Source organism: Actinomadura rifamycini DSM 43936, from assembly GCF_000425065.1.
In the GTDB taxonomy this organism is placed as follows: domain Bacteria; phylum Actinomycetota; class Actinomycetes; order Streptosporangiales; family Streptosporangiaceae; genus Spirillospora; species Spirillospora rifamycini.
This window is the reverse complement of record NZ_AULB01000008.1, coordinates 111313-225433: the sequence shown is the minus strand read 5'-3', so window position 1 is coordinate 225433 and position 114121 is coordinate 111313. Positions and strand designations below refer to the sequence as shown.

At 73.4% G+C, this 114121-nt stretch carries 102 protein-coding genes and 2 tRNA genes (2 of these 104 running past the window's edge); 64 read left to right on the top strand and 40 right to left on the bottom strand.

Going from position 1 to position 114121, the window contains the following annotated elements; all coding sequences use genetic code 11:
- The 3 genes in view from H505_RS0105965 to H505_RS0105955 are tightly spaced (at most 41 nt apart) and all read right to left on the bottom strand, a layout consistent with a single transcriptional unit that may run on beyond the window.
- Positions 1 to 353, bottom strand: partial view of an NUDIX hydrolase gene (locus tag H505_RS0105965; RefSeq protein ID WP_034516846.1) — the 5' portion only. 208 nt of this gene lie to the left of the window's left edge; 353 of the gene's 561 nt are visible here — the first part of the coding sequence; the start codon lies at positions 351 to 353; the stop codon falls past the left edge of the window.
- Positions 354 to 394: 41 nt separating this feature from the next.
- A complete protein-coding gene (locus H505_RS49700; RefSeq protein ID WP_157432914.1) occupies positions 395 to 571 on the bottom strand; it encodes a hypothetical protein in 177 nt (58 codons plus the stop codon).
- Positions 568 to 2010 (bottom strand): zinc-dependent metalloprotease, encoded by a 1443-nt coding sequence (locus tag H505_RS0105955; protein WP_026401252.1) that lies wholly within the window; start codon positions 2008 to 2010, stop codon positions 568 to 570. Before H505_RS0105955 ends, H505_RS49700 begins: the two co-directional genes overlap by 4 nt.
- Before the next feature lie 91 nt (positions 2011 to 2101).
- Between H505_RS0105955 and H505_RS0105950 the strand changes: the two genes are divergently transcribed.
- Positions 2102 to 3187: an NAD-dependent epimerase/dehydratase family protein gene (locus H505_RS0105950; RefSeq protein ID WP_026401251.1), complete on the top strand. Its 1086-nt coding sequence runs from the start codon at positions 2102 to 2104 to the stop codon at positions 3185 to 3187.
- 73 nt (positions 3188 to 3260) lie between these two features.
- On the opposite strand, the gene H505_RS40035 is transcribed toward H505_RS0105950, so the two are convergent.
- Positions 3261 to 6065 (bottom strand): UPF0182 family membrane protein, encoded by a 2805-nt coding sequence (locus H505_RS40035; RefSeq protein WP_233617816.1) that lies wholly within the window; start codon positions 6063 to 6065, stop codon positions 3261 to 3263.
- A gap of 184 nt (positions 6066 to 6249) precedes the next feature.
- Here H505_RS40035 and H505_RS0105940 point away from each other — a divergent pair, with 184 nt between their 5' ends.
- The 5 genes from H505_RS0105940 to H505_RS0105920 all read left to right on the top strand — a co-directional run bounded on the left by H505_RS0105940 (position 6250) and on the right by H505_RS0105920 (position 10284).
- Complete coding sequence (locus H505_RS0105940) at positions 6250 to 6780, top strand: PPA1309 family protein (protein ID WP_026401250.1); 531 nt, start codon at positions 6250 to 6252, stop codon at positions 6778 to 6780.
- Between the two features lie 16 nt (positions 6781 to 6796).
- A complete protein-coding gene (locus H505_RS0105935; protein ID WP_026401249.1) occupies positions 6797 to 7243 on the top strand; it encodes a molybdenum cofactor biosynthesis protein MoaE in 447 nt (148 codons plus the stop codon).
- Between the two features lie 28 nt (positions 7244 to 7271).
- Positions 7272 to 8318: a YlbL family protein gene (locus tag H505_RS0105930; protein WP_026401248.1), complete on the top strand. Its 1047-nt coding sequence runs from the start codon at positions 7272 to 7274 to the stop codon at positions 8316 to 8318.
- A 52-nt stretch (positions 8319 to 8370) separates the two neighbouring features.
- Positions 8371 to 8444, top strand: a tRNA-Met gene (locus H505_RS0105925).
- Positions 8445 to 8721: 277 nt separating this feature from the next.
- Positions 8722 to 10284, top strand: a complete 1563-nt coding sequence (locus tag H505_RS0105920) for an acyl-CoA synthetase (RefSeq protein WP_034516845.1) — start codon at positions 8722 to 8724, stop codon at positions 10282 to 10284.
- Here the strand turns inward: H505_RS0105920 and H505_RS0105915 are convergent.
- On the bottom strand, positions 10275 to 11360 hold the full coding sequence (locus tag H505_RS0105915) for a PucR family transcriptional regulator (protein WP_026401246.1): 1086 nt from the start codon (positions 11358 to 11360) through the stop codon (positions 10275 to 10277). The genes H505_RS0105920 and H505_RS0105915 overlap by 10 nt on opposite strands.
- A gap of 114 nt (positions 11361 to 11474) precedes the next feature.
- On the opposite strand from H505_RS0105915, the gene H505_RS0105910 reads away from it, so the two are divergent.
- From H505_RS0105910 to H505_RS0105870, 9 genes are all read left to right on the top strand, one after another.
- Positions 11475 to 12383 carry a proline dehydrogenase family protein gene (locus H505_RS0105910; RefSeq protein WP_026401245.1) on the top strand — a complete coding sequence of 303 codons (909 nt, stop codon included), beginning with the start codon at positions 11475 to 11477 and terminating at the stop codon, positions 12381 to 12383.
- 15 nt (positions 12384 to 12398) lie between these two features.
- Positions 12399 to 14030, top strand: a complete 1632-nt coding sequence (gene pruA / locus H505_RS0105905) for an L-glutamate gamma-semialdehyde dehydrogenase (protein ID WP_026401244.1) — start codon at positions 12399 to 12401, stop codon at positions 14028 to 14030.
- A gap of 198 nt (positions 14031 to 14228) precedes the next feature.
- Positions 14229 to 15650 (top strand): serine/threonine-protein kinase, encoded by a 1422-nt coding sequence (locus tag H505_RS47310; protein ID WP_051300300.1) that lies wholly within the window; start codon positions 14229 to 14231, stop codon positions 15648 to 15650.
- A 92-nt stretch (positions 15651 to 15742) separates the two neighbouring features.
- A tRNA-Met gene (locus tag H505_RS0105895) sits at positions 15743 to 15816 on the top strand.
- Between the two features lie 253 nt (positions 15817 to 16069).
- The gene (locus tag H505_RS0105890) at positions 16070 to 16438 is read left to right on the top strand and encodes a DUF3054 domain-containing protein (RefSeq protein WP_034516843.1); all 369 of its coding nucleotides are present in this window, start codon (positions 16070 to 16072) and stop codon (positions 16436 to 16438) included.
- A 110-nt stretch (positions 16439 to 16548) separates the two neighbouring features.
- On the top strand, positions 16549 to 18195 hold the full coding sequence (locus H505_RS0105885; RefSeq protein ID WP_026401242.1) for an AMP-binding protein: 1647 nt from the start codon (positions 16549 to 16551) through the stop codon (positions 18193 to 18195).
- A 69-nt stretch (positions 18196 to 18264) separates the two neighbouring features.
- On the top strand, positions 18265 to 21204 hold the full coding sequence (locus tag H505_RS40025; protein ID WP_245592455.1) for an AMP-binding protein: 2940 nt from the start codon (positions 18265 to 18267) through the stop codon (positions 21202 to 21204).
- A 98-nt stretch (positions 21205 to 21302) separates the two neighbouring features.
- The gene (locus H505_RS0105875; RefSeq protein ID WP_026401241.1) at positions 21303 to 22658 is read left to right on the top strand and encodes a cytochrome P450; all 1356 of its coding nucleotides are present in this window, start codon (positions 21303 to 21305) and stop codon (positions 22656 to 22658) included.
- Positions 22655 to 23464 (top strand): SDR family oxidoreductase, encoded by an 810-nt coding sequence (locus tag H505_RS0105870; protein WP_211238401.1) that lies wholly within the window; start codon positions 22655 to 22657, stop codon positions 23462 to 23464. Before H505_RS0105875 ends, H505_RS0105870 begins: the two co-directional genes overlap by 4 nt.
- Here H505_RS0105870 and H505_RS40020 read toward each other — a convergent pair.
- Positions 23434 to 24327, bottom strand: a complete 894-nt coding sequence (locus H505_RS40020; protein WP_051300295.1) for an oxygenase MpaB family protein — start codon at positions 24325 to 24327, stop codon at positions 23434 to 23436. The two genes, H505_RS0105870 and H505_RS40020, sit on opposite strands and share 31 nt — an antisense overlap.
- A gap of 104 nt (positions 24328 to 24431) precedes the next feature.
- Between H505_RS40020 and H505_RS0105860 the strand changes: the two genes are divergently transcribed.
- Together H505_RS0105860 and H505_RS0105855 are read left to right on the top strand one after the other, a co-directional pair.
- Entirely contained in the window at positions 24432 to 25103 is a 672-nt protein-coding gene (locus H505_RS0105860) for a TetR/AcrR family transcriptional regulator (protein WP_084549900.1), read from the top strand.
- Positions 25104 to 25176: 73 nt separating this feature from the next.
- On the top strand, positions 25177 to 26640 hold the full coding sequence (locus H505_RS0105855; protein ID WP_026401238.1) for a carboxylesterase/lipase family protein: 1464 nt from the start codon (positions 25177 to 25179) through the stop codon (positions 26638 to 26640).
- A gap of 43 nt (positions 26641 to 26683) precedes the next feature.
- Here H505_RS0105855 and H505_RS0105850 read toward each other — a convergent pair whose 3' ends face one another.
- Both H505_RS0105850 and hisN read right to left on the bottom strand, forming a co-directional pair.
- Positions 26684 to 26875: a hypothetical protein gene (locus H505_RS0105850; protein WP_026401237.1), complete on the bottom strand. Its 192-nt coding sequence runs from the start codon at positions 26873 to 26875 to the stop codon at positions 26684 to 26686.
- Between the two features lie 114 nt (positions 26876 to 26989).
- Positions 26990 to 27793, bottom strand: coding sequence for a histidinol-phosphatase (gene hisN, locus H505_RS0105845; RefSeq protein WP_026401236.1), 804 nt, complete (start codon positions 27791 to 27793; stop codon positions 26990 to 26992).
- Positions 27794 to 27929: 136 nt separating this feature from the next.
- Here hisN and H505_RS0105840 point away from each other — a divergent pair, with 136 nt between their 5' ends.
- Positions 27930 to 28811, top strand: a complete 882-nt coding sequence (locus tag H505_RS0105840) for a hypothetical protein (RefSeq protein WP_026401235.1) — start codon at positions 27930 to 27932, stop codon at positions 28809 to 28811.
- Positions 28812 to 28817: 6 nt separating this feature from the next.
- On the opposite strand, the gene H505_RS40015 is transcribed toward H505_RS0105840, so the two are convergent.
- The 5 genes from H505_RS40015 to H505_RS48490 form a co-directional block, all read right to left on the bottom strand.
- Positions 28818 to 30335, bottom strand: coding sequence for a serine/threonine-protein kinase (locus H505_RS40015; protein WP_051300293.1), 1518 nt, complete (start codon positions 30333 to 30335; stop codon positions 28818 to 28820).
- Between the two features lie 107 nt (positions 30336 to 30442).
- On the bottom strand, positions 30443 to 32125 hold the full coding sequence (locus H505_RS52285; protein WP_084549898.1) for a serine/threonine-protein kinase: 1683 nt from the start codon (positions 32123 to 32125) through the stop codon (positions 30443 to 30445).
- A gap of 39 nt (positions 32126 to 32164) precedes the next feature.
- Positions 32165 to 33142 (bottom strand): ribosome small subunit-dependent GTPase A, encoded by a 978-nt coding sequence (gene rsgA / locus H505_RS0105825; protein ID WP_211238400.1) that lies wholly within the window; start codon positions 33140 to 33142, stop codon positions 32165 to 32167.
- Positions 33143 to 33199: 57 nt separating this feature from the next.
- Positions 33200 to 34483, bottom strand: coding sequence for a 3-phosphoshikimate 1-carboxyvinyltransferase (aroA, locus tag H505_RS0105820; RefSeq protein ID WP_026401233.1), 1284 nt, complete (start codon positions 34481 to 34483; stop codon positions 33200 to 33202).
- 119 nt (positions 34484 to 34602) lie between these two features.
- Complete coding sequence (locus H505_RS48490) at positions 34603 to 35619, bottom strand: DoxX family protein (protein WP_064743497.1); 1017 nt, start codon at positions 35617 to 35619, stop codon at positions 34603 to 34605.
- A gap of 51 nt (positions 35620 to 35670) precedes the next feature.
- Between H505_RS48490 and H505_RS0105810 the strand changes: the two genes are divergently transcribed.
- The gene (locus tag H505_RS0105810; RefSeq protein WP_026401232.1) at positions 35671 to 36432 is read left to right on the top strand and encodes an SOS response-associated peptidase; all 762 of its coding nucleotides are present in this window, start codon (positions 35671 to 35673) and stop codon (positions 36430 to 36432) included.
- A gap of 6 nt (positions 36433 to 36438) precedes the next feature.
- Here the strand turns inward: H505_RS0105810 and H505_RS0105805 are convergent, their stop codons facing one another.
- The gene (locus H505_RS0105805) at positions 36439 to 37233 is read right to left on the bottom strand and encodes a class I SAM-dependent methyltransferase (protein WP_026401231.1); all 795 of its coding nucleotides are present in this window, start codon (positions 37231 to 37233) and stop codon (positions 36439 to 36441) included.
- Positions 37234 to 37587: 354 nt separating this feature from the next.
- On the opposite strand from H505_RS0105805, the gene H505_RS0105800 reads away from it, so the two are divergent.
- The 7 genes from H505_RS0105800 to bsaP all read left to right on the top strand — a co-directional run bounded on the left by H505_RS0105800 (position 37588) and on the right by bsaP (position 44631).
- The gene (locus H505_RS0105800) at positions 37588 to 38193 is read left to right on the top strand and encodes a sigma-70 family RNA polymerase sigma factor (RefSeq protein WP_026401230.1); all 606 of its coding nucleotides are present in this window, start codon (positions 37588 to 37590) and stop codon (positions 38191 to 38193) included.
- An 89-nt stretch (positions 38194 to 38282) separates the two neighbouring features.
- A complete protein-coding gene (rsrA, locus tag H505_RS0105795; protein WP_026401229.1) occupies positions 38283 to 38588 on the top strand; it encodes a mycothiol system anti-sigma-R factor in 306 nt (101 codons plus the stop codon).
- A 112-nt stretch (positions 38589 to 38700) separates the two neighbouring features.
- Positions 38701 to 39606, top strand: coding sequence for an NAD-dependent epimerase/dehydratase family protein (locus H505_RS0105790; RefSeq protein WP_034516841.1), 906 nt, complete (start codon positions 38701 to 38703; stop codon positions 39604 to 39606).
- A gap of 606 nt (positions 39607 to 40212) precedes the next feature.
- The gene (locus H505_RS0105780; protein WP_026401227.1) at positions 40213 to 41559 is read left to right on the top strand and encodes an HD-GYP domain-containing protein; all 1347 of its coding nucleotides are present in this window, start codon (positions 40213 to 40215) and stop codon (positions 41557 to 41559) included.
- Between the two features lie 22 nt (positions 41560 to 41581).
- Entirely contained in the window at positions 41582 to 42931 is a 1350-nt protein-coding gene (locus tag H505_RS0105775; protein WP_034516840.1) for an HD-GYP domain-containing protein, read from the top strand.
- A 116-nt stretch (positions 42932 to 43047) separates the two neighbouring features.
- Positions 43048 to 44397: an acetyl-CoA carboxylase biotin carboxylase subunit gene (locus H505_RS0105770; protein WP_026401225.1), complete on the top strand. Its 1350-nt coding sequence runs from the start codon at positions 43048 to 43050 to the stop codon at positions 44395 to 44397.
- Between the two features lie 6 nt (positions 44398 to 44403).
- The gene (gene bsaP / locus H505_RS40000; protein ID WP_034516838.1) at positions 44404 to 44631 is read left to right on the top strand and encodes a biotin synthase auxiliary protein BsaP; all 228 of its coding nucleotides are present in this window, start codon (positions 44404 to 44406) and stop codon (positions 44629 to 44631) included.
- Positions 44632 to 44643: 12 nt separating this feature from the next.
- Here bsaP and H505_RS0105760 read toward each other — a convergent pair whose 3' ends face one another.
- Positions 44644 to 45138, bottom strand: a complete 495-nt coding sequence (locus H505_RS0105760; RefSeq protein WP_026401224.1) for a GNAT family N-acetyltransferase — start codon at positions 45136 to 45138, stop codon at positions 44644 to 44646.
- A gap of 157 nt (positions 45139 to 45295) precedes the next feature.
- Between H505_RS0105760 and H505_RS0105755 the strand changes: the two genes are divergently transcribed.
- The 3 genes from H505_RS0105755 (at position 45296) to bioB (ending at position 48862) form a co-directional block, all read left to right on the top strand.
- Positions 45296 to 46963 (top strand): carotenoid oxygenase family protein, encoded by a 1668-nt coding sequence (locus tag H505_RS0105755; RefSeq protein WP_026401223.1) that lies wholly within the window; start codon positions 45296 to 45298, stop codon positions 46961 to 46963.
- Positions 46964 to 47043: 80 nt separating this feature from the next.
- Entirely contained in the window at positions 47044 to 47775 is a 732-nt protein-coding gene (gene bioD / locus H505_RS0105750) for a dethiobiotin synthase (RefSeq protein ID WP_034516909.1), read from the top strand.
- Between the two features lie 91 nt (positions 47776 to 47866).
- The gene (gene bioB, locus H505_RS0105745; RefSeq protein WP_026401221.1) at positions 47867 to 48862 is read left to right on the top strand and encodes a biotin synthase BioB; all 996 of its coding nucleotides are present in this window, start codon (positions 47867 to 47869) and stop codon (positions 48860 to 48862) included.
- A 170-nt stretch (positions 48863 to 49032) separates the two neighbouring features.
- Here the strand turns inward: bioB and H505_RS0105740 are convergent, their stop codons facing one another.
- Together H505_RS0105740 and H505_RS0105735 are read right to left on the bottom strand one after the other, a co-directional pair.
- Positions 49033 to 49773, bottom strand: coding sequence for a GntR family transcriptional regulator (locus H505_RS0105740; RefSeq protein WP_084549930.1), 741 nt, complete (start codon positions 49771 to 49773; stop codon positions 49033 to 49035).
- A gap of 91 nt (positions 49774 to 49864) precedes the next feature.
- Complete coding sequence (locus H505_RS0105735) at positions 49865 to 51025, bottom strand: 8-amino-7-oxononanoate synthase (protein WP_026401219.1); 1161 nt, start codon at positions 51023 to 51025, stop codon at positions 49865 to 49867.
- Positions 51026 to 51100: 75 nt separating this feature from the next.
- On the opposite strand from H505_RS0105735, the gene H505_RS0105730 reads away from it, so the two are divergent.
- Entirely contained in the window at positions 51101 to 52780 is a 1680-nt protein-coding gene (locus tag H505_RS0105730; protein WP_026401218.1) for a sensor histidine kinase, read from the top strand.
- Between the two features lie 121 nt (positions 52781 to 52901).
- Here H505_RS0105730 and H505_RS0105725 read toward each other — a convergent pair whose 3' ends face one another.
- On the bottom strand, positions 52902 to 53162 hold the full coding sequence (locus H505_RS0105725) for a WhiB family transcriptional regulator (RefSeq protein ID WP_026401217.1): 261 nt from the start codon (positions 53160 to 53162) through the stop codon (positions 52902 to 52904).
- Positions 53163 to 53457: 295 nt separating this feature from the next.
- Positions 53458 to 54396, bottom strand: coding sequence for a diacylglycerol/lipid kinase family protein (locus H505_RS0105720; RefSeq protein WP_026401216.1), 939 nt, complete (start codon positions 54394 to 54396; stop codon positions 53458 to 53460).
- Between the two features lie 122 nt (positions 54397 to 54518).
- Here H505_RS0105720 and H505_RS39995 point away from each other — a divergent pair, with 122 nt between their 5' ends.
- Entirely contained in the window at positions 54519 to 55001 is a 483-nt protein-coding gene (locus H505_RS39995; protein ID WP_064743495.1) for a hypothetical protein, read from the top strand.
- Between the two features lie 36 nt (positions 55002 to 55037).
- On the opposite strand, the gene H505_RS0105710 is transcribed toward H505_RS39995, so the two are convergent.
- The 3 genes from H505_RS0105710 to H505_RS39990 form a co-directional block, all read right to left on the bottom strand.
- On the bottom strand, positions 55038 to 55796 hold the full coding sequence (locus H505_RS0105710; RefSeq protein WP_026401215.1) for an RNA polymerase sigma factor SigF: 759 nt from the start codon (positions 55794 to 55796) through the stop codon (positions 55038 to 55040).
- A gap of 50 nt (positions 55797 to 55846) precedes the next feature.
- A complete protein-coding gene (locus H505_RS0105705) occupies positions 55847 to 56275 on the bottom strand; it encodes an ATP-binding protein (protein WP_026401214.1) in 429 nt (142 codons plus the stop codon).
- A 347-nt stretch (positions 56276 to 56622) separates the two neighbouring features.
- Positions 56623 to 57537: a sugar kinase gene (locus H505_RS39990; RefSeq protein WP_034516837.1), complete on the bottom strand. Its 915-nt coding sequence runs from the start codon at positions 57535 to 57537 to the stop codon at positions 56623 to 56625.
- A gap of 101 nt (positions 57538 to 57638) precedes the next feature.
- Here H505_RS39990 and H505_RS0105695 point away from each other — a divergent pair, with 101 nt between their 5' ends.
- From H505_RS0105695 to H505_RS0105640, 12 genes are all read left to right on the top strand, one after another.
- The gene (locus tag H505_RS0105695; RefSeq protein WP_026401213.1) at positions 57639 to 58400 is read left to right on the top strand and encodes a phytanoyl-CoA dioxygenase family protein; all 762 of its coding nucleotides are present in this window, start codon (positions 57639 to 57641) and stop codon (positions 58398 to 58400) included.
- Entirely contained in the window at positions 58400 to 59419 is a 1020-nt protein-coding gene (locus H505_RS0105690) for a DUF4432 family protein (protein WP_034516836.1), read from the top strand. The genes H505_RS0105695 and H505_RS0105690 overlap by 1 nt, the downstream gene beginning before the upstream one ends.
- Entirely contained in the window at positions 59416 to 60207 is a 792-nt protein-coding gene (locus tag H505_RS0105685; protein WP_026401211.1) for an SDR family NAD(P)-dependent oxidoreductase, read from the top strand. The genes H505_RS0105690 and H505_RS0105685 overlap by 4 nt, the downstream gene beginning before the upstream one ends.
- Before the next feature lie 41 nt (positions 60208 to 60248).
- A complete protein-coding gene (locus H505_RS0105680; RefSeq protein ID WP_026401210.1) occupies positions 60249 to 61427 on the top strand; it encodes a hypothetical protein in 1179 nt (392 codons plus the stop codon).
- Positions 61428 to 61506: 79 nt separating this feature from the next.
- A complete protein-coding gene (locus H505_RS39985) occupies positions 61507 to 62439 on the top strand; it encodes an alpha/beta hydrolase (protein WP_125617078.1) in 933 nt (310 codons plus the stop codon).
- A 43-nt stretch (positions 62440 to 62482) separates the two neighbouring features.
- Entirely contained in the window at positions 62483 to 63187 is a 705-nt protein-coding gene (locus H505_RS0105670) for a FadR/GntR family transcriptional regulator (protein ID WP_026401209.1), read from the top strand.
- Positions 63188 to 63347: 160 nt separating this feature from the next.
- Positions 63348 to 64619 carry an ABC transporter substrate-binding protein gene (locus tag H505_RS0105665; RefSeq protein ID WP_026401208.1) on the top strand — a complete coding sequence of 424 codons (1272 nt, stop codon included), beginning with the start codon at positions 63348 to 63350 and terminating at the stop codon, positions 64617 to 64619.
- Between the two features lie 7 nt (positions 64620 to 64626).
- Entirely contained in the window at positions 64627 to 65604 is a 978-nt protein-coding gene (locus tag H505_RS0105660) for a carbohydrate ABC transporter permease (protein ID WP_084549897.1), read from the top strand.
- Positions 65601 to 66434, top strand: coding sequence for a carbohydrate ABC transporter permease (locus H505_RS0105655; protein ID WP_026401206.1), 834 nt, complete (start codon positions 65601 to 65603; stop codon positions 66432 to 66434). The genes H505_RS0105660 and H505_RS0105655 overlap by 4 nt, the downstream gene beginning before the upstream one ends.
- A 66-nt stretch (positions 66435 to 66500) precedes the next feature.
- Entirely contained in the window at positions 66501 to 69608 is a 3108-nt protein-coding gene (locus H505_RS0105650) for a glycoside hydrolase family 38 N-terminal domain-containing protein (protein WP_026401205.1), read from the top strand.
- A gap of 13 nt (positions 69609 to 69621) precedes the next feature.
- Positions 69622 to 70854, top strand: a complete 1233-nt coding sequence (locus H505_RS0105645) for an enolase C-terminal domain-like protein (protein WP_026401204.1) — start codon at positions 69622 to 69624, stop codon at positions 70852 to 70854.
- 25 nt (positions 70855 to 70879) lie between these two features.
- A complete protein-coding gene (locus H505_RS0105640) occupies positions 70880 to 71365 on the top strand; it encodes a GNAT family N-acetyltransferase (RefSeq protein ID WP_026401203.1) in 486 nt (161 codons plus the stop codon).
- A 135-nt stretch (positions 71366 to 71500) separates the two neighbouring features.
- Here H505_RS0105640 and sodN read toward each other — a convergent pair whose 3' ends face one another.
- Positions 71501 to 71929, bottom strand: coding sequence for a superoxide dismutase, Ni (sodN, locus tag H505_RS0105635; protein WP_034516835.1), 429 nt, complete (start codon positions 71927 to 71929; stop codon positions 71501 to 71503).
- Positions 71930 to 72095: 166 nt separating this feature from the next.
- Between sodN and sodX the strand changes: the two genes are divergently transcribed.
- Entirely contained in the window at positions 72096 to 72503 is a 408-nt protein-coding gene (gene sodX, locus H505_RS0105630; protein WP_233617712.1) for a nickel-type superoxide dismutase maturation protease, read from the top strand.
- A 117-nt stretch (positions 72504 to 72620) separates the two neighbouring features.
- Here sodX and H505_RS0105625 read toward each other — a convergent pair whose 3' ends face one another.
- On the bottom strand, positions 72621 to 73727 hold the full coding sequence (locus tag H505_RS0105625) for an NAD(P)-dependent malic enzyme (RefSeq protein WP_084549896.1): 1107 nt from the start codon (positions 73725 to 73727) through the stop codon (positions 72621 to 72623).
- Between the two features lie 448 nt (positions 73728 to 74175).
- Between H505_RS0105625 and H505_RS0105620 the strand changes: the two genes are divergently transcribed.
- The 4 genes from H505_RS0105620 to H505_RS0105605 all read left to right on the top strand — a co-directional run bounded on the left by H505_RS0105620 (position 74176) and on the right by H505_RS0105605 (position 77889).
- Entirely contained in the window at positions 74176 to 75087 is a 912-nt protein-coding gene (locus H505_RS0105620; RefSeq protein WP_026401199.1) for an ABC transporter substrate-binding protein, read from the top strand.
- Positions 75088 to 75091: 4 nt separating this feature from the next.
- Positions 75092 to 76006 carry an amino acid ABC transporter permease gene (locus H505_RS0105615; protein WP_051300286.1) on the top strand — a complete coding sequence of 305 codons (915 nt, stop codon included), beginning with the start codon at positions 75092 to 75094 and terminating at the stop codon, positions 76004 to 76006.
- Between the two features lie 70 nt (positions 76007 to 76076).
- Positions 76077 to 76829, top strand: a complete 753-nt coding sequence (locus tag H505_RS0105610) for an amino acid ABC transporter ATP-binding protein (RefSeq protein ID WP_034516901.1) — start codon at positions 76077 to 76079, stop codon at positions 76827 to 76829.
- A gap of 91 nt (positions 76830 to 76920) precedes the next feature.
- Complete coding sequence (locus H505_RS0105605; protein ID WP_026401196.1) at positions 76921 to 77889, top strand: zinc-binding dehydrogenase; 969 nt, start codon at positions 76921 to 76923, stop codon at positions 77887 to 77889.
- A gap of 24 nt (positions 77890 to 77913) precedes the next feature.
- On the opposite strand, the gene H505_RS39980 is transcribed toward H505_RS0105605, so the two are convergent.
- The 7 genes from H505_RS39980 to H505_RS0105570 all read right to left on the bottom strand — a co-directional run bounded on the left by H505_RS39980 (position 77914) and on the right by H505_RS0105570 (position 86997).
- Entirely contained in the window at positions 77914 to 78732 is an 819-nt protein-coding gene (locus H505_RS39980; RefSeq protein WP_084549894.1) for a PadR family transcriptional regulator, read from the bottom strand.
- A 1-nt stretch (position 78733) separates the two neighbouring features.
- Complete coding sequence (locus H505_RS0105595; protein WP_026401195.1) at positions 78734 to 79561, bottom strand: DUF4097 family beta strand repeat-containing protein; 828 nt, start codon at positions 79559 to 79561, stop codon at positions 78734 to 78736.
- Between the two features lie 80 nt (positions 79562 to 79641).
- Positions 79642 to 79821: a DUF6104 family protein gene (locus H505_RS0105590; RefSeq protein ID WP_026401194.1), complete on the bottom strand. Its 180-nt coding sequence runs from the start codon at positions 79819 to 79821 to the stop codon at positions 79642 to 79644.
- Positions 79822 to 79896: 75 nt separating this feature from the next.
- A complete protein-coding gene (locus H505_RS0105585) occupies positions 79897 to 83580 on the bottom strand; it encodes a multifunctional oxoglutarate decarboxylase/oxoglutarate dehydrogenase thiamine pyrophosphate-binding subunit/dihydrolipoyllysine-residue succinyltransferase subunit (protein ID WP_026401193.1) in 3684 nt (1227 codons plus the stop codon).
- A 693-nt stretch (positions 83581 to 84273) separates the two neighbouring features.
- A complete protein-coding gene (locus H505_RS0105580) occupies positions 84274 to 84945 on the bottom strand; it encodes an AIM24 family protein (RefSeq protein WP_026401192.1) in 672 nt (223 codons plus the stop codon).
- A 79-nt stretch (positions 84946 to 85024) separates the two neighbouring features.
- Positions 85025 to 85915 (bottom strand): glutathione S-transferase family protein, encoded by an 891-nt coding sequence (locus H505_RS0105575; protein ID WP_026401191.1) that lies wholly within the window; start codon positions 85913 to 85915, stop codon positions 85025 to 85027.
- A 41-nt stretch (positions 85916 to 85956) separates the two neighbouring features.
- Positions 85957 to 86997: an NAD(P)H-dependent amine dehydrogenase family protein gene (locus tag H505_RS0105570; RefSeq protein WP_026401190.1), complete on the bottom strand. Its 1041-nt coding sequence runs from the start codon at positions 86995 to 86997 to the stop codon at positions 85957 to 85959.
- Positions 86998 to 87244: 247 nt separating this feature from the next.
- On the opposite strand from H505_RS0105570, the gene H505_RS0105565 reads away from it, so the two are divergent.
- Both H505_RS0105565 and H505_RS0105560 read left to right on the top strand, forming a co-directional pair.
- Positions 87245 to 88147 carry an SDR family oxidoreductase gene (locus H505_RS0105565; RefSeq protein ID WP_026401189.1) on the top strand — a complete coding sequence of 301 codons (903 nt, stop codon included), beginning with the start codon at positions 87245 to 87247 and terminating at the stop codon, positions 88145 to 88147.
- A 4-nt stretch (positions 88148 to 88151) separates the two neighbouring features.
- Positions 88152 to 88955: an enoyl-CoA hydratase/isomerase family protein gene (locus tag H505_RS0105560; RefSeq protein WP_026401188.1), complete on the top strand. Its 804-nt coding sequence runs from the start codon at positions 88152 to 88154 to the stop codon at positions 88953 to 88955.
- Positions 88956 to 89069: 114 nt separating this feature from the next.
- Here H505_RS0105560 and H505_RS0105555 read toward each other — a convergent pair whose 3' ends face one another.
- The gene (locus H505_RS0105555) at positions 89070 to 89909 is read right to left on the bottom strand and encodes a sirohydrochlorin chelatase (RefSeq protein ID WP_026401187.1); all 840 of its coding nucleotides are present in this window, start codon (positions 89907 to 89909) and stop codon (positions 89070 to 89072) included.
- A 319-nt stretch (positions 89910 to 90228) separates the two neighbouring features.
- On the opposite strand from H505_RS0105555, the gene H505_RS0105550 reads away from it, so the two are divergent.
- The 10 genes from H505_RS0105550 to H505_RS0105505 all read left to right on the top strand — a co-directional run bounded on the left by H505_RS0105550 (position 90229) and on the right by H505_RS0105505 (position 102285).
- On the top strand, positions 90229 to 92754 hold the full coding sequence (locus tag H505_RS0105550; protein ID WP_034516832.1) for a nitrate- and nitrite sensing domain-containing protein: 2526 nt from the start codon (positions 90229 to 90231) through the stop codon (positions 92752 to 92754).
- Complete coding sequence (locus H505_RS0105545) at positions 92751 to 93188, top strand: roadblock/LC7 domain-containing protein (protein ID WP_026401185.1); 438 nt, start codon at positions 92751 to 92753, stop codon at positions 93186 to 93188. Before H505_RS0105550 ends, H505_RS0105545 begins: the two co-directional genes overlap by 4 nt.
- 1 nt (position 93189) lies before the next feature.
- The gene (locus tag H505_RS0105540; RefSeq protein ID WP_026401184.1) at positions 93190 to 93594 is read left to right on the top strand and encodes a DUF742 domain-containing protein; all 405 of its coding nucleotides are present in this window, start codon (positions 93190 to 93192) and stop codon (positions 93592 to 93594) included.
- Positions 93575 to 94180 carry a GTP-binding protein gene (locus tag H505_RS0105535; protein ID WP_026401183.1) on the top strand — a complete coding sequence of 202 codons (606 nt, stop codon included), beginning with the start codon at positions 93575 to 93577 and terminating at the stop codon, positions 94178 to 94180. The genes H505_RS0105540 and H505_RS0105535 overlap by 20 nt, the downstream gene beginning before the upstream one ends.
- A 958-nt stretch (positions 94181 to 95138) precedes the next feature.
- Positions 95139 to 96323: an ROK family transcriptional regulator gene (locus H505_RS0105530; RefSeq protein WP_026401182.1), complete on the top strand. Its 1185-nt coding sequence runs from the start codon at positions 95139 to 95141 to the stop codon at positions 96321 to 96323.
- Between the two features lie 8 nt (positions 96324 to 96331).
- Entirely contained in the window at positions 96332 to 97840 is a 1509-nt protein-coding gene (locus H505_RS0105525; RefSeq protein WP_026401181.1) for a sugar ABC transporter ATP-binding protein, read from the top strand.
- Positions 97837 to 98877 carry an ABC transporter permease gene (locus tag H505_RS39975; protein ID WP_233618066.1) on the top strand — a complete coding sequence of 347 codons (1041 nt, stop codon included), beginning with the start codon at positions 97837 to 97839 and terminating at the stop codon, positions 98875 to 98877. The genes H505_RS0105525 and H505_RS39975 overlap by 4 nt, the downstream gene beginning before the upstream one ends.
- Positions 98878 to 98930: 53 nt before the next feature.
- Positions 98931 to 99995, top strand: coding sequence for an ABC transporter substrate-binding protein (locus tag H505_RS0105515; RefSeq protein WP_026401180.1), 1065 nt, complete (start codon positions 98931 to 98933; stop codon positions 99993 to 99995).
- Between the two features lie 126 nt (positions 99996 to 100121).
- Entirely contained in the window at positions 100122 to 101264 is a 1143-nt protein-coding gene (locus tag H505_RS0105510; RefSeq protein WP_026401179.1) for a Gfo/Idh/MocA family protein, read from the top strand.
- A 1-nt stretch (position 101265) separates the two neighbouring features.
- Complete coding sequence (locus H505_RS0105505; RefSeq protein ID WP_026401178.1) at positions 101266 to 102285, top strand: sugar phosphate isomerase/epimerase family protein; 1020 nt, start codon at positions 101266 to 101268, stop codon at positions 102283 to 102285.
- A gap of 9 nt (positions 102286 to 102294) precedes the next feature.
- On the opposite strand, the gene H505_RS0105500 is transcribed toward H505_RS0105505, so the two are convergent.
- Genes H505_RS0105500 through H505_RS0105490 form a run of 3 tightly spaced genes read right to left on the bottom strand, consistent with a single transcriptional unit; the run spans position 102295 to position 104581 of the window.
- A complete protein-coding gene (locus tag H505_RS0105500) occupies positions 102295 to 102984 on the bottom strand; it encodes a cupin domain-containing protein (RefSeq protein ID WP_084549928.1) in 690 nt (229 codons plus the stop codon).
- 29 nt (positions 102985 to 103013) lie between these two features.
- On the bottom strand, positions 103014 to 103958 hold the full coding sequence (locus H505_RS0105495; protein WP_026401176.1) for an NADP-dependent oxidoreductase: 945 nt from the start codon (positions 103956 to 103958) through the stop codon (positions 103014 to 103016).
- A gap of 23 nt (positions 103959 to 103981) precedes the next feature.
- Positions 103982 to 104581, bottom strand: coding sequence for a Uma2 family endonuclease (locus H505_RS0105490; RefSeq protein ID WP_026401175.1), 600 nt, complete (start codon positions 104579 to 104581; stop codon positions 103982 to 103984).
- A 131-nt stretch (positions 104582 to 104712) separates the two neighbouring features.
- On the opposite strand from H505_RS0105490, the gene H505_RS39970 reads away from it, so the two are divergent.
- From H505_RS39970 to H505_RS52280, 3 genes are all read left to right on the top strand, one after another.
- A complete protein-coding gene (locus H505_RS39970; protein ID WP_034516829.1) occupies positions 104713 to 105255 on the top strand; it encodes a DUF1707 SHOCT-like domain-containing protein in 543 nt (180 codons plus the stop codon).
- A gap of 148 nt (positions 105256 to 105403) precedes the next feature.
- Positions 105404 to 105625 carry a hypothetical protein gene (locus H505_RS0105480; protein ID WP_026401174.1) on the top strand — a complete coding sequence of 74 codons (222 nt, stop codon included), beginning with the start codon at positions 105404 to 105406 and terminating at the stop codon, positions 105623 to 105625.
- Between the two features lie 1214 nt (positions 105626 to 106839).
- The gene (locus H505_RS52280) at positions 106840 to 109086 is read left to right on the top strand and encodes a sialidase family protein (RefSeq protein WP_157432913.1); all 2247 of its coding nucleotides are present in this window, start codon (positions 106840 to 106842) and stop codon (positions 109084 to 109086) included.
- Positions 109087 to 109295: 209 nt separating this feature from the next.
- Here H505_RS52280 and H505_RS0105470 read toward each other — a convergent pair whose 3' ends face one another.
- The 3 genes from H505_RS0105470 to H505_RS0105460 form a co-directional block, all read right to left on the bottom strand.
- A complete protein-coding gene (locus H505_RS0105470; protein WP_026401172.1) occupies positions 109296 to 109484 on the bottom strand; it encodes a hypothetical protein in 189 nt (62 codons plus the stop codon).
- A gap of 115 nt (positions 109485 to 109599) precedes the next feature.
- On the bottom strand, positions 109600 to 111528 hold the full coding sequence (locus tag H505_RS39965) for an endonuclease/exonuclease/phosphatase (RefSeq protein ID WP_125617964.1): 1929 nt from the start codon (positions 111526 to 111528) through the stop codon (positions 109600 to 109602).
- A 148-nt stretch (positions 111529 to 111676) separates the two neighbouring features.
- Positions 111677 to 111868, bottom strand: coding sequence for a ferredoxin (locus tag H505_RS0105460; protein WP_026401171.1), 192 nt, complete (start codon positions 111866 to 111868; stop codon positions 111677 to 111679).
- A gap of 225 nt (positions 111869 to 112093) precedes the next feature.
- On the opposite strand from H505_RS0105460, the gene H505_RS0105455 reads away from it, so the two are divergent.
- The gene (locus tag H505_RS0105455; protein ID WP_026401170.1) at positions 112094 to 112792 is read left to right on the top strand and encodes a class I SAM-dependent methyltransferase; all 699 of its coding nucleotides are present in this window, start codon (positions 112094 to 112096) and stop codon (positions 112790 to 112792) included.
- A 48-nt stretch (positions 112793 to 112840) separates the two neighbouring features.
- Here H505_RS0105455 and H505_RS0105450 read toward each other — a convergent pair whose 3' ends face one another.
- Positions 112841 to 113962 (bottom strand): glycoside hydrolase family 15 protein, encoded by a 1122-nt coding sequence (locus H505_RS0105450; RefSeq protein WP_026401169.1) that lies wholly within the window; start codon positions 113960 to 113962, stop codon positions 112841 to 112843.
- Positions 113952 to 114121, bottom strand: partial view of a class I SAM-dependent methyltransferase gene (locus H505_RS0105445; RefSeq protein ID WP_199747982.1) — the final stretch only. It continues 592 nt past the right edge of the window; 170 of the gene's 762 nt are visible here — the last part of the coding sequence; its start codon lies beyond the right edge, outside the window — the gene reads right to left on this strand; it ends in the stop codon at positions 113952 to 113954. The genes H505_RS0105450 and H505_RS0105445 overlap by 11 nt, the downstream gene beginning before the upstream one ends.

The following is a 114121-nucleotide window of genomic DNA, read 5'->3' as shown; positions in this document are numbered from 1 at the left end:
CCCTTCCCCAGCAGCCGCAGGCCGCGGATGCCCGACTCCTCCGTCGCCTCCCGCAGCGCCGCGTCCGCCAGCGTCGCGTCGCCCGGCTCCAGGTGGCCGCCGAGCTGCAGCCACGCTTTGATCTTCGCGTGCAGCGTCAGCAGCACCCGGGTGCGCGTCGCGTCCAGCACGATCGTGCTCGCCGTGATGTGCCCCGCCGCGCACTCCCGCCACAGGCCGTCCTGCGTGTGGTCGCGCAGGTGCCGCAGGAAATCGAGCGCCAGCTCGCGCTGCGCGTCGTCCGGCGCCTGCCAGCGGCGCAGCACGTCGGTCACGTTCCTGCCGAGGGTGACGGTGGCGAGCAGGCGCTCCATATCACCTGTCAATGCATGTCACCCGTCATGCGCGTCACCCGTCATGCGCGCCCGATGCGCGGGTAGCGGGAGTTGACGAGATGGCGCCGCCGTCGCTCCTGGTCGATGGGCCGCTGCCAGCACAGGCTCGCCCGCGCGACCCGCCGCCGGATCACGTTGGTCGACGAACCCGGCTCGTACCGGCAGCCGCTCACCCGGTGCGGCCGCTGCCGGCTCACCGCCGCGGCCCCGCGTCGCCGTCGGGCCCCTCGTCCGGCCCGTCGTCCTTCTTCCCGTCCTCGGACCCGGTCTCCTCGGGCCCGGTCTCCTTGGACTCGGTCTTCTCGGACTCGGTCTTCTCGGACTCGGTCTCCGGGACGTCCTCGCCGCGGGTCAGCTTCGACAGGTCGAGGTCCGACAGGCCCTCCTCGCGGCCGTGCACGAACCCGTCCGGGTCGTCCAGGTCGTCGGAGGTCGGCAGCAGGTCCGGGTGGTCCCAGACCGCGTCGCGGCCGTCCACGCCCCGCACGTCCGTCAGCGTCCGCCACAGCGCCGCCGCCTCGCGCAGCCGCCGGGGCCGCAGCTCCAGCCCCACCAGCGTCGCGAACGTCCGCTCCGCCGGACCGCCGGTCGCGCGGCGCCGCCGCACCGCCTCCGCCAGCTTCCCGGCCTCGGGCAGCCGGTTCTCCGCCGCCCGGTTCACGACCGTGTCGACCCAGCCCTCGACGAGCGCCAGCGTCGTCTCCAGCCGGGCCAGCGCCGCCTTCTGCCGCGGCGACTCCTCCGGCTGCAGCGAGATCTCACCGCCCAGCGCGTCCTGGATCGCCTGCGGGTTGCTCAGGTCGAGGCCCTGCACGGCCTGCTCGATGCCCGACAGGTCGACCGTGATGCCGCGCGCGTACTCCTCGACCGCGCCCAGCAAGTGCGACCGCAGCCACGGGACGTGCGCGAACAGCCGCTGGTGGGCCGCCTCGCGCAGCGCCAGGTACAGCCGCACCTCGTCGCCGGACACCTCCAGGCCCGACCCGAACGCCTCGACGCCCGCGGGCAGCAGCGCCCCGACGCCGTCCGGCGCCAGCGGCAGCCCGACGTCCGCCGAGCCGGTCACCTCGCGGGCCAGCTCGCCGAGCGCCTGCCCGGCCTGCCCGCCGACCATCGCGCCCGCCATCTGCTTGACCATGCCGATCAGCGGCCCGGCCATCGCCTGGACGTCCGCGGGGATCTCGCCGCCGCCGAGCGCGCCGCCCATGGACTCGACCATGCGCGCCGCGATCGGGTCGCAGACCTTCGCCCACACCGGCAGCGTCTGCTCGATCCACTCCGACCGGCTCCACGCCTGCGGCGTCCGGATGCCGGCGGGCAGCGTCGTGCCCTCGTCGAGCCACAGTTCGGCCAGCCGCAGCGCCTCCTCGACCTGGCGCCGCTCGGCGTCCACGATCGACGGGTCGCCCTTCTCGGACACCGAGTGCCGGGCGATGTTCTTGGCCAGATCCCAGTTCAGGGGGCCGCCGCCGGGGCCGCCCGCACCGGCCGCGCCCTGGCCGCCGATCATGTCGGCGAAGCGGTGCAGCATGTCGGCGAACTGCGCCATGTCGCCGCCCATGGCCTTGAATGGATCCTGGGGCCGGTCGTCGTCTCCGTCACCGGGACGGTTGAAGCCGAAGGGAGTGTCACTCATATCGGTTCGCCCCTGGGATGCATGATGGGCTCATATCCGCAACGTTAGCCGGTCCCGGCAAGGTCGCGAACAAAAGGAAGGGGGCACCTCCGTGGCAACGGGCAAGGTTCGCCCTCGGCGTAGCAAGGGCCCGGTCGTCGCGGTCACCGGCGCGGCCACCGGGGCGGGGCGGCTGCTGGCCGCCCGGCTCGCCGAGCGCGGGGAGATCCGCAAGGTCGTCGCCATCGACGGGCAGCGAGGGGACGTGCCCGGCGTCACGTGGCGCGTCATGGACGTCCGCGACCCGCTGCTGTCGGGCCGGCTGTCGGACGTCGACGTCATCGTCCACCTCGACGTCGAGCAGTCGCCCGAGATCGACCAGCGGGAACGCCGCACCCACAACGTGCGGGGCGCGCAGACCGTCGTCACCGCCGCGGCCGCCGCGCGCGTCCGCCGGGTCGTCCTCGTCACCAGCGCCATGGTGTACGGCGCCGAGCCCGGCAACGACGTCCCGCTCCCCGAGGACGCGCCGCTGCTCGCCGAGGCCGACACCGGCATCGCCGGCGACCACCTGGAGATCGAGGAGCTGGCCGCCGCCGCGCCGCGCACCCACCCCGGGCTCGACGTCACCGTCGTCCGCCCGGCCGCGCTCGTCGGGCCCGGCGTCGACACCCTCGTCACCCGCCACTTCGAGGCGCCGCGGCTCCTGTCGGTCAAGGGCAGCACCCCCGGCTGGCAGTTCTGCCACATCGAGGACCTCGCGTCCGCCCTCGACCTGGTCGTCACCGAGGACGTCCCCGGCCCGGTCGCCGTCGGCTGCGAGGGCTGGATCGGCCCCGACGAGGTCGCCGAGATCACCGGCAAGCGCGGCTTCGAACTGCCCGCCGCCCTCACCTTCGGGACGGCCCAGCGGCTGCACCGGCTCGGCATGACCCCGGCGCCCGCCACCGAACTGCGCTACGTCGCCTACCCGTGGGTCGTCGACTGCGCCCGGCTCCGCGCCGCCGGCTGGAAGCCCATGTACGACAACGCCGCCGCCCTCCGCGGGCTGATGGACGAGATCGCCGGACGGCACGCGGTCGTCGGCCGCCGCGTCGGCGGCCGGGAAGCCGCCGCCGCGACCGCCGCGGGCGCCACCGTCGCCGCGATCGGCGCCGCCGCCGCGATCCGCCGCGCCCGCAAGCGCCGGCGGGTCTGACCGCGGACGCGCGGACGGCGAGGGCCGCCGCCCGGGTGCGGGCGGCGGCCCTCGGTCGTCCTCGCGGCCCCGGCTACGACTCCGGCTTGGCCTCCTGGGCGGTGGCGAGCGCGTCCCGCGCCTTCTTGATCGCCTCCCAAGCCTGGCCCATCTTGTCGTAGTCCAGGTTCTTCTGCGCGTCCTCGTAGTCGGTGACGGCCTTCTTCAGATCGTTGATCGCCTGCTGCGCCTCCGGCGTGAGGGCGCCCCCGGCACCGGCGTCGCCGGCCGCGGGCTCACCGCCGTCCGCCTGCTCGCCCTCCTTCTCGTCGCCGGGCGGGGCGCCGTCCCCGACGATCTGGTTCAGCGCCTCGTCCAGCGTGTTCGCGAGGACGATCGTGTTGCCGTACCGCGCCAGCACCGCGCCGAGGACGGGATACGGCTGCTTGGCGCTCTCCTGGATCGCGTACATCGGCTCCACGTACAGCAGCCCGCCGCTGAACGGGATCGTCAGCAGGTTGCCGCCGACCGTGTCGGTCTGACCGAGCCTCAGCTCGTTCAGGTCCTTCTTGACGCCGGGATCGGTCTCGAACTCGTTCTGCACCTGGCTGAGGCCCGGCGGCTGCGCGTTCCGCGGCATCTGCAGGACGCTGATCTTGCCGTAGTCGCGTCCGGGCGTGGAGCCCACCGCCATGAACGCCGCGAGCTGCTGGTTGTTGCGCGGGTTGAACACCGTGGTCAGCGAGAACGACTTCTGCTCCTCGCCCGGCAGCCGCAGGCTCTGGTAGTAGGGCGGCTGCCGCTTGCCCTTCGCGCTCGGGTCCTCCGGGACCTCCCAGAAGCCCTCACCGCTGTAGAAGGCGGCCGGGTCGGTCACGTGGTACTTCGCGAGGATCGTCCGCTGCACCTTGAACAGGTCCTGCGGGTAGCGGAAGTGCTTCTCCAGCTCCGGAGGGATCTGCGACCGGTCCTGGACGGTCCCGTCGAAGACCTTCATCCACGTCTTGAGGATCGGGTCCTTGTCGTCCCACTGGTACAGGCGCACCGAGCCGTCGTAGGCGTCCACCGTGGCCTTGACCGAGTTGCGCATGTAGTTGACGTGGTCGTCGGCCTGCCGCGCCACCGCCGACCGGGTGTCGGTGATGGTGTCGCGGGTCGCCTCGCCGAGGCTGATCTCCTCCGAGTACGGGTAGTTGTTCGACGCCGTGTAGCCGTCGACGATCCAGACGATCCGCCCGTTCACCACCGACGGGTACGGGTCGCCGTCCAGCTTCAGCCACGGCGCGGCCTTCTGCACGCGCTCCAGCGGCGACCGGTCGTACAGGATCTTCGCCCCGTCGTTGATCGCGCCCGACAGCAGCAGGTTCTTGTCCTGGAACTTCGTCGCGTACAGCAGCTTGTTGAAGAACGCGTCGATGGAGACGCCGCCGTCCCCGTCGTAGTTGCTCGTCTGCTGGCCGTTATCGCTGTTGTCGGGGTAGTTCAGCTCCTCCTGGCCCTTGCCGCCGACCACCGAGTACGTCGGCGTCCGCTCCCCGAAGTAGATCTCCGGGCGCGCCACGTTGATCCGCTGGTTCGCCGACACGGGCATGTCGCGGGTGATGTAGTCCGGCACGCCGCCGCCGGCGAGCCGGTCCGCGTACGCCGACACGAACCCGTACCCGTGCGTGTAGACCATCCGGTCCTTGATCCAGCTGTGCTGCCCCTCCGGCGCGCCCGACAGTTCGCGGAGCGCGACGACCGTGTCGACCATCTCCCCGTCGATCTCGTACCGGTCCATGTCGAGGATGTCGGGGAAGTTGTAGAACGGCCGGATGCGCTGCTGCTGCTTGAACGTCTCGCCCACGACGTTCGGGTCCAGGATGCGGGCGCCGTCCAGCTTCTCCGCCTCCGCCCGCATCGTCGCCTGATCGGTCTTCGGCTGCCCGCCGTACTGGACGAGCTCGGCGCCCTCCACCCCGAAGGCGTTCCGCGTCGCCTCGATGTTGCGCTCGATGAACCGGCGCTCCTTCGCCAGCTCGTCCGGCTTCACCTGGAACTGCTGGATCAGCAGCGGGTACATCCCGCCCAGCAGGATCGCCGACAGCACCAGCAGCGTGAAGCCCACGCCCGGCAGCATCATCCCCCGGCGCAGCAGATTGCTGAAGAACATGATCGCGCACAGCACCGCGATGACCGCCAGGATCGTCTTCGCGGGCATCAACGCGTTCACGTCCGTATAGGACGCGCCCGTCGTCACGCCCCGTTCCGAATGGACGAGCCCGTACCGGTCGTACCAGTACGCGACCGCCTTCAGCAGGACGAACAGGCCCGCGAGCACCGACAGGTGCGCCCGCGCGGGCGGGCTCGCCTTGTCGCCCGGCCCCTGCAGCCGCAGCCCCCCGTACAGGTAGTGCACCATCACCGCGGCGATGATCGACAGGATCACCGTCGTGAACACGACGCTCAGCAGCAGCCGGATGAACGGGTACGTGAAGACGTAGAACGAGACGTCCTTGTGGAACTGCGGGTCCTCGACGCCGAACGACGTCCGGTTCATGAACGCCAGCCACGTCGGCCACTGCCCCGACACCGACGCGCCCGTGAAGACGCCCAGCAGCCCGAGCATCGTGATCGCGATCAGCCGCCGCCGCGGATCGATCACCGACCGGTACCGCTCCAGCCCCTGCTGCTCCACCGACAGCGGCCGGTACGCGGGCCGCAGCCGATAGGCCACCAGGACGTTCGCGCCCACCAAGAGCGCCATCAGCAGTCCCGCCCCGAAGAACAGGACCGCCCGCGCCTGCAGTTGCGTCGTGAAGACCGTCTCGAAACCGATCGACCGATACCACAGCAGGTCGGTATAGAAGGCGGTGAAGACTAGAAAAGCCACCAGCAACACGGCCAGCGCCACCAGCACAGGCAGCAACAGCCGCGTTCGCCCGCCGCCGGCTCGGCGTCCGAGGCCGGGAGTCCGGAAGGTCAAGGCCCCACTCCGATCGAGATCGCGCCCACCGGCCGCCCGCCGGTGCTGTGTAAGCAACTTACCGACTGGAACGGGGGTTCCAGCATGTCCCCGGACCGATTGGGGGAAAGATGGGCCCGTGAGCCTTCTGGAAGAAGTCGTCCTGGACCTCGAACGCCATACCGCACAGGAAGGATGGGACGCCGCACCCCGCCTCTACGCCCTCGTCCGCAGCTCCGAACTGCGGGCCGCCGAACCCGACCTCGCCGACCAGCTCGGCCTGCCCCCCGACGGCGACACGCTCGCCGCCCTCGAACAGCCCGCCCTCCCCGAACAGGCCGCCGTCGAGGACGCCCTCGCCGCCATCGCCTGGCCCGACGCCGTCGACGGCTGCGCCCTCGTCATCGAACGGGTCGTCCTGCCCCCCGAAGTCGAAGACGACATCCCCGACGACGAAGCCGAAGCCGCCGCGTTCGCCGCGCAGCACCCCCGGCGCGAGGACGTCCGCATGATCGTCGGCGTGCTGCGGGACGGCGCCCGCCACTCCGCCCTCCGGCTCCGCCGCCACGACGCCGACGACGAGGTGCTCGCCGGGCCCGACCTCGTCCCCGCACTCGCCGAAGCGCTCGCCGGCACCTTCGAACCGGACGAACCCGAAGATCCGTCCTGAAGGTAGTGTTCGAGACGTGAACGACGACAGCGCCGAAGCACCCGACGTCATCCGGCTCATCGGCGTCCGCGAGACGCCCCTGTCCGTCGACGAGGTCTTCGGCGCCGTCGCGGACCCCGCCGCCGGCGGCACCGCCCTGTTCGTCGGCACCGTCCGCGACCACGACCACGCGCGCGCCGTCGACGCCCTCTCCTACAGCGCCCACCCCACCGTCGAACGCGAACTGCGCGCCGTCATGGAGAAGGTCGCCGCCGACTTCCCCGTCCGCGCCCTCGCCGCCCTCCACCGCGTCGGCGACCTCCGCATCGGCGACCTCGCCGTCGTCGTCGCCGCGTCCTGCCCGCACCGCGCCGAAGCGTTCGAAGCGTGCCGCCGCCTCATCGACGACCTCAAGGCGCACGTCCCCATCTGGAAGCACCAGACGTTCGCCGACGGAGGCGACGAATGGGTCGGGGCCTGCTGACACCGCCGTGCCGCATAGAGTTCCGACCATGTCTCGTCGTGCCGCCACGCTCACCGTCGCGAGCGTGCTCGTCCTGGTACTGGCCCTCGTCGGCTCCCTCATGCCCGTCCCGTACGTCACGCTGATGCCGGGACCCACGCAGAACACCCTCGCCGACAACGCCAAAGGCGAATCCCTCATCGCCATCGACGGGCGGCAGACCTACCCCACCGAAGGGCACCTCAACTTCACCACCGTCACCTACCGCGGCGGCCCCGGCGGACGCATCGACCTCCTCACCGCCCTCCGCGGCTGGCTCGACGGCGACACCGCCGTCGTCCCCGAAGAGACGATCTTCCCCGAGGACGAGTCGCCCGAAGAGGTCGACGAGCAGAACACCCGGCAGATGCGCGACTCCCAGCAGGACGCCGAAGCCGCCGCCCTGCACGAACTCGGCATCCCCGTCGGCACCCGCGTCGTCGTCGACAGCGTCCAGAAAGGGCGGCCCGCCGACGGCAAACTCAAAGCCGGCGACGAGATCACCGCCGTCAACGGCACCGACATCACCAAAGTGCAGCAGGTCAGCGACGTCATGGGCGGCGTGACGCCCGGCGACACCGTCACCCTCACCGTCCGCCGCGACGGCAACGACACCGACCAGGCGATCACCACCGCCAAAGGACCCGACGGCGGCGCCGTCATCGGCGTCGTCCTCGCCGGCGACTACAAGTTCCCCTTCGAGATCGACATCAGCATCGGCGACATCGGCGGCCCCTCCGCCGGCCTCATCTTCTCCCTCGCCATCATCGACAAACTCACCCCCGGCGCCCTCACCGGCGGCAGGTTCGTCGCCGGCACCGGCACCATCACCCCCGACGGCCAGGTCGGCCCCATCGGCGGCATCGAACAGAAGATGATCGCCGCCCGCCGCGCCGGCGCCACCGTCTTCCTCACCCCCGAAGGCAACTGCGCCGCCGCCGTCAAAGCCCGCCCCGACGGCCTCCGCCTCATCCGCGCCGACACCCTCAAAAGCGCCCGCCAAGCCCTCGACGCCCTCACCACCGGCAACGGCACCGTCCCCGCCTGCACCGGCTGAAACCAATTTGCGCAAGCCCCCCGCGCCCCATAGAGTTAAGACATCAACGCGACGCGGGGTGGAGCAGTTCGGTAGCTCGCTGGGCTCATAACCCAGAGGTCGCAGGTTCAAATCCTGCCCCCGCTACGAATCGGGGATCCCCTGGTCGGTGGACTTCGTCCACCTTCCGGGGGATTCTTCGCGTTTTACCGGGGGGGCGACCCCCCGAACCCCCCGGGCCGCCTGCCTCCCCCGCCCGCCCGCCCCTGGGGCTTCGCCCCTAGACCCCCTTTTCGCGGGGGCTGGCCGTGGGAATCCTGGGGCGGATCTTCGGGCGGGAATCTGGTGGGGGGCCGGGGAGCGTGGTTATGATCGGCCGACATGGCCGAAAGTGGGCCTAAGCAGCGGTTTTGTGGAGGCGCCCATGTCCGGATCGGTCGCTCGTGCCCGGCAGCACTCGTACGGCGATCTCCTGCACCGGACGGCCCGGCGGTACCCCGGGAAGGCGGCGGTCGTCGACGGGGACGTCCGGTGGACGTTCGCGGAGTTCGACGCGGCCGTGAACCGGACGGCGCACGCGCTCGCCGCGCGGGGGCTCGGGAAGGGCGACCGGCTCGCGCTGGTGAGCCACAACTGCAGGCAGTACGCGGTGCTGGCGTTCGCGACGGCGAAGCTCGGCGTGGTGCTCGTCCCGGTGAACTTCATGCTCAACGCGGACGAGATCGGCTACATCCTCGGGCACTCCGGGGCGTCCGGGATCGTCGCCGAGGACGTGCTGGTGCCCGTGGCCGAGAAGGCGCTCGCGATCGCGGGCGTCGAGGGCGGGGTCCGGGGCGTGATCGGCGCGCCGGCCGACGGGTGGGAGGACGTCGACGCGTGGGCCGCGCAGGGCCCCGACGGCGCCCCGGACGTGCCGGTCGAGGACGACGATCCGCTGCGGCTCATGTACACCTCGGGGACCGAGTCGCGGCCCAAGGGCGTCGTGCTGACGAGCCGGTCGCTGATCAGCCAGTACGTGAGCTGCGTCATCGACGGGGAGATGAGCGCCGACGACGTCGAGGCGCACGCGCTGCCGATGTACCACTGCGCGCAGCTCGACTGCTTCTTCAGCGTCGACGTGTACCTGGGGGCGACGAGCATCATCCTGCCGGGGCCGGACCCCGCGCGGCTGCTGGAGACGATCGAGCGCGAGAAGGTCACCAAGCTGTTCTGCCCGCCGACCGTGTGGATCTCGCTGCTGCGGCACCCCGACTTCGACGTCCGGGACCTGTCGAGCCTGCGGAAGGGCTACTACGGCGCGTCGCCGATGCCGGTGGAGGTGCTGCGGGAGCTGCAGCGGCGGCTGCCGGACGTGCGGCTGTGGAACTTCTACGGGCAGACCGAGATGGCGCCGCTCGCCACGATCCTGCGGCCGGACGAGCAGCTGGAGCGCGCCGGGAGCGCCGGGCGCGCGGCGATCAACGTCGAGACGATGCTGGTGGACGACGACGGGAACCCGGTGGCCCCGGGGGAGATCGGCGAGATCGTCCACCGCAGCCCCCACGCGGCGCGGGGCTACTACCGCGACGAGGAGAAGACCGCCGAGGCGTTCCGCGGCGGGTGGTTCCACTCGGGCGACCTCGGGATCATGACCGAGGACGGCTACCTGTCGGTGGTCGACCGGAAGAAGGACATGATCAAGACGGGCGGCGAGAACGTCGCGAGCCGCGAGGTCGAGGAGGCGATCTACGAGCTGGAGGGGGTCGCGGAGGTCGCGGTGTTCGGGATCGGCCATCCGCACTGGATCGAGGCCGTCACGGCCGTGGTGGTGCCGAAGGCGGGGGCGTCCCTCGGCGTCGACGACGTGAACGCGCACGCCCGGGAACGGCTCGCCCCCTACAAGCGGCCGAAGTACGTGGTGATCGCCGAGTCGCTGCCGAAGAACCCGAGCGGCAAGATCCTCAAGCGCGAACTCCGCGCGGCCCACGCCTCCCTGGCTCAGGAGTAGTCCAGGTGGGGGGCGAGGGTCAGGGACAGGTGGAGGGTGAGGCGGTCCTGGCCGTCGGCGAGGGATAGGGACGTCAGCTCCTCGATGCGCCGCAGGCGGTGGTAGAGCGTCTGCCGGTGGACGTTCAGCGCGCGGGCGGCGGCCTGGACGCTGCCCGCGTGGTCGAGGAAGGTGCGGGCGGTCGCCTCGAGGTCGGGGTGGTCGCGCAGGGCGCCGGGGACCCGGACGGCCTCGGCGAGCGCGTCGTCGGGGGCCGTGCGGAGGAGCCGCAGCGCGCCGAGCGACGTCCAGGTGCGGGTCTCGCCGGGGGCGGCGACGCGGGCGGCGACGCGGGCGCGGAGCCAGCCCTCGTGGACGGCGTCGAGGGCGGACGACCTGGTGTGCAGGCCCGCGCGGACGGGCGCGCCGCGCTCCTCGAGGAGGCGCCGGGCGCGGTCGATGACGGGGCGGGGCGCGACGCCGGACGGGATCAGCAGCACGTGGTCGCGCTGCCAGAGCGTGGGCAGCACGGAGTGCGGGAGCATCCACGGGTTCAGCGGGACGGGCGCGTCGGTGCGCAGGACGGCGACGGCGAGGGGCGGTTCGGGGGCGGCTGACTCGGCGAGTTCGGCGGCGGCCTGGGCGCGGACGTCGGGTTGCGAGGACAGCAGGTCGGCGACGCGCCAGCCGAGGTCGTCGCGTTCGCGGGCGCGGCGGGCCATGAGCAGCCCGGCGCGCTCGCAGAGCGGCAGGGCGCGGGCGGCCTCGGCCGAGCTGATCCTCTCCTCATCGTCGAGGAGCCACAGGTAGCCGTAGGTGACGTCGTTCCAGCGGACGGGCAGGCACAGGCGGCCGAGCTGGCCGAGGGCGGCGTCGGCGGGGATGCGGACGGGCCCGGTGGCGCGGGCGATGCCGTGCCGCTCGAAGCGGGTCCGGACGGCCTCGGTGGCGCGGCGGTGCAGGATCGACTCCATCCGGACGGGGTCGATCGTGTCGCCGTGCGCGGCGTAGGCGACGAGGTGGAAGTCGCGGTCCTCCAGCGTGGCGGGCGCGCCGAGCAGGTCGGCGGACAGTTCGACGATCTCTTGGAGGTCCATGGCACCTGTTACATATGGATGAAGAGTTCGGCTTCCGAAAGTGGCATCTGACTATACGCGGTCGGGCAAAGCCGGTTTAGCGTGCGAAGTGTCCAACGCAGTTCGGAGGCCCTGATGCTGAGTCCGCTCCTTCTGGCGGCCGCGCGCAGCGAGCGTGCGCGCGGTCTCGTGACCGCCGTACCCGTCACGCGCGGCGTCGTCGACCGGTTCGTGGCGGGCGAGGACCTCGCCGCGGCCGTGCGGGCGGTGCGGGAGCTGAACCGGGACGGCCTGCAGGTCACGCTCGACCACCTCGGCGAGGACACGCTCGACCGGGCGCAGGCGGAGGCGACGCGGGACGCGTACCTGGCGCTGTTCGAGGCGCTGGGGGAGTCCGCGCCGGGGGCGGACGCGTCGCTGAAGCTGTCGGCGCTCGGGCAGGCCCTGGACGACCGGCTCGCGCTGGACAACGCGCGGACGATCTGCGCCGCGGCGCAGCGGGCCGGGATGACGGTCACGCTCGACATGGAGGACCACACGACGGTCGACTCGACCCTCGGCGTGCTGCGGGAACTGCGGGCCGACTTCCCGTGGGTCGGCGTCGCGATCCAGTCGATGCTGCGGCGGACCGAGGGCGACCTGCGGGACCTCGCGGGGGAGGGGTCGCGGGTCCGGCTCGTCAAGGGCGCCTACGCCGAGCCGTCGTCGGTCGCCTACCAGAGCAGGCACGAGGTCGACCGCGCCTACGTGCGGGGCCTGAAGCTGCTGATGGCGGGGGACGGGCGCCCGATGGTGGGCAGCCACGACCCCCGCATGATCGACATCGCGCTGGCGCTGGCCGCCGAGAACGACCGCAAGCCCGACTCGTTCGAGTTCCAGATGCTCTACGGCATCCGCGCCGGCGAGCAGCGCCGGCTGGCGGAGGACCACACGATGCGGGTCTACGTGCCCTACGGCGCCGACTGGTACGGCTACTTCATGCGGCGCCTGGCCGAGCGTCCCGCCAACCTCGTCTTCTTTCTCCGTTCGTTCGTCTCACGCTGACCAGGAGGCACATTCATGGACGCCGTCACCAACGTCCCGACCCCGGTGAACGAGCCGGTGCGGGGTTACGCGCCCGGCAGCGCCGAGCGGGCCCGGCTGGAGGCGAAGCTCGCCGAGCTCGGCGGCGCCGCGCCGGTGGACCTGCCGATGACGATCGGCGGCGAGCGGCGGCTCGGCGCCGGCGCGAAGGTCGCCGTCGTGCAGCCGCACCGGCACGCGGCGGTGCTCGGGACGTACGGCACGGCCACGCGGGACGACGCGCGGGACGCGATCGCCGCGGCGCTGGCGGCCGCGCCGGCGTGGCGCGCGATGTCGTTCGACGACCGCGCCGCGATCTTCCTGCGGGCCGCCGACCTGCTGTCCGGCCCGTGGCGGGAGACGATCCTCGCCGCGACGATGCTCGGGCAGTCCAAGACCGTCCAGCAGGGCGAGATCGACAGCCCGTGCGAACTGGCGGACTTCTGGCGGTTCAACGTCCACTTCGCGCGCGGGCTCATCGCCGAGCAGCCGATCAGCTCCCCGGGCGTCTGGAACCGGTCGGACCTGCGGCCGCTGGAGGGCTTCGTCTACGCGATCACCCCGTTCAACTTCACGGCGATCGCGGCGAACCTGCCGACCGCGCCCGCGATGATGGGGAACGTGGTCGTCTGGAAGCCGTCCCCGACCCAGACGTACGCGGCCGTCCTCACCATGCGGCTCCTCGAGGAGGCCGGGCTGCCGCCGGGCGTCATCAACCTGGTGACCGGTGACGGGCTCGAGGTCTCCGACGTCGCGCTGGAGCACCCCGACCTGGCCGGGATCCACTTCACCGGCTCGACCGCGACGTTCAAGCACCTGTGGAAGACGGTCGGCGCGAACATCGACAAGTACCGCTCCTACCCGCGCCTCGTCGGTGAGACGGGCGGCAAGGACTTCGTCGTCGCGCACCCGTCCGCCGACCCCGACGTCCTGCGGACCGCGCTCGTGCGGGGCGCGTTCGAGTACCAGGGGCAGAAGTGCTCGGCGGCGTCGCGCGCGTACGTCCCCCGGTCGATCTGGGAGAACGGGTTCCGGGAGCGGCTCGCCGAGGAGGTCGACGGGCTGACGATGGGCGACGTCGCCGACCTGTCGAACTTCATGGGCGCCGTCATCGACGAGCGGGCGTTCGCGAAGAACAAGGCCGCGATCGACCGGGCCGCGGACGACCCGTCGGTCCGGATCGTCGCGGGCGGGACCTACGACGACTCCGTCGGCTACTTCGTGCGCCCGACCGTGCTCGTGTCGGACGACCCCGAGAACGAGATCTTCCGCACCGAGTACTTCGGGCCGGTCCTGGGCGTCCTGGTGTACGAGGACGACCGGTACGACGAGATGCTCGCGCAGATGGAGTCGGTGTCGGACTACGCCCTGACCGGCGCCGTCATCGCGACCGACCGGGCCGCCGTCGCGCACACCGCCGAGGTGCTGCGGTTCGCCGCGGGCAACTTCTACGTCAACGACAAGCCCACCGGCGCGGTCGTCGGCCAGCAGCCGTTCGGCGGCGCGCGGGCGTCCGGCACGAACGACAAGGCCGGGTCGGTGTTCAACCTCCTGCGGTGGACGTCCCCGCGTTCGATCAAGGAGACGTTCGTCCCGCCGACGGACTACCGCTACCCGCACATGGGCTGACGCGCCCGCGCGCGAGCCCGCGCGTGAGCCCGCTCCGACGCCCGCGACCCGTCCCGGTCGCGGGCGTCGCGCACGCCCGAGAGGAAGTTCGCGCAGGTTGTACTCTTTGGTCGTGTTCATGACATGCCGCCGCGCCGCCCCTCCGCCGACGCGTGACCGGCCCCCGGCCGTCCGGAGGCGGGCCGTCCGGAGGCGGGCGTGACGGACGGGCCGGGCCTCACCGCCGGGACCGAACTCGACGGCAGGTACCGCCTGGAGAGCGTGCTGGGCCGCGGCGGCATGGGCGAAGTCTGGCGCGCCGTCGACCTGCGGCTCCGCCGCCCGGTCGCCGTCAAAGTACTGCCCGCCGAACTCGCCGACGTCCCCTGCGCGATCGACCGGTTCGAGCGGGAGGCCGAGGCCGCCGCCGCCCTCCAGCACCCCGGCATCACCGTCGTGTTCGACGTCGGCCGCACCGGCGGGCTCGCCTACCTGGTGATGGAACTCCTCGAAGGCGAGGACCTCCGGGCCGTCGTGCGCCGGCACCCCCGCGGCCTCCCGGTCGCCGACGCCGTCGCCCACGCCGCCCGGCTCGCCGACGCCCTCGCCGCCGCCCACGCGCGCGGCATCGTGCACCGCGACATCAAACCCGCGAACCTCTTCGTCCTCACCGACGGACGCCTCAAACTGTGCGACTTCGGCATCGCCGGCCTCGCCGACGCCGCCACCCGGCTCACCCGCGACGGCCAGACCGTCGGCACGCCCCTCTACATGGCGCCCGAGCAGTTCGGCGGCGGCGCCGTCGACGCCCGATCCGACCTGTACGCCCTCGGCTGCGTCCTCTACGAACTCCTCACAGGCGAACCGCCCTTCAGCGCCGCCACCGGGCTCGCGCGGCTGATGTACGCGCACCTCAACGAGGCCCCGCCGCCGCTCACCGCCACCCGACCGGACGTCCCGCCGCGGCTCGAGGCACTCGTCCGCGACCTCCTCGCCAAGCCGATGGACGAACGCCCCGCCGGCGCCGAAGCCGTCGCGTCCCTCCTGCGCGACACCCTGCGGCCGGGCCCCCCGCCCCCGCCCGCCGCCGTCCCGCCCGCCGCCGTCCCGCCCGCCGGACCACCGCCCCGCATCCCGGGCGCACCCCTCCCGCCCCCCGTCCCCCCGCACGGCGGCGGACCGTCCGGACGGGCGATCGCCGCCCTCTGCACGGCACTCGCGGCCGCCGCCGTCCTCGTCGGCGTCACCGCCTTCATCGTCCTCGACCGCGCACCCGACCGCCGAGCGAACGCCGCACGCGTCCAACCCCCCGCCACACCCACCACACCCACGACGACCCCGGCATCCCCGACCCCGCCGGCCGCCCACACAATCGTCTACACGGTCACCGGCAGCCTGCCCGAAGCCCAAGTCCAGGTCTTCCACCCAGACGGCGGCACATCCACCCGAACCGTCAAACTGCCATGGACCGGAAAATACGAAGTCCCCAACTTCACGATCCTCGGCGTCAGCGGCAACACCGGCACCCGAACCGGAACCATCCGATGCAGCATCGGCGTAGACGGCGAAGTCGTCCAACGACGCTCCTCCGAAGGCCGGTTCGCCAGCGTCAGCTGCCAGTACCAGGAACCCCTCTCCTGACCACGACCACGACACCGGCCGCCCGCAACGCCGCAACCTCCATCAATTTGCGCAAGCCCCCCGCGCCCCATAGAGTTAAGACATCAACGCGACGCGGGGTGGAGCAGTTCGGTAGCTCGCTGGGCTCATAACCCAGAGGTCGCAGGTTCAAATCCTGCCCCCGCTACGAATCGGGAATCCCCTGGTCGGTGGACTTCGTCCCCCTTCCAGGGGATTCTTCGCGTTTTACCGGGGGGGCGACCCCCCGAACCCCCCGAGCCGCCCCTCGGGTGCGCTTGGGTGGGGCTGGGTGGCCGCCGTTTCCGTCTGATGCCGGGCGTAAGTGGGGATGGGCGTTCGAGTCGATCCTCTCCGGTGCCCTCTGGTCGGCTCGGGAGGGTGGACTTGAGCACGTTGGGTGGGCGGATAGCGTGTCGGGCATGCAGCGCAGGGTTCTGGCCGGTCTCGCGGACGTCGTCTGCGTGGTGGCCTTCGTGGTGATCGGGCGGGCCGAGCACGACGGGTCCGGTGGGCTGAGCGGATTCGCCGCGACGCTCTGGCCGTTCGCCGTCGCCGTCGCCGCCGGATGGGCGATCGGGCGCGTATGGCGGCGGCCCGAGGCGGTCGTGCCCGCCGGGGTGGTCGTGTGGGCGTCGACGGTCGCCGTCGGGATGCTGCTCAGAGCCGTGTCCGGGCAGGGCACGGCGCCCGCCTTCGTGATCGTGTCGCTGCTCTTCCTCGGGGCGACGATGCTCGGCTGGCGCGCAGTCGCGCTGCTGCGGGCGCGCAAGGTCGCCGCCGCCGAATGACCGGGCGGTCTTTTTGGTGATTCCTCCCGGTTGACGTGGACTGCCGGGCGCTGGTGAAGTTACCCACGAGTCACGTGGGTGACCGATCTCGGCATGTCGAAAGGGACACGATGGCATCTGCGCTGCGCGCTTGGCTGGACAAGCCGAACCCCGAACGCGGCGTTCACCTGGCGACCGACGACGGCGGGTGGGACTTCCGCGACTACGGTGCGCTGGCGGCCGCCGCGCGGCGCACCGCCGGGGCGCTGATCGAGGAGGGCGTCCGGCCCGGCGACGTGGTGTGCGTGATCCTGCCCACCGACTACACCTGCGTCGAGACCTACTTCGGGGTGTGGGCCGCCGGGGCGACCGTGTGCCTGATCACCCCGCCGCTGTTCCAGGACGGCGACGACTACGTCGCGCACGTCGCGGCGATCCTGCGGCAGGCTCGGCCGGCGCTGGTGGTGGCGTCCGACGGCCTCGCGGACTACGCCGGACGGGCGATGGCCGACGCGGGGATCGAGGGGACGCCGTGGCGCCCCCGGCAGGGCGACGACGTCGCGGTGCAGCCCGCCGGGGAACTGGCGCTGCTGCAGTTCACGTCCGGGTCGAGCGGGTCGCCGCGCGGCGTGATGGTCACCTGGGAGAACCTCGAGGCCAACAGCGAGCTGATCGCGCGGACGGCCGGGTTCGAGGACGAGCAGGTCGTCGCGTCCTGGCTGCCGCTCTACCACGACATGGGGCTCATCGGGACGTTCCTGACGCCGATCGCGCGGCAGGGGATGCTGCGGCTGATGCGGCCCGACCACTTCATCCGCGACCCCGCGCGCTGGATCCGCTGCTTCGCGGAGGCTGCGCACACGGCGGCGCCGCCGTTCGCGTACGCGTACTGCGCGCGCCGGGTGAAGCCGGAGCAGCTCGAGGGGCTCGACCTGTCCGGCTGGAAGATGGCGCTGATCGGCGCGGAGCCGATCGACCCGCATGCGCTGGAGGTGTTCGCGCAGCTCGTCGAACCGTTCGGGTTCGACCGGTCGGCGTTCCGGCCCGCCTACGGGATGGCCGAGACGACGCTGCTCGTCACCATGGACAACGCGTGGCGGCCCCCGCTGGCGGTGCGGCCCGACCCGGACGCGCTGTCGTTCGGCGAGCCCGTCCGGATCCTGGAGCAGCACCCGCTCGGCCCGCGGTCGCTCGGCGCGAAGGCCGGCTGGATCGTCGGCTGCGGGACGCCCGAGGACGACGTCCCGGTGGCGATCGTGGACGACGAGGGCCGCGAGCTCGGCGAGGGGCTGCTCGGCGAGATCGTCGTCGGCGGCGCGTCGGCGTGCCCGGGGTACTACGCGGGCGCGGAAGCCAAGTCGACGCGGTTCTCCGGCGGCCGGGTGTTCACCGGGGACGCCGGGTTCTTCCACGAGGGGCAGCTGTTCGTCCTCGGCCGGATGGGCGACAGCATCAAGGTGCGGGGCCGCTCGGTCTACGTCGAGGACCTCGAAGCGAAGATCGCCGAGAGCACGGGCCTCGGCAAGGGCCGCATCGTGGCGGTCGGGGTGCCCGGCGCCGGGCGCAAGGGCATCGTGCTGTTCGCCGAGACGCAGGACGAGTCGTGGGCGCCGGACGTCCGGGAGATGCTGCGGCGCCGCCTCGGCGACGACGTGGAGCTGACGATCGTCGTCGGCGGCGGGCTGATCCAGCGGACCTCCAGCGGCAAGCCGCGCCGGCGGTACATGCTGGAGCACTTCCAGGCGGGCCGGATGGAGGGCGGCCGCGTGATCGATTGATAAACGCGGCGAGAACGGACAACATGTCGTTGACGCTGTGAAAGGTCGACGATGCCGTCTGTGTCCGGAATGCTGCGCCGGTTGGGGTCCACCGCGCAGAACGCCCTGGAGGTCGCCCGCTTCGGCGGGTTCGACACCGATGAGGACGCCTCCCCGAGCGAGGTCGTCACCGAGCAGCGCGTGTACCGGCTGCGGCACTACTTCCCGGAGGCGGGGGGCGGACCGGCGGTGCTGCTCGTCCCGCCGCTGATGATCACCGCGGAGGTGTACGACGTCTCGTCGCGGTCGAGCGCGGTGGGCGTCCTGCGCCGGCTCGGCGCCGACCCGTGGGTCGTCGACTTCGGCGCGCCGGAGCGGGAGCCGGGCGGGCTGGAGCGGACGGTCACCGACCACGTCCTCGCGGTGAGCGACGCCGTCGACCGGGTCCGGGAGGCCACCGGACGGGACGTGCACCTGGCGGGGTACTCGCAGGGCGGCATGTTCGTCTACCAGGCGGCGGCGTACCGGCGCAGCGCCGGCGTCGCGTCGGTCGTCACGTTCGGCAGCCCGTCCGACACGAGCGTCGGGCTGCCGTTCGGGGTGCCGAGCCGGGTGGCGGTCGAGGGCCTGGAGCGGGTCCCCGACTGGGTGCTGGGCGAGTTCGCCGTGCCCGGGTGGGTGACGCGGCTCGGGTTCCAGCTCCTCAGCCCGGTGAAGTCGGTGCGGTCGCGCGCCGAGTTCATCCTGCAGCTCCACGACCGGGAGCGGCTGGCGCCCCGGGAGCGGCAGCGGCGGTTCCTGGAGCGGGAGGGCTGGGTGTCGTGGCCCGGGCCCGCGCTCGCGGAGTTCCTGCGGCAGTTCATCCAGCACAACCGGATGCTGACCGGCGGGTTCGTCATCGGGGACCGGCTCGTCACGCTCGCCGACATCACGTGCCCCGTGCTGACGTTCGTGGGCGAGGTCGACGAGATCGCCGCGCCGCCGATGGTGCGCGGCATCCGGAAGGCCGCGCCGCGCGCCCGGGTGTACGAGACGTCCCTGCGCGCCGGGCACTTCGGCCTGGTCGTCGGGACGGTCGCGACCGAGCAGACGTGGCCCGCGGTCGCCGCGTGGGCGCGGTGGCGGGACGGGCGGGGCGACCTCCCGGAGGCCGTCGTGCCCGTCACGGGCGGCGAGGAGGTCCGCGCGCCGCGCCCGCCGGGCGGCGCCGCCGGGTACGGGCTGCAGCTCGCGATGGGCGTCGGGACGAGCGCGGCGACGTCGGCGGTCCGGGCGGTGTCGCGGGCGGTCGGCGGCACCCGGCAGCTCGCGGGGGAGGCGGCGCAGAACCTGCCGCGGCTCGCGCGGCTGGAGCGCATCCACTCGGCCACCCGCATGTCGATGGGGCTGCTGCTGGACGAGCAGGCCGCGCGGATGCCCGACGAGGTCTTCTTCGTCTACCAGGGGCGCGGGCACACCCACGAGGCGGCCAAGCGGCGGGTGGACGCCGTGGTGCGCGGGCTGATCCACATCGGGGTGCGGCAGGGCGACCCGGTCGGCGTGCTGATGGGGACGCGGCCGTCGGCGCTCGCGCTGGTGGCGGCGCTGTCCCGGCTGGGGGCGGTGGCGGTGCTGCTGCGCCCGGACGGCGACCCGGCGGCGGAGGCGCGGCTCGGCGGCGTCGGCCGGGTGATCGCCGACCCGGAGCACGCGGTACGCGCGGCGGAACTGGGGGTCCCGGCGCACCTGCTGGGCGGCGCGCGCGGCGCGGGACGCGACGTCCTGCCGGACATGGAGCGCATCGACGTCGCCGCGATGAAGCCGCCCGCCTGGTACCGGCCGAACCCCGGACGGGCGGGCGACCTCGCGTTCGTGGTGTTCAGCGGGGACGGGGAGCACCTGCGGGCCAGCCGGATCACGAACCGGCGGTGGGCGCTGTCGGCGTTCGGCACGGCCTCGTCGGCCGCGCTGTCGCCGTCCGACACCGTGTACAGCATCACCCCGATCCAGCACCCGTCGGCGCTGCTGATGAGCCTCGGCGGCGCCGTCGCGGGCGGCGCGCGGCTCGCGCTGGCGGGCGGCTACGACCCCGCGACGTTCTGGGACGAGGCGCGCCGGTACGGGGTGACGGTCGCGTCGTACACGTGGACGCTGCTGCGCGACCTCGTGAACGCGCCGCCGGATCCGGCCGAACGGCACCACGCCGTCCGGCTGTTCATCGGCTCGGGCATGCCGCGCGGCCTGTGGCGGCGGGTCGAGGAGCGGTTCGCGCCCGCGCGGGTGCTGGAGTTCTACGCGTCCACCGCGGGCGAGTCGGTGCTGGTGAACCTGAGCGGCAAGAAGCCGGGGTCGCTGGGCCGCCCGCTGCCCGGCAGCGCCGAGGTGCGGCTCGCCCGCTACGACCTGGAGCGGGGCCGGCTCGCCGAAGGGCCCGACGGGCTCGCGATCGAGTGCGCGCCGGACGAGATCGGGATGCTGCTGTCGCGGGTGCGGCCCGCGGCGCTCGGCGACGCGTCCCGCCCGGTGCGGGGCGTGTTCGAACCGGACGACGCCTGGTCCATCACCGGGGACCTGTTCACCCGCGACGCCGACGGCGACTTCTGGCTGCTGGGGCGGGACGCCGAACTGATCCGGACGGCCGAGGGCATCGTCCCGCCCGGCCCGATCCGGGACGCGCTCGGCGACCTGCCGTACATCGACGCCGTCGCTGTCTACGGGATCCCGGTGGGCGACGCGGAGATCGTCGCGGCGGCCGTCCGGCTGCGGGACGGCGCCGACCTCAAGCCCGTCGACCTGTCCGAGGCGCTGCTGCGGGTGGACCCGGGCCTGCGGCCCGCGCTGGTGCGGGTGGTCGACGAGATCCCGGTGACGGCCGGGCGGCGCCTGCAGACCGGGCCGCTGCGGGACGAGGGCGTCCCGGAGGCCGGGGACGGGGCGTACGCGCGCGACCGGGGCGGCGGCTACCGGCCGCTGTCGCGGTACGCGCGCCGGCGGCTCCTCAGGCCACCCGGCGGCGCCGGCGCGCCGGAGGGCGTCGCAGGTCACCCCTGATAAGTCTGGACTTACCGGTGTCCGCTGCGTTACAACGAAGCAACCGATAACGAAGCAACATTTTCCGTCCTTTTGTTGCGCAACCCCCCGGAGGTGCCATGACGGGCGTCCTCGCGCCGCCGCCCCAGGGCAGCGACCTCAAACCGGTCCCGGGCGTGCCCGGCATCCCCTACATCGGCAACACGCTGGCCGTGATGCGGGACCCGATCGGGCAGGCGCGCAAGCGCTACGACGCGTACGGGCCGGTCGCCTGGGGCTGGCTGCTCGGGCAGCGCACCTGCACGGTGCAGGGCCCCGAAGCCGCGGAGGTCGTCCTGGTCAACCGGGACAAGGCCTTCGCGAACGGCCCCGCCTGGAGCTACTTCATCGGCCCGTTCTTCAACCGCGGCATCATGCTCCTGGACTTCGAGGAGCACCTGCACCACCGCCGCATCATGCAGCAGGCGTTCACCAAGGCCCGGCTGCGCGCCTACATGGACGCGATGGAGCCCGGCATCGTGCAGGGCCTCGACGCGTGGACGCCGGGGCGGGAGTTCAAGGTCTACGACCACGTCAAGCAGCTCACGCTCGACCTCGCCGTGGACGTCTTCATGGGCGTCGAACTGGACCGCGCGGAACGCGACCGGGTCAACGGCGCGTTCGTCGACGCCGTCCGCGCCGGGACGGCCTACGTGCGCTTCCCCGTGCCCGGCCTGCGCTGGCACAAGGGCCTGCGGGCCCGCAAGGTGCTGGAGGAGTTCTTCTACCGGCACCTGCCCGCCAAGCGCCGCGACGGCGGGGACGACCTGTTCGCCGCGCTGTGCCACGCCGAGACCGACGACGGGCACCGGTTCACCGACGAGGACGTCGTCAACCACATGATCTTCGCGCTGATGGCGGCGCACGACACCACCACCATCACGCTCACCACGATGGCCTACTACCTCGCGAAGTACCCCGAGTGGCAGGAGCGGCTCCGCGACGAGTCGCTCGCCCTCGGCAAGCCGCGGCCCGGGTACGAGGACCTCGACGCCCTCACCGGCATCGACATGGTGATGAAGGAGTCGCTGCGGATGGTCGCGCCCGTCCCGGCGCTGCCCCGCAAGGTCGTCAAGGACACGTCCGTCCTCGGCTACCACGTCCCCGCCGGGACCGTCGTCGTGGTGCCGATGCTCAGCAACCACCGCATGCCGCAGTGGTGGACCGACCCGGAGCGCTTCGACCCCGAGCGCTTCTCCCCGGAGCGCCGCGAGGACAAGGCGCACAAGTACGCCTGGGCGCCGTTCGGCGGCGGCGCGCACAAGTGCATCGGGCTGTACTTCGCCGGTATGCAGGTGAAGACGATCCTGCACCAGATCCTGCAGCGGTACCGGTGGAGCGTCCCGGCGCGGTACGAGTGGCCGCTCGACACCACGTCGCTGCCGTCGCCCAAGGACGGGCTGCCCGTCCGCCTCGAACGATGGGAGACCCCGTGAGCAAGGTCATCGCGATCACCGGGGCGGCGCGCGGCATCGGCCTCGCCACCGCCCGCGCCGCCGAGGCGCGCGGCGCGACCGTCGTCATCGGCGACATCGACGAGGCGGCGGTGCGGGCGGCGGCGGACGACCTGGGCGTCACCGGGCTCGTCGTGGACGTCACGTCCCGCGCGTCGTTCGAGGCGTTCCTCGACCGGGCCGAAGCGGAGGCCGGGCCCCTCGACGTCCTGGTCAACAACGCGGGGATCATGCCGATCGGGCCCGTCACGCAGGAGAGCGAGGACGACGCCCGCCGCTGCCTCGACATCAACGTGCACGGCGTGATGACCGGCACCAAGCTCGCCCTCGACCGGATGCTGCCGCGCGGGCGCGGCCACGTCGTCAACGTCGCGTCGCTGGCCGGCCTGCTCTACACGCCGGGGCTGGCGCTCTACAACGCGAGCAAGGCCGCCGTCGTCGCGTTCACCGAGGCGACGCGGCTGGAGGTGCGGGACCGGGGCGTGCACGTGAGCGCCGTCCTGCCGTCCTTCACCAACACCGAGCTGGTCGCCGGGACGGCGAGCCCGACGGGGATGCGCAACTGCGAGCCCGAGGAGATCGCCGCCGCGATCGTCGGGCTGATCGGGCGGCCCCGCCCGCAGGTCGTGGTGCCGAAGCGGCTCGGGACGCAGACCCGGCTGGGCGCCCTGCTCCCGGACCGGGTCCGGCGGGCGGTGTCCCGCCGGTACGGGCTCGACCGGATCTTCCTCGAATACGACCCGGCCGCCCGGAAGGGCTACGACGCCCGGATCCGCGCCGGCTCCTGAGCGCCGCCCCGCCGCGGATCCCGCCGCGCCTTCCGCGCCTCCCGGAAGGCGCGGCGGGCCTGCGGCAGGTACCGGACGGACTCCGGCAGCAGGGGCCACAGCGCGTTGCCCTTCCGGACGAGCGCGGCGAACCGCCGGTGCCGGCGCTCGTCCGCCGCGCTCCACGGCAGGTCCAGCAGCTCCCGCATCCGCGGCGGCATGCCGCCGACCGTGATGAACCGGGCGACCGCGTCGAGCGGCGGCGACACCGCGCGCCACAGCGGCGCCGGGACGCGCGGCGGCGCCGGCAGCCCCTTGGTCACGTAGCCGACGCCGTACCTGGCGGTCTTGTGCGCGACGATCTCCTCGTCGAGCATCCGGCGCCAGTACCGCCGGAAGCCGTCCCAGTCGTCCGGCATCGCCCGGTCGCTGACCCCGTACATCCGGAACCAGACCTTCGACTCCTCGTAGATCCGGCGCTTCTCCGCCTCCGACAGGGGCCGGACGAACGTCTCGATCCCGTAGATCATGTTGTCGAGGAAGGTGGCGTGCGCCCAGTAGTACGTCTCGGGGTCGAGGGCGTGGTAGCGCGAGCCGTCCGGCATCGTCCCCTTGATGTCGCGGTGGTAGTCGCGCACCGTGCGTCCGGTCGCGGCGGCGCGCTCCCCGCCGTAGACGGTGTCCAGGATCGGCCCGGCGGACCGCTTGAGCCGCGCGAACGTCTCCGCGAAGAAGACCGAGTGGTCGAGGACGCCCTGGCCGAGCGCGGGCAGCATGTTCTGCAGGACGGCCGCGCGCGGGCCGACGAGCAGCATGCGGGTGTCGCCGAAGTAGCGCCAGGTGAGCGAGCCGGGGCCGAGCGGGGAGGGGGCCGGGTCCGTCATGTGCACCGCCGGGGGGAACGCGAGAGGAACAGAATGACGAAGATTGTAGCTTTGTTGCTTCCCGGTGGTCACCGGCGGGGCCGCTCCGCGGTTAGGGTGCGGGCATGACCACCGATGCGACGGATGCGGCCCGCGCGGACGCGGCCCGCGGCGGCCCGGACGCGGCGGCGGACGGCGGGCTGCTCGCCCGGCTGTCGTCGCCCGAGCCGGGCGGCGCCGACGACCTGGACGCCCGGATCCTGGACGCCGCGCTCGCCGAGTTCGAGACCTACGGGCTGCGCCGCGTCAGCGTCGAGGACGTCGCCCGGCGCGCGGGCGTCGCGCGCACCACGATCTACCGCCGGTTCACCAACAAGGACCGGCTGCTGCAGGCGGTCATCCTGCGGGAGGTGCGCCGGTTCCTCACCGCGATCGCCCGCGCCACCGAGGGCCTCGCGACGCCCGAGGACGCCGTCGTCGAGGGGTTCGTCGCGGGCCTGCAGGGCGCCCGGCGGCACCCGCTGATGCGGCGCGTCCTGGAGAGCGAGCCCGAGACCCTGCTGCCGCAGCTCGGCATGAACGGCGGCGCGGTCCTGGTCGCGGCCCGCGACGTCCTCGCCGAGCGGCTCCGCCGCGCCCGTCCGGCGGACGCCGCCGAGCACGACGCGGTCGCCGAGGTGCTGGTGCGGCTCGCCGCCTCGCTGCTGCTCGTCCCGGGCGGCGGGCTGCCGCTGGAGGAGGACGGCGAGATCCGCGCGTTCGCCCGCGACTACCTGACCCGCATGCTGCGCCGATAAGGGCTCGCCGACCGCCGCGCCGTCCCTTAGTCTTCGGTTGTTCGAATATCGTTCTAGAACCGGAGGCGCGAACATGGAGCCGGTCGTCCGCACGCAGCACGGCAGGGTCCGCGGCACCACCCGGGACGGCGTCACCGCCTTCCTCGGCATCCCCTACGCCGCGCCGCCGTTCGGCCCGGACCGCTTCCGGGCGCCGCGCCCGCCCGCGCCGTGGGACGGCGTCCGCGACGCGACCGCGTACGGCCCGACCGCGCCGAAACCCGGTTACGCGGGCCCGTTCAAGACCCTCCTCCCGGACCCCGAGATCCCGGGCGAGGACTGCCTCAACCTCAACGTCTGGACGCCCGAGCCGGGCGGGTCCGGGCTGCCGGTGATGGTGTGGATCCACGGCGGCGCGTTCGTCAACGGGTCCGGCGCCGTCCCGACCTACGACGGCGGCAACTTCGCGCGGGACGGCGTCGTCTGCGTGACGATCAACTACCGGCTCGGCGTCGAGGGCTTCGCGTACCTGCCGGGCGCCCCCGCCAACCGGGGCCTGCGCGACCAGATCGCCGCGCTCGAATGGGTCCGCGACAACATCGCGGCGTTCGGCGGCGACCCCGGACGCGTCACGGTGTTCGGCGAGTCGGCGGGCGCGATGAGCGTCACCACCCTGCTCTCCCTGGACCTCGGGCTGTTCCACCGCGCGGTCGCGCAGAGCGGCGCCGGGCAGATCGCGCAGGACCCGGACGACGCGCTGCTCGTCGCCAAGGAGATCGCGGCCCGCCTCGGCGTCGAGCCGACCGCCGAGGGGTTCGCCGCGCTCGACCCGGCCGCGATCGTCCCCGTGCAGGCCGCCGTCTCCGGCGAGGTGTCCGCGCTGCCCGACCCCGCCCGCTGGGGCGCCACCACCGCCGCCGGCGGGATGGCGCTCACCCCCGTCCTGGACGGCGAGCTGCTCGCCCGGCGCCCCGAGGACGCCATCGCGGCCGGCGCCGGCCGCGGCGTCGACCTGCTCACCGGCTACACCGCCGAGGAGTTCCGGCTGTTCCTGATGCCGACCGGCGTCGCCGCCGTCCTCACCGACGACCTCGTCGGCGCCGCCACCGCCGGGATGGGCGTGCCGCCCGCGGTCGCCGCCGCCTACCGGGAGCGGTACCCCGGGCTCGCCCCGGGCGAGCTGATGGCGGCCATCGTCACCGACAGCCTGTTCCGGGTCCCGGCGCACCGCGCCGCCGCCGGGCACGCCGCGAACGGCGGCCGGACGTGGATGTACGAGTTCGGCTGGCGGTCCCCGAACCACGACCTCGGCGCCTGCCACGCCCTCGAACTCGGGTTCGTGTTCGACAACCTGGTGCCCGACTCGGAACTGGCCGGGCCGAACCCGCCGCAGGCCCTCGCCGACGCCCTGCACCGCGCGTGGGTGCGGTTCGCGGCGGACGGCGACCCCGGCTGGGAGCGGTACGACGCGGACGCCCGCGCCGTGCGCGTCTTCGACGGGGACGCGTTCGCGACCGTCCGCGACCCGCGCGGCGCCGACCGCGAGCTCTGGGCCTGACGCCGCCCCGCGCCGGCCGGGAGTCGGCTCCCGGCCGGACGGGTCAGCCGTTCAGCCGCTTGCGGCCCTGCGCCCGAACCCGCTTGCGCTGGGACGGGTCGAGCATCAGGTATCCCGCGAGCGGCGCGGCGAGCACGCCGAGGATGATCAGCGCGGTGAGCCACCACGGGAAGATGAACAACGTGAGGAAGCCGACGGCGACACCGCCGATCACGATCTTGGTCTGGGTCGACATGCCTACCTCCGATACGGGCCGCCCTACCGGGACAACGGCCGTGCGCCGACCGTCGTTCCACGATATGTCGCGAGTGGCCCGGTGGAAAGTCCCTGGAAGAGGCGGGTTCCGCCGCTAGATGCGCAGGGAGAGCTGCCCGCCGCCCAGCGTGCGCAGGACGTCCGCGTGCAGTTTCCCGTTCGTGCACACGACGCTGCCGCCGTCCGGGCCGGGCACGCCGGACAGGTCGGTGAACATCCCGCCCGCCTCCTCGACGATCACCTGGAGCGCCGCGAGGTCCCACAGCGACACCTCCGGCTCCGTCGACACGTCGACGGCCCCCTCGGCGACCATCATGTGCGACCAGAAGTCGCCGAACGCCCGCGTCCGCCACACCTCGCGCGTCAGGTCGAGGAAGTGGTTCAGCCGCCCCGCCTCCTCCCAGCCGCTCAGGCTCGAGAACGACAGCGACGCGTCCGACAGCTCACCGACGGCCGACACGCTGATCGGGGTCGCGCGGGTCAGGCTCCGGCCGGTGAACGCGCCGCCGCCCCGCGCCGCCCACCAGCGCCGGTTCAGCGCGGGGGCCGACACGACCCCGACGACGACCTCGTCGTTCTCCATCAGCGCGATCAGCGTCGCCCACACCGGGACGCCCCGCACGAAGTTCTTCGTCGCGTCGATCGGGTCGATGACCCAGCAGCGGTTCCCGCCGCCGGTCCGCCCGTACTCCTCGCCGAGGATCGCGTCGCGCGGCCGGGACCGGCCGAGCGTGGCGCGCAGCTGCTCCTCCACGCCGCGGTCGGCGTCGCTCACCGGTGTCAGGTCCGGCTTCGTCTCGACGTCGAGATCGAGCGCCCGGAAGCGCTTGGTCGTGATGTCATCGGCCTGGTCCGCCAGCACGTGCGCGAAACGCAGGTCATCGGAATAGCCCGCCACGGCGTGCCACGCTACCGCGACCGGCGGGCGCCCCGACACACCCCCGCGGGCCCCGCGCCGGGCCGTTCCCGCTTTTCGGGCCGCCCGTCGGCGTGACGGCCCGCCCGGAAGGCCCGTCCGGTGGCAGCATGGGCGCATGTCCCACGACCTGCCCGGCTGGGTGGCCGAACTGACCGACCCGCGCCGGGCGCAGACACTGGACGAGCTGGCCGACCGGCTCGTCCCCCTCGCCGAGCACGCCATCGACGTGTCCCGCAGGCTCCAGGCCCAGCTGAACGAGCTGAACGACCCGTTCAAGCGCGAGGCGCTCTACGGCCGCGTCGAACGGCTGAAGGCGCGCGCCGGCGAGGCCCTCGACGAGGTCACCGGCGAGATCGCCAGATCGGGGGAGCGGCGCATCGAACGCCTCTGGGCGGAGCGGGCCGGACGGGCCCGCCCCGCCGGCGGCGACGCGGAACGCGCGGCGCACGCCGCCCGCGAGCGCGACCTGCGCCGCCTCCTCGACCGCGACGTCGTCGCGACCCTGTCGGAACGGCAGCGGGAGGCCGCCGAGCGGGTCGCCGAGCGGACGTCCGGGGCGCTGGAGCAGGCGACGCGGACGCTGCTCACCCGCGTGGAGGAGCTGGCGAAGGCCGTCACCGCCCTCGTCCACGACGTGCTGCCCCTCGCCCGCGAGGGCCTCGACCTCGCCGGGCGGATCTCCGCCCTGTCCGGCTCCGCCCGCCGCGCCGGCCGCGGCCCGGTCCCCGCCGACCTGGCCGACTCCGCCGCCGAGGCGGCGCGCGCGTTCGACGAGGCCGTCGCCCGCCTCGAACTCGAGTGGGCCGCGCTCGGCGCCCGCTCCGCGACCGTCCGGGCGGCGCTGCGCGGTGCCGAGGAGGCCGCGTTCAGCCACGTCACCGAGGAGATGACCCGCTGCGTCCAGGACCTCGCCCCCGAGCACGCCGAGGCGCTGAACGAGGCCGAGGAACGCGCCCGCGCCCTCTTCGAGGGCTCCGCGGGGAGCGAGCGGCCCTGACGGGCGTCACTCGGCGCGGAGCGTCCGCAGGAACGTCTCGTAGTGGGGGAGCGACGCGTCCCACTGCCCCAGGTCCGCGGTGAGGATCGCGCTGTGGACCGTGTCGCCGAACCGGAACAGCCGCATCAGCATGCGCGCCTCGACGCCGCCCGCGGTGAAGGTGAACTGGAGTTCGGCCGCGTCGTCGCCCATGTAGTCGAACTCGGTGAACCGCTCCTCCCGGTACCCCGGATAGGTCACCGGGTCGCTCGCGAACGACTCCGCGGCGTTCCTGAGGGCGGCGGCGACGTCGGTGGGCGCCAGGGGGTCCTCGGCGGCGCCGATCTTCGTGAGCGAGATGCTCCGGATCTCCGCGGGATCGGAGAACGACACCTCCTCGCCGTCGCGCGCGGTCTCCCAGCCGGCCGGCACGCTCGCCGCGAAGCCGTCCCCGCGGTGCTCCCGGTATTCGGCCGGGTTCGACGGCGCCGCCGCGCCCGGGGTCTCGGACGTCGCCCCGGCGATCGGCGCCCCGGGGTCGGCGTCGTCGTCCAGGCCGAGCAGGACCGCGACCGCGACGGCGGCGACGACCAGCACCACCGCGACGACCGCGGCCGGGACGATGACCGTCCACCGCGGGCCCGTGCGCGGCGGCGGCCCGCCCGGATGCGTGCCGGGCCCCCAGCCGAGCTCGCCCGCCGGGGTCGGCCCGGCCGGCGGCAGGGCGGGCGGGAACGGCGGCGGCGTGCCCGGCGCCGCCCACGCCGCGGCGCCGGGCGCCGCGGCCTGCCGCAGCAGCCGCTCGGCCTCGTCGTGGCCGACGCGCTGCTCCGGGGCCCGGCGCAGCAGGCCGTGCAGGACGGGCGCGAGCGGGCCCGCGAGCCGCGTCGCCGCCGGCTCCGTGGACGCCGCGGCCGCCCGCGGGTACGGCGGGTGCCCCTCGACCGCCGCGAACAGCGTCGCGCCGAGCTCCCACAGGTCGGACGCCGCGGTGGCCGGATGCCCGGCGGCCCGCTCGGGCGCCGGGCAGGCGAGCGCGCCGGGCGGCGCGGCGCGCTCGTCCGCCGCGTCCGGCGCGGTGCCGAGGGCGGCGAGGACGGGGCGCCCGGCCTCGATCAGGACGGTGCCCGGTTCGACGTCGCGGTGCACGAGGCCCGCGGCGTGCGCGGCGCGGAGGGCGCCGAGGAGGTCGAGGCCGAGCGCCGCGGCCCGCTCCGGCGGCAGCGGCCCGTCCCGCTCGATGAGCGCGGCGAGCGACCCGGCCCGGACGAGCCGCGCCGCGACCCACGGGCGGCCGCCCTCCTCGACGACGTCGTGCACGGTGACGAGACCGGGATGGTCGAGCCGCGCCGCCGCCCCCGCCTCCCTGGCCACGCGGGCGTGCGCCGCCCGGATCCGGTCGGGGCCGAGCCGCTCCGGGAGGGAGACCTCCTGGACCGCGACCTCCCGGTCGAGGACGAGGTCGCGGGCGCGCCAGACGGGGCCGGTCCCGTTCCGGCCGAGCGGCTCCACCAGCTCGTACCGTCCGGCGACGACGTGGGTCATATCAATGACGGTAAGCGGATTTTCCCGCCGCGGACTGGCCGGTCATGGCCTGCCCGAGGAACCGCCGAGACCGGAACCGGCCGCCCGAGATGTGGCGAACTACCTTGTCAGGACGTCGCGCGGAGCGTCTTCAGGAACGTCGTGTAATACGGGACGCTCTGGTCCCAGCCTTCCGCGCGGCTCACCAGAATGGCCTGGTAGACGGCATCGTCGAAACGGAACACGCGCACGCGGCAGCGCCCGGCGGTGCCGTTCTGCGTGAACGTGAACTCCAGATCCGCCGCGTCGTCCCCCTGGTAGGAGAGGCCCCTCTTGAAGTCCACCTGCCGGTAGTCCTGGTACGACGGATCGTTCTCGAACTCCTTCGCCGCGCTGGCGAGGGCGCCGCCCAGGTCGGCGGCGTTCTCGGCGATCCGCTGGATGACGATGCCGCGCTTGCTGTCCGCGGCCGGATCGGTGAACGTCACGTCGTCGCCGGACTGCTCCGCCTTCCAGCCCTTGGGCACCGCCGCCGCGAACCCCGCCCCCTGGTACGGCTCGTATCCGGCGGGGACGCCGGCGCCCGCAGATGCGGCGGTTCCGCTCCCCGGCGTGCCCGCGCCCGCCGAACCCGACGAACCCGCCTGCCCCGACGGCTCGCGGTTCCCGTCGCGCTCCGACAGGAAGACGGCGGCCGAAAGCACTCCGGCGGCCAGCAGGACCGCGAACACCCCGATCGGCAGGATCAGCGCCCACCGCCTGCCGCGCCGCTCCCCGCCCGTCCGTTCGCCGGCGGCGGAAGGGACGGTGCCGGGAGGGACGGAACCGGGAGGTGCGGTGCCGGGAGGCGCGGAACCGGGAGGCGCGGAACCGGGAGGTGCGGTGCCGGGCCGCCGCGGCGGGTACGTCGGCGCCTCGCCCGGGGGCATCGCACCGGGGGCGGCCGTCAGGTGCGGCGGGGGAGCGGGGACGGGCGCGGACTCCGGCGGCGCGAACGGCGCCGGCGTCCCGGCCGCGGCCTGCCGCAGCAGCCGCTCCGCCTCGTCGTGCCCGATCCGCTCGTCCGGATCGCGGCGCAGCAGGCCGCGCAGGACGGGCGCGAGCGGCCCGGCCCGCCGCGGCGGATCGGGCTCCTCCGACAGCAGCGCGCTCATCACGCCCCACACGTCCGGACGCTGGTACGGGGACCGGCCCTCGACGGCCGCGTAGAGCGTCGCGCCCAGCGACCACAGGTCCGAGGCCGGGGACGCCTTCTGCCGGCGGGCCTGCTCGGGCGCGAGGTACGCCGGGGAACCGATGATCGCCCCCGTCTGCGTGATCGTCTCGTCGCCCGCCACCGTCGCGATGCCGAAGTCGGTCAGCACCGCCCGGTTCGGCGGCAGCAGCACGTTGCCCGGCTTCACGTCGCGGTGCACGACCCCCGCCGCGTGCGCCGTCCGCAGCGCGTCGAGGAGGTCGAGGCCGAGCGCCGCGACCCGCTCCGGCGGCAGCGGACCCTCGCCCTTCACGATCGCGTCGAGCGACTTCGCCCGGACGAGCTGCATGACGATCCAGGGGCGGCCGTCCTCCTCCACGACGTCGTACACGGTGACGATCCCGGGATGGTCGAGCCGCGCCGCCGACCTGGCCTCCCGGAACGTCCGCGTGTACATCCGGCCGGTCTGCTCGTCGTCCAGGCCCGCGGGCGGCGTGACCTCCTTGATGGCGACCTCGCGGTCCAGCACGCGGTCGCGGGCCCGCCACACCGCGCCCATCCCGCCGCGGCCGAGCAGCTCCACCGGCTCGTACCGGTCGGCGATCACTTGGCGCATGGGGAGGACGATACCGACGTCCCGCCCCGGACCGGACGGCTATTCCGCTTCGCCCTCGCGGCTGGCGAGCAGCCGGCGCAGCGAGTCGAGGCGGGCCCGGCCCGCGCGCCCCTCGGCGACCCAGCCGTCCAGCCCGCAGTCGTCCTGGAAGTGGTCGCACTGCGGCGGGCAGCGCTCCGCCGCGCCCTCCGCGAGGTCCTCGAACGCGTGGATCACGTTCGCCGGGTCGACGTGCGCGAGCCCGAAGCTCCGCACGCCCGGGGTGTCGATGATCCAGCCGTCCCCGCCGGGCAGCTCCAGCGCGATCGCCGACGACGACGTGTGCCGGCCCCGCCCGGTGACCGCGTTGACGTTCCCGACCGCGCGCTCGGCGTCCGGGACCAGCGCGTTCACCAGCGTCGACTTCCCGACCCCCGAGTGCCCGACCAGCACGCTCGTCCGTCCGGACAGGTGCCGGCGCAGCTCGCTCAGGTCGCCGTCGTCGGCCCCGGCCAGCCGCGTCGCCACGCACGGGAAGCCCAGCGGGGCGTACTCGGCGATCAGCCCGGACGGGTCGGCGAGGTCGGCCTTGGTCAGGCACAGCAGCGGGTCCATGCCCGCGTCGTAGGCCGCGACGAGCTGCCGGTCGATCATCCGGGGCCGCGGCTCCGGGTCCGCCAGCGCCGTCACGATGACCAGCCGGTCGGCGTTGGCGACGACGATCCGCTCGAACGGGTCGGTGTCGTCGGCGGTGCGGCGCAGCGCCGACGTCCGCGGCTCCACCCGGACGATGCGGGCCAGCGTGTCGGTGTCGCCCGACACGTCACCGACCAGCGCCACCCGGTCGCCCACCACCACGCCCTTGCGCCCGAGCTCGCGGGCGCGCATCGCGGTCACGGCCCGCTCGTCGCCGGTGCCCGGGTCGGCCAGGCAGCGGTAGCGGCCCCGGTCCACCGCGATCACCAGCGCCGGGCTGGCGCCCTCGTGCGCCGGACGGCGGCGGGTGCGCGGCCGCGACCCCCGCCGCCCGGGCCGCACCCGGACGTCGTCCTCGTCGTATTCGCGTCGTCGTGCCAGCGTCCCGCCCTCTCGTCCTCAGGCGGACGCCCGCAGCGACGCCCACAGCCCGGTGAAGTCCGGCATCGTCTTGCCGACCGTGCCCGGATTCTCCACCTCGACGCCGGGGACGGCCAGCCCGAGCACCGCCGCGGCCATCACCATCCGGTGGTCGTCGTAGGTGCGGAACACGCCGCCGTGCAGCGGCCGCGGCCGGATCTCCAGCCCGTCCGGCAGCTCCCGGGCGTCGCCGCCCAGCCGGTTCAGCTCGGCGACTAGGGCCGCCAGCCGGTCGGTCTCGTGCCCCCGCAGGTGCGCGATGCCGGTCAGCCGCGACGGCGACCCGGCCAGTGCCGCCAGCGCCGCCAGGACGGGCGTCAGCTCGCCGACCTCGTGCAGATCGGCCTCCAGCCCCGCGTACTCCCCGGCGCCCGGGCCCCGCACCGTCAGCCCGTCCGGGCCGAGCGACACCTCGGCGCCCATCCGCGCGAGCAGCCCGCGCAGCGCGTCGCCCGGCTGCGTCGTCGCGTCCGGCCAGTCCGGGACGGTGACGCGCCCGCCCGCGACGAGCGCCGCGCCCAGGAACTGCGCCGCGTTCGACAGGTCGGGCTCGATGACCCACTCGCCGCCCTGCAGCGGGCCCGGCGCCACCCGCCACACGTTCTCGCCGGTCTCCACCGTCGCGCCCGCCGCGCGCAGCATCTGGACGGTCATCGCCAGGTGCGGCGCCGACGGGACCGGCGGCCCCTCGTGCCGCACCTCCACGCCCTTGCCGAACCGGGGCGCCGCCAGCAGCAGCCCCGACACCAGCTGCGACGACCCGGACGCGTCGATCGTCACCGCGCCGCCCGCCACCGCGCCCGTCCCGCGGACCGTGAACGGCAGCGCGCCGCGCCCGCCGTCGTCGATCTCCGCGCCGAGCGCCCGCAGCGCCTCGATGATCGGGCCCATCGGCCGCTCCCGGGCGCGCGGGTCGCCGTCGATCGCCACCTCGCCGCGCGCGAGCGCCGCCACCGGTGGCAGGAACCGCATCACCGTGCCCGCGAGGCCCACGTCGGCCCGCGCCGGCCCGGCCAGCTCGCCCGGGAGGACCTGCCAGTCGTCGAAGTCCTCCCCGATGCCGGTCCCCAGCGCGCGCAGCGCGTCCGCCATCAGCTCGGTGTCGCGGCTGTGGAGGGGGCGGTGGATGCACACCGGCTCATCGGCCAGCGCGGCCAGGACCAGCGCCCGGTTGGTCATCGACTTCGACCCGGGCAACGCCACGGTGGCGTCCACGGGCCCGTCGGCGACCGGCGCGAGCCAATGCGGAGAAGAGGAGGACATGCGACGAGTTTATTGCGTCGCCCCCGCAGGCGGGCGGTGGACCGCCCTCCCCGCCGCGGGAGGCCGCCGGCGCCGCGCGCGGCCCGCGCCCGCGGCCGCCCGGCCGGAGGGGGTGGGCGTCAGCGTTTGACGGCGTGGAGGACCTTGCCGGCCTGGGCGGCGGTGCCGGTCCGGACCGTCTGGCCCGCCTTCATCGCCCGCTGCGCCTGCGCGCCGGTTCCGGCCTTGACCGCGCGTCCCGCCTGCTTGCCCTGCTGCACCCGGGCCTGGAGGGGGCCGGTGCCGTTCCTGCCCGCGCCCTTGGCGACGGCCTTGAACGGGCCCATGCCGATGATCCGGGCGCTCTTGCCGCCCTTGCGGGCGCCCTTCCCCATGCCCTTGGTCATGCCCTTCGACATGCCCTTCGTCATGCCCTTGGCGCTCTTGCCGGCGCCCTTGGTCGCGCTCTTCGCGCTCTGCACGATGCCCGCGCCCTTGCCGGCGCTCTTCCCGGCGCGGAAGGCGACGCCGGCCTTGGCCGCCCTGCCCGCCTTCGCCGCCTTCGCCGTCTTCGCGGTCTTGGCGGTCTGCTTCGCGGCCTTCTTCCCGCTCTCCGCGCGGGCGATCGCGACCTGGCGGGCCGCCTCGCGGCGCGCGTCCCGCAGCGTCGTCGCGGCCTCGCGGCGCAGCGCCCGCGCCTCCGCGCCGCGCTTGGCCTGCGTCTCCCGGGCGGCGCGCCGCACCTCCGCCAGCCGGGGAGCCCGGCGGGGTTCGGCCGCCACCATCAGCAGCGCGCCGAACAGCCCCGCGTTCTTCAGCAGGTGCGCGCGCTCGTTCGCCCGGGCGTCCGGGTCGTCCTCGGTCCAGTAGCGGTGCTCGGTCGCCAGCGCCGGGACGACCTGCGCGGCGAGCAGCAGCGCCGTCAGCCGGCGGAACCGGCCGGTCAGCAGGAGGGCGCCGGTGCCGACGCTGAGCGCGCCCTGCATCCGCACGAGGGCCTCGGGGTCCTTCGGCAGCCACTCGAGCCGGTCCGTCACCGGCTTGGCGGCCGGTCCGACCCGCTCGGCGCGCTCCCGCGGGTCCCGCATCGCGTCCAGGCCGGTCATGATGAAAGGGGCCGCCACGAACGGGCGGGCCAGAGTCGTGAACGGTCGCATGCAGCGCTACATGCCCAACACGTCGCGCCTCAAGCGCGGCAGGATGGAGCCATGTGCGGTCGATATGCCACCTCCCGGGCCCGCCAGGAACTGCTCGACGAGTTCCGCGCGCAGGTCGACGCCGTCGAAGGCGATCTCGAACCCGACTACAACGTCGCCCCGACGAAGCAGGTCCCGGTGATCCTCGACCGGGCCCCGAAGGACGCGCCCGAGGAGGCCGCGCCCGTCCGGCAGCTCCGGACCGTCCGCTGGGGCCTCGTCCCGTCCTGGGCGAAGGACCCCGCCATCGGCAACCGGATGATCAACGCGCGGGCCGAGACGGTGCACGAGAAGCCGTCCTACCGCCGCGCGTTCGCGAGGCGCCGCTGCCTGCTGCCCGCCGACGGCTACTTCGAGTGGTACGTCCAGCAGAGCGAGGAGGCGGAGAAGAAGAAGCGGCCGCAGAAGCAGCCGTTCTTCATCCGCCCCAAGGACGGCGGGATCATGGCCATGGCCGGCCTGTACGAGCTGTGGAAGACGCCCGAGGACGAGTGGCTCTGGACCTGCACGGTCATCACCACCGACGCGCCCGACGACCTCGGCCGCATCCACGACCGCATGCCGATGGTCGTCGAACCGGACCGCTGGGACGCCTGGCTCGACCCGTCCCTCACCGAACCCGACCGCGTCCGGGGGCTGCTCGTGCCCGCCATGGCCGGGACGATGGACGCCTACCCGGTGTCGAAGGCGGTCAACAACGTCAAGAACAACGGGCCCGACCTCGTCCGGCCGGAGTCCGACGACCCCGCCGGCCCGCCGGACGCCCTGTTCTGACGCCGGTCACGGCCGGACGGCGCTCGCCAGCAGGTGGATCCCGGACTCGTCGCCCGGGGGCGCGTTCAGCTCGGTCCGCACCAGCCGGTCCAGCGCCCGCGGCGAGCGCCCGAGGACGTGCTCGACCGTCGAGGGCGACAGCACCGTCCGCGGCCTGACCCACTCGACCTCCAGGCCCGCGCCGCCGAGCAGCTCGCGGAGCTGCTCGGTGCCGAAGCACCGCGTGATCGTCCCGTCCGGCCACGGCACCAGGACGACCTCCGCGCTCGGCACGTCCGACAGGTGCGCCCAGTAGTTGCGCTCGGCGAGCAGCGCCATGCCGAGCGTGAGCGAGTCGACGCACAGCAGGACGCGGCCGCCCGGGCGCAGCACGCGGGCGATCTCGCCGACCGTCGCCTCGGTCGCCAGATGCCGCGACAGGACGCGGTTCTCCGCGACGACGGCGTCCACGGACGCGTCGTCGAGGAAGTCGAGCGTCCCCGAGTCGCCGAGCACCGGGACGGTCGCCGCCCCGCGCCCGTTCCCGGACGCGGGGGCGCCGCCGTCCGGGGCGGCCCGGTCCAGCAGCGGGTCGCGGACCTCCAGCACCGAGTGCCCCGCGCCGGCCGCGAGCCCGGCGCACCGGCCGTCCCCGCCCGACAGGTCCATGACCCGGGACGGGGCGCGGGGCAGCCACCGCGTCAGCTGGGCATCGGCCACCGCCCAGTAGAAGGTCCAGTAGCGCTCCAGAGAGTCCCCTGCTCCGTCGCCGGAGGGATCGCGCAGACTGGCGATGGTGGGCTCGGGAGGTCCTGCCGGCACCGGTAGCACCGTTTTGCTCCTGTTCTCGCCATATAAGTCACTTCTTCCCCGTCCGGGCCCGGTCATCACCCTCCGTGCAGGACACTCCGCGAAGAGCCCTCCCCCCGGGCCGCGACCGTGATCGGGATCGCGGGAATCGACGGGGACGTCCCGGCGTTGCACCGTCTCATAAGCGTGAGACGAACGAGTACAGCCGAAGGTGGGGGTTCCATGACCACGGCCGTTGCCGATTACCCGCGCGGTGCCGGGGTATCGCCCCTCGGCAAGGCACCGGCACCCAGGGGCGCGCTGAGGTTGCGCGGCCCGATATCGTCTAGCGGGGACGACACGGCCGGTGTCGCCGCAGACGAGGGGGTGGGTCAGGTACCGGGCACCACGGAGACCGTGGAGCAGCGCCAGGAGCGCTTCCAGCGCGATGTGCTCCCGTTCTTGGACCAGCTGTACTCCGCCGCGCTGCGCATGACGCGCAACCCGGCGGACGCCGAGGATCTCGTGCAGGAGACGTTCGCCAAGGCGTTCGCGTCCTTCCACCAGTTCAAGGAGGGCACGAACCTCAAGGCGTGGCTCTACCGCATCCTGACCAATACGTTCATCAACTCCTACCGCAAGAAGCAGCGCCAGCCCCAGCAGTCGGCCACCGAGGAGATCGAGGACTGGCAGCTCGCACGCGCCGAGTCGCACACCTCCAGCGGGCTGAAGTCCGCCGAGGCCGAGGCGCTGGAGCACCTGCCCGACTCCGACGTGAAGCGGGCGCTGCAGGACCTGCCGGAGGAGTTCCGGATCGCCGTCTACCTCGCCGACGTCGAGGGATTCGCCTACAAGGAGATCGCCGAGATCATGGGCACGCCCATCGGCACGGTGATGTCGCGGCTGCACCGGGGCCGGCGCCAGCTGCGCGGCATGCTCGAGGACTACGCTCAGGAGCGCGGCCTCACGCGGGCGAACGGGGGGCGGTCATGAACCGCTCGCCCGTCCGCCGCCGGGAGTGGAGTGACATGCCGAGCACCGCGGGCCGACGCCGCGCGGTGAGCGAGAAGGGTGAGTGAGCCATGAGCTGTGGCGACCACCATGACACCCCTTGCGACGAGGTCCTGGCCCGGGTCTACACGTACCTCGACGGCGAACTGGACCAGGGCGGCTGCGGCGAGGTCCGCCAGCATCTCGACGAGTGCGGGCCCTGCCTGCGCGAGTACGGCCTCGAAGAGGCCGTGAAGAAGCTGGTGAACAAATCCTGCGGCTGCGAACCCGCGCCGGAGGACCTGCGCAGCAAGGTCCTCGGCCGCATCGAGCAGATCTGCGGCGAGATCAAGGGCGCCGACCCCGGCGCCGAACGCGCCGAGACCGAGACCGCCTGACCGAGACCGCCTGACCGAGCCGCCCGAGCGGACGTTCCAGGGCGAACCGCCTGGTCGGGCCGTCCGACGGGCCCCTCCGGGCGCCGCGGGTTATCGTTTTCCCGTGCTCGTAATGGTCACCGGCGCGGCCGGCTTCATCGGTTCCCATCTCGTCGACCGGCTCCTCGCCGACGGCCACGAGGTCGTCGGCGTGGACGACCTGTCGTCCGGCGCGAACGTCCGCCCCGACACCGAGTTCTGGGAGCTGGACGTCGCCGACCCGGCGCTCGTCGAGCGGACCGCCGCGCGCCGACCCGAGGTCGTCTGCCACCTGGCCGCGCAGGTCAGCGTGCGGGCCAGCGTCGCCGAACCGCTGGGCGACGCCCGCACGAACGTGCTCGGCACCGCGAACGTCCTGGAGGCGCTGCGGGCGGCGGGCGGCCGCAAGATCGTCTTCACGTCCAGCTGCGCCGTGTACGGCGTGCCGGACGCGCTGCCCGTCCCGCCGGACGCCGAACTGCGGCCCGCGTCGCCGTACGCCGCGTCGAAGGTGGCGGGAGAGGTCTACGCGCAGACGTACCGGGCGCTGCACGGCGTCGACTTCACCACGCTCACGCTCGCGAACGTGTACGGGCCCCGGCAGACCCCCGAGGGCGAGGCGGGCGTCGTCTCGATCTTCACGGACGCGCTGCTCGACGGGCGCCCGACGAAGGTGTACGGCGACGGTACGCAGACCCGCGACTACGTGTACGTCCTGGACGTCGTGGACGCGTTCGCCCGCGCGGTGGACGAGCGCGGCGGCGGGCGGCGGCTCAACGTGGGCACCGGGCTGCAGACCACCGACCGCGAGCTGCACACGCTCGTCGCCGCGGCGGCGGGGGCCCCGGACGAGCCCAAGTTCGCGCCGCCCCGGCTCGGCGACCTCCCCGCCATGGCGATCGACCCGGGGCCGACCCGGGGGGCGCTCGGCTGGACGCCGCAGGTGTCGCTGTCCGACGGGCTCGCCGAGACGGTCGCGTGGGCCCGCGAGCGCCGCTGAAGCGGGACGTCCGGTGGGGCGGGCCGGGGGGCGGGAATGCCTCGTGTGCGGAAGCGTCCGGGAACCGCCCGTGATGCCGTATGCGGCGCCGAACGCCGCTGAATGACCGGCCCATCCCTTTCCGTCGCTGTTTCTGGTTGTTTAGTTTACTGTTTGCCTTCTGCACGTGCATTGAGGTCGTGCATAAGGTCGGTGCGCATACGTTGCGTGTTTTACGGCCGAAAAATGATCACTTTAGGTGACGGTTGGTTCACACTTTGCTCACGATTCCCTGCATGCCTGTGTGACCTGGGCAGTTCGCGTTAGGCTTGTGCCGAATTCAGCGACGGGAGCACGGTGCGCACCCGGGAATTCGGGGTATGTGCTCGCCCGGAGGTCGGGGTCGTCAGAGTCCCGGCCCGCCGGTCGTGCACCGGCGTTCCGGATTTCCGCGGGGGGAGGCAAGGAGTCATGCTGCATCGCGAGATGCCTGTCCGGACGGCCCGGCACTCGAGCGCCACGGCGTCGTCGCTGATGATGCCCAAGGGCGTGTCCTGGGTCTAGTGCCGGCAGGCACGAGCGATCCCGGCGGCGGCCCGCCCATTCGTCATCCCCGAGGGGGCGGCAATGCGTGGACTACCTCTCGCTGCCTGGGCGTACGTGTGCGGTGTGGTCGTCCTCGCGGCCGGCCTCATCGCGACGTCGTCCTTCGCGGAGCTGGACTGGAAGAAGCTGGCCGTCCTGGCCGTGCTCTTCCTCGTCTGCGACTCCGCACCGGCCCGACTGAACGTCGAACGCGCGCGCGTCTCGATGAGCTTCGCCGCCAGCCTCGCGTCGGTGGTCCTGCTCGGCCCCGCCGGCGCGGCGCTGCTCGGCTGCTGCGCCGTCGTCACCGGCCAGCGGATCTTCGCCCCGGAGAAGCGGCTGTTCAACGGCGCCCAGTTCGCGCTCAGCGGCTTCATCGCCGGAACCGTCTTCGAACTGCTCGGCGGTGACCGCTTCCGCCCCGAGCAGGCCCGCTGGGTCGAGAACGTCATCGGACCGTTCCTCGGCGCGCTCGTCGCGTTCGTCCTGGTGAACATGGCGCTCACCGCCGGGGTGCTGCTGCTCAGCCGCCAGGCCGCCCCCCGCGAGCTGGTCCGCGACAGCGGCCAGCTCGCCGTCGGCTGCCTCGCCTACGGCATGTTCGGCCTGCTCATCGCCGGGCTGTGGCCGCGGGTCGGGCCGCTCGCCGCCGTCCTGGTGCTGCTGCCGCTGTTCATCGCCCGCTGGGCGATGGAGCAGGCGCACGACCAGCACCAAGCGCACGCCGCCACGCTCGCGTCGCTCTGCCAGGCCGTCGAGACGAAGGACTACTACACCCGCGGCCACTCCGAACGCGTCTCCCGCGGCTCCGTGATGATCGCCAAGGAGATCGGGATGCGGCCCGACCGGGTCGAGGCCATCCGCTACGCGGGGATGCTGCACGACGTCGGCAAACTCGGCGTCCCCACCAAGGTCCTGCAGAAGAACGGCTCCCTCACCGCCGAGGAGTTCGCCGCGATCCAGCTCCACCCGATGCGCGGGCTGGAGATCGTCCGCGAGATCGGCTTCCTGGACGAGGCCCTCGCCGGGATCATGCACCACCACGAGAAGATGAACGGGCGCGGCTACCCGATGGGCCTCGCCGGCGACGAGATCCCCGAGTTCGCCCGCGTGATCTCCGTCGCGGACGCCTTCGACTCCATGACCTCCACCCGCTCCTACCGCGCCGCCCGCAGCGTCGACGAGGGCGTCGAGGAACTCCGGCGCGGGATGGGCGACCACTTCGACCCCGTCATGGTCGAGGCGTTCCTGCGCGCCCTCGACCGGGAGGGCTGGGAGCCGCCCGAGCCCATGACGCCGCCCGACGACGACGTCGCCGAGACCACCCGGCAGGACCACGACGACCCGAGCACGCCGCTGCGCGTCGCCGGGGACGAAGTGCGCAAGTGACCGACCCGGCGGGAAAGCAAGCGTGACCAGCACCCAGATCCGCGCCCGGGAACGGGCCGCGTGGCAGTCCATCGACTCCGGCCAGCTCCTGCTCATCGCCACGGCCGGGCTGTTCGTCGTCGTCGCGATCACCCAGGTCGCCGCCGTCGGGCTCGTCCAGCCCGACCTCGCGGTCATCTTCGGCGTCCTCATCGCGCTCGGCGAGCTGTTCCGCATGGTGATGCCCGGCAACCGGGAGATGGCGCCCATCGCCACCGCCGGCGCCATCGGCTACGCGCTGCTCGTCGGCGCCGGCCCCGAGGGCGCCCCGGCGGACGCGCCGCTCGGCGTCGTCCCCGCCGTCCACTCGCCGCTCCAGGTCGTGGCCGTCACCGCCGCCGGCATGCTGATCGGCTCGCTGCCGCACATCGCCGTCGGCCGCACCCCCCGCCCGGACGCGATGGCGCGGCGGCTGTTCACCGTCTCGATCGTCGCGCTGTGCTTCCGCCCGCTCCTGGACCTCGGCCTCGCCTGGTACCTGCTGCTCGCCGCGATGGGCCTGGTCGTCATCGCGTCCTGCTTCACCGACGTGGTGATCGCCGCGCTGATCCGCGCCGAGGCCGTCCGCACCCGGTTCGGCATCGCGCTGCGCGACGAGATCGGCGCGAAGATGGCGCTGTGCGCGGCGACCAGCGCCACCGCCATGCTCATCGCCGTCTCCACCACCGCGATGGGGCAGGCCGCGCTGCTGATCTTCACGGTGCCGATCCTGGTCACCCAGTTCGCGTTCCGCCGGTACGCGGGCGTCCGCGCCACCTACCTGCAGACCGTCCGCGCCCTGTCGCGCGTCACCGAGGTCGGCGGCTACGTCGAGACCGGGCACTCCCGCCGCGTCGCCGCGTTCGCCGTCGCGATGGGCCGCGAACTCGGCATGGCCGAGGCCGAACTCCTCGAACTGGAGTACGCGGCGCTCATGCACGACATCGGGCAGCTGTCCCTCGGCGACCCGATCCCCGGCGGCGCCACCGTCCTCGCGTCCCCCGCCGAGCAGCGCCGCATCGCCGAACTCGGCGCCGAGGTCATCAAGGAGACCGGCGTCCTCGACCGCGTCGCGCACATCGTCCGGCTGTCCTCGCACCCCTACCGGACGGGCCGCCCCGCCGACGACGCGTCCGACGCGGGCGCCGACGACGCCGACCGCCCCGTCGCGCCGCCCCTGGCCAGCCGCATCATCAAGGTCGCCAACGCCTATGACGACCTGGTCGGCGAGTCGCCCGACCGCGACCGCGGCGCGGCCGTCCTGGAACGACTGCGGCTCGACTCCGCCGCCGAGTACGATCCGACGGTCGTCGAGGCGCTCAGCCGCGTCGTGGACCGCCGCACCCGGCCGTGATCGACAAAACTGGGGCCCGGTATTTGTCACCCGCGCGGTCGGACGCGCACCGCCGCGGCCGCTAGTGTCGGCCGGGACGGGCCGCCCGGTCCGCCGTCCCCCGAAGGAGTCCGCAGGTGTTCGAGTCCGTGCTCGTGGCGAACCGGGGAGAGATCGCCAGCCGGATCATCCACACCGCACGCGCGATGGGCCTCAAGGCCATCGCGGTGTACTCGCAGGCCGACGCCGACCTGCCGTTCGTCTCCGAGGCCGACGAGGCGATCCTCATCGGCCCCGCCGACGCCGCCCGCAGCTACCTCAACGCGCCCGCGATCATCGAGGCGGCGCGGCGGACGAACGCCCAGGCCGTCCACCCCGGCTACGGGTTCCTCGCGGAGAACGCCGACTTCGCCCGGCAGGTCGCCGCCCGCGACCTCGTCTGGGTCGGCGCGCCGCCGCTCGCCATCGCCCGGCTCGGCGACAAGATCAACGGCCGGAACCTGGTGAAGGAGGCGGGCGTCCCCGTCGTGCCCGGCGTGTGGGAGCCGGTCCCGGACGCCGACACCGCCGCCGAGGAGGCCGAGCGCATCGGCTACCCCGTCATGGTCAAGCCCGCCGCGGGCGGCAACGGCATCGGGATGAGCGCCGCGCACGACGAGGCGGCCCTGCGCCGCGCCTACGAGACCGCCCGGGCCCGCGGCGAACGCATCTTCGGCCGCGCCGACATCCTCCTCGAACGCTTCGTGCCGCACGCCCGGCACGTCGACGTGCAGATCCTCGGCCTGCCCGACGGGACGGTCGTCGCGCTCGGCGACCGCGACTGCTCCGTGCAGCGCCGCCACCAGAAGCTCGTCGAGGAGTCGCCGTCGCCCGGCGTCGGCCCGGAGCTCCGCGAGCGCCTGCTGGCCGCCGCCGTCCGGGCCGGGGAGGCCGTCGGCTACCGCGGCGCGGGCACCGTCGAGTTCCTCGTCGACCCCGCCGCGCAGGAGTGCCACTTCCTGGAGATGAGCGCCCGCCTCCAGGTCGAGCACCCGGTCACCGAGATGGTCACCGGCGTCGACCTCGTCGAGATGCAGTTCCTGATCGCCGCCGGCGAGCCCGTCCCGGACGCCTTCGCGGCGCCCCGCGGCCACGCCATCGAGTTCCGCGTCTACGCCGAGGACCCCGAGCGCTTCCTGCCCGCGCGCGGCCGCATCAAGGTGTGGGAGGAGCCCGTCGGCGACGGCATCCGCATCGACGCCGGGTACGCCGAGGGCAACAAGGTCACCGCCCACTACGACCCGCTGCTGGCGAAGCTGTGCGTGCACGGCGACGACCGCGCGCACGCGCTGAGCCGCGCGCGGGCCGCCGTGGACGCGTTCCGCATCGAGGGGCTCCCGACCAACCTGCCGTTCCACGCGGAGCTGCTCCGCCGCCCCGAGTTCGCGGACGGCTCCTACGACACGGGACTCGTGTCGCGCATGCGCGCCGACGCGCCGGTACGGTAGCCCACCGTGGAGACGTACTGCGACCGCTGCGGCGAGCCCGCCGACCGGGGCGACCACGCGGTCTGCCGCGCCGCCCGGCGGATGGAGCCGCCCCGCTACTGCGTCCGCTGCCGCCGCCGGATGGTCGTGCAGGTCACCCCGCTCGGCTGGACGGCGCGCTGCTCCCGGCACGGCGACCTGTCCGGCGGCGCTCCCGGCGCCGAGCCCGGCGAGGACGCCGCCGCGCGCGCCTGACGGGCCGCCCCGTCACCAGGTCATGGCGTAGGTGAGGAGCCGCAGGCCGGGGACGGGCGACCAGTCGCGGTCGGGGGTGCGGGCGAAGCCCATCCGGTCGTAGAGGCGGTGCGCGTCGGCCATGTTCGGCTGCGTCGACAGCCGCAGCCCGCGCAGCCCCGCGGTGCGCGCGCGGTCGACGCAGGCCGTCACCAGCGCGCGTCCCGCGCCCGCGCCGCGCGCCTTCGCCAGGACGGCCAGCATGCGGAACTCGGCCTCGTCCGGCGCGGCCAGCTCGGCGTACGGGCTGGCGGGCGGGCAGTACGCGACGGCGCCCACGACCTCGCCGCCGACCTCGGCGACCAGCAGCTCGGTCTTGGCGGCGCGGTCGGCGGCGTCGGCCAGCGTCGCCGCGTACGACGAGTCCGGCGACACCAGCCCGCTGTCCACGTACACCTCGACGGTCAGTGCGCCGATCAGCTCGTACTCGTCCGGGCGGGCCGTCCGGACGATCGCGGGTTCGGGCACCGATGCACCTCCGGGTCCGGTTCGCGCCCCGCCGGGACGGACGGGGCCGAGCCCAGATTAGCCGCGCGAAAGGACGTTTCGGACATAGTCGTTAGAGGGTTGACGACGCCCGTCCTCCCGAGGTTGATTGGCTGGAGCCGACCCCCCTGGAGGCGTCATGCCGATTCCGCGTTCGATCCTCGGCGAGGACCACCCCGACATGGACCTGGAGGTGATCGCGGGAGCCTGGCCGGACGACGTGCGCGGGCACTTCGTCGTCAGCACCTCCGACCAGCGCAGCCACCCCCTGCACGCGTTCTTCGGCGACGGGATCATGGCGCGGCTCCCGCTGCGGCCCGGCCCGGACGGGCGGTTCCCGTGGCGCGCCCGCGTGCTCGACACCCCGTCCGTCCGGCTGAAGCGGGCGCGTCCCGACCTGTTCGCCGCCGGCCCCGTCGGCACGAGCTCGCCGTGGGGATTCGTCAACTGCGCCAACACCGCCCCGCTGCCGTGGGGCGACCGCCTGTTCGCGACGTGGGACGCCGGACGGCCCGTCGAGATCGACCCGGTCACGCTCGCGTTCGTCGCCGAGGTCGGGCACCGCGACGACTGGAAGCCCGCGATGGACCAGGCCGTGCTGCCGCTGATCTCGACGACCGCGCATCCCGTCGTCGACCCCGACCGCGGCTGCATGTGGAACGTCAGCCGCGACGTCCTCACCGGCACCGTCTCGGTGATCCGCTACGACGGGACGGGCGCGCGGGTGCACCGCTGGGACGTCGAGAACGCGACGCTGCCGCAGGCCACGCACACCATCACGCAGACGCGCGACTGGCTCGTCCTCGCCGACACCGCCTTCAAGATCGACGCCGACGAGATCTTCGGCGGGGACCGGACGGTCGCCAACAACCCCGACGGGCCGCTCCTGCTCATCCGCAAGGACGACCTCGCCCCCGGGCGGTCCGCGGTCACCTGCAAGGAGTTCCGGATCGCGCCCGAGGTGAACCACTTCTACGCGCGCTACGACGACTCCGACGGCGTCCAGATCGTCATGGAGAACACCCCGGGCGTGGACATCGGGATGTACCTGCGCGAGGACGACCTCGACGTGCACGGCCGCCCCATCGACCCCGCCCTGCGCGGGATGTACTGCCACGGCATGACCCCGGCGTTCACCACCATTATGCGGTTCGACCCGGAGAGCGGCCGGGTGCGCGAGCTCGCGCGCGCCCGGAACCCGTCCCGCTGGTGGCAGGCCGAGCTGTCCGCCATCGACTGGAGCCTCGAAGGCCAGACCGACCCGACGCGGCACCACCTCGTCTACATCGGCTTCCATCCCGAGGCCATCAACCAGCGGGCCCTCCGCAACTACGAGGGCCGCGTCGACACCGCGCTGTTCCCCGCCGAGGAGACCCCCGCCGTCCTCGTCACCCACGACCGCGGCGACCTCAAGCCCCTCGCCGAGTGGACGTTCGCCCTCGACGACTACCCGACGTCGCCCGCGTTCGTCCCGCGCGGCACCGCCGCGGCGGGCGGCACCCGGTACGCCGGGGCGTCCCCGGGCGGCCACGACGGCTACCTCGTCGTCGCCGTCCACAACGACGACCGGTTCCGCGTCGAGCTGTTCGACGCCGCCGACGTGGGCCGCGGGCCCGTCGCCGTCCTCGCGCCGCCGCCCGGCACGACCGTCCCGTTCCTGATCCACTCCGCGTGGATGCCCGAGGCGCGCCCCGCCCCGGACGTCGAGCGGCTGCCGTTCGCCGCCGACCTGGACGCCCGCCTCGACCAGCTCGACCCCGAGCTGCGGGCCGTCACCCGGGAGGTCGCCGAGGCCCTCGGGGGCTGAGCCGATTACAAACCGCCCCGCCGAATCCTGTGGGATTCGGCGACGGACCGGGCGCCGGGGCCCGCGCTAGTGTGCCGGGCGTGAGCGTGCTCGTGATCACCGGGACCTGTACCGGCGTGGGGAAGACCGTCGTGACGGCCGCGCTGGCCGCCGTCGCCGCCGCGCGCGGCGCGTCGGTCGCGGTCGTCAAACCCGGGCAGACGGGTATCGCACCGGGCGAGCCCGGCGATCTGGACGACGTCCGCCGGCTCGCCGGCATCGAGGACGTGCACGAGTTCGCCCGGTTCCCCGACCCGCTGTCGCCGGCCGCCGCCGCCCGGGTCGCCGGGACCCCGCCGGTGCGGCTGCCCGAGGTCGCCGAACGCGTCCGGGCCCTGTCGGACGACCGCCGCCTCGTGCTCGTCGAGGGCGCGGGCGGCCTGCTCGTCCGCTACGACGAGGAGGGCGGCACGATCGCCGACCTGGCCCGCTGGCTGGGCGCGGCGGTCGTCGTCGTCACCCGCCCGGACCTCGGCACCCTCAACCACACGGCGCTGACGCTGGAGGCGATGGCGCACCGCGGCGTGCAGCTCGCGGGCATCGTCATCGGCGCCTGGCCGGACGAGCCGGACCTGGCGCAGCGCAGCAACATCCGCGACCTGGAGACCATCGCCGCCCGCCCCCTCGCGGGCGCGCTGCCCGCCGGCGCGGGCGCCCTCGACGCCCCCGAGTTCCTCGTCGCCGCGCACCGCGGCCTGGCCCCCGCGTTGGGCGGTGCCTTCGACCCTGCTACCTTCCGCGACAGCTACGGCCTCGACAAGGAGAACACGTGAGCGAAGCGAACCAGGAAACACGGCGGCGAAGCTCACGCATGGCCGAGCCGCCAGGCGAGGCCGGCCACCGAGCCCCGGGCGAGGTGGCCGCGTGAGCGACGTCATCGAGACCGCGCGGCGGCAGGTGCTGGAGGAGGGCAAGGGGCTCACGGCCGACCAGGTCCTGGAGTGCCTGACCCTGCCGGACGACCGTGTCGAGGAGTTGCTCGCGCTCGCCCACGAGGTCCGGATGCGCTGGTGCGGCCCCGAGGTCGAGGTCGAGGGCATCGTGTCGCTGAAGACGGGCGGCTGCCCCGAGGACTGCCACTTCTGCTCGCAGTCCGGCCAGTTCGAGTCGCCGGTCCGCTCGGTGTGGCTGAACATCCCCGAGCTGGTCGAGGCCGCGAAGGAGACCGCGAAGACCGGCGCCACCGAGTTCTGCATCGTCGCGGCCGTCCGCGGCCCGGACGAGCGCCTGATGTCGCAGGTGCGCGACGGCATCAAGGCCATCAACGACGCCGTCGAGATCAACATCGCGTGCTCGCTCGGGATGCTCACCCAGGAGCAGGTCGACGAGCTGACCGCGATGGGCGTCCACCGCTACAACCACAACCTGGAGACCGCCCGCTCGCACTTCCCGAACGTCGTCACCACCCACTCGTGGGAGGAGCGCTGGGACACCCTGCGCATGGTGAAGGACGCCGGCATGGAGGTCTGCTGCGGCGGCATCATCGGGATGGGCGAGACCGTCGAGCAGCGCGCCGAGTTCGCCGGCCAGCTCGCCGAGCTGGAGCCCGACGAGGTCCCGCTGAACTTCCTCGCGCCGCGCCCCGGCACCCCGTTCTCGGACCTCCCGCTCGTCGAGGGCCCGGACGCGCTCCGCACCATCGCCGCGTTCCGGCTCGCCCTGCCGCGGACGATCCTGCGCTACGCGGGCGGCCGCGAACTCACCCTCGGCGACCTCGGCACCCGCGAGGGCATGCTCGGCGGCGTCAACGCGATCATCGTCGGCAACTACCTCACGACCCTGGGCCGTCCGGCCGAGAAGGACCTCGACCTGCTCACCGACCTCCAGATGCCCATCAAGGCCCTCAACAAGACCCTCTGACGGTCCGAGAACTCACGCGTCCGCCTAGCGGCGTGCCGCGCGGCACGCCGCTCCGCGATCCGCGCGATCCGCCGCTTGTCCTCGTCGCGGAAGTGCCCCGTCATCGCACGGAACGCGTGTTCGGAGTGTACGCGGAACGTCGCACTCCGTGCGGGGGGCGGGAGGGGAGGTCAGTGGCGGCGGAGGCGGGTGATGAACTTGTAGCGGTCGCCGCGGTAGAGGGACTGGGCCCACTCGACCGGCTGGCCCGTCGTGTCGAAGGCGTGCCGGGACAGCAGGAGCATCGGCAGGCCCACGTCGACGCCGAGGAGCTGGGCGTCGTGCGGGGTGGCGAGGACGGTCTCGATCGTCTCCTCGGCCTCGGTGAGGTGGACGTCGTAGGCCGTCGCGAGCGTCTCGTACAGCGAGTGGTGGCGGGGCAGCTCGCGGCGGAGCCCGGGGAAGCGGCGCGCGGGCAGGTGCGAGGTGTCGATCGACATGGGCTCGCCGTCGGCGAGGCGGAGCCGGTGGACGCGCAGGACCCGGCCGCCGGGGCGGATGCCGAGGAGGGTGGCGAGGTGCTCGTCGGCGCTGACGTACCCGGCCTCGAGGATGCGGGTCTCGGGGCGCAGGCCGTGGTGCCGCATGTCGGAGGTGTAGCTGACGAGCTGGAGCTCCTGCGACACCTTCGGCTTGGCGACGAACGTGCCTTTGCCCTGGATGCGCTGCAGGCGGCCCTCGACGACGAGTTCGGCGAGGGCCTGCCGGACGGTCGTGCGGGACGTCTCGTACTTCTCCGCGAGGGCCCGCTCGGGGGGCAGCGGGCTGCCGGGCGGGAGCGACTGGATCAGCTCGACCAGCAGCTCTTTCAGCTTGTAGTACTTCGGGATGCGGGGTGCGTGGCTGGAGTGGTGCCTACCGATGTCGCTCAACGAGGCCCGGTCGAATCCGCCCCCGTGCCGGGGCCCGCCCCTGACCTCCGTCACGGCATCTCCTCACGTTCATCATCGGTTCTCCCCGATGTTATGCGTGCAGACTACGGCCGGTAGAGCGCGCGATCTCCGCCAGGGCGCTCCCGAGGCTTGTGAGGTCGGCCTCGTCCACGGTGGCGCGGGCGGTCAGCCGCAGGCACGCGCGTCCCTTCGGTACCGAGGGCGGGCGGAAGCAGCCGACGCGGACACCGTGGTCAGCGCAGATCTCGGCGCCGCGGAGGGCGGCGTGCGGCTCGCCCAGGTAGACGGGGACGACCGCCGCGGCGGGCGGCGCGGTCTCGAGGCCGGAACCGGCCGCGAGCCCGGTCATCCGGCGGGCGACGGCGCGGGCGCGGGCGGGCAGGGCGGGGTCGGCCTCCAGGACGTCGAGGGCGGCGAGGGCGGCGCCGACGGCGGGCGGGTTCAGGCCCGTGTCGAAGATGAACGAGCGGGCCGTGTCGACCAGCGCGTCGACGACCTCGGGGGCGCCGAGGACCGCGCCCCCCTGGGACGCGAGGGACTTCGACAGCGTGAGCGTGAGGACGACGTCGGGCTCGCCGGCCAGGCCGGCGGCGTGCGCGGCGCCGCGGCCGCCCGCGCCGACGACGCCGAGGGCGTGCGCCTCGTCGACCACCAGGAGGGCGCCGTGCGACCGGACGAGCGCGTGCAGTTCGGCGAGCGGCGCGAGGTCGCCGTCGACGGAGAAGACGGCGTCGGTGACGACGACGGCGTGGTCCTCGTCGCGGTCGGCGAGGGCCTCGGCGACGGCGGAGGTGTCGCGGTGCGGGACGACCGCGACGCGGGACCGCGACAGCCGGCAGGCGTCGACGATCGAGGCGTGGTTCGTCCGGTCGGACACCACCAGGACGTCGGGGCCGGAGAGCGCGGTGACGGCGCCGAGGTTGGCGAGGAAGCCGGAGGAGAACACGAGCCCGGCGGCGGCGCCGGTGAACGCGGCGAGCCGCCGGTCGAGCTCGGCGTGCAGCTCGGTGGTGCCGCTGACCAGCCGCGACCCGGTAGAGCCGGTCCCGAAGGCGCGGGCCGCGGCGGCGGCGCCGGCGGCGAGGCGGGGGTCGCCGGACAGCCCGAGGTAGTCGTTGGACGCCAGGTCGATCAGGTCGCCGGTGCGGGGCCGGAGCGTGCGGCGCAGCCCCGCCGCGTCCCGCCGCGCGGCCGCGTCCCGGAGCCTGGCGAGGGGATCTGCGGGGATCATGCGGGCATCCTGCCAGGTGCCCGGGGCGGGGGGACGCGCGGGTCGCGCCCGGAAGCGATGGGCGATGATGGTGGTGTGCCTACCTTGACCGATCTGGTCCGCGATCACACCGACCTGACCGAGACGGACGTGGAGTGGCTGCACGCCCTCGTGTCGGACTGGCAGCTGCTCGCCGACCTGTCGTTCGCCGACCTGCTGCTGTGGGTGCCGCTGCGGATCGGGGACGCGCCGCCCGCGGACGCGCGGGGCCGCGCCCTCGACACCGGCGCGGCCGTCCCCGGCTGGGTGGCGATCGCGCAGATGCGGCCGACGACCGGCCCGACCGCGTATCCGGAGGACCTGGTCGGGAAGGTGGTCCGGACGGGACGCCGGAAGCTGATCGACGTCGCGTGGCGGGAGCGCCGGATCGTCCGGGAGGGCGACCCGGAGTGGGGGAGCGGCATCCCGGTGCGGGAGGAGTCGATCCCGGTGCGGCGCGGCGCGAAGATCCTCGGGGTGATCCAGCGGAGCACGAACCTGAGTTCGGCGCGGACGCCGAGCCGGCTGGAGCTGACGTACCTGCAGTCCGCCAGCGACCTCGCGAAGATGATCTCCGAGGGGCGGTTCCCGGTGCCGGGGGAGGAGCCGAACCTGGTGCGCTCGCCGCGCGTCGGGGACGGGCTGATGCGGCTGGACCGGTCGGGGCGCGTCACGTACGCGAGCCCGAACGCGCAGTCGGCGTACCGGCGGCTCGGCTACCCGACGGACCTGGTGGGCGAGAACCTCGGGGAGATCACCGCGGAGCTGTGCGACACCGGGGAGCCGCTGGAGGAGGCGCTGAGCGTGCTGCTCAGCGGCCGGGCGCCGCGCGAGGTGGAGGTGGAGGCGCACGGCCCGATCATGCAGCTGCGGACGATACCGCTGGTCGTCGGCGGCACGCGGATCGGCGCGATCGTCCTGTGCCGGGACGTCACCGAGCTGCGGTGGCGGGACCGGGAGCTGATGACGAAGGACGCGACCATCCGGGAGATCCACCACCGGGTGAAGAACAACCTGCAGACGGTCGCGGCGCTGCTGCGGCTGCAGGCGCGGCGGCTGCGGATCCCGGAGGGGCGGGCGGCGCTGGACGAGGCGGTCCGGCGGGTCGGGTCGATCGCGATCGTGCACGAGACGCTGTCCCTCACGCCGGACGAGCTGATCGACTTCGACGACATCGCCGACCGGGTCATCACGATGGCGGGGGAGGTGTCGACGCCGGAGACCAAGGTCACGCCGAAGCGGTCCGGGAACTTCGGGGTGCTGCCCGCGGAGGTCGCGACGCCGCTCGCGATGGCACTGACGGAGCTGCTGCAGAACGCCCTGGAGCACGGGCTCGCGCACCGGTTCGGGACGCTGGAGGTCGTCGCGCACCGGACGGGCGGCGGCCGCGACGGCGCGGCGGACGAGCCGTCCGACCTGCGGCGCAGGGCGGCGCGGCAGCCGGTGTGGGGGGAGCTGTCGGCGGCGGGCGAGCCGGAGCCGCGCCCGGACGGGCCGGACGTCCGGGACGCGGCGGGCGAGCGGCGCCTCGTCGTCGTGGTGGCGGACGACGGGGTGGGGCTGCCCGCCGACTTCGACGTGGAGAGCAGCAACAGCCTCGGGCTGCAGATCGTGCGGACGCTGATCGTCGGGGAGCTGGGCGGGAACCTGGACTTCCGGCGGCGCGAGGGCGGCGGCACGGAGGTCGTCGTGGACGTCCCGCTGGACGCCGGCCACCGGGGCGGCCCGCCGTGGTGACCGGCCCGGCACGGCGAAGTGCCCGCGACCCCGGGGTCACGGGCACTTCGGAAGTCTCGCGGCGCTGGTTCGGCTCTCCGGCCGGGCGGGCTCGGAGGCGGCGCCGTGCGGTGGACGGCGGTTACAGGCCGGCGTTCGCGCGGGTGCGGGCGCGGGCCGCGCGGCGCTTGAGGGCGCGGCGCTCGTCCTCGCCCATCCCGCCCCAGACGCCCGAGTCCTGCCCGGACTCCAGCGCCCAGCGCAGACACGCGTCGGTGACGTCACAGCGCCGGCATACCTGCTTGGCCTCTTCGATCTGCAGGATCGCGGGCCCGGTGTTGCCGATCGGGAAGAACAGCTCGGGGTCCACGTCACGGCAGGCTGCGCGGTGGCGCCAGTCCATGCGGTCCACTCCTTCGTCAGGCGGTGGAGACACTCCACCCAATTGTGAACGATTTCACATGTCGCGAACGCCCGGAGCGGCGGTGGCCGGGTCCAGGGGTGGTTGTTCGACGGCGCCGTGAGCAGGCGGTCGGCGTCATCGGGACCCCTGTCGTTCGGGCGCAACTTGAGCGTGTCAGGGGCGCACTACCAGGCGCAAGACCTTTGAGAAAGGATTCTCAAAGTATGGGTGTCGCATGTGTCACATCAGTGGGTCGAACGTGTTACTTGGATCTCAACACAACGGCCGGGGTGCCTCATATGACGATCCGGATGGCCTTCGGCACCGAACGGAACGTCACACTGCGGTGCTCGCCGAGGTAGTCGCCGTCCAACTGAAAGGCGACGGGACGCTCCGCCCGCACCGTGACCTCCGCCGCGTCGTGCACGTTCACGACGTCCCGTCCCTGCACAGGACGGGTGCGGGCCAGCAGCATCCCCGCCACCGCCGCCAGCGTCGGCCCCACCCGCAGCGTCCGGACGCCGAACACGTCGAGCCCCCGCGCGAAGTGCGCGAGCGGACTCGGATTCACCGGAAGGCGGCCCACGAAAGTCCACGGCGACGTATTAGAGATGAACGCCAGGAACAGGCCCGATTTCGGCGGGCGCCCCGGCTGTTCCAACGTGAGCGCGGGCCGGCGCCGATCCGTGCCCGCGAAGAAATGGCGAACGGCCGTTCGAACATAGAGCGACGGATCGGCCTTCCGGCCCGTTCCGCGCCGCCGCTCGACCTCCCGGACGACCTCCGCGTCGAGCCCGACGCCCGCGCAGAACATGAAGTACCGCTCGGGGCCGTCGCCCGGCCGCGCCGCGCCCAGCCCGACCGTCCGGTAGCGGCCCGCCCGCAGCGCCTCCAGCACCACGCCGGTCGCGCCGATCGGGTCGTCGGGCAGCCCGAGCGCCCGCGCGAACACGTTCGCGCTCCCGGTCGGCAGCACCGCCAGCGCGGGGGGTTCGGCGACGCCCGCCGACAGCAGGCCGTTCGCGGCCTCGTTGACCGTTCCGTCCCCGCCGACCGCGATCACCACGTCGTAACCGTCCGTGGCCGCGTCCCGGGCCAGTTCCACGGCGTGCCCGCGGTGCCCCGTCTCGGCGATGACGAGGTCGAGGTCGCCGGCGCAGGCCCGGACCAGCAGTTCGCGGGCCCGCCGGGAGGTGGAGGTCGCCTTGGGGTTGGCGATGAGCATGGCGCGCACGGCGCCAGGTTACCGAGAGTCGCACCGGACGTTCCCCGGGGCGTCGCCCGGACGCCCGCCGGGCGCCCCTCCGGGCGGCGACCCGGGAGAGCCCACCGGGCCGGGCCGAGTAGGGTTTCGTTGTGTCCAAGCGTCTGAGCGCCGCCCGCCCCAAGACCGTGTACGCCGCCGCCGGCCTCGAGGCCGCGGAGGGCGCCGCCGCCGTCGTGTACGGCGCGTACGTCGGCGTGGAGACCGCCATCGGCGAACCCGTCGACCCGGTCAGCGCGATCGGTGTGACCGTCCTCGCCCTCGCCGGCGGGATCGGGATGCTCGCCTGCGCCCGGGGCCTGCTCCGCGCCGACCAGTGGAGCCGCGCCCCCGCCGTCCTCACCCAGCTGTTCGCGCTGCCGGTGGCGTGGTCGCTGTGGCAGGCCGAGCAGTACGCCATCGGCGTCCCGCTGGGCGTCGCCGCGATCCTCGCCCTGGTCACCCTGCTCAGCCCGCCCAGCACCGCCTGGCTCGTCACCGACCACGACGAGGACGACGACGGCGACTCGGAGGGCGGCGCGGAGGGCGGTGCGGACGCGGAGAAGTCCGCCGGGAAGCCGTCCGGCGGAAAGTGACGGGCCCGGCGGCCGAAGCCACCGGGCCCGCACGGGTCACTCGTCCGCGGTCAGGCCCTCGCGGAGCTGCGCCAGCGTCCGCGCCAGCAGCCGCGACACGTGCATCTGCGAGATGCCCAGCTCCGCCGCGATCTGCGACTGCGTCATGTTGCCGAAGAAGCGCAGCAGCAGGATCTTCTTCTCCCGCGCGGGCAGCTTCTCCAGCAGCGGCTTGAGGGACTCGCGGTACTCGACGCCCTCCAGCGACTCGTCCACCATGCCGAGCGAGTCCGCCACCGCGGGCGCGTCCTCGTCACCGGAGTCGGGCGCGTCCAGGGACACCGTGGAGTAGGCGTTCGCCGACTCCAGGCCCTCCAGCACCTCCTCCTCGCTCATCTGCAGGTGCGCCGCGAGCTCGCTCACCGTCGGCGCGCGGCCCTCCCGCTGCGCCAGGTCGCTGATCGCCTTGGTGAGCGACAGCTTCAGCTCCTGCAGCCGGCGCGGCACCCGCACCGCCCAGCCCTTGTCGCGGAAGTGCCGCTTGATCTCGCCGACGATCGTCGGCGTCGCGTAGGTGGAGAACTCCACGCCGCGCTCCAGGTCGAACCGGTCGATCGACTTGATCAACCCGATCGTGGCGACCTGGATCAGGTCGTCCAGCCACTCGCCGCGGTTCCGGAACCGCCGCGCGAGGTACTCCACCAGCGGCAGGTGCAGCTCCACGAGCTGGTCGCGGATGCGCTGGCGCTCCGGGTCGCCCTCCGGCAGCTCGGCGAGGCGCTCGAACAGGGCGCGCGCCCGCGCGCGGTCCGGCACCGCGCTGTCGGACCGCTCGTTGTCCTCGCCCGCCAGGGTCGTCTTCTCCGTCACTGGGGCCCACCCGCACCGCGCCGCTTCTGCAGCGTCACGGTGACCCGGTCGTCGGAGCCCACCTTGGCGTCCACCTCGCCGGCCAGCGACGAGAGGACCGTCCACGCGAACGTGTCACGGCTGGGCTCCCGGCCGTCCACGGTCAGCACCGATACGGAAATGCGCATCGCCTCCCCGGTCAGCTCGAACTCGCACGACAGGTCGGTCCCGGGGACGGCCTGGGCCAGCAGCATCGCGCAGGCTTCGTCGACCGCGATGCGCAGGTCCTCGATTTCGTCCAGCGTGAAGTCCAGCCGCGCGGCGAGCCCCGCGGTGGCGGTCCGCAGGACGGACAGGTACGCGCTCGCGGCGGGCAGCTTCACCGTCACCACGTCGCGGACGGACAACTTCGTACTGGCCGGCATTGCAGCGGTTTCCTCGGTCACGTCACTCCCTCGCAGGATGGTCCCGCTGCCTTCGAAACTACCGCCTGCGAAGCACTCCGCGAGACTCCAACGCGCGTGTTTGTTTGCAAGGCCCTCGGCGTCAGGCCGCGGGGCGGCCTTCCTTCAACGGGCCTCGCGGCGATTGCTGCATCGCTCCGACTCGCCTGGCGGCTCGCTGCGCGATCAAGTTCTCGCGAGCTCGAACTTGGCTTCGCTCGCAATCACAGTGGTTCCCGTGCGCTCTGGCTGGGGAAGCGGTCGGCCGGGTGGGTGCCTTGCTTTGCGGGCGGGGGGCGGCACTCGGGTCCCCTGTCGGTGCGGGGTGGGGTGGGGTCGGTCACGTTGGGTCAGGTGGTGGCGGGGGCGGGGAGGAGGGCTCCGCGGTGGGTGATGACCTCGGCGGCCAGGGCGGTCGCGGATGCGGCGGCGGCGCGGCGGGTGGCGCCGGTGAGGCGGGCGGCCAGGTAGGCGCCGTTGTAGGAGTCGCCGGCGGCGGTCGTGTCGACGACGTTCGCGACCGCGCGGGCGGGGACGCGCTCGGTGGTGCGGGCGTCGGCGATGAGGCTGCCGCGGGCGCCGAGCTTGACGGCGATCTCCCGGACGCCGGACGCGCGGAGGCGGCGGACGGTGTCGTCGGGGGTGCGGTCGCCGAAGACGGCGCGCTCGTCCTCGAAGGTGGGGAGGGCGATGTCGGTGCGCGCGAGGACGTCCGACATGGCGACGGCGGCGAGGGTCGGCGACGCCCAGCCCGCGGGGCGGTAGTTGCCGTCGAAGGCGACGCGGCCGCCGCGGCGGCGGGTCTCGTCCAGGACGGCGAGGAGGCGGGCGCGGGCGGACGTGGTGAGGATCGACAGGGTGATGCCCGAGAGGTAGACGACGTCGTGGTCGGCGAGGGCGTCGTCGAGGGCGTCGGGGTGGCCGGGGCCGAAGAGGGCGCGGGCGGCGGACTGCGACCGGTAGTAGTGGAACGTGCGCTCGCCGCGGTCGTCGGTGCGGATGAGGTAGAGGCCGGGACGGCCGTTCGGGATCACGCGGGTGAGGGCCGAGCCGACGTTGCGGTCGGCCCAGGCGGCGCGCATCTCGGCGCTGTAGGGGTCGTCGCCGACGGCCGTGACGAACTGGACGTCGACGGGGGCGGAGCGGGCCAGGTAGGCGGCCACGTTGAAGGCGTCGCCGGCGTAGCCGAGCGCCAGCCGGTCCGGGTCGAGGTGGCTCAGTTCGATCATGCACTCGCCGATCAGCGCGACGCGGATGTTCTGCATGGCGGCTCCCGTCTGTGATGGGGCGACGATACATCTAGACAACAAGTGATCTGATGACTAAGACTTCATGTGCCGTGATTCACACGCCATGGAGGGGCCCGATGGATCCGATGCAGCGCTACGAGACGGACGGCTACGCGATCTTCCGGAACGTGCTGGACGCCGAGCTGATCGCCGAGGCGGACGAGCACGTCCGCTGGTTGCAGGAGCGTCACCCGGAGAAGGGCGGCGAGGACCTGTCGACGGAACTCGTGGCCGAGGACCCGTTCTGGGTGCGGCTCGTGTCGGACGACCGGCTGCTCGACGTCGCGGAGCGGTTCGTGGGGCCCGACATCGCGCTGTTCGCGTCGGCGTACATCTCGAAGCCGCCGTACACCGGGAAGGCGGTGCTCTGGCACCAGGACGGCTCGTTCTGGCCGCTCGAACCGATGCGGGTGGTCACGCTGTGGCTGGCCGTCGACCGCTCGACGCCGGAGAACGGCTGCCTGCGGGTCATCCCGGGCAGCCACCGCGGCGGGCTGCACGACGTCCGGGAGCGCGACGACGTCGAGGCGGTGTTCGGGGTCGAGAGCGCGCGGGAGGTGGACGAGCGCGAGGCCGTCGACCTGGTGCTTGAGCCGGGTGACGTCGAGGTCCACCACCCGAACATCATGCACGGGAGCAACGCCAACGAGTCGCCGTACCGGCGGTGCGGGCTGACGATCCGGTACATCCCGACGTCCACGAAGATCACCGCGGAGCCGTCGCCGTTCCCGTCGGCGCTGCACCTGCGGGGCGAGCCGGGAGTGAACGAGTACCGGCCGCGGCCCCGGTACGCGGCGGGGGAGCACTTCGCCTTCCGGGGCGCCGAGAGCTGGACGTGATGCGGAACTGGGGCGCCCGCCTGCGGGAGATCGCGCTGGCGGGCCTGCGGGCCTTCGTGCTGGAGAACGAGCTGCTGCGCGTGGTCGTCCTGGCCGGCAAGGGCGGCGACGTCGTCGAGTTCCTCCACAAGCCGTCCGACACGGACTTCGTGTGGCTCTCGCCCGACGGGCTGCGCGCCCCGGGGGACGGCGCGTCCGACGACGTCGCGGTGTTCCTCGACCGCTACGAGGGCGGCTGGCAGGAGGTCCTGCCGAACGGCGGCGCGCCGAGCGTCTACCGGGGCGCCCGTTTCGCCCAGCACGGCGAGGTCGCCGGGCTGCCGTGGGACGCGGAGGTCGTCGCCGACGACGAGCAGGAGGTCGCCGTCCGGCTCAGTGTGCGCGCGCACCGGATGCCCCTGCGGGTGGTCAAGACGTTCCGGATGGTCTCGGGCGTCGCCGAGCTGGTCGTCGAGGAGGAGCTGGCGAACGAGTCCGATGTCGAGCTGGACGCCATGTGGGGCCACCACATCGTGTTCGGTGCGCCCTTCCTGAAGCCGGGCCACCGGATCCGGGTGCCGGACGGGGCGCGGGTCGTCCCGCACGCGACCCCGATCGGGCCGGGCGGGCGCCGTGTGCGCGCGGGCGGCCCGCACCGGTGGCCGCACGTCCCCGCGGACGGCGGCGGGACGGTCGACCTGAGCGTCGTCCCCGCGCCGGGCGGGCCGAGTGAGATCGTCTACCTCACCGACCTGGACGAGGGCCGCTACGAGGTGGTCGACCCCGCGGGCGGTCCGGGGCTGCGGGTGCGGTGGGACGAGTCCGTCCTGCCGCACCTGTGGCTCTGGCAGGAGCTCGGGGCGACCGCGGACCACCCGTGGTGGGGCCGCGCGTACGTGGTCGGGCTCGAGCCGTTCGCCGGGCACCCGACCGACGGGCTGGCGGCGGCGGTGGAGAACGGGACGGCGCTGAAGCTGGGCCCGCGGGCGGTGCGGCGGCTGTGGCTGCGCGCGGGCGTCATCGAGGGGAGCACGGGGTGAGCGAGTTCGAGGGCAAGGTCGCGCTGGTCACCGGCGGGTCGCTGGGCATCGGGCGCGCGGTGGTGGAGCGCCTCGCCGGCGCGGGCGCCGCCGTGGTGTTCTGCGGGCTCGACGGCGTGGCCGGCGCCGAGGCGGAGCTGCGGGCGGCCGGGCGGACGGTCACGGGCGTGGTCGCCGACGTGCGGGACGCGGCGGCCGCCGAGGGGCTGGTGCGGACGGCGGTGTCCGAGCACGGCGGCCTCGACACGGTGGTGACCTGCGCGGGGGTGCAGCGGTACGGGACGGTCGAGGACACGTCCGAGGAGACGTGGGACGAGGTCCTGGACGTGAACGTCAAGGGCGTCTTCCTCGCGTGCCGCGCGGCGGTGCCCGAGCTGCGGCGCCGGGGCGGCGGGACGATCGTCACGGTGTCGTCGGTGCAGGCGTTCGTGTCGCAGGCGGGGGTCGCCGCCTACAGCGCGAGCAAGGCCGCGATCAACGCGCTGACCCGGGCGATGGCCCTCGACCACGCGGCCGACGGGATCCGGGCGAACACGGTGTGCCCGGGGTCGGTCGACACCCCCATGCTGCGCTGGGCCGCGGACCTGTTCCGCGGCGGCGCCGACCAGGACGCCCAGGTCGCCGAGTGGGGCCGCGCGCACCCGCTCGGGCGCGTCGCGCGTCCGGAGGAGGTCGCCGAGGTGGTGGCGTTCCTGGCCGGTCCGCGCTCCTCGTTCGTCACCGGCGCCGAGCACCGCGTCGACGGCGGCCTCCTCGCCCGCAACCCGGCGGCACTGCCGGACCACTGAGCCCCGCTGCAACCGTCCGCATCCCCCCACGGAGGTAACGCATGTCCAAGTCCGCTCTCGCGCTGGCCCTCGCGGCCGGGCTGGTGGCCGTGCCCGCGGCCCCGGCGGCCGCGCAGGCCGGCCCGGTCTGCGCGGGGAGTCCCGCGCCGACGTTCGGGACCGCGACGCAGAACCTCGCGATGAACGCGAAGTTCACCGACTACGGCAACAGCAACGCCCGGCTGGACGACTGGACGGGCGGCGACACGACGTACTCGCTGAAGCTGTCCGACGGCCGCATCGTCTTCGCCTACTCCGACACGTTCCTCGGCAAGGTCAACGCGGACGGGTCCCGCTCGCCCGTGATCGAGGAGGGCGGGACGACGCCGTTCATCAACAACTCGTTCGTCGTGCAGGGCGCGAACGGGGCGCTGTCGACCGTCACCGGCGGGACCTCGGCGAACCCCGAGGCGCCCATGCCGCCGCCGCAGGCCGCCCACTGGTACTGGGCGGGCGACCTCACCCAGCGCGGGTCGGAGGTCCAGCAGCTCTACCGCGAGTACTACGACCCGGACCCCGGCAACGGGACGTCCTGGGACCTGACGTGGAAGCGCAACGTCCTCGCGCGCTTCTCCACGGCGGACCTGTCCGACCCGACGAGCGTCCAGGCGATGCCGTCGGCGATCGGCGTCCAGTGGGGGTCGGCGCTGCTGAAGGACGGCGGGAACACCTACATCTACGGCACCGAGGACTACACCGACCCCGACACTCAGCAGAACACCAAGTACCTGCACATCGCGAAGGTGAGCGGCGACGACCTGCGCGGCCAGTGGAGCTACCGGACGGCCGGCGGCTGGTCGACCCGGGAGGCCGACTCGGTCCGCCAGATGAGCGGCGTGTCCAACGAGTTCAGCGTCACCCGGCGCGGCGCCCACTACATCATGGTCAACCAGGACACCGAGTACGCCTTCGGCGCGGAGATCGACATCTCGCTGGCGTGCTCCGCCGACGGCCCCTTCACCGACGAGCGGACCGTCTACACGACGCCGGAGACGGGCTCCTGGCCCGACGTCTACACCTACAACGCGCACCAGCACGCGTCGCTGTCGTCCAGCGGCAACCTGGTGATCTCGTACAACGTCAACACCCTCGACACCGCCGAGGACGACGGCGTCAACGACAACTACCAGTACGCCAGCATCTACCGCCCCCGGTACGTGAACGTGCCGGTGAGCGGCTGACCCCGACCCTCCTCCCCGCGCTCCCCCCGGTCCCTCCCGCCGGGGGGAGCGCCCCTTCCACGACCATCCGGAGGTCGCCATGTCCATGCCGCCGGGGCTCGACCCCCAGCTCGCCGAGGCGCTGCGGGACGCGCCCCACGTCGGGCTCGCGCGTCCCGGGCCGGCGCGCGCCGCGATGCGCGCCCTCGTGGCGGCGCTCGAGGAGCCCGCGGGCGACTTCCGGGTCGAGGTCACCGACCGGACGGTCCCGGGCGCGCCGCCCGTGCCCGTCCGGATCTACCGGCCGCTGCGGGCGGCGCGCCCGGCGCCCGTCCTCGTGTACTTCCACGGCGGCGGGTTCGTCACCGGCGGCCTGGAGAACGAGCACGGCCGCTGCCTCGCGTTCGCGGGGGAGGACGGGATCGCGGTGGTGTCGGTCGACTACCGGCTGGCGCCCGAGCACCCGTTCCCGGCGGGCCTCGACGACTGCCGCGCGGCGACGGCGTGGGCGCAGGCGCACGCGTCCGACTTCGGCGGCGACCCGGCGCGGGTCGCGGTGGGCGGCGGCAGCGCCGGCGGCGCGCTCGCGGCGGCGGTGGCGCTGCGCGCCCGCGACGAGGGCGGCCCGCCGCTGGCGTTCCAGATGCTGCTGTACCCGGTGCTGGACGACCGCATGGACACCCCGTCGATGCGCGCGTTCACCGACCCCCCGCTGTTCAACCGGACGGACGCGGAGCACATGTGGCGGCACTACCTGGGCGGGCGGCCCGCCACCCCGTACGCGGCGCCCGCGCGGGCCGCGGACCTCGCCGGGCTGCCGCCCGCGTACGTCCTGGCCGCCGAGTTCGACCCGCTGCGCGACGAGGCGCTGGAGTACGCGCGGCGGCTGATCGAGGCGGGGGTCCCGACCGAGCTGCGGCACGTGCCGGGGGTGTGCCACGGGTTCGACGGCGTCCCGTCGGCGGACGCCGCCCGGCGGGCGTTCGCCGAGCAGCGCGACGTCCTGCGGCGGAACCTATGGACAGCGCCGTAGACTAAGTGATTAGATGACTTGACCTTCTGGGAGCGAGGTGGCGATGGCACAGGATGTGGCCCGGCCGAGCCTGGCGGACGCTCTGACCGAGCGGATGCTGGAGCTGATCAGGGCGGACGGCCTGCGCCCGGGCGACCGGCTGCCGTCGGCGCGGGAGCTGTCGCAGCGGTTCGCGGTGACCACGCCGACGCTGCGCGAGGCGCTGCGCCGGCTGGAGGCGACCGGGGCGATCCAGCTCCGGCACGGCTCCGGCATCTACGTGGGCGCCGACCTCGAACGCGTCGTCATCGCCAACCCGAACGTCCGCACGCTGGACGGCGAGCGGGTGCTGCACCTGCTGGACGCCCGGCTGCTGATCGAGCCGCCGCTGGCCGCGCAGGCCGCGCGGCGCTGCGCCCCGGACGACCTCGACCGGCTCCGCACCGTCCTGGACGAGGCGGGCCGGAACCTGACCGGCGACGTGCAGGAGGCCGAGGCGCGGCTCCACGAGGCGAACATGGCGTTCCACCGGGCCACCGCCGGCGCCGCCGGCAACTCGGTCCTGTGCGAGGTCATCGACTCGCTGCTGAAGGTGCACTCCTCGGAGCAGCGCGAGATACAGCGCATCTTCGACGACCGCACCCGCGACTACGAGGAGCACCGGGCGATCCTCGGCGCGATCGAGCGGGGCGCGGACGGCGAGGCCGAGGACCTCATGCGCGCCCACCTCGCCGACGTCAAGCACGTGATCGAGCAGCGGCTCGCCTGAGCCGTCCCGTCCCGTCCCGCCCCCTCGCACCCTCAGAAACCCGAAGGAACAGCCGTCCGGCCGAGCACGGCCGCACGGCCCGCTCACCGACTCCTCCGACCGTCCCCGAACCTCCCGATCCCCACCCCGATCGGGCGCCCCCCGATGAAGGAGGCTCACCATGCCGTCAACGAAGCGACTGCGGGTGACCGCGCTCGCCACGGGCGCGCTGCTGCTCGCCGCCGGCTGCGGCTCCGGCGGCGGATCCGGCGATCCGAACCACCTCAAGCTGTACAACGACAAGGGCGCCTGGAAGCCGTACTTCGAGCAGATGGCGGAGTTCGGCGAGCAGCGGATCGGCATCGACATGGAGCCGGTCGGCTACACCGACGAGCCCGCGTACACCGCGTTCATCAAGTCGTCGTTCCGCACCAACGTCAAGCCCGACCTGTTCACCTGGACGACCGGGGAGCGGCTCCGCGAGATCGTCGAGCAGGACCAGGTCGCCGAGACCGGCGACATCTGGGCGCAGGGCATCAAGTCCGGCGACCTCACCGAGCAGCTCCGCCAGTACTACACGATCGACGGCAAGCAGTACTGCGTGCCGCTGAACACCGCGTACTGGGGGATGTTCTACAGCAAGAAGGTCTTCGAGAAGCACGACCTGGAGCCGCCCGAGACCTGGGACGAGCTGATGGACGTCGCCGCGAAGCTCAAGGCCGCCGGGCAGGTCCCGTTCCACCAGACGACGCCGACGTCGCTGTTCTCGTTCGTCTGGTTCGAGCAGCTCCTCGCCGGCACCGACCCCGAGCTGTACGACCGGCTGTCGAAGGGGGAGGCGTCCTACACCGACCCGGGCGTCGTCAAGGTCATGGAGCAGTGGAAGGGGCTCATCGACAAGGGCTACCTCACCGAGCCGGGCGACAAGGCCGACCCCGCCGACCACTTCAAGTCCGGCGACGCCGCCATGGTCATGAACGGCACCTGGTTCAACACCAGCATGACGCAGCGCGGCCTCGAACTCGGGAAGGACTACGGCTTCTTCCTCATCCCCAACGTGAACGCGGACCTGCCGAAACGGTCGCTGATCTTCGAGAGCGGGCCGCTGTGCTCGCTGAAGAAGGCGCCGTCGCCGGAGTCCAGCGAGAAGTACCTCACCTGGTGGACGAGCGCCGAGGCGCAGGAGAAGTGGGCGAACGCGCGCGGCGACGTGTCCGCCAACCCCAAGGTGAAGATCGCCGACCCGGACCTGGGCGAGGTCGCGAAGAAGGCCACGAGCGACGAGAACCGGCTCGTCCTGCGGTACTTCGAGGCCACGCCGTCGCCCGTCCTGACCGAGGCGCTCAGCGCGCTCGACAAGTTCCTCAACGAGCCCGGCTCGTACATGGAAGTGCTGCAGACGATCCAGAAGGCCAACGACCGGTACTGGAAGCAGCAGAAGGCCGGAAGCTGAGCACCCGATGACCATCCGCAACGCCACCGCCGACCGCCCCGCCAAGGCGGGCGCGCGCGGCACCGGGCCGTCCGGCGCCCGCCGGCGGCCCGGCGGGGCCGGGGGCCGGGCCGGGCGGGGATTCGCCCTGTACGGCCGGTTCCGGCACCTGTACGTGTCGCCCGCCGTCCTGTTCGTCGCGGTGCTGCTCTACCTGCCGTTCCTGTGGACGGTCTACCTGAGCTTCACCGCCTACGACGGGCTCGCCTCGCCCGAGTTCACCGGCATCGACAACTACCGGCGGCTGCTCGAGGACGACGCCCTGCTCGTCTCGATCCGCAACACGCTGCTGTGGGTCGCCGGGACGGTCGTGCTGCCCGTCGGGCTCGGGCTGCTCGTCGCCGTGCTGTCGTACGACATCAAGGGCGGCGCGTGGTTCCGGCTGCCGTTCCTGCTCCCGTACGCGATGTCCGGCGCGGGCCTCGGCGTCATCTGGGGCTTCATCCTCCAGCCGGACGGCATGGCCAACCAGATCCTCACGTTCCTCGGGATGCCCGGCGGCGACACCGCGTTCCTCCAGGACGGCCCCCGCAACACGGTCGCGATGATCGTGGTGTGGACGTGGCAGCAGCTCGGCGTCAACATGCTGCTGTTCGTCGTCGGCCTGCAGTCGATCCCGAAGGCGCCGATCGAGGCCGCCCGCATCGACGGCGCGTCCGGCTGGAGCATGTTCCGGCACGTCATCTGGCCGCTGATGCGCCCGATCACCACCGTCGTGTTCGGCCTCGCGCTCGTCGCGAGCCTGAAGACCTTCGACATCGTCTGGGTGATGACGCAGGGCGGGCCCGGCCGCTCGTCCGAGACGCTCGCCGTGACGATGTACCGCGAGGTGTTCGTCGCCGGGTCGTACGGCTACGGGTCGGCGATCGCGGTGCTGCTCACCACCGTCACCGGCCTCGCCTCGTACATCTACCTGCGCCACCAGGTCGGCAAGGAGAACCGATGAAGGCCCGCCCGCTCACCGGAACGGTCCGGCGCGTGATCCTGGTCGTGCTCGGGCTGGCGTGGCTGTTCCCCACCTACCTCGTGGTGGCGAACGCCGTCCGCCCGGCCGAGGACTACGACGCCTCCGACGCCGTGTCGCCGCCCGCCTCGATCGGGCTGTTCGACAACATCGCCGCGGCGTGGGAGCGCACCGACGTCGGCGCCACCCTGCTCAGCACCCTCATGTACAGCATCGTGTCGCCCGCGATCGCGGTGCTGCTCGGCGCGCTCGCCGGGTACGCGATCGTCGTGCTGCGGCTCAGGCACGGCTTCCTGTGGTTCGTGGTGATCTTCGCCGGGACCGTCGTGCCGTTCCAGATGCTGCTCATCCCGCTGTTCGTCGGGTACAGCAGGGTGTCGATGTACGACAGCCAGCTCGGCCTCGTCATCGTCTACACCGCGATCAGCGTGCCGCTCGCGGCGCTGGTCATGCGCAACTTCTTCGGCGGCGTCGCCGTCTCCATCTTCGAGGCGGCGCGGCTGGACGGCGCGTCCACCTTCCGCATCTTCTGGCGCATCTACCTGCCGCTGTCGTCGGCCGCCCTCGCCGCCGTGTTCATCCTGGAGTTCACCTACGTCTGGAACGACCTGCTGTTCGGCCTGACGCTGTCGCAGTCGGAGACCGTCCGCCCCGTGTGGGCGGAGCTGTCCGCGCTCACCACCGACGTGTACGCCGGGACGCCCGTGCCGATCGCGCTCGCCGCCGGCCTCGTCGTCTCCCTCCCGACCGTCGTGCTGTTCCTCGCCACGCAACGGCTGTTCACCCGCGGGCTCACGCTCGCCCAGTTCTGATCCGCCCAGTTCTGATCCGCACGTACCGATCCGCACCCCGGCTCCCTCCGAAGGAAACGCTGAACGATGACGAGTCGCCTGCTCCAGGCGAGCCTCGGCTCGCCCGACTACGACGGGATCCGCGACGCGCTGCGCCGCGACACGTCCGCCGAAGTCCTCGCCGTCCGCGGGCTGTCGGTCCGCGCCGCCGTCCTGCCGCTGTTCCGGCGCGACCCCGCCGACGGTCCGGCGGGCCCGCTCCGGCAGGCCGTCCGGCTGACGCTGGAGGCGGCCGGTGCGGACGGCCCCGCCGGCGGCGGGCTCGAGGTCGCGCTCGTCGACGGCGGCGAGGTCCTCGCGTCCGCCCCCGCCGACGGGCCCTCGGTCACCCTGCTCGTCCCCGAGGTGGACGCCCCCCGCCGCGTCACCCTGGAGGTGCGCGGCGGCGGCGGCCTCGTCGGCGCCGCGCCCCTCGACATCACCCCGCAGCGCAAGTGGAACGTCTTCGTCGTCCACCACTCGCACCTCGACATCGGCTACACCGACACGCAGGGCACCGTCCTGCGGCACCACCTCGACTACCTGGACGCGGCGCTGCGCCTCGCCCGGGAGACCGACGGGCGCCCCGACGACGCCCGGTTCCGCTGGTCGGTCGAGTCGTCGCTGCCCGCCCTGCGCTGGCTCGCCACCCGCCCGGACGACCAGGTCGCCGAGTTCGTCGAGCGGGTGCGGGCCGGGAACATCGAGATCACCGCGTTCCCGATGCAGCTCCACCTGGAGGCGTGCTCCACCGAGGAGCTGTACCGCCAGCTCCGCTTCGTCGAGGACCTGCGCCGCGACCACGGCATCGAGGTCCGGTCGGCGATGCACACCGACGTCCCGGGCGCCGTCGTCGGCACCGTCGACGCGCTCAACGCCGCGGGCGTCCGGTACCTGGCCGCCGCGCACAACTGGGCCGGCCGCTCCGTCCCTTACGTGACCGGCGGCGACAAGCTCGGGCGCCCGTTCCGCTGGCGCTCCCCGGGCGGCGGCGAACTGCTCGTGTGGTTCACCGACACCCCGCACGGCATGGCGTACATGGAGGGCAACACGGTCGGGCTCGTCGACGGCTACGACCTCGCCGAGGACCTGCTGCCCCGCTACCTGTCCGCCCTCGCCGACCGCCCCTACCCGTACGGGCCGGGCACGTTCGGCTGGTACGCCGCGCCCGGCCAGGTCGGCGCCGCCAAGGACCCCGACGTCCTGGACGCCGTCCACCTGCGGGTCCAGGGCGCGCACGCCGACAACGCCGGCCCGTCCCTCGTCCCCGCGGACATCGCGCACCGCTGGAACGAGACCTGGGCGTACCCGCGGCTGCGGTCCGCCGCGAACGCCGACTTCTTCGCGTACGTCGAGGAGCACCACGCCGACCGGCTCCAGGTGCACGAGGGCGACTGGACCGACTGGTGGGCCGACGGCCTCGGCTCCGGCGCCCGCCCCCTCGGATACGTGCGCCGCGCCCAGAGCGCCCTGCGGGCCGCCGAGACCCTGCACGCGTTCGCGGACGAGCGCAGCGGCGACCGCACCGGCGCCCCCGCGGCGATCGACGCCGCCTACGACGGCGCCGCGCTGTTCGACGAGCACACGTGGGGCGCCGCGAACCCGTGGGAGGACGCCGAGGAGGGCGGCGACTCCGGCGGCCTGCAGTGGACCCGCAAGTCGCAGGTCGGCTACCAGGCGCACGACGACGCCCTCGACCTCCTGCAGTCCGGCGCCCGCCGCATCGGCGCGACGTTCGGTCCCGCCCCGGACGCGCTCGCCTCGTTCGTCGTCGTCAACCCCGGCACCGCCGCGCGCACCGACGTCGCCCGCGCGTTCCTGCCCCGCGACGTCGTCCCCGCGGACGTCCCGATCGCCCTCGTCGACGCCCGCACCGGCGAGCCCGTCCCGCACCGCGAGGAGGAGGTCGATCCGGACGAGTGGCCGACCCGCCCGATCGGCCGGCACCTCGACGCGATCGTCCGCGACCTGCCGGGGCACGGGCACGTCCGGCTCGACGTCGTCCGCGCGGCCGAGCCGGCGCCGGCGCCCGCCGACCTCGGCACCGCCGACGCGACGATCGAGAACGCGCACTACCGCGTCGCGTTCGACGTCCGGGAGGGCCACATCGCCTCGGTGTTCGACAAGGCCGCCGGCCGCGAGCTCGTGAACGCCGGCGCCGCCGCGGGCTTCGGCCAGTACGTCTACGACCGGTACGCGACCGCGCCGCACTTCAACCACATGTCCGGGCACATGCTCGTGCACGACAAGACGATGCTCGGCGACCGCGCGATCGCCACCCACGCGACCGTCGTCCGCCGCGAGCGCACCCCCGCCGGGGAGCGCCTCGTCGTCGAGGCCCGCGGCAAGGGCGTCGACTGGCTCCGCACGACCATCGACCTGTGGACGGACGTCCCGCGCGTCGACGTCCGGTTCCAGCTCGGCAAGCAGCCGACCGCGGCGAAGGAGGCGGTGTTCTTCGCGTTCCCGTTCGCCGTCGGCGGCCCGCCCGCCGCGTGGGAGCTGACCGGCGGCGTCGGCGGGACGCACGTCCCGAGCGTGCCGGGGTCGGCCGAGCACATGCGGCCCGTCCGGCACTGGGTGGCGTTCGAGGACCCCGACCTGACCGTCGCGTGGGCGACGCTGGAGGCGCCGCTCGTCCAGTTCGGCTCCATCCACATGCCGTACGCGCCGTTCCCGCCGACCCTCGACCCCGAGGACGGCACCGTCTACTCGTGGGCCCTCAACAACATCTGGGACACGAACTTCCCGTCCCAGCAGCAGGGCGAGACGACGTTCCGGTACGCGTTCGCGTCGGCGCCCGCCGGGTCCGGCCGCCGCCTCGGCGCCCGCACCGCCGCCGGGCTCACCGACCCGTTCGTCGCCACCCTCGCGACCGGGGCGGAGCCCGCCGAGGCGGGCGCGTTCCTGCGCGTCGACGACCCCGACGTGCTCGTGACGTCCGTCGGCCGCGCCCGCGACGGCGACGGCCTGGCGATCCGCCTGCAGTCGCTCGCGTCCGGGCCGGTGGAGACCGGGCTGCACGTGCCCGGCTACACCCGGGCGAGCCTGTCGGCGGGACTGGAGCGGGACCCGGCGGACCTGCCCGTCCGGGACGGCACGACGACGGTCCGGCTGCCCGCGTGCGGCGTCGCCACCGTCACCGTTCGGCGTTGAGGATCGGGGAGACATGAAGATCACGGACATCAGGGCCACCACCGTCACCGTGCCGCTGGAGGCGCCCCTGCTGCACAGCAACGGCGCCCACTGGGGCCGGTTCGTCCGCACCATCGTCGAGGTGGAGGCCGACAACGGCCTGGTCGGGCTCGGCGAGATGGGCGGCGGCGGGGAGAGCGCCGAACTCGCCTTCCGGGCGCTCGTCCCGCACCTGGTCGGGCACGACCCGTTCGAACTCGAAGCGCTCCGCTTCAAGATCGCCAACCCGACCGCCGGGCTCTACAACAACCGCACCCAGCTCCTCGCCGCCATCGAGTTCGCCTGCCTGGACCTCGTCGGCAAGCATCTCGGCGTCCCGGTGCACGACCTCCTCGGCGGCCGCATCCGCGACGCCGTCCAGTTCGCGTCGTACCTCTTCTTCCGCTACCCGCAGGGGGACGTGCCCGAGGTGCGCACGTCCGAGCAGCTCGTCGAGCACGCGCGCGCGCTGAAGGACCGGCACGGCTTCACGGTCCACAAGCTCAAGGGCGGCGTCTTCCCGCCCGACCACGAGCTCGACTGTTACCGGTCGCTCGCCGAGGCCCTCCCCGGCGACCGCCTCCGCTACGACCCCAACTCCGTCCTCAGCCTCGACGAGGGGCTCCGGTTCGGCCGGGCCATCGAGGACCTCCCCAACGACTACCTCGAAGACCCCGTCCTCGGCCTCGAAGGGCTCCGCCTCGTCCGCGAGCGCGTCAACATCCCCCTCGCCACCAACACCGTCGTGGTCAACTTCGAGCAGCTCGCCGCCAACGTGCTGCGCCGCGCCGCCGACGTCGTCCTCCTCGACACCACGTTCTGGGGCGGCATCCGCGCCTGCGTGAAGGCCGCCGCCGTCTGCGAGACGTTCCAGCTCGGCGTCGCCGTCCACTCGTCCGGCGAACTCGGCGTCCAGCTCGCCACGATGCTGCACCTCGGCGCCGTCCTGCCCAACCTCACCTACGCCGCCGACGCCCACTACCACCACCTCGCCGACGACGTGATCAAGGGCGGCCCGTTCCGCTACGAGGGCGGCCGCATCCGCGTCCCGTCCGGCCCGGGGCTGGGCGTCGAACTCGACCGCGACAAGCTCGCCGAGTACGCCGAGCTCTACCGCGAACTCGGCGGCTACCCCTACGACCGCGACCCCGGACGCCCCGGCTGGTACCCGATCGTCCCGAACGACCGCTGGGCGGACCCGTCCCGGCCCCTGGCGCCCCTCGTATGACCTGCACCGGGGTAGCCTGGCCGCCGTGATCCGACATGCGACGCCCGACGACGTTCCCGACATCCTGCGGCTCGTCCGCGACCTCGCCGAGTACGAGCGCGCCCTGCACGAGGTGAAGGCCACCGAGGAGCAGCTGCGCGACCGGCTCTTCGGCGACGAGCCCAAGGTGTTCGCGCACGTCGTCGAGGACGGCGGCCGCGTCGTCGGGTTCGCGCTGTGGTTCCTCAACTTCTCCACGTGGAACGGCACGCACGGGATCTACCTGGAGGACCTGTACGTCGACCCGGACGTCCGGGGCCGCGGCTACGGCAGGCTCCTGCTCACCGAACTCGCCCGGGTCGCCGACGAGAACGGCTACGAGCGCGTCGAGTGGTCCGTCCTGAACTGGAACGAGCCATCCATCCGGTTCTACGAGGCCCTCGGCGCCCGTCCGCAGGACGAGTGGACGGTCTACCGCCTCACCGGCGACGCACTGCGCTCCCTGGCGGCCCCCGCCCCCTCGGCCCGCTGACCGGCGCCCGGCGGGCGCCCGCCCCGCGACGGCGGCGGGCCCGGGCGGGGCTCTCCGCGCCCGCCCGGGCCCGCCGCCGCGGACCGGGGACGACCAAGGCCCGGCCCTCGGGGCCGGGCCTTGAAGCACGGGCCGTCAGCCCTGCTTGGTCTCCCAGAAGATCTTGTCGATCTCCGCGATGTGGGACAGCAGCTCCTCGGCCGTCTTGACGTCCATGCTGCCCTTGGTGCCGGCGGCGCCGGCCAGCTTCGTGGCCTTGTTGAACAGCTCGTGGAGCTGCGGGTACTTCTCGAAGTGCGGCGGCTTGAAGTAGTCCGTCCACAGCACCCAGAGGTGCTCCTTGACCAGGTTGGAGCGCTGCTCCTTGATCAGGATCGCCCGAGTGCGGAACTCCGGGTCCTCGTTGGCGGCGTACTTCTCGCAGATCGCCTTGACCGACTCGGCCTCGATCCGGGCCTGCGCCGGGTCGTAGACACCACACGGCAGGTCGCAGTGCGCGGAGACCGTCGTCTTCGGGCGCAGAAGCTTGAACACCTGCGATTCCCTTCCCTCGTTGCGGATCATGCTCAGGGCACCGACATTACCCTTGTGGCCCCGGCCGCGTGCGGCCAGGGACTCGGTATTTCGGCCTAAGACCCGGGCCGGCGGGCGGCCCGGAACCCCTCCCGCAGGGGAATGTGACCGCCCGCCGTCCGGATATGCGCGCCGGCGGCCGCCGGTGAGGAGGACCATGCGGATCTGGGGGGCGCTGCTCGCGGGCGGCGGGGCGGTGCTGGCGGCCGGCTGGGCGCGCGGGCGGCTGCGGACGGCGCTGGTCGAGGGGGAGTCGATGCTGCCGGAGCTGCGGCCGGGGGACTGGCTCGTCGTCCGGGACGGCTCCCCGGCGGCGGGGGACGTCGTGGTGGCGCGGCATCCCGAGCGGACGGAGCTGCTGATCGTCAAGCGGGCCGTGCGGCGGGACCCGGACGGCTGGTGGCTGGAGAGCGACAACCAGCGGGCGCCCGGGCGGCGGGACAGCTGGGACTTCGGCGCCGTCCCGGACGGGCTCGTGCTCGGCCGGGTCGTGGCGCGCTACTGGCCCCCGTCGCGGTGGGGGACGGTGGCGCGGGGCGGTCGCGGACCGCGGGCCGACGGGTGACGGGCGGCCGGTCCGCCGGCAGGGCCCGATGTCGCTTCTTCGTGGCGGAGATTACACCGCTTCGCGCGGAAAGCGGCGGCCCGTGTTCCGGGGGAACACGGGCCGCCGGGGGTGGGCTCAGACGCGGTTGACGCCTTCCTTGCGGGCCTGGGCGGCGACGGCGGCGGTGACCGCGGGCGCGACCCGGTCGTCGAACGGGCCGGGGATGATGTAGTCGGCGGTGAGGTCGTCGCCGACGATGTCGGCCAGCGCGTTCGCGGCGGCCAGCTTCATGCCCTCGGTGATCGAGTGGGCGCGGACGTCCAGCGCGCCGCGGAAGATGCCCGGGAACGCCAGCACGTTGTTGATCTGGTTCGGGAAGTCGCTGCGGCCGGTGGCGACGACCTTGGCGTGCCGGCGCGCGACGTCGGGGTGGACCTCGGGGGTGGGGTTCGACAGCGCGAACACGATGGCGTTGTCGGACATCGTGGCGACGCAGGACTCGCGCACCGTGCTGCCGGACAGGCCGATGAACACGTCGGCGCCCTTGAGCGCCTCCTCGGTCGAGCCCTTGAGCCCGGTCCGGTTGGTGATCGCGGCGATCCGCTCCTTGATCGGGTTGAGCCCGTCGCGGCCCGCGTAGATGAGGCCCTTGCTGTCGGACAGCGCGATGTCGCCGATGCCCGCCTCGATGAGGATCTGCGAGACGGCGATGCCGGAGGCGCCGGCGCCGGCCACGACGGCGCGCAGCTCCGAGAGGGGCTTGCCGACGTGGCGCGCGGCGTTGGTGAGCGCGGCGAGCGCGACGATCGCGGTGCCGTGCTGGTCGTCGTGGAAGACGGGGATGTCGAGGGCGTCGCGGAGCCGCTCCTCGATCTCGAAGCAGCGGGGGGCGCTGATGTCCTCGAGGTTGATGCCGCCGAAGCTCGGCGCCATCCGGATCACCGTGTCGACGATCTCGTCGACGCCCGTGCAGCTCAGCGCGATCGGCACCGAGTCGACGTCGGCGAACTCCTTGAACAGGATCGACTTGCCCTCCATGACGGGCATGGAGGCGGCCGGGCCGATGTCGCCGAGGCCGAGGACGGCGGTGCCGTCGGTGACGACGGCGACGACCTTGGACGTCCACGTGTACTCGTGGGCGAGTTCGGGACGGTCGGCGATGGCGGTGCAGACGCGCGCGACGCCCGGCGTGTAGGCGAGGGAGAGGTCTTCCTTGTTGCGCACCGGGATGGTCGAGCGCATTTCGAGCTTTCCGCCCCGGTGCAGCGGAAATGCCGGATCGTCGTCCAGTGTGCGCGGTTCGGTGGGAATGGGCTGAGCAGCCACAGCGACCCCTGTCTGTGAAAGATGATCTGCTTTCGAGTGATGCCGCCGCGGTGGTGTGGTGTGGTGGCCGTCACCATGGTGGACATCTCGCGACGTACGGGGGTCACCCGTTGTCCGATTGTGCCACACGGTCCGCTGTCGGTCCGGGGGGTGGGACGGTGGCGGCCGTCACGTAGGGGAAGTGAAAGGTCGCCGGGTGGTGACGCTTCGTGGCGATCGCGGGCGCGGTCGAGACGTGATCGGCGCTGCCTCGTTGTCCGATTGTGTCGCACCCTTAACCGGGACCATGCCCGTTATGCGCCAAAATGTGCTCCTGACCTCCGGATCCTCGCGGATCCGCAGACATCGACTGGAGGGGGAACCCGTGATCACCGGTTCTCTGCGCCGCCGCGCCGTCGCGGCAGGTGCGCTCGTCCTGACGGGGGCCCTCGCCCTCTCCGCGTGCGGCTCCGAGGACGACGGCGGCGGCGGTTCGGAGGCCGCGTCCGAGGTGGCCGTCGACTCCCGGCTCGCCGGCCTGGTCCCCGAGAACATCAAGAGCGACGGCAAGATCATGATCGGGTCGGACGCCTCGTACCCGCCCAACGAGTCGGTGGACCCGGCCTCGCAGGACATCGTCGGCTGGGACGTCGAGCTGTTCCAGGCCGTCGCGGCCAAGCTCGGCCTGAAGACCGAGTTCCAGAACGCGGGCTTCGACACGATCATCCCGGGCGTGCAGTCCGGCAAGTACGAGATCGGCGTCTCCTCCTTCACCGACACCAAGGAGCGCGAGCAGGCCGTCGACTTCGTCACGTACTACTCGGCGGGCACCGGCTGGGCCGCGCTCAAGGGCAACCCCAAGCAGGTCGACCCGGACAACGCGTGCGGCAAGAGCGTCGGCGTCCAGCAGGGCACGGTGCAGGTCGAGGACCTCGAGGCCCGCAGCAAGGAGTGCACCGACGCGGGCAAGCCGGCCATCAAGAGCGTCGTCCGCAAGCAGCAGACCGAGGTCAACAACGACCTGGTGGCGGGCAAGGTCGACGCGATGGCCGCCGACTCGCCGATCGTCGGCTACGCCGTCAAGCAGACCGGCGACAAGCTGGAGATCATCGGCGAGGCGTACGACACGGCCCCCTACGGCTACGCGCTCAACAAGCAGAGCGGCCAGTTCAAGGAGGCCGTGCAGGGCGCGCTGAAGGCGCTGATGGCCGACGGCACCTACACGAAGATCCTCGAGGAGTACGGGGTCGAGAGCGGCGCGATCACCGAACCGGCGATCAACGCGGCGCAGAGCTGATCGCATGACGATCGGCGACGACGTCGGGAAGGGACGGCCCGACCCCATCAAGGCCGTCCCCGTCCGGCACCCCGGCCGCTGGGTGGGCGCGGCCGCGGTGCTGGTGCTGGTCGCGATGTTCATCCACTTCCTGCTGACCAGCAAGGCCCTGGAGTGGTCGGAGCAGTGGGAGTACCTGTTCTCCGAGCCGGTGCTGGAGGGCGTCCGCAACACGGTCTGGCTGACGCTCGCCGCGATGGTCGGCGGGACGGCGATCGGCATCGTGCTCGCCCTGATGCGGCTGTCGGCGAACCCGCTGCTCAGCGGCGCGGCCTGGATCTACCTGTGGTTCTTCCGCGGCACCCCGCTCTACACCCAGCTGCTGATCTGGGGCGCGATCGGGACGCTGTTCCCCACGGTGGGGATCGGCATCCCGTTCGGGCCCGAGTTCCAGACCTGGGAGACGCAGGCGCTGATCAACGCCGCGAGCGCGGCGGCCCTCGGGCTGATCCTCAACGAGGCCGGCTACATGGCCGAGATCGTCCGGGCCGGCATCCTGTCGGTGGACGAGGGGCAGCAGGAGGCCGCGAGCGCCCTCGGCATGTCGCGGGCGCAGACGATGCGGCGGATCGTGCTGCCGCAGGCGATGCGGGTGATCGTCCCGCCGACGGGCAACGAGTCGATCTCGATGCTGAAGAACACGTCGCTCGTCGCGGCCGTCCCGTACGCAGAGCTGACGTTCACCGCGCAGACGATCTACGCCACCACGTACAAGATCATCCCGATGCTGGTGATGGCGTGCCTGTGGTACCTGCTGATCTCCTCGATCATGATGATCGGCCAGCACTACCTGGAGCGGCACTACAGCAAGGGCACCAGCAAGGGCGAGTCCGCGTCGGCCGGGCTGCGCCTGCGCGGCCGCGGAAGCGGGCAGTCGTGACCGGCGGGACGAGCGAGGTGAGGAATCCGTGAGCGACGCACTGGCGAAAGGCCCCGCGTCCGGCGGCCCGATGGTGCGCGCCGAGCAGGTGCACAAGTCGTTCGGCCGCACGGAGGTCCTCAAGGGGATCGACCTGGAGGTCAAGCCGGGCGAGGTGATGTGCGTCATCGGCCCGTCCGGGTCCGGCAAGTCCACCTTCCTGCGCTGCATCAACCACCTCGAGAAGATCAACGCGGGGCGCCTGTACGTGAACGGGCACCTGGTCGGGTACCGGGAGAAGGGCGGGAAGCTCTACGAGCTGCGCGACAAGGAGGTCGCCGCGCAGCGCCGCGAGATCGGCATGGTCTTCCAGCGGTTCAACCTGTTCCCGCACATGACGGCGCTCGAGAACGTCATGGAGGCGCCCGTCCGGGTCAAGCGGCACCCCAAGGCGGAGGTCCGCGAGCGGGCCACCGCCCTGCTGAACCGGGTCGGGCTGGGCGACAAGGCGAACAGCTACCCGGCGCAGCTGTCCGGCGGGCAGCAGCAGCGGGTGGCGATCGCGCGGGCGCTGGCCATGGAGCCCGCGCTGATGCTGTTCGACGAGCCCACCTCGGCGCTCGACCCCGAGCTCGTCGGCGAGGTCCTCGAGGTCATGAAGCAGCTCGCCCTGGACGGCATGACGATGATCGTCGTCACGCACGAGATGGGGTTCGCCCGCGAGGTCGGCGACTCCCTGGTGTTCATGGACGACGGCGTCGTGGTCGAGAAGGGCGCGCCCCGCGAGGTGCTGGCGAACCCGCAGCACTCGCGCACCCGGGACTTCCTGTCCAAGGTGCTGTGAACCGGTGCCGCTCCGGCGGCGCTCTCCGGACGGCCCGCCCCGCACGGGGGCGGGCCGTCCGGCGTTCCGGGCGGGCCGTTAGTGTGCGTTCATGTTCGCTGTCACCGCCACGAAGATCGACGCAGACGACCCGCTGTCCGGCCTGACGACGGGGGAGCGCCCCGACCCCGAGGCGCCGGACGGCTGGACGACCGTCACGGTGCGGGCCGCCGCCCTCAACCACCACGACCTCTGGTCGCTGAAGGGCGTCGGGCTGCCCGCCGACCGGCTCCCGATGATCCTCGGCTGCGACGCGGCCGGGATCGACGAGGACGGCAACGAGGTGATCGTCCACTCGGTGATCGGCGACCCGGACCGGGGCGGCGGCGACGAGACCCTCGACCCGAAGCGCTCGCTGCTCTCCGAGGTCCACCCCGGCACCCTCGCCGAGAAGGTCGCGGTGCCGCGCCGCAACCTCGTCCCCAAGCCCGCCGAGCTGTCGTTCGAGGAGGCCGCCTGCCTCCCGACGGCGTGGCTCACCGCGTACCGGATGCTGTTCGGCAAGGCCGGGCTCGAACCCGGCGGGAGCGTCCTCGTGCAGGGCGCGGGCGGCGGCGTCGCCTCGGCGGCGATCGCGCTGGCGTCCGCCGCCGGGTTCCGCGTCTACGCGACCAGCCGCAGCGAGGACAAGCGCCGCCGGGCGCTGGAGCTCGGCGCGGACGCGGCGGTGGAGACCGGCGCGCGGCTGCCCGAGCGGGTCGACGCGGTGATCGAGACGGTCGGGCAGGCGACCTGGGCGCACTCGCTGAAGTCGCTGCGGCCCGGCGGGCGCGTCGTGGTGTCCGGCGCGACGAGCGGCCAGGTGCCCCCGGCCGAGCTGAACCGGGTGTTCTTCCTGCAGCTCCAGGTCATCGGCTCCACCATGGGGACGCGCGGGCAGCTCGAACGGCTCGCGCGGTTCCTGGTCAAGACGGGCGTGCGCCCGACGGTCGACCGGGTGCTGCCGCTGCGGGACGCCCGCGCGGGGTTCGCGGCGATGGCCGAGGGCGACCTCTTCGGCAAGATCGTCTTCACGCCCTGACGGACGTGCGGGGGGCCGTGCGCGTCACGGCCTCCCGTCGCCGTTCCGGCCTTCCGCGTTGTGCGGGGCGTCCGCGCCGCCCGGGGCGTCCGGGGCGCCGCCGAAGACGTCCCGCCGCAGCCGCTCGCGCGTCTCGTCCAGCAGGGTGCGGGCGGCGGCGAGGGCGTCGTCGTCGAGCCGCGCGTCCCCGGCGGCCCGGCGGACGTCCTCCACGAACCGCCGCAGGTGCCGCTCGAGCTTGAGGCGGGCGACGTCCTCCGCGGACCCGGTCGCCGTCTTCCAGGCGTCCTCCCACGTCTGCCGCCACTCCTCCTTCCACGCCTGCGTCTGGTCGCGCCAGTGGTCCTTCTGCCGCCGCCACTCGTCCTTCTGCCGCTCGGTGGTCTCCCGCCACACGTCCTTCTGCCGCTCGGACGTCTCGCGCCACGCGTCCTTCGACGCCGTGCGGCCCTGGTCGCGCATCGTCTTGGCGGCCTGGCTCAGCTCCTCGCGCAGCGTCCGGACGGTCTGCCGCACGTCCTGCTGGACGCCCCGGGCGAACTCCTGCGCCGACGCGGAGATCTCCTCCTCCAGGTCGGCGAGCTCGTCCATCCGGCGCTCCAGCTCCTCGCGCCCCTTGTCGGTCAGCGAGTACACCTTCTTGCCCTTGATCACCTCGTGGGTGACCAGGCCCTCCGACTCCAGCCGGGCCAGCCGCGGGTAGATCGTGCCGGGGGAGGGGGAGTAGACGCCGAGGAAGCGGTCCTGCAGCAGCCGGATCATCTCGTAGCCGTGGCGCGGGCTCTCCTGCAGCAGCTTCAGCAGGTAGAGCCGGAGGCGGCCGTGGCCGAAAACGGGGCTCAACTCACTTCTCCATTCCGGGGGCGTCGATCCCCGGCGCGTCGTCCTCGGCGCGCCCGAGGAGCGTGACGGCGCCGGACACGGTGTTGACCGCGACCCGCCCGGAACCGTCGCCGATCTTGCCGTTGACGCTGCGCGAGACCGTCCGGTCCTGGTGGTCCAGCTCGGGGAACGACGTCTCGATGCGCCCGGCGGCCGAGTTCAGCGACACGTGCGCGCCCGCCGACTCGGGGATCCGCAGCGCGACCTCCCCGGACACGCTGTTGACCTCGATCCGGCACTCGCCGGGCAGGTCGAGGTCGGCGGCGATGCGCCCGCTGACCGTCCGCGCGGCGAGCCGCTCGATCGACGCGCCGGCCAGCGAGAGGTCCCCGGACACGGACGTGAACGAGACCGTGCCGTCCAGTCCCTGCGCCTCGATCGCCCCGGACACGGTGTTCGCGTCGATCGCGCCCGCCACCCCGTCGAGCGTCACGTCGCCCGACGCGCTCTTGATGGACGTCCGGACCGTCATCCCCGTGACGACCGCGTCCGCCGACACCAGGTTCAGGCTCACCGGGCAGTCGTGCGGGACGGTCACGGTGATCGTCGCCCGCGCCTTCTGCGTGCGCAGCCAGGTGAGGACGCCCTCCCACAGCTTCTCGTGGCTGACCGTCAGCATCCCGGCCTCGTGCGACACCGCCAGCGGCGGCCCCTCCACGTCACCGATCATGATCGACGGCCGCTCGTCGGAGGCCAGTACCGAGACGCTGCCCGCGATCAGCGTCGCCCGCAGGGCCACCACGCCGTCGAAGTCGAGGGTGGTCGGTTCGTCGATCGTCCAACGCGACATGTCGCCTGCCCTTCCGCCGAGGACCCGTTCCGATCAACACGATATGTCGCGTCGCCGGAAAGTCAAGACATATCGCGTTGTCAGTCGTCGTCCTCGTCGTCGAGGCGGGCGAGCCACGTGGCCAGCCGCTCGACGGGGGTCTCGAACTCCGGGTTGAGGTCGACGAACTCGCGCAGGCGCTCGGCGAGCCAGGCGAGCGACACCTCCTCCTCGCCGCGCCGGTCCGTCAGCTCCTCGATGCCGCGGTCGGTGAAGTACATGCCGGTAGATCCTCTATGTCCAGGGACGCCGAGGGCCCCGGCGCGCGCGCCGGAGCCCTCGGGTGCCGCGTTCCGCTACTTCTGCTCGCCGAACAGCCGCGCCATCAGCGCGTCCTGCTCCGCCTGGTGCAGCTTCGCCGACCCCACCGCGGGGGACGACGACGCCGGGCGCGACACCCGCGACATCTTCAGCCCCTCGATGTGGTGCGGCAGCTTCAGCGCCATGAACGGCCAGGCGCCCATGTTCGCCGGCTCGTCCTGCACCCACACGACCTCGACGTCCGCGGGGTACTTCGCGAGCTCCGCCTTGATCTCGTCCACCGGCGGCGGGTACAGCCGCTCGACCCGCACGATCGCGGTGTCGGTGGCGCCGGCGGCCTCCCGCGCCTTCACCGTCTCGTAGTAGATCTTGCCGGTGGTCAGCAGCACCCGCCGGACGTTCTTCGCCTCGATCGCCGGGTCGCTCTCCGGGATGACCGGCTGGAACGCGCCGTCGGTGATGTCCGCGACCTTCGACATCGCCGCCTTGAGCCGCAGCAGGTACTTCGGCGTGAACACGACCAGCGGCTTGCCGCGGCCCGACAGCACCTGCCAGCGCAGCAGGTGGAAGTAGTTCGCCGGGGTCGTCGGGTAGACCACCGTCATGTTGTCCTGCGCGCACAGCTGCAGGTAGCGCTCGATGCGCGCGGACGAGTGGTCCGGCCCCTGGCCCTCGTAGCCGTGCGGCAGCAGCAGCACGACGCTGGAGTGCTGGCCCCACTTCTGCTCACCGGACGAGATGTACTCGTCGACGATGTTCTGGGCGCCGTTCGCGAAGTCGCCGAACTGGGCCTCCCACGCCACGAGCGCGTCCGGGCGGGTCATCGAGTAGCCGTACTCGAAGCCCATCGCCGCGTACTCGCTGAGCAGCGAGTCGTGCACGTAGAACTTCGACACGCCCTGGTCGAACCGCTTGAGCGGGGTGTACTCCTCGCCCGTCTTGCGGTCCACCAGCACCGCGTGCCGCTGGCCGAACGTGCCGCGCCGGGTGTCCTGCCCGACGAGCCGCACCGGGCGGCCGTCGATCAGCAGCGAGCCCATCGCCAGCAGCTCGCCGGTCGCCCAGTCGATCGCGTCGTCGTCGATCGACTGCACGCGGCGCTGCAGGATCGGCTGGAGCCGCGGATGCACGGTGAAGCCCTCGGGCAGCGTGACCTGCGTCTCGATGATCCGCTTGACCGTCTCCACCGGGATCGCGGTCCCCGCCGACTTGTGGTCGATCGGGATGCTCTCCTCGACGTCCGGCTTGACCACCGAGCCCGGCTCCAGCGGCTTCTTGACCGCCTCGCGGGTCTCGGTGAACGCCCGCTCGAGCTGCTCCTGGTAGTCGCGGAGCGCCTGCTCGGCCTCCTCGACCGTGATGTCGCCGCGGCCGATCAGCGCCTCGGTGTACAGCTTGCGCACCGACCGCTTCGCGTCGATCAGGTCGTACATCAGCGGCTGCGTGAACGAGGGGTTCTCGCCCTCGTTGTGGCCCCGCCGCCGGTAGCAGACCATGTCGATGACGACGTCCTTCTTGAACGTCTGCCGGTACTCGAACGCCAGCCGCGCCACCCGCGCGCACGCCTCCGGGTCGTCCCCGTTGACGTGGAAGATCGGCGCCTGGATCATCCGCGCCACGTCCGTCGAGTACACGCTGGACCGCGAGTACTCGGGCGCCGTGGTGAACCCGACCTGGTTGTTGATGATCACGTGGACGGTGCCGCCCGTCCGGTAGCCGCGCAGCTGCGACAGGTTCAGCGTCTCGGCGACGACGCCCTGCCCCGCGAACGCCGCGTCCCCGTGCACGAGGATCGGCAGCACGCTGAAGCCCGCCTCGCCGACGTCCAGCAGGTCCTGCTTGGCGCGGACGACGCCCTCCAGCACCGGGTCGACCGTCTCCAGGTGGGACGGGTTCGCGACCAGCTCGGTGTGGATCTTGGAGCCGTCGTCGGCGACGAAGTCGCCGGACGCCCCCAGGTGGTACTTCACGTCCCCGGAGCCCTGCGCGCTGCGCGGGTCGAGGTTGCCCTCGAACTCGCCGAAGATCTGCCCGTAGGACTTGCCGACGATGTTCGCCAGCACGTTCAGCCGGCCGCGGTGCGCCATGCCGATGACGACCTCGTCCAGGCTGGCCTTCGCCGCCGCGGAGATCACCGAGTCCAGCAGCGGGATGACGGACTCGCCGCCCTCCAGCGAGAACCGCTTCTGCCCGACGAACTTCGTCTGCAGGAACGTCTCGAACGCCTCGGCGTTGTTGAGGCGCCGCAGCACGTGCAGCTGCTCCTCGCGCGACGGCTTGTCGTGCGGGACCTCGACGCGCTCCTGGATCCAGGCCCGCTCCTCGGGGTCCTGGATGTGCATGTACTCGATGCCGACGGTCCGGCAGTAGGCCATCCGCAGCACGCCGAGGATGTCGCGCAGCTGCATCGTCGGCTTGCCGCCGAACCCGCCCGTCGCGAACTCGCGCTCCAGGTCCCACAGCGTGAGCCCGTGCTTGAGGATGTCGAGGTCCGGGTGGCGGCGCTGCTTGTACTCCAGCGGGTCCGTGTCGGCCATCAGGTGGCCGCGGACCCGGTAGGCGTGGATCAGCTCGTGGACGCGCGCGACCTTGGCGACGTCGTCCTCGTGCGTCGCCGAGATGTCCTTGACCCAGCGCACCGGCTCGTACGGGATGCGCAGGGCCTCGAAGATTTCGTCGTAGAAGCCGTCCTCGCCGAGCAGCAGCTCGTGGATCCGGCGCAGGAAGTCGCCGGACTGCGCGCCCTGGATGATCCGGTGGTCGTAGGTGGAGGTCAGCGTCATGACCTTGCTGATCCCCATGCGCGACAGCGTCTCGCCGGACGCGCCCGCGAACTCCGCCGGGTACTCCATCGCGCCCACGCCGATGATCGTCCCCTGGCCGGGCATCAGCCGCGGCACCGAGTGCACGGTGCCGATGGTGCCCGGATTCGTCAGGCTGATCGTCGTCCCCTGGAAGTCGTCCAGGGTGAGCTTGTTGCCGCGGGCCTTGCGGACGATCTCCTCGTAGCCGGCCCAGAACTGGCGGAAGTCCAGCGTCTCGGCGGCCTTGATGCTCGGCACCACGAGCTGCCGCGACCCGTCCGGCTTCTGCAGGTCGATCGCCAGCCCGAAGTTCACGTGCTCGGGCCGGACCAGCACCGGCTTGCCGTCCACCTCGGTGAACGACGCGTTCATCTCGGGCATCGCCACGAGCGCCTTGACGATCGCGTACCCGATCAGGTGCGTGAAGGAGACCTTCCCGCCGCGCCCGCGCTTCAGGTGGTTGTTGATGACGATGCGGTTGTCGATCAGCAGCTTCGCCGGGACGGCGCGCACGCTGGTCGCGGTCGGCACCGCCAGGCTGGACTCCATGTTGGTGGCCGTCCGGGCCGCGACGCCGCGGAGCTTGACCTCCTCCGCGCCCGCCGGCACCGGCGGCGGCGCCGGCTGCTTCTTCTCGGCCTTCGGCGCCGGCTTGGCGGGCGGCTGCTGCTTCGGTGTCGGCGGAGCCGCCGTGCCGTTCGCGCCCTTGGGGGCCGCGGCGCCCGTCGACGGGCCCGGGGTGCTCGCGGCAGGCCGGCTGTCCGGCTGGTAGTCCGCGAAGAAGTTCCACCAGGCTTCGTCAACCGAGTTCGGGTCTTCGAGGTACTTCTGGTACAGCTCGTCGACCAACCACTCGTTGGCGCCGAAATCTGTCATCTTCGGGTCGGCACTAGGTTGCGACGACTCTGTCGACACGGCGGAGATCGCCCTCTTCCGCAGCTCGCAGGTAAGTGTTGAGACGTGTCAAGGCTATCGCGTGTTTATTGCGCCGTCCCCGGCTGCGTGGATCGCGCCACTCTCCGCTCCAGACCCCGGGGGCCCTCCTCCAACGGGCGCCGCCTGCGATCGCCGCGTCGCCCGGAAGGTGCCCTCGCGATCGGGCGCTCACTCCGCCCGCCCCTGGCGTCGCCCGCGATCGCGGCGGCCCGGCCATCCGGGTGGGCGAGGTGTCGGCCGGGAGCGCACCCACGCCTCCCCGGAAAACCCCGGCACTCGCCTTCACCCGAGAACGCCCCCCGAAAAAAGTGACGAAGGTCACGGTTTGAAACGTCGCAATAGCAGCCACATCAGCCCGACCCCAGAACCCTCGGCGTCGGCGTGAGGGCTACGTCCCCGCCCACCGCTCCCTCAGCCCGAGGCGACCGGCGCCACCGCGATTGCGAGCGAAGCCAAGTTCGAGCTTGCGAGAACTTGATCGCGCAGTGAGCCGCCAGGCGAGTCGGAGCGATGCGGCAATCGCAGCAAGGCCCGTTGAAGGAAGGCCCCCTGGGGGCCTGACGCCGAGGGTCTTGCAATAAGCACGTGAGCCGCCAGGCGAGTCGGAGCGATGCGGCAATCGCCAGTGGCGCCGGTGAAGGAGGACCCCAGGGCCCGACGCCGAGGCGCCGCTCAGTGAGTGTGCGGCGCGACGGTGGGGCCTTCGCTGGCCTGGACGAGGACGAAGCCCTGGCCCTGGTAGGCGAGCTGCATGGCTTCGCCGCTGCCGCGGCCGATGAGGGCGCCGGCCTTGAAGGTCTTGTTGACTCCGACCTGGAGCGTGGTGCTCCATGCGACGGCGGACTGGCCGTCGGCGAAGGTGGGGGCGCGGCCGCAGTCGAGCATGACGGGGGTGCCGTGGGTGGTGAGGGCGACCCAGCCGGTGCCCTGGAGGGTCGTGTTGAACAGGCCGCCCGCGGCGATGCCCGCGCCCTGGACGCGCTGGATGTCGGACTGGAGGTGGGAGTCGTAGGCGAGGATGTTGGAGCCGTTGACGGTGAGGCCCTCGTTCTCCAGGTAGAAGAGGTGGATGTCGTCGGCGTCGTTGGCGACGAACAGCAGGCCCTGGCCGCGGACGCGCATCAGGGGCACGCCCTCGCCGGTGAGGGCCTTCTTGAGGAACTTGCCCATGCCTCCGGAGCCCTCGTAGTCGAAGTCCATCTGCCCCTGGAAGGCGACCATCGAGCCCTGCCGGGCCAGGACGTCGCCGTTGAGGTGGATCCGGAGCATCTTGGAGTTCTGGAGGGCGAAGTGGCCGGGGAGCTGCTGTCCCTGGTCCATGTTCCCGAAGAACTGGCTGCGCATGGTCGGGGCCTCTCGGTGCGGGTTATCTGCCGGTTCCGCAGCATAACGATGGGTCGGGACAGTGGTGACCAGGCCGTGATCATTCGTCCCAGGCGATCGCGGGCCCCTTGGGGACGACGCCGGACGGGTTGATGTTGCGCTGCGTCACGTAGTAGTGCCGCTTGATGTGGTCGAAGTCCGTCGTCTCGCCGAACGCGGGGATCGCGTACAGGGCGCGTGCGTAGGCCCAGAGGTTCGGGTAGTCGGTGAGGCGCCGCAGGTTGCACTTGAAGTGCGAGTAGTAGACGGCGTCGAAGCGCGCGAGGGTGGGGTAGAGCCGGACGTCCGCCTCGGTGATGTCGTCGCCGAAGAGGAACCGGCGGTCGGCCAGGCGCTCCTCCAGGGTGTCCAGGGTGGCGAAGAGGGCGTCGAAGGCGTCCTCGTACGCGTCCTGGGAGGTGGCGAAGCCGGCCTTGTAGACGCCGTTGTTGACGGTCCGGTAGACGAGGTCGTTCAGTTCGTCGATCTCGGGCCGGAGGGCTTCTGGGTAGAGGTCGGGCGCGCCGGGGCGGTGGAACGCGGTGAACTCCGTCTCGAACATCGTCGTGATGTTCGGGAAGTCGTTCGTGACGAGGCGTTCGGTGCGGGCGTCCCAGATGCAGGGCACGGTGTAGCGGCCCTCGAAGGACGGGTCGCGCGCCAGGTAGAGCTCGGAGAGGAACTCGGCGTTCGTGACCGGGTCGCGCTCGGGGAACCGCCAGCCGCGCTCGTCCCTGATCGGGTCGACGACGCCGACGCCGACGGCGTCCTCCAGCCCGAGGAGGCGGCGGACGATCAGTGTGCGGTGGGCCCACGGGCACGCGTAGGACACGAGCAGCCGGTAGCGGCCGGTTTCGGCCGGGTAGCCGGACGAGCCGTCGGCGGTGATGCGGTCGGTGAAGCGGTTCGGCTGCCGGACGAACCGGCCGCCCTCGACCTCCTGCACGGACATGCCGATTCCTCCTTCGGAGAAGGTTCTGCTCGCCACGATAGTCAGATCTGCATGCGTCCGGAGAAGACCGGAAGGTCCAGATGAGTACGGATACCGGGGGCGGCGCGGCACACGGCGGGGATCGAGTTCAGCGCGTGCGCGGCGGCGGCCGAGACGTCGTCGGACACCCAGGCGTCGTCGGTGGTGAGGGCGAGGGCCGGGCGGCCGTCGACGCGGACGGAGTGCCCCGGTTCGCCCCAGTCGGGGACGCGCGCGGCGTCGGCCTTGTAGATCACCTCGGCGGTGATCGCGGGACGGGCGCCGATGAGGCCGCTGAACGTCCAGCGGGCCGCCGCGACGGTGCCGCGCGGGATGCGGCCGGCGGCGATGTCCAGGTCGGTTCCGGCGAGCCGGTGGTCGACGTCCACGTCGATCTCGTCGAGGTCGGCGCCGAGGCCGGCGGCGACGAGGTGGAGGCATTCGGAGTAGAGGGCGCGCATGGCGGTGCGGGCCGGGCGGAGGGAGCGCAGGAACGCGTCCTCGTCCCGGCCGATCCCGAGCATGTGGTGGACCATCCCCCAGGACGGGTGCCGGGACAGGTCGGAGCACTCGCGGGAGTACACGTGCGTGATGCGGCGGACCAGCCGGGCGAGGAGGAGGGGGAGGACGTCGGCCATGAAGCCGCTGTTGAACCCGGTGCCGTGGACGGACGCGCCGCCCTGCTTGCACGCCCGCTCGAGTTCGGCGACGAGGTGGGGGCCGTGGGCCGCGGGGTAGACGAGCCCGTTGGTGCAGATGACGTTCTTGCCCGAGGCGAGGAGGGCGCAGACGGTGTCGATGTCGTCGAGCGGGGGCCGTCCGGGCGCGTAGACGACGCAGTCGGCGTCCAGGGCGAGGACGTCGTCGAGTTCGCGGGTCGCGAGGACGCCGGTCGGCGGGCGCCCGGCGAGCGTGCCCGCGTCGGAGCCCTCCTTGGCGAGGGTGTGCACCCACACGCCGGCCAGTTCCATGTCGGGGCGGTCGAGGACGCCGCGGATGACGCTGCGGCCGAGTGCGCCGGTGGCCCACTGGACGACGCGGAACGGGCGGTCGGAAGAGGTCATGGGCTGCTCCTCGCGGCGTCGTACGGGCGAGCCGATGGGGCAGGAGACTACGCCGAGGCTCCGGCGAATTGCGGCAATTGACGCAACTTTCCCTCTTGTCCCAATGTACGCGGGACTGAGGTCCCACCCCGGTGGGAAAGAATCACGGGGGCCGCTCCCGAGCGGGATTCGGTTAGGTGGTACCACTGGGTAACCCCCGGGTGATTACCTGGGGGGCGTAGTCGGTGCTCGATGTGAGGAGACACAGATGGCGGAACTGCGCTACGACGGCCGGGTCGCGGTCGTGACCGGTGCGGGGCACGGGCTCGGCCGGCAGCACGCGCTGGAGCTGGCCTCCCGCGGCGCGAAGGTCGTCGTGAACGACCTCGGCGGCGACCGCTCGGGCGTCGGCGCCGACGCCGGCCCGGCGCAGCAGGTCGTCGACGAGATCAAGAAGAACGGCGGCGAGGCCGTCGCCAACCCCGACAACGTCGCCACCCCCGAGGGCGCGCAGGCGATCGTCCAGACCGCGCTGGACACGTTCGGCAAGGTCGACATCGTCATCAACAACGCGGGCATCCTGCGCGACAAGTCGTTCAAGAACATGACCCCGGAGGAGTTCGACGCGGTCATCGCCGTCCACCTGCGCGGCTCGTTCCTGGTCTCCAGCGCCGCCTGGCCGCACCTGCGCGAGCAGGGCTACGGGCGGATCGTCAACACCTCGTCCCCCGCGGGCCTCTTCGGCAACTTTGGCCAGGCCAACTACTCGACGGCCAAGATGGGCCTCGTCGGCTTCACCAAGACCCTCGCGCAGGAGGGCGCCAAGTACGGCATCAAGGCCAACGCGATCGCCCCGGTCGCCTGGACCCGGATGACCGAGGACCTCCTCCCCGCCGACTTCGCCGACAAGCTCGGCGTCGACCAGGTCACCCCGCTGGTCGCCTTCCTCGTGCACGACAGCGTCGAGGACTCCGGCGAGGTCTACACGGTCGGCGGCGGCCGCATCGCCAAGATCTTCGTGGCGGAGGGCCCCGGCTACGGGCAGAAGTCGACGCTGTCGGTGGAGGACGTCCGGGACAACTGGACGGCCATCAACTCCGGCGACCCGCTCACGGTCTTCAAGAACGTGGGCGAGCAGATGGGGCCGCTCATCAAGCAGCTCACCTCCTGAGCCGTTGAGCGGGCTGAAGCTCGACCGCCGGGACGGGGTCCTCACGATCACCCTGGCCCGCCCGGAACGCCTCAACGCCGTCGACGGCGCGCTGACCGAGGAGATGCTCGACGTCCTCAACGGCCTGATGCGCGACCCCGCGACCCGGGTCGTCGTGCTCACCGGCGAGGGCCGCGGGTTCTGCTCCGGGATGGACATCCAGGGCGGCGGCGCGGACGACGGCGCGGAGGCCGCGGAGGGACGCGTCCAGCGGCTCTACCGGGGCATCGCGAACGGCGGCGAGGTCACCGCGCGGCTCCGGGAGATCCCGCAGCCGGTGATCGCGGCGCTGCACGGGCCGGTCGCCGGGATGGGCGTGTCGTGGGCGCTGGCCTGCGACCTGCGCGTCGCCGACCCGACCACCCGGTTCGTCGTCCCGTTCACCGACCTCGGCCTGTCGGCCGGGGACTGCGGGCTGTCCTGGCTGCTGCCCCGGCTCGTCGGCCCCGCGAAGGCCGCCGAGATCTCCTACCGGGCGCAGCGGCTGGACGCGGCGCGCGCTCTCGACCTCGGGCTGCTCACCGAGATCGTCGACGAGGGCGGGGACCTCGCGGGCGCGCACGCGCTCGCCGACGAACTGCTCACCAAGTCGCCGTACGGGCTGCGGCGCACGAAGGAACTGCTCAACATGGCGCTGGACGCCCCCGGCCTGCGGCGCCAGCTCGCGGCGGAGACGGGCGTGCAGACCCTCGCGTTCTTCAGCGAGGACCTCGCCGAAGGCATGGCCGCGACGCTCCAGAAGCGCCGCCCCGAGTTCAAGAACCGCTGACAGACCGCGAGGGCCGCGGCGGGACGTCGTCCCGCCGCGGCCCTCGCGTCGCGCGTGCACCGGCCCCCTGCGGCCGCGTGGGGCCCGGAGGCCCCGCGGCGTCCCGCGGGCCGCTCAGTCGGCGAGAGCCGTGGCGAGCGCCTCGACGTAGCGGAGCGCGGCGAGGCGGGCCAGCGCCGGGTGCGGGCCCAGCGGCGCCGCGTACCCGGCCCCGATGGCCTCGGCGGCCGCCGCGACGTACGCCGTCTCCGGCTCGATGCCGATCAGGTGCGGCGCGATCGCCACCGACGCGGCGCCGGTCGCGCGGAGCTGGTCCGCGACGGACTTCACCGCTGCCTCCTCCGCGAGCGACGCCGTGAACACCGGGGCCGCCAGCCGGGACGCCAGCAACACGCCGGTCACCTCGGCCTGCCGCACCGCGTCGGGGCCGCCCGGCGTGGCGACGACGAACCCGGACGCGGCCGTCACCATCGTCATCATCCGGATCCGGTCGGCGCGCGCCAGGCCGGCGTCCGCGAGCCGGTCGTGCAGCGCCTCGGCGATCAGCGGGTGCGGGCCCAGCGGCTCGGCGGCGACGGCCGGCACCGGCGCGTTCGCGACGGCCGCGCGGACGGCGTCGTCCAGCGCCGGATCGGGACCGGTGGACAGCGGGACCACCACCGCCGCGAGCTCCCCCTCCTGCCGCGGCAGCCCGGCGAGGACCCCGTGCAGGGACGCCTCGCCCCCCTCCAGGTGCCCGACGTGGGCGCGCTGGCCGGTGTGCTCGATCTCGACGAGCCGGGCGAGCTCGTCCGCGATCTCCGTACCGGGGCGCCGGGCGCCGGGAACGGCCAGGACCAGCGCGGGGGATCCGGGGGGCAGCAGGAAGGACTCGTCGCCGCGGTGGCGGCCGCCGCGGGGGGTGCGGCGGCGTCGCGACGGAAGTGCCTCGGATGCCTGGCTTTCGGGACTCACGGCGGGCATCGTAACGTCCCGCGCCGCACCTGTCGGCGTCCCGGCCTGATGAAGCCGGTATCTGTGACCCTGTCGTGAGGGAGGGGAGACAGATGCGTAGTACCGGGTTGCGGGGGAATTGACCGGTCCCTTTATCATCGCGGGAACCCTCCGTAACGGGATGCTGACACCGGTCTGATGACGCTCGGTCGCCGATCACCCCGAACCCGTGACGTAGTAGGCTCCGCAGACCCCCGTACACGACGCATCGGGAGGTTTCCCCCCGCATGTTCCACCCCCGAGTGCCGAGACCCGAACCCGTGAGCAGGGGCTGTCGACCGTGACGACCTCGCGTTTCTCCTCCATCCGGTCGCGGATCACGCTGCTGGTCCTCGCGCCGCTGCTGGCCGTCGCGTCGCTGTGGGCGTTCCTGACCGCCGTCACCTACGGCGACGCGAACCAGCTCATGCAGGCGCGGGCGTTCCAGGAGAAGGCGGTGCAGCCCACGCAGCGGCTCATCGACGCGCTGCAGAAGGAGCGGCGCCTGTCGATGACCGCGATCGGCAACGGCGGGCCGGAGCTGCGCGACCAGCGGCTCGCCACCGACCGGGCCGCCGCGTTCGTGGCGTCGGGCGCCCGCGACGAGGGCCTGCGCGAGGACCTCCTGCCGCAGGTGGTCGGCCGGTGGGACGCGCTCGTGAGCGAACTGCGGTCCCTGGACGCCGTCCGCGCCGGCGTCGACCAGGCGACCGACGACCGCGCGACCGTCCTGCGGGACTACACCTCCCTCATCGACGCCGGGTTCGCCGTCTACACCGCCACGACCCCCGGCAACGGCGAGATCACCGCCGACGCGCAGACGCTCGTGCTGATGGGCCGCGCCCGCGAGTTCCTCGCCCGCGAGGACGCGCTGCTCACCGCCGCCCTCGCCGACGGGCGCCTCACCGCCACCGAGCGCGGCGAGTTCGCGCAGCTCGTCGGCGCGCAGCGGTACCTGTACGAGGACAACGTCAAGAACCTCCCCGAGGGCGGGCGCGAGCAGTTCGAGCAGTTCGCGGCGTCCGAGGAGCTCCGCCGCTTCCGGCAGCTCGAGGACCGCGTCGTCCGCGGCGCCCCCGCGACCGCCGCGGCCGGCAACGCGGCGGCGAACCGGGCCGCGCCGCCCGTCGCCCTCGCCGACTGGCGGGCCGCCGCCGACGCCGCCAACGCGGGACTGTTCCGCCTGGAGAACCGGGTCCTGGACGACCTCACCGCCCGGGCCCGCGGCATCGCGACGGACGTGTTCGTCCGGCTCGGCGCCGCCGCCGGGCTCGGCCTGCTCGCGGTCGCGCTGTCGGTGTTCATCGCCGCCCGCGTCTCCCGCCGGCTCGTCCGCGAGTGCCGCACCCTCGCCGACGCCGTCGTCGACTTCACCCAGCGGCGGCTGCCGCGGCTCGCCGAGCAGATCCGCGCCGGCCGCCCCGCCGAGGCCCGCACCCTCCGCGACGAGGACTTCCACATCAACGAGGTCCGGCAGATCGCCGAGTCGTTCGACCGCGCCCACGAAGCCGTGATCGTCGCCGCCGAGGGCGAGATCGCGGCGCGGCGCGGCATCAGCGAGGTCTTCGTGAACCTCGCGCGCCGCAACCAGGCCCTCCTGCACCGGCAGCTCAGCCTCCTCGACACGATGGAGCGCCGCACCGAGGACCCGGCCGAGCTGTCCGACCTGTTCCGCCTCGACCACCTCGCCACCCGCATGCGCCGGCACGCCGAGGGCCTGGTGATCCTCGCGGGCAAGACCGCGGGCCGCGGCTGGCGCCGTCCCGTCCCGCTCGTGGACGTCGTGCGCGGCGCGGTCGCAGAGGTCGAGGACTACCCGCGGGTCCGGGTGCAGCCGCTGCCGCGCGTCTCGCTGCTCGGCTCGGCCGTCGCGGACGTCGTCCACCTGCTGGCCGAGGTCGTGGAGAACGCCACCACGTTCTCGCCGCCGCAGTCGCCGGTGCGGGTCAGCGGGCACCCCGTCGCCAACGGGTTCGCGATCGAGGTCGAGGACCGCGGGCTCGGCATGACCGAGGAGGCCATCCGCGCCGCGAACGCCCGGCTGGCCGACCCGCCCGAGTTCGACCCCACCGACAGCGCCCAGCTCGGCCTGTTCGTCGTCGCGCGGCTCGCCGCACGGCACGACGTCAAGGTCACGCTGCGGCCGTCCCCGTACGGCGGCACGACCGCCATCGCGCTCATCCCCGCCTCCCTCCTGGTGGAGCCCGCCGAGCAGGAGCGGCTCCAGCGCAGGAGCAGCGGGCCGATGCCCGCGATCCAGCAGCCGACCGCGGCGCTGGCCGCCGGCGCCCGCCCGGCGGAGGAGACGGGCGGCGTCGTCCGGCTCGTCGCCGAGGCGGAGCCCGTCCGGCCGCAGCCCGCGCCGGAGCCCGAACCCGAGCCCGTCCGGCAGGAGGCCGCGCCGGAGCCCGTCCGGCCGGAGCCCGTCCCGGAGCCGGCGCCCGAGCCGGAGCCGCCGCTGAAGGACGGCGAACTGCCCAAGCGCAGGCGGCAGACGCACCTCGCGCCGCAGCTCAAGGAGCGCGTCGACGCCCACCTCGCCGCCCAGGGCCGCACGCCCCCCGAACCCGCCGCGCCGCCGGAGGCGCCGCCTCCGGCGCCCGGGTGGTCCGCGCCGCCGTCCGTCGGCCGGCACGCCGCACCGCCGCCGGACGCGCCGCTGTCCGCGCCCGTCCCCGCCGACGGGCCCGACGGGGCGCGCTCGCCCGAGGCGCTGCGGTCCATGATGTCGGCCATGCAGCAGGGCTGGCAGCGCGGCCGGGACGAGTCGGCGGCGGACGAACAGACTTCGCAGAACCGAGGCGACCAGGAGGACGACACCCCATGACAGATGCCCAGCACTCCGGCGCGGAGCCCGCTGGCGGCGGCCTGAACTGGCTGCTCGACAGCCTCGTCGACCGTGTCGCGCCCGTGCAGAACGCGGTGGTGCTGTCCAGCGACGGGCTGCGCATGGCCGCGTCCCGCGGACTGGCCGAGGACGAGTCGGACCACCTCTCGGCCGTCGCGGCGAGCTTCCAGAGCCTCGCCCGCGGCGCCGGCGAGTCGTTCGGCGGCGGCCCGGTCCGGCAGACCATCGTGGAGATGGAGTCGTCGTTCCTGTTCGTCACCGCCGCCGGGCGCGGCGCGTGCCTGGCCGTGCTCGCCGACGCCGACGCCGACCTCGGGATCATCGCCTACGAGATGGCCATGCTCGTCACCCGCGTCGGCCAGCACCTGTCGGCCGACCCCCGCGTCGCCGCGGTCGAGCCGGGCGGCGGGTGACATGGAACGCTCGGAGGGGGCGGGCTGGTACGACGACGCGGCCGGGCCCGTCGTCCGCCCGTACGCGCTCACCGGCGGGCGGACCCACCACGACGACGCCGACCAGTTCGACATGGTCGCCCTCATCGTCGCCGCACCGCGCCCGGGCGACCGGGAGGACGACCGCGGCCCCGCGTCCGGGTGGGCCCCGGAGCCGGAACATGACATGATCTTGGAGCTTTGCCGCACCCCGTTGTCGGTTGTCGAGATAGCGTCGGATCTGGAACTTCCCCTCGGAGTCGTCCGGGTCCTTCTCGGCGACCTGCTCGACCACTCGCTGATCGAGGTTCGACGCCCCGCGCCGGTGGCGCAGTTCCCCAGCGAGCGCGTACTCAAGGAAGTGATCGATGGAATCCGTGCGCTCTGACGCGGTCGCCTCGGCGGGCGATTCCGCGCTGACCGTCAAGATCCTGGTCGCCGGTGGTTTCGGCGTCGGCAAGACCACCCTGGTGAGCGCCGTCAGCGAGATCCGGCCGCTGCGCACCGAGGAGTCCCTGACCGAGAAGAGCATCGGGATCGACGACACCAGCGCCGTCGCCCAGAAGACGACGACGACCGTCGCGATGGACTTCGGCCGCATCACGCTGCCGAACGGCCTGGTGCTCTTCGTGTTCGGAACCCCCGGCCAGGACCGTTTCTGGTTCATGTGGGACGAACTGGCCAAGGGCGCCCTCGGCGCGGTCGTGCTGGTCGACACCCGCCGGCTCGCCGACTGCTTCGCATCCGTGGACTACTTCGAGCGGCGCGGCGTCCCCTTCATCATCGGGGTCAACCGCTTCGACGGCGCGGGCCACCACCCGCCCGAACAGGTCCGCGACGCCCTGGACCTGCCGCCGGACGTCCCGGTGATCTCCTGCGACGTCCGGGACCGGGAGGACGCCAAGCGCGTCCTCATCACCCTGGTCGAACACATCATGCGAACCATGAGCACCCAGCGCGTCGCATCTCATTAGCGTCACGTTTCACCGGCGTCGCCCTCGGCGTCAGGCCCCAGGGGGCCTTCCCTCAACGGGTGCCGCGGTGCGATCGCCGCATCGCTCCGACTCGCCCGGGGGCTCGCCGCGCGATCAGGTTCTCGCAAGCTCGAACCTGCCTCCGGTCGCGATAGCCGTGGCCCCGGCCCCCTCGGGCCGGGGCGACGACTGACGCAGCGGCGCGCCCCCTCGCGGCCCGCGCACGCCGGTACCCGGCGGCGGCCTCGGCGGCGGCCCTCTCGGCCCCGCCAAGGCCACCGCCCCCATGCCCGCCCAAGCCCAAGCCCACCGAACCACCCACCCACCCCGCCTCCACCGCGCCGGTTCCCGTCCCGCGCCGAGTGCGCCGTCCGTCCCGTCTAGGCCCCCCGCGCTTCCACCCGCTGGCGCTCCACCGCGCCGTTCCCGTCCCGCGCCGCGTGCGCCGTCCGCGCCGTCCAGGCCCCCGCGCTTCCGCCCGCTCGCGTTCGCCGTGCGCGCCGTCCGGGCCCGCCGCCACGATGCACGCACCCGCCGCGTGCCGCCGAAACCTGACGCCACCTGCCCCGCGCCACAAGCTCACCGGCCGCGGCGGGGCGGCCGCCCGCGCGCGTGTCGTCCGGATCCGCCGCGCTTCTGCCCCGGCCGCTCGCGCCGGTGCCGTCCCGCGCCACAAGCCCACCGCTCGCGTCGCTCGCGTCCACCGTGCCGCCGGCCTGCCGTGCGGCTGCCCGTGCTCCTGCGCGTGCGTCGTTCAGAGCGTTTGTGCTTGCCGTGCTGGGGGGCGGTGTGGGGCTTTGTCTTCTGAGTGGAAAAAGTTCGGGTGATCTCACGAAAAGGTCTTCTCAACGCGGCGAAAGCCGGTTACGTTCTCGGCACGACCGGCGCGGCCGGCCCGTTCGGGGGCCGGGTCCGTGGTGCCGGTGCTGCGTGGACCCGGAGGGACGGCGAGATGCGCATGACGGCTCGTCCGCAGAACGTGCACCAGGCACGCCTGCTGCGGCTGCTGCGCGACGAGGGGCCGCGGTCGCGGGCCGAGCTGGGCGATGTCGTCCGGCTCTCGCGGTCCAAGCTCGCGGTCGAGCTGGACCGGCTCGTGGAGCTCGGGCTCGTCGAGGGGGCGGGCCTGGCGGCGTCGCGGGGCGGGCGCAGGTCGGGCATCGTGCGGCTGTCGCCGCGGCTGCGGTTCGTCGCGTTCGACATCGGCGCGACGTCGATCGACGTCGCGGTCACCGACGGGGAGCTCGAGGTGCTCGGGCACGTCAACGAGCCCTGCGACGTGCGGCAGGGCGCGACGGCCGTCCTCGACCGGGCGCTCGACCTGCTCGGCAAGCTCCGCGACCAGGGGCTGATCGACGGGCAGGTGCACGGGACGGGCATCGGCGTCCCGGGGCCGGTCAGCTTCCGCGACGGCATGCCGGTCGTGCCGCCGATCATGCCCGGCTGGGACCGGTTCCCGGTGCGGGACGCGATCGGGCAGGAGCTCGGCTGCCCGGTGCTCGTCGACAACGACGTGAACCTGATGGCGCTCGGCGAGCTGACGTCCGGGGTGGCGCGGTCGGTGGACGACTTCCTGCTCGTCAAGATCGGGACGGGCATCGGCTGCGGCATCGTGGTGGACGGCTCGATCTACCGGGGCGTCTCGGGCAGCGCCGGCGACATCGGGCACATCCGCGTCGACGACGGCGGGCCGGTGTGCGCGTGCGGCAACGCGGGCTGCCTCGAGGCGTACTTCGGCGGCGCGGCGCTGGCGCGGGACGCGACTGCGGCCGCGGCGTCGGGCGAGTCCGCCCACCTCGCGGCGCTGCTGGAGACGCACGGCGAGCTGACGGGCGAGCACGTGTCGCTCGCGGCGGCGGCGGGCGACCCCGCGTCGGTGCGGATCATCCGCGAGGGCGGACGCCACGTCGGCCAGGTGCTCGCCGGGCTCGTCAGCTTCTTCAACCCCGGACTCGTGATCATCGCGGGCGGTGTCGCGGGGCTCGGCCACACGCTGCTGGCCGAGATCCGCAGCGTCGTCTACCGCCGGTCGGCGCCGCTCGCCACCGGCAACCTGCCCATCGTGCTGTCCGAGCTCGCCGGCGCCGCCGGCGTGGTCGGCGGCGCCCGGCTCATCAGCGACCACGTCTTCTCCACCGCCTAGGAGTCCCGATGGGCGAACCCCTGCTGCGGATGCGCGGCATCGTCAAGCAGTTCCCCGGCGTCCGCGCCCTGGACGGCGTCGACCTCGACGTCCTCCCGGGCGAGGTGCACTGCCTGCTCGGGCAGAACGGCGCCGGCAAATCCACGTTGATCAAGGTTCTCGCCGGCGCGCACCAGCCGGACGAGGGCGAGATCGTCCTCGACGGGGCGACGGTGCGGCTCGCCGGGCCCACGGCGGCCATGCGCGCCGGAATCGCCACCATCTACCAGGAGCTCGACCTGGTGGACGGCCTGTCGGTGGCGGACAACATCTTCCTCGGCCACGAGAAGGCGTCGTTCGGGTTCACCCGGCGGGGCGACGCCGAGCGGGCGGCGCGCGAGCTGCTCGGCCGGCTCGGGCACGGGGAGATCCCGCCGCGCCGGGAGGCCGGGCGGCTCCCGGCGGCGGGCAAGCAGGTCGTCAGCATGGCGCGGGCGCTGTCCCACGAGGCGAAGCTGATCGTGATGGACGAGCCGTCGGCGGCGCTCGCGCACGACGAGGTCGGCAACCTGTTCCGGATCATCCGCGAGCTGACGGCGGCGGGCGTCGCGGTCGTCTACATCTCGCACCGGCTGGAGGAGATCCGCGAGATCGGCGACCGGGTGACCGTGCTGAAGGACGGGCGGTCGGTCGCGAACGGGCTCCCCGCGAAGACGACGTCGACCGACAAGGTCGTGTCGCTGATGACCGGGCGGGACGTCGAGTACGTCTTCCCCGAGCGGGGCGAGGCGCCCGACGGCCCGGAGGTGCTGCGGGTCGAGGACCTGACGGTGCCGGGCGCCTTCGCGGACGTGTCGCTGACGGTGCGGGCCGGCGAGATCGTGGGCCTCGCGGGGCTCGTCGGGTCGGGCCGCTCGGAGATCCTCGAGACGGTCTACGGGATGCGGCGCCCCGCGAAGGGCCGGGTGCTCGTGGACGGGCGCCGCGTGCGGCCGGGCGACACGGGCGCGGCCGTCCGGCGCGGCATGGGCATGGCGCCGGAGGAGCGCAAGAGCCAGGCGCTGCTGCCGAACGAGACGGTCGCGGCGAACGTGACCGTGGCGGGGCTCGGCCGGTACTCGCGGCTCGGCTGGTTCGACCGGCGGCGGGAGCAGGACGACGTGCGGCGGCAGATCGCGTCGCTCGACATCCGGCCGCCCGACCCGCGGCGTCCCGTGGTGACGCTCTCGGGCGGCAACCAGCAGAAGGTCGTGCTGGCCCGCTGGCTGCTGGGCTCCGACGACCTGCGGCTGCTGATCCTGGACGAACCCACCCGGGGAGTCGACGTCGGCGCGCGCGCGGAGCTGTACGCGGTGATCCGGGAGCTGGCCGGGCGGGGCATCGCGGTGCTGCTGGTGTCCAGCGAGGTGCCCGAGGTGCTCGGGCTGGCCGACCGGGTCCTGGTCGTCCGGGAGGGGCGGGTCGTGCACACCGGCGACGCCCGCGACCTCGACGAGGCCGCCGTACTCAACATGATCATGGAAGGGAGCGCGCTGTGAGCGACGCGGGCGTGGACGAGCGCGGCGAGGCGCGCGTCTCGGTGGGCAAGGAGGCACCGGCCGCGAAGGCGGCGGACGCGCCGTGGTGGCGGCGCCCGCCGCTGGACGACACCCGGCACCTCGGGCTCGTCCTGGCGCTGCTGCTGCTGTGCGCCGTCGGGGCGATCACCGAGCCGGACAACTTCCTCACCACCGGCAACATGGTCGGCATCCTGGTGCTCGCCGCCACCATCGGCGTGATCACGGTCGGCCAGACGTTCGTCATCATCGGCGGCGGCATCGACCTGTCGGTCGGGTCGGTGATGGCGCTGGCGTCGGTGTGGGCGACGACCGTCGCGACGCAGTCGTACGGGCCGTGGGTCATGGCGATGTGCGCGATCCTCGTCGGGACCGGCGCGGGCGTCGTCAGCGGCCTGCTGATCTCCTACGGGCGGCTGGTGCCGTTCATCGCGACGCTGGCGATGCTCGTCGCGGCGCGCGGCCTGGCGCAGCGGCTCTCCGACCGCAAGACGCAGCTCGTGCAGCAGGAGAACAACGCGATCGTGGAGCTGTCCACGACGAAGGTGCTCGGGCTGCCGCTGGTCGTCTACATCTTCCTGGCCGTCGGCGCCGCCGGCTGGGTGCTGCTGAACCGCACCACGTTCGGCCGCCGGACGTTCGCGGTCGGCGGCAACCCGGAGGCCGCGCGGCTCGCCGGCATCGACGTCCGCCGCCACACGGTGCTGCTGTACGCGCTGTCCGGGTTCTGCTGCGGCGTCGCGGCGCTCATCATCATGGCCCGGACGACGACCGGGTCCAGCACGCACGGCGACCTGTACGAGCTGGACGCCATCGCCGCCGTGATCATCGGCGGGACGCTGCTGACCGGCGGCCGCGGCACGGTCATCGGCTCGATCCTCGGCGTGCTGGTGTTCACGCTCATCACGAACCTGTTCATCCTCAACGGCCTGCAGACCAGCGACCAGCTGATCGCGAAGGGCGCGATCATCGTCGTCGCCGTGCTGCTGCAGCGCCGGGCGCTGCGCTCGCCCACCTGACGTCCCCCGCCCCGATCCCGCGTCACCCCCCACCCCCCGATCAGGAGCACGACATGCGCGATCAGAGCAGCCCGTCCCGTCCCAGCCGCAGAGGCGTCCTGTTCGGCGGCGCCGTCGTCGCCGCCGGCACCCTCGCCGCGGCGTGCACGAGCAACGCCGAGCCGGACGACGGCGGCACCGCCGCCCGCGGCACGCTGGCCGGCGACAACGACAAGCCCGGCAAGAAGGTCACGATCGGGTTCTCCGCCCCGGCCGCCGACCACGGCTGGATGGCGGCGATCGCCAAGGACGCCGAGGCGCAGGCCAAGCAGTACACCGACGTCGAGTGGAAGCCGGTCGAGCCGACCAACGACATCAACCAGCAGATCTCCGCGGTCGAGTCGCTGATCCAGGCGAAGGTCAACGCGCTGGTGATCCTGCCGAACGACGGCGAGCAGCTGAACCAGGTCGCCCGCAAGGCGATGGACGCCGGTATCCCGGTCATCAACCTGGACCGCGTCTTCCCCGACAAGCTGTCCTACCGGACGTGGCTCGGCGGCGACAACTACGGCATGGGCGTGTCCGCGGGCCACTACATCGGCAAGAAGCTGAAGGACGACGGCGTCTCGAACCCGGTGATCGTCGAGGTGCAGGGCATCGCGACGCTGCCGCTCACCCAGGAGCGCAGCAAGGGCTTCGCGGACACGCTGAAGACCTACGGGTTCTCGGTCACCGACAGCCAGGCCGCGGAGTTCACCGTGGAGTCCGGCAACGAGGTCACCAGCAACCTGCTGTCGGCCCACAAGAAGATCGACGCGCTGTGGAACCACGACGACGACCAGGGCGTCGGCGTCCTCGCCGCGATCACGCAGTCCGGACGCGACGAGTTCTTCATGGTCGGCGGCGCCGGGTCCGCCAACGCCATGCGGGAGATCAAGAAGGGCGGGGTGCTGGAGGCGACCGTCACCTACCCGCCGACGATGGCGGGTTCGGCGGTCAAGCTGGCGCGGCTGATCGCGCAGGGCAAGGGCATGGCCGACCTCGTCGAGCTGCAGGTCCCGCAGTCGATCACGCTGGCGTCCGAGACGATCACCAAGGCGAACGTCGACACGTACATGCCGCTCGGCTTCGAGTCGTAGCCGGCAGCCGCAGGCGGCCGCCGCGGGCGGCCGCGCCCGCGTCCCGCACCCGTCCGAACCGTCCCGGGACGCGCCCGCCGAGACCCGGCGGGCGCGGCCCGGGCGATACAGAGAGGTGAGCACGAAATGACGACCGTCGGAGTCGGGATGGTCGGGCATGCGTTCATGGGGCGCGCCCACTCCCAGGCGTGGCGCAGCGTCGGACCGTTCTTCGATCCGCCGCTGACCCCCGTGATGACCGCCCTGGCCGGGCGCGACGCCGCACGCACCGGCGCCGCCGCCCGCGCGCTGGGCTGGGCGTCGGCCGAGACCGACTGGAAGGAACTGCTGCGCCGCGACGACGTCCAGCTCGTCGACGTCTGCACGCCGGGCGACAGCCACGCCGAGATCGCGGTCGCGGCGCTGGACGCGGGCAAGCACGTGCTGTGCGAGAAGCCGCTGGCCAACACGGTCGCCGAGGCCGAGTCGATGGTCGCCGCCGCCGAACGGGCCCGCGCGCGCGGCGTCCGCTCGATGGTCGGGTTCAACTACCGGCGGGTCCCCGCGGTGACGCTGGCGCGCCGGCTGGTCGCCGAGGGCCGCATCGGGACCGTCCGGCAGATCCGGGCGCAGTACCTCCAGGACTGGCTGACCGACCCCGAGTCCCCGCACACCTGGCGGTTGGACCGTGACAGGGCCGGGTCGGGCGCGCTCGGCGACATCGGCGCGCACATCATCGACACCGCGCAGTTCGTCACCGGGCAGCTCCTGACCGGCGTCACCGCGCTGACCGAGACCTTCACCCACGAGCGGCCCCTGCCCGGCGGCGGGACGGCCCCGGTCACCGTGGACGACGCCGCGCTGTTCCTCGGCCGCACCGACGGCGGGGCGGTCGCGGCGTTCGAGGCGACGCGGGTGGCGGCGGGCCGCAAGAACGCGCTGCGGATCGAGGTCAGCGGCTCGGCGGGCGCCCTGTCGTTCGACCTGGAGTCGCTGAACGAGCTGTGGTTCCACGACGCGGCCGAGGACGCGGCGACCGCCGGGTTCCGCCGGATCGTCGTCACCGAGGACGTGCACCCCTACGCCGGGCGGTGGTGGCCGCCCGGCCACATGCTCGGCTACGAGCACACCTTCACCCACCAGATGGCCGACCTGCTCACCGCCATCGCCGAGGGCACCGACCCCGCCCCGTCGTTCGCCGACGGGCTGCGGGTGCAGCGGGTGCTGGCGGCCGTCGAGCGCAGCGCCGCCGAGGGCGGCGGCTGGACCACCGTCGAAGGGAACGCGTGACATGTCGGAGAAAGCGGCACGACCGATCACCCTGTTCACCGGCCAGTGGGCGGACCTGCCGTTCGAGGAGGTCTGCCGGCTGGCGTCCGGCTGGGGCTACGAGGGCCTCGAGATCGCCTGCTGGGGCGACCACTTCGAGGTCGACAAGGCCCTGGCCGACGACTCCTACATCCCCCGCAAGCTGGAGACGCTGGCCGAGCACGGGCTGAAGGTGTGGGCGATCTCCAACCACCTCGTCGGGCAGGCCGTCTGCGACATCCCGGACGAGCGCCACCAGGCGATCCTGCCCGAGCGGATCTGGGGCGACGGCGAGGCCGAGGGGATCCGGACCCGGGCCGCCGAGGAGATCAAGGACACCGCGCGGGCCGCCGCGAAACTCGGCGTCGACACCGTCATCGGGTTCACCGGCTCGTCGATCTGGCACACCGTCGCGATGTTCCCGCCCACCCCCGAGTCGATGATCGAGCGCGGCTACGCCGACTTCGCCGACCGGTGGAACCCGATCCTGGACGTCTTCGACGAAGTCGGCGTCCGGTTCGCGCACGAGGTCCACCCGAGCGAGATCGCCTACGACTACCACTCGACCGTCCGGACGCTGGAGGCGATCGGCCACCGGCCCGCGTTCGGCCTCAACTTCGACCCGTCCCACTTCGTCTGGCAGGAACTCGACGCCGTGGGCTTCCTGTTCGACTTCCGCGACCGGATCTACCACGTCGACTGCAAGGACACCAAGGTCCGCACCGGCGACGGCCGCCGCGGCCGGCTGTCGTCCCACCTGCCGTGGGGCGACCTGCGGCGCGGCTGGGACTTCATCTCCACCGGCCGCGGCGACGTCCCGTGGGAGGACGTGTTCCGCGCCCTCAACGCCATCGGCTACGGCGGCCCCGTCTCGATCGAGTGGGAGGACGCGGGCATGGACCGCCTGCAGGGCGCGCCCGAGGCGCTCCGGTTCGTCCGGGCGCTCAACGCGATGGAGCCGCCGACCGCGTCGTTCGACGCCGCCTTCGCGAAGGACGAGTAGGAAGGGCGGTCAGGCGCGGAAGTCGGCGAAGTCGAAGCCGGGGGAGACCACGCAGCTCACGAGGACCTCCTCCGGCCCCGCCGGCCGCGCCGCCTGCCACGTCCCGGCGGGGACGACCGCCTGCGGCGCCTGCCCGGCCTCGACGTCCCCGCCGACGACGACCGTCCGCTCCTCCCCGGGGCGCTCCCCGGTGCCGCCCAGCACGAGGTGCAGCGGTCCGCCGCGGTGCCACAGCCACAGCTCGGCGGACCGCACCACGTGCCACATCGACTCCTCGCCGGGCGGCAGCAGGAAGTAGATGCCGGTCGCGCTCGCCCGCTCGCCCGGGTAGCCGTCCGGGACGAACCGGACGTCCGAGCGCCACGTCTCCCGGTACCAGCCGCCCTCCGGGTGGGGCAGCAGGTCGAGCGCCTCCGCGGTCGCGGGGCGGTCGAGGAGCGCCGTGTGCCGTCCGTCCGGGCCGCGCCGCAGGTACCGGACGCGCGCCGCGGTCGTCCGGTCGATCACGCCCTGCGGCGGGCGGATCCCCGGCGCCGGGTCCAGCGTGACCGCGAGGACCTGGCCGTCCGGGAACGCGTCGTCGGCGACCGCGAGGACGTCCTGCTCCTGGTCCGGCGCCCACACACCCCCCGCCTCGGACAGGACGAACCGTGGTCCCGGCTGCGCGCGCCAGCCGTCCGATGTCGTGAGCAGCAGCATGATCACAACCTAGAGGAGCGGGGACGGCGTCAGACCATGGTCAGGACGATCTTGCCGGTGACGTGACCCGTCTCGCCCCGCTCGTGCGCGCGCGCCGCCTCCTCCAGCGGGAACACCGCGTCGATCTCGGCGTGCAGCCTCCCGGCCTCCGCCAGGGCCGCGATCTGCCGCATCGCGTGGTGGTCCGGCTCGACCAGGAGCCCCTCCCAGCGCACCCCGGCGTCCTCGGCCGCGCCCGCGAACCCCTCCGGGGCGTTGCGCAGCAGCGACACCAGGACGCCGCCGGGCCGCAGCACCCGCAGCGACCGCGTCCCGTACTCGCCGCCGATCGGGTCGAGCACCACGTCGACGTCCTCGGCGACCTCGGCGAAGTCCACCGACGTGTAGTCGATCGGCTCGTCCACCCCGATCCGCCGCAGGAACCCGTGCTTGCCGCCGCTCGCCGTCCCCAGCACCTCCGCGCCGCGCGCCTTCGCGATCTGCACCGCCAGGTGCCCGACCCCGCCGGCCGCCGCGTGCACCAGCACCCGCCGTCCCTCCCGGACCCCGGCCGTGTCGACCAGCGACTGCCACGCGGTCAGCGCCGCCAGCGGCAGCGCGCCCGCCTGCACGTGGTCGATGTTCGCGGGCTTGCGGACGAACGTCCGCGACGGCGCCGCCACGTAGTCGGCGTGCGAGCCGACCCCGAACGGGTACCGCAGCATCCCGAACACCTCGTCGCCCGGCTTGTGGATCGTCACCCCGACGCCCACCGCCTCGACCGTGCCCGAGACGTCCCAGCCCAGCGTGAACGGCGGGTCCCCGAGGAAGCCCTTGCCGGCCCGGTGCTTCCAGTCGGTCGGGTTCACCCCGGCCGCGTGCACCCGGATCAGGACCTCCGTGGGCCCCGGCACCGGCCGGTCGACCTCCACCAGTTCCAGCACGTCCGGCCCGCCCGTCACGTCCTGCCGGACCGCTCGCATCTTCTCGCTCATCGTCCCCTCCCTCGACGGGGTGATCATTCCATTTCGGACAGCCGGGCCGGGTCGAACGCGATCGGGAACGGGCGCTCCACCTCGACCGTCTCCCCGGACCGGACCCGGCGGACGATCTCGTACCGCCCGTCCGCGAGCTCCATCAGCGTCAGCGCGGGCCGCGGCTCCAGATCGACGAGCCAGTAGTGCGGGATACCCGTCGCCGCGTACTCCTCGACCTTGCGCACCCGGTCCGTCTGCTCGTTGCCGGTGCGCGGCGTCACGACCTCGGCGACGAAGATCAGGTCGGGGCCGTAGTACGTGCGGCTGCGGCGTTCGAGCGCCAGCCGCGCCACGTCGCGGGCGACCGCGAACACGTCCGGCCTGCGGATGCCCGCGCGTGTCGTCACGTCCTGCGGCGCGCCCGCGACGTGGACGTCCGCGTCGGCCTGCCGGGCCGCGTCCTTGAGGATCTCCTTCAACCGGTCGGCGGCGTGGTCGTGCCACACGTCGCCCGGCAGCTCGGTCAGCCACCCGTCGGCGAGTTCGTGGCGCCGCCCGTCCTCGGGCAGTGCGTCCAGGTCGTACAGCGTGTAAGGGCCGTGCGCGCGGCCGAGCGTCCCCCCTGTGGCGGCTACGTGCATGTCCGAAACCTAGCGCGGCGGACGTCCGCCGAGCATGATCACGCGGCGGGGTGGCCGGATTTGGCGATATGTCTCGATGCCCGGACCTGTCCGGGTTAAGATACATCTCGTCTTCTCGAAGGAGAGATGCGATGAGCGTCGAGCACCAGCCCCTCCGCGCCTCCGACCGCGACCGCGACGAGGTCCTCGTCCGGCTCCACACCGCCTACGCCGAAGGCCGGCTCAGCGAGACGGAACTGGACGAGCGCATCGACCTCACCCTCGCCGCCCGCACCCACGACGACCTCGGCCGCGTCTCGGCCGACCTCCCCAGGCCCGCCGCCCCCGGAACCCCCGCGGGCCGCCTGCAGGTGGCGTACAAGGACACCGTCACGCGCGCCGGCCGCTGGCGCGTCCCCGACACGTTCACGTCCGTCGCCTACAAGGCGCGCACCCTGCTCGACCTGCGCGTCGCCGAACTCACCGAACCCGTCACGACCCTCCGCGTCGTCGCGTACAAGTCGACCGTCGAGATCGTCGTCCCGGCCGCCGTCCGCGTCGAGGTCTCGGGGATGGGCGTCTCCACGGACGTGCACGGCACCCCCGCCGCCGAAGCACCGGTCGTCCGCGTGCAGGGGATCGCGTACAAGGGCCGCATCGAGGCGCGCGGCACCCGCGAACACTCGGCCGCGTGACCGGGCCCGCCCCCGGCGCATGATCACCGTGCACGGCCCCGCCCTCCCGCAGAACCCGCCCCGGACCCCGCCGCCGGACCGTCGTCCCCGCCGTCGTCCACGCACGTGGTGACACGGTCTCCCCGGGGGCCTCGGCGGCTGCGAGTCGATGGGCTCCACCGCGTACTGCCGGGGCCGGTACGACGAGATGAGCGCGGTCGACGAGTTCGAACCCGTCGGCCCCCACCCCGGCTTCCGCCGGGCCGTCGTCCGCGCCGCCTGCGTGGTGGTGCTGCACGCTTTCGCCGCGGCGTCGTCCACGCACGCGGTGACACGGTTTCCAGGGTCCCTCGGCGGTTGCGAGTCGAAGGGTTCCACCGCGTACACCTGAATTCACACGTACACGGGCCCGCCGGAGGGCCCCGACCGGGCGGCTCACGGTGGCTCGATATCGCGGCACGCGTTCGAGCGGTTACAGATTCGAGAGGCTTGGGAGCCCAGTCGCTAATGCTCGCGAAGGTCGCGGTGGGCCCATTCGGGTCGACTCTTCGGCATATTTCGGCTGTTGCCCGTGAAAGGTGATAGAACCCTCACGCGGCCCGATCGGCCGCCGTTCACCTCAATGTCCGAACAAGCCGCCATGTAACGCGGTTTGATGGTGTGCCATCACCCATGGCCCGAAAAGGAGCGCGTGTGACGGCGAGGAGCCCGCAGCAGGACGAGGCCCGCTCCGAGGACCCGGCCGACTCCCGCGAGATCCGGCGCCGCCTGACGTTCGGCGTCACCGCCGACCTCCCGGCGTCCCTGTCGCCCTGGCAACGCGCCCTCCGGGCCTGGCGCGCCGCCGGCATCCCATGGCGTCACGCGCCCGAACCCGAGACCCCTCGCCCGTCGACGTCAGCCTCCCCGACACAACCGCCCGCAAGGCCCGAGCCGGCACCGAGCGAGGCGGGTGTGGACGAGGATGCCGCGCCGGTGTCGGATGCCGCGAAGCCCGAGCCGGTGTCGGGTGGGGCGGGTGTGGATGGGGGTGCCGCGTCGGTGTCGGCTGCGGCGGTTTCTGAGCCGGTGTCGGACGGGGCCGAGGCGGACGGCACCGAGGCGGACGGGGAAGTCGTGTCGGTGTTGGGTGGGGCGGTGTCTGGGCCGGTGCCGGACGGGGTCGGTGCGGAGGGGGAAGTCGCGTCGGTGTCGGGTGCGGGGAGTGCTGGCTCGGCAGGGTCGGTTGCGGACACTGGGCGGGGCGTGAGCGGGAGCGGGTCCGGTAAGGGCGTTGGGGGCTCGGTGGGGGCTGCGGAGCCGGGAGACGTGCTTGTTGCGCCGGTGTCGACCGGTGCGACGGATGCCGCGGAATCGAAGAGCGGGCGGGGCGGGGCGGATGCCGCGCCGTCGGAGGTGGCCGTGTCCGAGGAAGGGGCGGGCGTTGCCGCCGGGGCGGAGATGGGTGTGACGGCTGGGGGCGGCGACGCGGCCGTGCCGGGTGCAGAGGGTACGGAAGAGGCTCGTCCTGCGAAGTCCGGATCGGGTGGGGTGTCCGGGCGGAAGGCGGCCGCGGCGAGCGGGACGCGGCGTGCCGCGACGCCCGCGGGGCCGGGAGTCGTCGCGATGGCGGCGAAACGGAAGACGGTCGACGTGCCGCGCGACGTCGAGCCCGTGGAGCCCGAGCCCGTCGAGCCCGCGAAGCCGGAGCCCGCGCCCCCCGAGCCCGTGGAGGCCGCGGTCGTCGAGGTGGGGGGCGCGCCGGACGCGGAGCGGGCGGAGGCGCCGCCCGCGGTGTCGCGGGGGCGGGGACGGCGGGTGCTCGCCGGGGGCGCGGTCGCTGCGGCGATCGCGCTGGTGGCGGGCGGCGCGGTGTTCGTCGCGGGGCGCGGGGACGACCGGCCGGCGCGGCCGTCGGTGCCGGGGCCCGTGGCGGCGGACGCGCAGTTCGCGCTCGACCCGGCGGCGGCGGACGACGGGCTGGTGCAGGAGCTCGCGGCGGTCGACGCGGCGGGCGGGACGGTCGTCGCGGTGGGGAGCGAGGACGGCGGCCGGGCCGAGTTCGTGGCGTCGGCCGACGGGGGCCGGACGTGGGCGGCGGGCACGGCGCGGACGGACACCGGGACCGTGCCGCCGAGCGGGGACCGGCCGCGCCTGGTCGCGGGCGGCGGGGGCCGCTGGGCGGCGCTGGGCCTGGCGGCCGACGGCGGCCGCGTGGCGTGGACGAGCGAGGACGGGCGGGCGTGGACGCGCCGCGCGCTCGGGCCCGCGTTCCGTGCGTCCGACGAGGTGAACGACCTGGTGCGGACGTCCGCGGGGTTCGTGGCCGTGGGGGCGGCGGACGGCCGGGGCGTGGTGTGGAGTTCGGCCGACGGGCGGGCGTGGCAGCGGGTCGACGGCCTTCGCGGGATCATCGGCCTGTACGGGGCGGCGGCGTCGGGGGACGTGCTCGTGACGCAGGGGACGTACCCGAAGAAGGTCGTGCAGCGGAAGGGCCGCCGGAAGGTCGAGCGGACGGTCGCGGCGCAGGGGCTGTGGCGTTCGGCGGACGGGGGGCGCACGTGGCGGCCCGTCCATGTGCGGCAGTCCCACGGGTCCCACGGGGCGACGAAGGGGCTGGTCGCGGGGCCGGGCGGCTTCTACACCGTGCGGGACGCGAAGGACGGGAAGAAGCGGTTCGCGGTCGTGTTTGGTTCGGCGGACGGCGCGCGGTGGAGCGCGATCGGGAAGATCGGCGTCGCCGGGCACCGGGGCGTCGAGTCGTTCGGCGGGTCGCGGGCGGGGCTCGTCGCGGTGGTGCGCGGGAAGCGGCGGGAGGTCGTGCGGAGCGCGGACGGGCGCAGGTGGCGGGCGGACGGGACGGTGGGGCGCGCGGAGGTCGCCGGGCTGACGGTCGTGGAGGGCGGCCGGCTCGCGATCGCCGGGAAGCTCGACGGTGACGCGTACCTGTCCGGCGTCGATCTCGGGAAGGTGCCGGGGGCGGTGCGGGAGCAGCGGGCGGTCGGGGCGGTCGCCGCGGCGGGCGGCCGGGCGGTCGCGGTCGGCGGCGGCAACGGGGACGCGGCGGTGTGGAGTTCGGCGGACGGCGCCGCGTGGGCCCGGGCGGAGGTCCCGGCGCTGCGGGGGAGGCTGGCGGACGTGGCGCACGGGGCGCGCGGCTGGCTGGCGGTGGGCCGGACGGGCGAGGCGGCGCTCGCGCTGCGGTCGTCCGACGGCGTCGCGTGGCGGCGGGCCGCGTTCCCGGCGGGGCGTCCGGCGGCGGTCGCGGCGGGCCCGGCCGGGTACGTCGCGGTCGGGGAGGGCGCGGCGTGGCGCTCGGCCGACCTGGAGCGGTGGCGGGGCGCCCGCCTCGACGGCGCCGCGGCCGATGTGGCGGTGACGGCGGGCGGGTACGTGGCGGTCGGCGCGCGCGCGAAGGAGCCCGCCGTGTGGACGTCCGCGGACGGTGCGGTCTGGCGGCCGGTGCGGCTGCCGTCCGGCCTGCGCGGGCCGCTGACGGGTGTCGCCGCGTCCGGCGGGACGGTCGTGGCGGTGGGGCCGGGGGCGCCGCCGCTGGTGTCGGCGGACGGCGGCGCGACGTGGACGCCGCGGGACGTCGGGGAGGTGGCGCCGACCGCGGTCACCGCGACGCCGGACGGGTTCGTCGTCGCGGGCGTCACCGGGGCGCTGGACGGTGTCGTGTTCGCGTCCGCGGACGGCGCCGCGTGGCGCCGGGTGGCGGTGCCGGGGCTCGACGGCCCGGCGGACCGGAGGCTGACCGCGCTGGCGCCGTTCGGCGGGGGTGTGCTCGGTACCGGGAGCAGCGACGACGGTGCGGCGGTGACGCCGCTGCTGTGGCGCGCGGACGTCCCGGGGCGGTCCGCGGCCGGTTGACCGCCGGCGCCCCGGCCCGTCCGAGGGGGCGGGCCGGGGCGCGGCGGCCCCGGTCAGCCGTTACAGCCGCAGGAGCAGCCCTTCGGGCATGAGCATCCGCCGCCGTGTCCGCAACTGCAGTTCTTCTGAGTCATGCCCGGAACGTAACCTCTGTGCCGTTTTGGGGTCTATGGCCGGGGCGGCGAGGTGCATGTGTCCGCGCCGGGGGCCTAGGTGTCGATGGTCAGGTCGACGCCGAGCAGCACGAGGATCCACAGGACGACGGCGAGCACGGCGCTGAGCACCTTGCCGAGCAGGTCGGGGGTGATGTACCCGCGGTCCCAGGCCACGAACAGGCCGATGACGAGGTAGATGATGCCGACGAGCCCGATGTGGGTGCGGCGGTAGCGGTAAGGCATGGGGGTCGTCTCCTCCCGGAGGAATCTGACGATCCACCGTTGCCCCGCCCCATGTCGGGATAACTCCGGACGCTTAACGGGACGTCCGTTGCCGATTTTTCGGTGCGTCCCAAATTCAGCCGGCGGGCCTCGCGCCGCGCGCGTCCCGCTTCGCCAGGGCGATCCGGACGACCGCGGGGTCGTGCTCGTCGGGCCGGTCGGCGAACTCGGCGGTGCGGTGCACGATGTCGAACTCGTGCTTGCGCCGCTCCAGCGACTCGCTCAGCAAGATGTGGTCGAGCGCCTGCGCGTTGCCGTCCGTCACGGCGGTGTAGCGGTCCTTCGGCGGCAGCTTCGCGGGCAGGTCGGTCAGGCCCGCCTGCGCCAGCGCCTGCACCGGCAGCGACTCCGGGGTGTCGTTGAGGCGGGCCGCGACGACGACGTTGGCGTTCCGGTCGACCTTCCGCACCGACCGGACGAACCCGGCGACCGCCTTCGCCTGCGCGTCGCGGCGCCAGCGGGTCGGCTGCTGCGGCGGCTGGTTCCGGCCGAACAGCGGCTCGTCGTCGGCGGTGCCCGGGTACCACTCGCCGGTCACGACGATGATCCGCTCGCCCTGCCAGGTGACCTCGCCCGCGAGCGGCTTGCGGGTGCCCGCCCACACGGCGTCGGTCGGCGCGATGCGGCCGGGGCTGCGCGACAGCCCGGCCGTCCCGCCGCGGGCGACGGGGCGGACGGCGGTCACCGCGGGGTTCGGCTCCTCGGCCGGCTCCTCCTCCGCGAGCGTTCCCGTCCGGGCGGGACGGTCGACGAACGCCAGGCCGCGGTCGGTGCGGAACAGGAACCCGACGCGCGGGTTGGCGCCCTTGTCGCCGCCGTCGGCGTTGTTCTTCGGCTCGACCGAGCGCCACTCGTAGGCGGGGCCGCCGGCGGCGCTGATCGCGGTGATCAGCTCGGCGACGGTCTGGTCGGCGGCGACCGTCCCGTCGTTGCGGGCGCCGCTGTTGTCCTGGAGGTCGTCGACCGCGACGAGGTCGGGCGAGGCGAGGCCGGTGACGATGTCGTCGGCGACGGCGCGGAACCGGTCGCGGGGGGTGTTCGGGCTGAGGCCGCCGAGGCCGATCGTGGCGATGGCGAGCTCGCCGGGCCGCTGCGGGCGGGTCGCCTCGCGGGGCAGCCCGCCGGCGGCGTGCCGCGGCGTCGCGGTCGCCAGCACCTTGAAGTGGCCGAGGGCGTAGTCGACGACGCCGACGCTGTCGCCGGGCAGCCGGTCGCCGACGTTCGCGGCCGGCAGCGGGGCGAGCGAGTCGTCGAGGACGATCCGCTCGGGGTTGGCGTCGCCGTCGCGCTGCAGGATGCCGCCGCGCCCGGTGCGCGTCCCGGCGCCCGCGCCGCCCGCCGGCAGGACGGGCAGCTCGCCGAACCGGGTGGGGCCCACCGCCACGGCGTCCTGGAGCCGCACCTGCATGCCTTCGAGCGCCTCGTAGAAGTCGAGGCCGTTGCGGCCCGGATCGAACGTCCCGCTCCGCTCGACGTTGCCGGGCGTGCCCCGGACGACGCTCGTCGGCGCGCTGACCCCCTTCGGCCCCAGCAGGACCGGGGGCGGGACGTCCGCGCGCCCGGCGGCGGCGACCTTCGTCGCGCCGATCTCCGTCCGGGTGAGGCCCCCGGACTCCGCGCCGCCCGGCCGGAACTCGCTGACCCGGCCGTCCACCCGGACGGCGTCGCCGCGCGCGACGCTCGGGCCCGTGCGGGTGAAGACGAAGATCCCCTCGGACGTCGCGGCGCGCCGGTCGGGCTTCGGGTCCTGCATCCAGAAGCCGGTGCCGGTCACGGCGGTCACGACGCCGGGGACGCCGACGACCGAGGCCCCGTTGAGCGGCGAGACGTGCGCGGCGCCCTGGATGTCGTGGATGCGGGCGGGGCGCGGCGCGGCGTGCGCCGCGGACGGGAGGAGGCCCAGCGGGACGGCGAGGACCGCCGCGGCCGCGAGCCGGGGGATCCCGCCGAACGCCCGGACCGCGCGGGGGCGGCGCGGCCGCCCCGATCCACCCGTGTAGGCCACCCCGGAACTCCATGATCGTCTCGTGGTCCGCGCCGAACAGGCAGCAGGATGGCACGCGAAGGGTTCCGGTGACCAACCGCGCCGGGAAATCCGTCCAAATCCGCCTGGAGCGGGTCTGCGCGACGGTCCGGGAGGGACGGCGGGGCGGCTACTCCTCGAGCGTCAGGGCGGCCTTCGGGCACGACCGGACCGCGTGCCGCACGCGGTCGGCCTCGCCCTCGGGCACGTCCGGCTGCAGGATCTCGAGCTCGTCGTCGTCGCTGAGGTCGAAGACCTCGGGGGCGAGCCCGACGCACACGCCGTTCGCCTCGCACACCAGCGGGTCGACTCCTACTCTCATCGCCTTCTCCGTTCGCGGGTCCCGGTGAGGGTTCGATGGCCCGGAGCGCACGCGCGGGACGCGCGCGGACCCGGACCGTCCTCGGCCGCCAACCTACCGAACATGGTTCGGAGAGGTGCGCTCGGGGAAAGTAGAACACGTTCCACTCTGGATCGGCAAGTAGGGCGGCGGGGTGGTGCGGCACGCCGGGGCATGTCGGATAAAGTGCCCGGCGGAGGCGAGGCGATGACTCAGACCGAGGCGTCCACCGGCCCGGGGACGACCGAGATGCCCGCGGCGCTGCTGCGGGCGGCGCGCGCGGCGAAGGGCTTCATGCCCGACGCCGAGGGCGCGGCCCTGTACGAGACGGCCCTGGAGTACGGGGGGCGGCTCGCGGGCGTCGGCCCGCTGCTGGAGGTCGGCACCTACTGCGGCAAGTCGGCGATCTACCTGGGCGCCGCCGCCCGGTCGGCGGGGACGGTCGTGGTCACCGTCGACCACCACCACGGCTCGGAGGAGAACCAGGCGGGGTGGGAGCACCACGACCCGTCGCTGGTCGACCCGTGCACGGGGCGGATGGACACGCTGCCGACCTTCCGCAAGACGATCGGGGCCGCGGACCTCGAAGAGCACGTCGTGGCGGTCGTGGGGCAGTCCCGCACCGTGTCGGCGTTCTGGCGCACCCCGCTGGCGCTGCTGTTCATCGACGGCGGGCACGCCGAGGAGCACGCGCAGGGCGACTACGAGGGCTGGGCGCCGCACGTGGCCGTGGGCGGCGCGCTGGTGATCCACGACGTGTTCCCCGACCCCGCCGACGGCGGGCAGGCGCCGTACCGCGTGTACCTGCGGGCGCTGCGCAGCGGCGCGTTCGAGGAGCGCCGGGCCGAAGGCTCGCTGCGCGTACTGGAACGGGTTTCAGACGCGGATCCGCGCGCCGAGGCGTGACCGCGGGGGCCGGGCCGGACGGGCGTCCGGTGCGGCCCCCGCGACGCCTCAGAGGCGGGACCGGACGGGGTCGGCGACCGGCACGAAGGCGCAGCCGCACGCCGCCGGGTCGGACGCCTCGGACGGCCCCAGCGGGCGTCCCGCGATCTCCTTGAAGATGCGGGCGCCGGGGGACGCGCCGTCCAGCGCGTCCGCGGCGAGGACCACGGCGGCCGCGGTGTAGGTGGAGCGGTCCCCCGGGAAGTGCCGCCGGTTCTCGAACTGCCAGCCGGTCCAGTACGAGCCGTCCTCGTGGCGGAGGTGCTGGATCGTGGCGAACAGCTCCAGGGCGCGGTCCCGGTCGCCGGACGCGTCGAGGGCCAGGACGAGCTCGCAGCTCTCGGCGGCCGTCACCCACGGCTGGTCGGACACGCAGCGGCAGCCGAGGCCCGGCACGACGAACACGTCCCACTGCTCGGCGAGCCGGCGCGCGGCGGCCTCGCCGCGGACCGGGCCGCCGAGGACGGGGTAGTACCAGTCCATCGACCAGCGGCTCTTGTCGGCGAACGCCTCGGGGTGCGCGGCGACGACGTGGCCGAGCTGGTCGGCGGCGAGCTCCCACTCCGGCTGCGGCTCGCCGAGCCGCTCCGCGAGCGCGACGGCGCAGCGGAGCGCCTGGTAGATCGACGAGCAGCCGGTCAGCAGCGCGTGGTCGGACGCGCGGCCGTCCTCGGTCCGCATCCAGATGATCTCGCCGCGGCGGGTCTGCAGGCCGAGGACGAAGTCGATCGCGCGGCGCACGGTCGGCCACATGGCGCGGGCGAAGTCCTCGTCGCCGGTCATCAGCAGCTCGTGCCAGACGCCGACCGCGACGTAGGCGGCCTGGTTGGACTCGCCGCCGGGCTCGGTGACCTCGCCGAGCACCCACTTGGCGGGCCACGACCCGTCCTCCCGCTGGACGTCCGCGAGCCACGCGTAGGCGCGGCGGGCGGCGTCGCCCATCCCGGCGACGGTCAGCGCCATCGCCGCCTCGACGTGGTTCCAGGCGTCGACGTGCCCGGCGATGCCGTCGATCGGCGCGAACCAGGGGATCGCGCCCGACGGCTCCTGCTGGCGGGCGATGCTGCGGGCGGTCTCGACGACGTCGCCGCGGGTCAGGACTCCGGGGACGGCGGGGATGTCAGACCGCATCGGCGGTCTCCTCCGCCGGGGTCTCGGACGTCCCCGTCTTGACGGGCTTGCTGCAGTACACGACGACGCTCTTGCCGATCAGGGGGTTGAGCACCTGCTCGGCGACCCGGGTCGCGAGGGGCCGCTTCATGATGTCCCACACCAGGAGCTGGTGGTACG

Bases quoted from the DNA above. Each gene is read 5' to 3' on its own strand.
- H505_RS0105955 (WP_026401252.1), bottom strand. From the start codon at position 2,010: ATGAGTGACACTCCCTTCGGCTTCAACCGTCCCGGTGACGGAGACGAC.
- H505_RS0105930 (WP_026401248.1), top strand. From the start codon at position 7,272: ATGTCTCGTCGTGCCGCCACGCTCACCGTCGCGAGCGTGCTCGTCCTG.
- H505_RS0105920 (WP_034516845.1), top strand. From the start codon at position 8,722: ATGTCCGGATCGGTCGCTCGTGCCCGGCAGCACTCGTACGGCGATCTC.
- H505_RS0105915 (WP_026401246.1), bottom strand. From the start codon at position 11,360: ATGGACCTCCAAGAGATCGTCGAACTGTCCGCCGACCTGCTCGGCGCG.
- H505_RS0105910 (WP_026401245.1), top strand. From the start codon at position 11,475: ATGCTGAGTCCGCTCCTTCTGGCGGCCGCGCGCAGCGAGCGTGCGCGC.
- pruA (WP_026401244.1), top strand. From the start codon at position 12,399: ATGGACGCCGTCACCAACGTCCCGACCCCGGTGAACGAGCCGGTGCGG.
- H505_RS0105890 (WP_034516843.1), top strand. From the start codon at position 16,070: ATGCAGCGCAGGGTTCTGGCCGGTCTCGCGGACGTCGTCTGCGTGGTG.
- H505_RS0105885 (WP_026401242.1), top strand. From the start codon at position 16,549: ATGGCATCTGCGCTGCGCGCTTGGCTGGACAAGCCGAACCCCGAACGC.
- H505_RS40025 (WP_245592455.1), top strand. From the start codon at position 18,265: ATGCTGCGCCGGTTGGGGTCCACCGCGCAGAACGCCCTGGAGGTCGCC.
- H505_RS0105875 (WP_026401241.1), top strand. From the start codon at position 21,303: ATGACGGGCGTCCTCGCGCCGCCGCCCCAGGGCAGCGACCTCAAACCG.
- H505_RS40020 (WP_051300295.1), bottom strand. From the start codon at position 24,327: ATGACGGACCCGGCCCCCTCCCCGCTCGGCCCCGGCTCGCTCACCTGG.
- H505_RS0105860 (WP_084549900.1), top strand. From the start codon at position 24,432: ATGACCACCGATGCGACGGATGCGGCCCGCGCGGACGCGGCCCGCGGC.
- H505_RS0105855 (WP_026401238.1), top strand. From the start codon at position 25,177: ATGGAGCCGGTCGTCCGCACGCAGCACGGCAGGGTCCGCGGCACCACC.
- H505_RS0105850 (WP_026401237.1), bottom strand. From the start codon at position 26,875: ATGTCGACCCAGACCAAGATCGTGATCGGCGGTGTCGCCGTCGGCTTC.
- H505_RS0105840 (WP_026401235.1), top strand. From the start codon at position 27,930: ATGTCCCACGACCTGCCCGGCTGGGTGGCCGAACTGACCGACCCGCGC.
- H505_RS40015 (WP_051300293.1), bottom strand. From the start codon at position 30,335: ATGACCCACGTCGTCGCCGGACGGTACGAGCTGGTGGAGCCGCTCGGC.
- H505_RS52285 (WP_084549898.1), bottom strand. From the start codon at position 32,125: ATGCGCCAAGTGATCGCCGACCGGTACGAGCCGGTGGAGCTGCTCGGC.
- aroA (WP_026401233.1), bottom strand. From the start codon at position 34,483: ATGTCCTCCTCTTCTCCGCATTGGCTCGCGCCGGTCGCCGACGGGCCC.
- H505_RS48490 (WP_064743497.1), bottom strand. From the start codon at position 35,619: ATGCGACCGTTCACGACTCTGGCCCGCCCGTTCGTGGCGGCCCCTTTC.
- H505_RS0105810 (WP_026401232.1), top strand. From the start codon at position 35,671: ATGTGCGGTCGATATGCCACCTCCCGGGCCCGCCAGGAACTGCTCGAC.
- rsrA (WP_026401229.1), top strand. From the start codon at position 38,283: ATGAGCTGTGGCGACCACCATGACACCCCTTGCGACGAGGTCCTGGCC.
- H505_RS0105790 (WP_034516841.1), top strand. From the start codon at position 38,701: ATGGTCACCGGCGCGGCCGGCTTCATCGGTTCCCATCTCGTCGACCGG.
- H505_RS0105780 (WP_026401227.1), top strand. From the start codon at position 40,213: ATGCGTGGACTACCTCTCGCTGCCTGGGCGTACGTGTGCGGTGTGGTC.
- H505_RS0105755 (WP_026401223.1), top strand. From the start codon at position 45,296: ATGCCGATTCCGCGTTCGATCCTCGGCGAGGACCACCCCGACATGGAC.
- H505_RS0105735 (WP_026401219.1), bottom strand. From the start codon at position 51,025: ATGATCCCCGCAGATCCCCTCGCCAGGCTCCGGGACGCGGCCGCGCGG.
- H505_RS0105725 (WP_026401217.1), bottom strand. From the start codon at position 53,162: ATGGACTGGCGCCACCGCGCAGCCTGCCGTGACGTGGACCCCGAGCTG.
- H505_RS39990 (WP_034516837.1), bottom strand. From the start codon at position 57,537: ATGCAGAACATCCGCGTCGCGCTGATCGGCGAGTGCATGATCGAACTG.
- H505_RS0105695 (WP_026401213.1), top strand. From the start codon at position 57,639: ATGGATCCGATGCAGCGCTACGAGACGGACGGCTACGCGATCTTCCGG.
- H505_RS0105690 (WP_034516836.1), top strand. From the start codon at position 58,400: ATGCGGAACTGGGGCGCCCGCCTGCGGGAGATCGCGCTGGCGGGCCTG.
- H505_RS0105680 (WP_026401210.1), top strand. From the start codon at position 60,249: ATGTCCAAGTCCGCTCTCGCGCTGGCCCTCGCGGCCGGGCTGGTGGCC.
- H505_RS39985 (WP_125617078.1), top strand. From the start codon at position 61,507: ATGTCCATGCCGCCGGGGCTCGACCCCCAGCTCGCCGAGGCGCTGCGG.
- H505_RS0105670 (WP_026401209.1), top strand. From the start codon at position 62,483: ATGGCACAGGATGTGGCCCGGCCGAGCCTGGCGGACGCTCTGACCGAG.
- H505_RS0105665 (WP_026401208.1), top strand. From the start codon at position 63,348: ATGCCGTCAACGAAGCGACTGCGGGTGACCGCGCTCGCCACGGGCGCG.
- H505_RS0105660 (WP_084549897.1), top strand. From the start codon at position 64,627: ATGACCATCCGCAACGCCACCGCCGACCGCCCCGCCAAGGCGGGCGCG.
- H505_RS0105655 (WP_026401206.1), top strand. From the start codon at position 65,601: ATGAAGGCCCGCCCGCTCACCGGAACGGTCCGGCGCGTGATCCTGGTC.
- H505_RS0105650 (WP_026401205.1), top strand. From the start codon at position 66,501: ATGACGAGTCGCCTGCTCCAGGCGAGCCTCGGCTCGCCCGACTACGAC.
- H505_RS0105645 (WP_026401204.1), top strand. From the start codon at position 69,622: ATGAAGATCACGGACATCAGGGCCACCACCGTCACCGTGCCGCTGGAG.
- sodN (WP_034516835.1), bottom strand. From the start codon at position 71,929: ATGATCCGCAACGAGGGAAGGGAATCGCAGGTGTTCAAGCTTCTGCGC.
- sodX (WP_233617712.1), top strand. From the start codon at position 72,096: ATGCGGATCTGGGGGGCGCTGCTCGCGGGCGGCGGGGCGGTGCTGGCG.
- H505_RS0105625 (WP_084549896.1), bottom strand. From the start codon at position 73,727: ATGCGCTCGACCATCCCGGTGCGCAACAAGGAAGACCTCTCCCTCGCC.
- H505_RS0105615 (WP_051300286.1), top strand. From the start codon at position 75,092: ATGACGATCGGCGACGACGTCGGGAAGGGACGGCCCGACCCCATCAAG.
- H505_RS0105610 (WP_034516901.1), top strand. From the start codon at position 76,077: ATGGTGCGCGCCGAGCAGGTGCACAAGTCGTTCGGCCGCACGGAGGTC.
- H505_RS0105605 (WP_026401196.1), top strand. From the start codon at position 76,921: ATGTTCGCTGTCACCGCCACGAAGATCGACGCAGACGACCCGCTGTCC.
- H505_RS0105595 (WP_026401195.1), bottom strand. From the start codon at position 79,561: ATGTCGCGTTGGACGATCGACGAACCGACCACCCTCGACTTCGACGGC.
- H505_RS0105590 (WP_026401194.1), bottom strand. From the start codon at position 79,821: ATGTACTTCACCGACCGCGGCATCGAGGAGCTGACGGACCGGCGCGGC.
- H505_RS0105580 (WP_026401192.1), bottom strand. From the start codon at position 84,945: ATGCGCAGCCAGTTCTTCGGGAACATGGACCAGGGACAGCAGCTCCCC.
- H505_RS0105575 (WP_026401191.1), bottom strand. From the start codon at position 85,915: ATGTCCGTGCAGGAGGTCGAGGGCGGCCGGTTCGTCCGGCAGCCGAAC.
- H505_RS0105570 (WP_026401190.1), bottom strand. From the start codon at position 86,997: ATGACCTCTTCCGACCGCCCGTTCCGCGTCGTCCAGTGGGCCACCGGC.
- H505_RS0105565 (WP_026401189.1), top strand. From the start codon at position 87,245: ATGGCGGAACTGCGCTACGACGGCCGGGTCGCGGTCGTGACCGGTGCG.
- H505_RS0105545 (WP_026401185.1), top strand. From the start codon at position 92,751: ATGACAGATGCCCAGCACTCCGGCGCGGAGCCCGCTGGCGGCGGCCTG.
- H505_RS0105540 (WP_026401184.1), top strand. From the start codon at position 93,190: ATGGAACGCTCGGAGGGGGCGGGCTGGTACGACGACGCGGCCGGGCCC.
- H505_RS0105535 (WP_026401183.1), top strand. From the start codon at position 93,575: ATGGAATCCGTGCGCTCTGACGCGGTCGCCTCGGCGGGCGATTCCGCG.
- H505_RS0105530 (WP_026401182.1), top strand. From the start codon at position 95,139: ATGACGGCTCGTCCGCAGAACGTGCACCAGGCACGCCTGCTGCGGCTG.
- H505_RS0105525 (WP_026401181.1), top strand. From the start codon at position 96,332: ATGGGCGAACCCCTGCTGCGGATGCGCGGCATCGTCAAGCAGTTCCCC.
- H505_RS0105515 (WP_026401180.1), top strand. From the start codon at position 98,931: ATGCGCGATCAGAGCAGCCCGTCCCGTCCCAGCCGCAGAGGCGTCCTG.
- H505_RS0105510 (WP_026401179.1), top strand. From the start codon at position 100,122: ATGACGACCGTCGGAGTCGGGATGGTCGGGCATGCGTTCATGGGGCGC.
- H505_RS0105505 (WP_026401178.1), top strand. From the start codon at position 101,266: ATGTCGGAGAAAGCGGCACGACCGATCACCCTGTTCACCGGCCAGTGG.
- H505_RS0105500 (WP_084549928.1), bottom strand. From the start codon at position 102,984: ATGCTGCTGCTCACGACATCGGACGGCTGGCGCGCGCAGCCGGGACCA.
- H505_RS0105495 (WP_026401176.1), bottom strand. From the start codon at position 103,958: ATGAGCGAGAAGATGCGAGCGGTCCGGCAGGACGTGACGGGCGGGCCG.
- H505_RS0105490 (WP_026401175.1), bottom strand. From the start codon at position 104,581: ATGCACGTAGCCGCCACAGGGGGGACGCTCGGCCGCGCGCACGGCCCT.
- H505_RS39970 (WP_034516829.1), top strand. From the start codon at position 104,713: ATGAGCGTCGAGCACCAGCCCCTCCGCGCCTCCGACCGCGACCGCGAC.
- H505_RS0105480 (WP_026401174.1), top strand. From the start codon at position 105,404: ATGGGCTCCACCGCGTACTGCCGGGGCCGGTACGACGAGATGAGCGCG.
- H505_RS52280 (WP_157432913.1), top strand. From the start codon at position 106,840: ATGGCGGCGAAACGGAAGACGGTCGACGTGCCGCGCGACGTCGAGCCC.
- H505_RS0105470 (WP_026401172.1), bottom strand. From the start codon at position 109,484: ATGCCTTACCGCTACCGCCGCACCCACATCGGGCTCGTCGGCATCATC.
- H505_RS0105460 (WP_026401171.1), bottom strand. From the start codon at position 111,868: ATGAGAGTAGGAGTCGACCCGCTGGTGTGCGAGGCGAACGGCGTGTGC.
- H505_RS0105455 (WP_026401170.1), top strand. From the start codon at position 112,094: ATGACTCAGACCGAGGCGTCCACCGGCCCGGGGACGACCGAGATGCCC.
- H505_RS0105450 (WP_026401169.1), bottom strand. From the start codon at position 113,962: ATGCGGTCTGACATCCCCGCCGTCCCCGGAGTCCTGACCCGCGGCGAC.